General features: G+C 46.6%; 95 protein-coding genes (1 of these 95 only partly in view). 45 read left to right on the forward strand and 50 right to left on the reverse strand.

The genetic code is table 11. From position 1 onward, the window contains the following. On the reverse strand, positions 1-1,034 hold the 5' portion of the coding sequence (locus DYP60_RS09475) for an extracellular solute-binding protein (RefSeq protein WP_117330764.1). It extends 40 nt beyond the left edge of the window; the window shows 1,034 of its 1,074 coding nt (coding positions 1-1,034); it begins with the start codon at positions 1,032-1,034; its stop codon lies off the left edge, out of view. A 330-nt stretch (positions 1,035-1,364) separates the two neighbouring features. Here DYP60_RS09475 and DYP60_RS09480 point away from each other — a divergent pair, with 330 nt between their 5' ends. Further along, entirely contained in the window at positions 1,365-2,174 is an 810-nt protein-coding gene (locus DYP60_RS09480; protein WP_240622856.1) for a histidinol-phosphatase, read from the forward strand. 57 nt (positions 2,175-2,231) lie between these two features. Here the strand turns inward: DYP60_RS09480 and DYP60_RS14010 are convergent, their stop codons facing one another. Continuing rightward, positions 2,232-2,438 carry a hypothetical protein gene (locus DYP60_RS14010; protein WP_133299325.1) on the reverse strand — a complete coding sequence of 69 codons (207 nt, stop codon included), beginning with the start codon at positions 2,436-2,438 and terminating at the stop codon, positions 2,232-2,234. 23 nt (positions 2,439-2,461) lie between these two features. Here DYP60_RS14010 and DYP60_RS14265 point away from each other — a divergent pair, with 23 nt between their 5' ends. Continuing rightward, positions 2,462-2,608 (forward strand): hypothetical protein, encoded by a 147-nt coding sequence (locus DYP60_RS14265; protein ID WP_160526230.1) that lies wholly within the window; start codon positions 2,462-2,464, stop codon positions 2,606-2,608. Positions 2,609-2,644: 36 nt separating this feature from the next. On the opposite strand, the gene DYP60_RS14270 is transcribed toward DYP60_RS14265, so the two are convergent. From DYP60_RS14270 to hpt, 14 genes are all read right to left on the reverse strand, one after another. Next, complete coding sequence (locus DYP60_RS14270) at positions 2,645-2,815, reverse strand: hypothetical protein (RefSeq protein ID WP_206363127.1); 171 nt, start codon at positions 2,813-2,815, stop codon at positions 2,645-2,647. Next, positions 2,816-3,214 (reverse strand): Fic family protein, encoded by a 399-nt coding sequence (locus DYP60_RS09485; protein WP_202384424.1) that lies wholly within the window; start codon positions 3,212-3,214, stop codon positions 2,816-2,818. Further along, positions 3,150-3,299 carry an ATP-binding protein gene (locus tag DYP60_RS14765; RefSeq protein ID WP_206363128.1) on the reverse strand — a complete coding sequence of 50 codons (150 nt, stop codon included), beginning with the start codon at positions 3,297-3,299 and terminating at the stop codon, positions 3,150-3,152. The genes DYP60_RS09485 and DYP60_RS14765 overlap by 65 nt, the downstream gene beginning before the upstream one ends. Positions 3,300-3,474: 175 nt before the next feature. Continuing rightward, entirely contained in the window at positions 3,475-3,831 is a 357-nt protein-coding gene (locus DYP60_RS14445) for a NifB/NifX family molybdenum-iron cluster-binding protein (RefSeq protein WP_160526228.1), read from the reverse strand. 3 nt (positions 3,832-3,834) lie between these two features. After that, positions 3,835-4,617 carry an Mrp/NBP35 family ATP-binding protein gene (locus DYP60_RS09490; protein WP_160526227.1) on the reverse strand — a complete coding sequence of 261 codons (783 nt, stop codon included), beginning with the start codon at positions 4,615-4,617 and terminating at the stop codon, positions 3,835-3,837. A gap of 10 nt (positions 4,618-4,627) precedes the next feature. Then, a complete protein-coding gene (locus DYP60_RS09495; RefSeq protein WP_117330765.1) occupies positions 4,628-5,461 on the reverse strand; it encodes an MBL fold metallo-hydrolase in 834 nt (277 codons plus the stop codon). Next, on the reverse strand, positions 5,458-6,333 hold the full coding sequence (locus DYP60_RS09500; RefSeq protein ID WP_117330766.1) for an ATP-binding protein: 876 nt from the start codon (positions 6,331-6,333) through the stop codon (positions 5,458-5,460). Before DYP60_RS09500 ends, DYP60_RS09495 begins: the two co-directional genes overlap by 4 nt. After that, positions 6,305-7,198: a nucleotide-binding protein gene (locus tag DYP60_RS09505; RefSeq protein WP_117330767.1), complete on the reverse strand. Its 894-nt coding sequence runs from the start codon at positions 7,196-7,198 to the stop codon at positions 6,305-6,307. Before DYP60_RS09505 ends, DYP60_RS09500 begins: the two co-directional genes overlap by 29 nt. After that, on the reverse strand, positions 7,164-7,526 hold the full coding sequence (locus DYP60_RS09510; RefSeq protein WP_117330768.1) for a NifB/NifX family molybdenum-iron cluster-binding protein: 363 nt from the start codon (positions 7,524-7,526) through the stop codon (positions 7,164-7,166). Before DYP60_RS09510 ends, DYP60_RS09505 begins: the two co-directional genes overlap by 35 nt. Beyond that, a complete protein-coding gene (locus DYP60_RS09515; RefSeq protein WP_117330769.1) occupies positions 7,523-7,906 on the reverse strand; it encodes a DUF134 domain-containing protein in 384 nt (127 codons plus the stop codon). The genes DYP60_RS09510 and DYP60_RS09515 overlap by 4 nt, the downstream gene beginning before the upstream one ends. 8 nt (positions 7,907-7,914) lie before the next feature. Then, on the reverse strand, positions 7,915-8,163 hold the full coding sequence (locus tag DYP60_RS09520; protein WP_117330770.1) for a DUF5320 domain-containing protein: 249 nt from the start codon (positions 8,161-8,163) through the stop codon (positions 7,915-7,917). Between the two features lie 171 nt (positions 8,164-8,334). Then, positions 8,335-9,606, reverse strand: a complete 1,272-nt coding sequence (locus DYP60_RS09525) for an adenylosuccinate synthase (protein ID WP_117330771.1) — start codon at positions 9,604-9,606, stop codon at positions 8,335-8,337. Further along, positions 9,603-10,163, reverse strand: coding sequence for a phosphoribosyltransferase (locus DYP60_RS09530; RefSeq protein ID WP_117330772.1), 561 nt, complete (start codon positions 10,161-10,163; stop codon positions 9,603-9,605). The genes DYP60_RS09525 and DYP60_RS09530 overlap by 4 nt, the downstream gene beginning before the upstream one ends. A gap of 14 nt (positions 10,164-10,177) precedes the next feature. Further along, positions 10,178-10,735 carry a hypoxanthine phosphoribosyltransferase gene (gene hpt, locus DYP60_RS09535; RefSeq protein WP_117330773.1) on the reverse strand — a complete coding sequence of 186 codons (558 nt, stop codon included), beginning with the start codon at positions 10,733-10,735 and terminating at the stop codon, positions 10,178-10,180. 188 nt (positions 10,736-10,923) lie between these two features. On the opposite strand from hpt, the gene DYP60_RS09540 reads away from it, so the two are divergent. The 4 genes from DYP60_RS09540 (at position 10,924) to pheT (ending at position 16,820) form a co-directional block, all read left to right on the forward strand. Further along, positions 10,924-11,439 carry a flavin reductase gene (locus DYP60_RS09540; RefSeq protein ID WP_117330774.1) on the forward strand — a complete coding sequence of 172 codons (516 nt, stop codon included), beginning with the start codon at positions 10,924-10,926 and terminating at the stop codon, positions 11,437-11,439. 75 nt (positions 11,440-11,514) lie between these two features. Continuing rightward, positions 11,515-13,500: an alpha-ketoacid dehydrogenase subunit alpha/beta gene (locus DYP60_RS09545; RefSeq protein WP_117330775.1), complete on the forward strand. Its 1,986-nt coding sequence runs from the start codon at positions 11,515-11,517 to the stop codon at positions 13,498-13,500. Between the two features lie 87 nt (positions 13,501-13,587). Next, positions 13,588-15,126 (forward strand): phenylalanine--tRNA ligase subunit alpha, encoded by a 1,539-nt coding sequence (pheS, locus tag DYP60_RS09550; RefSeq protein WP_117330776.1) that lies wholly within the window; start codon positions 13,588-13,590, stop codon positions 15,124-15,126. Then, positions 15,126-16,820, forward strand: coding sequence for a phenylalanine--tRNA ligase subunit beta (gene pheT / locus DYP60_RS09555; protein WP_117330777.1), 1,695 nt, complete (start codon positions 15,126-15,128; stop codon positions 16,818-16,820). The genes pheS and pheT overlap by 1 nt, the downstream gene beginning before the upstream one ends. A 71-nt stretch (positions 16,821-16,891) precedes the next feature. On the opposite strand, the gene DYP60_RS09560 is transcribed toward pheT, so the two are convergent. Genes DYP60_RS09560 through DYP60_RS09600 form a run of 9 tightly spaced genes read right to left on the reverse strand, consistent with a single transcriptional unit; the run spans position 16,892 to position 21,808 of the window. Continuing rightward, the gene (locus DYP60_RS09560) at positions 16,892-18,610 is read right to left on the reverse strand and encodes a complex I subunit 5 family protein (RefSeq protein WP_117330778.1); all 1,719 of its coding nucleotides are present in this window, start codon (positions 18,608-18,610) and stop codon (positions 16,892-16,894) included. Further along, complete coding sequence (locus DYP60_RS09565) at positions 18,600-18,944, reverse strand: sodium:proton antiporter (RefSeq protein WP_117330779.1); 345 nt, start codon at positions 18,942-18,944, stop codon at positions 18,600-18,602. The genes DYP60_RS09560 and DYP60_RS09565 overlap by 11 nt, the downstream gene beginning before the upstream one ends. Continuing rightward, a complete protein-coding gene (locus tag DYP60_RS09570; protein ID WP_117330780.1) occupies positions 18,934-19,668 on the reverse strand; it encodes an MnhB domain-containing protein in 735 nt (244 codons plus the stop codon). Before DYP60_RS09570 ends, DYP60_RS09565 begins: the two co-directional genes overlap by 11 nt. Further along, entirely contained in the window at positions 19,668-19,901 is a 234-nt protein-coding gene (locus tag DYP60_RS09575) for a Na(+)/H(+) antiporter subunit B (protein ID WP_117330781.1), read from the reverse strand. Before DYP60_RS09575 ends, DYP60_RS09570 begins: the two co-directional genes overlap by 1 nt. After that, entirely contained in the window at positions 19,898-20,227 is a 330-nt protein-coding gene (gene mnhG, locus DYP60_RS09580) for a monovalent cation/H(+) antiporter subunit G (RefSeq protein ID WP_117330782.1), read from the reverse strand. Before mnhG ends, DYP60_RS09575 begins: the two co-directional genes overlap by 4 nt. Further along, complete coding sequence (locus DYP60_RS09585) at positions 20,227-20,493, reverse strand: MrpF/PhaF family protein (protein WP_117330783.1); 267 nt, start codon at positions 20,491-20,493, stop codon at positions 20,227-20,229. The genes mnhG and DYP60_RS09585 overlap by 1 nt, the downstream gene beginning before the upstream one ends. Beyond that, positions 20,490-21,002 carry a Na+/H+ antiporter subunit E gene (locus DYP60_RS09590; RefSeq protein WP_117330784.1) on the reverse strand — a complete coding sequence of 171 codons (513 nt, stop codon included), beginning with the start codon at positions 21,000-21,002 and terminating at the stop codon, positions 20,490-20,492. The genes DYP60_RS09585 and DYP60_RS09590 overlap by 4 nt, the downstream gene beginning before the upstream one ends. After that, complete coding sequence (locus DYP60_RS09595) at positions 21,003-21,458, reverse strand: PTS sugar transporter subunit IIA (protein WP_117330785.1); 456 nt, start codon at positions 21,456-21,458, stop codon at positions 21,003-21,005. Positions 21,459-21,460: 2 nt separating this feature from the next. Continuing rightward, positions 21,461-21,808, reverse strand: a complete 348-nt coding sequence (locus tag DYP60_RS09600; protein ID WP_117330786.1) for a P-II family nitrogen regulator — start codon at positions 21,806-21,808, stop codon at positions 21,461-21,463. 285 nt (positions 21,809-22,093) lie between these two features. Between DYP60_RS09600 and hisG the strand changes: the two genes are divergently transcribed. From hisG to pgmB, 12 genes are all read left to right on the forward strand, one after another. Then, on the forward strand, positions 22,094-22,957 hold the full coding sequence (gene hisG / locus DYP60_RS09605) for an ATP phosphoribosyltransferase (protein WP_117330787.1): 864 nt from the start codon (positions 22,094-22,096) through the stop codon (positions 22,955-22,957). Positions 22,958-22,965: 8 nt separating this feature from the next. Continuing rightward, positions 22,966-24,279, forward strand: coding sequence for a histidinol dehydrogenase (gene hisD, locus DYP60_RS09610; protein ID WP_117330788.1), 1,314 nt, complete (start codon positions 22,966-22,968; stop codon positions 24,277-24,279). Further along, the gene (gene hisC, locus DYP60_RS09615; protein ID WP_117330789.1) at positions 24,276-25,346 is read left to right on the forward strand and encodes a histidinol-phosphate transaminase; all 1,071 of its coding nucleotides are present in this window, start codon (positions 24,276-24,278) and stop codon (positions 25,344-25,346) included. Before hisD ends, hisC begins: the two co-directional genes overlap by 4 nt. Before the next feature lies 1 nt (position 25,347). Then, positions 25,348-26,475, forward strand: a complete 1,128-nt coding sequence (gene hisB / locus DYP60_RS09620; protein ID WP_117330790.1) for a bifunctional histidinol-phosphatase/imidazoleglycerol-phosphate dehydratase HisB — start codon at positions 25,348-25,350, stop codon at positions 26,473-26,475. Further along, the gene (hisH, locus tag DYP60_RS09625) at positions 26,472-27,065 is read left to right on the forward strand and encodes an imidazole glycerol phosphate synthase subunit HisH (RefSeq protein ID WP_117330791.1); all 594 of its coding nucleotides are present in this window, start codon (positions 26,472-26,474) and stop codon (positions 27,063-27,065) included. Before hisB ends, hisH begins: the two co-directional genes overlap by 4 nt. Beyond that, a complete protein-coding gene (gene hisA, locus DYP60_RS09630; protein ID WP_206363129.1) occupies positions 27,065-27,787 on the forward strand; it encodes a 1-(5-phosphoribosyl)-5-[(5-phosphoribosylamino)methylideneamino]imidazole-4-carboxamide isomerase in 723 nt (240 codons plus the stop codon). Before hisH ends, hisA begins: the two co-directional genes overlap by 1 nt. Before the next feature lie 2 nt (positions 27,788-27,789). Beyond that, positions 27,790-28,566, forward strand: coding sequence for an imidazole glycerol phosphate synthase subunit HisF (gene hisF / locus DYP60_RS09635; protein ID WP_117330793.1), 777 nt, complete (start codon positions 27,790-27,792; stop codon positions 28,564-28,566). A gap of 10 nt (positions 28,567-28,576) precedes the next feature. Continuing rightward, positions 28,577-29,194 carry a bifunctional phosphoribosyl-AMP cyclohydrolase/phosphoribosyl-ATP diphosphatase HisIE gene (gene hisIE, locus DYP60_RS09640; RefSeq protein ID WP_276308962.1) on the forward strand — a complete coding sequence of 206 codons (618 nt, stop codon included), beginning with the start codon at positions 28,577-28,579 and terminating at the stop codon, positions 29,192-29,194. A gap of 567 nt (positions 29,195-29,761) precedes the next feature. Further along, positions 29,762-31,036 (forward strand): ABC transporter substrate-binding protein, encoded by a 1,275-nt coding sequence (locus tag DYP60_RS09650; RefSeq protein ID WP_117330852.1) that lies wholly within the window; start codon positions 29,762-29,764, stop codon positions 31,034-31,036. A 79-nt stretch (positions 31,037-31,115) separates the two neighbouring features. Continuing rightward, positions 31,116-32,216 (forward strand): carbohydrate ABC transporter permease, encoded by a 1,101-nt coding sequence (locus DYP60_RS09655; RefSeq protein ID WP_117330796.1) that lies wholly within the window; start codon positions 31,116-31,118, stop codon positions 32,214-32,216. A gap of 1 nt (position 32,217) precedes the next feature. Beyond that, positions 32,218-33,126, forward strand: coding sequence for a carbohydrate ABC transporter permease (locus tag DYP60_RS09660; RefSeq protein WP_117330797.1), 909 nt, complete (start codon positions 32,218-32,220; stop codon positions 33,124-33,126). Positions 33,127-33,129: 3 nt separating this feature from the next. After that, positions 33,130-36,072, forward strand: coding sequence for a beta-phosphoglucomutase (gene pgmB / locus DYP60_RS09665; RefSeq protein WP_117330798.1), 2,943 nt, complete (start codon positions 33,130-33,132; stop codon positions 36,070-36,072). On the opposite strand, the gene DYP60_RS09670 is transcribed toward pgmB, so the two are convergent. Continuing rightward, positions 36,073-37,038, reverse strand: a complete 966-nt coding sequence (locus DYP60_RS09670) for a LacI family DNA-binding transcriptional regulator (RefSeq protein ID WP_117330799.1) — start codon at positions 37,036-37,038, stop codon at positions 36,073-36,075. It lies immediately after the preceding gene. Positions 37,039-37,269: 231 nt separating this feature from the next. Further along, positions 37,270-37,938 (reverse strand): diacylglycerol/polyprenol kinase family protein, encoded by a 669-nt coding sequence (locus DYP60_RS09675; RefSeq protein ID WP_117330800.1) that lies wholly within the window; start codon positions 37,936-37,938, stop codon positions 37,270-37,272. 316 nt (positions 37,939-38,254) lie between these two features. On the opposite strand from DYP60_RS09675, the gene DYP60_RS09680 reads away from it, so the two are divergent. Further along, positions 38,255-38,935, forward strand: a complete 681-nt coding sequence (locus DYP60_RS09680; protein WP_117330801.1) for a GGDEF domain-containing protein — start codon at positions 38,255-38,257, stop codon at positions 38,933-38,935. Positions 38,936-39,025: 90 nt separating this feature from the next. On the opposite strand, the gene recD2 is transcribed toward DYP60_RS09680, so the two are convergent. The 4 genes from recD2 to DYP60_RS09700 all read right to left on the reverse strand — a co-directional run bounded on the left by recD2 (position 39,026) and on the right by DYP60_RS09700 (position 43,827). After that, on the reverse strand, positions 39,026-41,188 hold the full coding sequence (gene recD2 / locus DYP60_RS09685) for an SF1B family DNA helicase RecD2 (RefSeq protein WP_117330802.1): 2,163 nt from the start codon (positions 41,186-41,188) through the stop codon (positions 39,026-39,028). 363 nt (positions 41,189-41,551) lie between these two features. Continuing rightward, positions 41,552-42,352, reverse strand: a complete 801-nt coding sequence (locus tag DYP60_RS09690) for an arsenite methyltransferase (protein WP_117330803.1) — start codon at positions 42,350-42,352, stop codon at positions 41,552-41,554. A gap of 13 nt (positions 42,353-42,365) precedes the next feature. Further along, complete coding sequence (arsB, locus tag DYP60_RS09695) at positions 42,366-43,424, reverse strand: ACR3 family arsenite efflux transporter (RefSeq protein WP_117330804.1); 1,059 nt, start codon at positions 43,422-43,424, stop codon at positions 42,366-42,368. Positions 43,425-43,467: 43 nt separating this feature from the next. After that, a complete protein-coding gene (locus tag DYP60_RS09700; RefSeq protein ID WP_117330805.1) occupies positions 43,468-43,827 on the reverse strand; it encodes an ArsR/SmtB family transcription factor in 360 nt (119 codons plus the stop codon). Positions 43,828-44,000: 173 nt separating this feature from the next. Between DYP60_RS09700 and DYP60_RS09705 the strand changes: the two genes are divergently transcribed. The 6 genes from DYP60_RS09705 to DYP60_RS09725 all read left to right on the forward strand — a co-directional run bounded on the left by DYP60_RS09705 (position 44,001) and on the right by DYP60_RS09725 (position 48,280). Then, the gene (locus DYP60_RS09705; RefSeq protein WP_165849549.1) at positions 44,001-44,465 is read left to right on the forward strand and encodes a MarR family winged helix-turn-helix transcriptional regulator; all 465 of its coding nucleotides are present in this window, start codon (positions 44,001-44,003) and stop codon (positions 44,463-44,465) included. Then, positions 44,462-45,358: a permease gene (locus tag DYP60_RS09710; RefSeq protein ID WP_117330807.1), complete on the forward strand. Its 897-nt coding sequence runs from the start codon at positions 44,462-44,464 to the stop codon at positions 45,356-45,358. Before DYP60_RS09705 ends, DYP60_RS09710 begins: the two co-directional genes overlap by 4 nt. A 14-nt stretch (positions 45,359-45,372) precedes the next feature. Next, entirely contained in the window at positions 45,373-45,549 is a 177-nt protein-coding gene (locus DYP60_RS14275; protein WP_160526195.1) for a hypothetical protein, read from the forward strand. Between the two features lie 316 nt (positions 45,550-45,865). Continuing rightward, complete coding sequence (locus DYP60_RS09715; protein WP_117330808.1) at positions 45,866-47,098, forward strand: Nramp family divalent metal transporter; 1,233 nt, start codon at positions 45,866-45,868, stop codon at positions 47,096-47,098. Continuing rightward, positions 47,098-47,532, forward strand: a complete 435-nt coding sequence (locus DYP60_RS09720; protein ID WP_117330809.1) for a universal stress protein — start codon at positions 47,098-47,100, stop codon at positions 47,530-47,532. The genes DYP60_RS09715 and DYP60_RS09720 overlap by 1 nt, the downstream gene beginning before the upstream one ends. A gap of 346 nt (positions 47,533-47,878) precedes the next feature. Further along, positions 47,879-48,280 carry a hypothetical protein gene (locus DYP60_RS09725; protein WP_117330810.1) on the forward strand — a complete coding sequence of 134 codons (402 nt, stop codon included), beginning with the start codon at positions 47,879-47,881 and terminating at the stop codon, positions 48,278-48,280. 515 nt (positions 48,281-48,795) lie between these two features. Here DYP60_RS09725 and DYP60_RS09735 read toward each other — a convergent pair. The 4 genes from DYP60_RS09735 to DYP60_RS09750 all read right to left on the reverse strand — a co-directional run bounded on the left by DYP60_RS09735 (position 48,796) and on the right by DYP60_RS09750 (position 53,471). Further along, positions 48,796-50,325: a Fic family protein gene (locus tag DYP60_RS09735; RefSeq protein WP_117330812.1), complete on the reverse strand. Its 1,530-nt coding sequence runs from the start codon at positions 50,323-50,325 to the stop codon at positions 48,796-48,798. Between the two features lie 218 nt (positions 50,326-50,543). Beyond that, on the reverse strand, positions 50,544-51,227 hold the full coding sequence (gene radC, locus DYP60_RS09740) for a RadC family protein (protein WP_117330813.1): 684 nt from the start codon (positions 51,225-51,227) through the stop codon (positions 50,544-50,546). Positions 51,228-51,431: 204 nt separating this feature from the next. Further along, entirely contained in the window at positions 51,432-51,713 is a 282-nt protein-coding gene (locus tag DYP60_RS14015; protein WP_133299326.1) for a hypothetical protein, read from the reverse strand. An 84-nt stretch (positions 51,714-51,797) separates the two neighbouring features. Beyond that, entirely contained in the window at positions 51,798-53,471 is a 1,674-nt protein-coding gene (locus DYP60_RS09750) for a hypothetical protein (RefSeq protein ID WP_117330815.1), read from the reverse strand. A gap of 139 nt (positions 53,472-53,610) precedes the next feature. Between DYP60_RS09750 and DYP60_RS09755 the strand changes: the two genes are divergently transcribed. Continuing rightward, positions 53,611-55,362: a hypothetical protein gene (locus DYP60_RS09755; RefSeq protein WP_117330816.1), complete on the forward strand. Its 1,752-nt coding sequence runs from the start codon at positions 53,611-53,613 to the stop codon at positions 55,360-55,362. Here the strand turns inward: DYP60_RS09755 and DYP60_RS09760 are convergent. Continuing rightward, a complete protein-coding gene (locus tag DYP60_RS09760) occupies positions 55,359-56,780 on the reverse strand; it encodes a sodium/glutamate symporter family protein (RefSeq protein ID WP_117330817.1) in 1,422 nt (473 codons plus the stop codon). The genes DYP60_RS09755 and DYP60_RS09760 overlap by 4 nt on opposite strands. Next, positions 56,777-57,958, reverse strand: a complete 1,182-nt coding sequence (locus DYP60_RS09765; RefSeq protein ID WP_240622858.1) for a lysophospholipid acyltransferase family protein — start codon at positions 57,956-57,958, stop codon at positions 56,777-56,779. The genes DYP60_RS09760 and DYP60_RS09765 overlap by 4 nt, the downstream gene beginning before the upstream one ends. Before the next feature lie 207 nt (positions 57,959-58,165). On the opposite strand from DYP60_RS09765, the gene DYP60_RS09770 reads away from it, so the two are divergent. Next, entirely contained in the window at positions 58,166-59,227 is a 1,062-nt protein-coding gene (locus DYP60_RS09770) for a LacI family DNA-binding transcriptional regulator (protein ID WP_117330819.1), read from the forward strand. Between the two features lie 58 nt (positions 59,228-59,285). Next, positions 59,286-60,527, forward strand: a complete 1,242-nt coding sequence (locus tag DYP60_RS09775) for an MFS transporter (protein WP_117330820.1) — start codon at positions 59,286-59,288, stop codon at positions 60,525-60,527. On the opposite strand, the gene DYP60_RS09780 is transcribed toward DYP60_RS09775, so the two are convergent. Next, positions 60,517-60,837, reverse strand: a complete 321-nt coding sequence (locus DYP60_RS09780) for a P-II family nitrogen regulator (protein ID WP_117330821.1) — start codon at positions 60,835-60,837, stop codon at positions 60,517-60,519. The two genes, DYP60_RS09775 and DYP60_RS09780, sit on opposite strands and share 11 nt — an antisense overlap. 36 nt (positions 60,838-60,873) lie before the next feature. Between DYP60_RS09780 and DYP60_RS14020 the strand changes: the two genes are divergently transcribed. Genes DYP60_RS14020 through DYP60_RS09790 form a run of 3 tightly spaced genes read left to right on the forward strand, consistent with a single transcriptional unit; the run spans position 60,874 to position 61,789 of the window. Continuing rightward, positions 60,874-61,128, forward strand: coding sequence for a hypothetical protein (locus DYP60_RS14020; RefSeq protein ID WP_133299327.1), 255 nt, complete (start codon positions 60,874-60,876; stop codon positions 61,126-61,128). Positions 61,129-61,145: 17 nt separating this feature from the next. Next, entirely contained in the window at positions 61,146-61,406 is a 261-nt protein-coding gene (locus tag DYP60_RS09785) for a hypothetical protein (RefSeq protein WP_117330822.1), read from the forward strand. Continuing rightward, positions 61,403-61,789, forward strand: coding sequence for a hypothetical protein (locus tag DYP60_RS09790; protein ID WP_117330823.1), 387 nt, complete (start codon positions 61,403-61,405; stop codon positions 61,787-61,789). The genes DYP60_RS09785 and DYP60_RS09790 overlap by 4 nt, the downstream gene beginning before the upstream one ends. 58 nt (positions 61,790-61,847) lie before the next feature. Here the strand turns inward: DYP60_RS09790 and mmsB are convergent, their stop codons facing one another. The 5 genes from mmsB to DYP60_RS09815 form a co-directional block, all read right to left on the reverse strand. Continuing rightward, on the reverse strand, positions 61,848-63,062 hold the full coding sequence (gene mmsB / locus DYP60_RS09795) for a multiple monosaccharide ABC transporter permease (RefSeq protein ID WP_240622859.1): 1,215 nt from the start codon (positions 63,060-63,062) through the stop codon (positions 61,848-61,850). Between the two features lie 52 nt (positions 63,063-63,114). Continuing rightward, positions 63,115-64,662, reverse strand: a complete 1,548-nt coding sequence (locus tag DYP60_RS09800) for an ATP-binding cassette domain-containing protein (RefSeq protein WP_117330825.1) — start codon at positions 64,660-64,662, stop codon at positions 63,115-63,117. A 120-nt stretch (positions 64,663-64,782) separates the two neighbouring features. Next, positions 64,783-65,880, reverse strand: a complete 1,098-nt coding sequence (locus tag DYP60_RS09805; RefSeq protein WP_117330826.1) for a substrate-binding domain-containing protein — start codon at positions 65,878-65,880, stop codon at positions 64,783-64,785. 275 nt (positions 65,881-66,155) lie between these two features. Then, entirely contained in the window at positions 66,156-66,929 is a 774-nt protein-coding gene (locus tag DYP60_RS09810) for a GNAT family N-acetyltransferase (RefSeq protein WP_117330827.1), read from the reverse strand. A 57-nt stretch (positions 66,930-66,986) separates the two neighbouring features. After that, positions 66,987-67,340, reverse strand: a complete 354-nt coding sequence (locus tag DYP60_RS09815; protein WP_117330828.1) for a DUF3147 family protein — start codon at positions 67,338-67,340, stop codon at positions 66,987-66,989. A 97-nt stretch (positions 67,341-67,437) separates the two neighbouring features. On the opposite strand from DYP60_RS09815, the gene DYP60_RS09820 reads away from it, so the two are divergent. Further along, a complete protein-coding gene (locus tag DYP60_RS09820; protein WP_133299328.1) occupies positions 67,438-67,989 on the forward strand; it encodes a hypothetical protein in 552 nt (183 codons plus the stop codon). Next, positions 67,986-68,294, forward strand: coding sequence for an MGMT family protein (locus DYP60_RS09825; protein ID WP_117330830.1), 309 nt, complete (start codon positions 67,986-67,988; stop codon positions 68,292-68,294). The genes DYP60_RS09820 and DYP60_RS09825 overlap by 4 nt, the downstream gene beginning before the upstream one ends. Before the next feature lie 331 nt (positions 68,295-68,625). Here the strand turns inward: DYP60_RS09825 and DYP60_RS09830 are convergent, their stop codons facing one another. The 4 genes from DYP60_RS09830 to DYP60_RS09845 form a co-directional block, all read right to left on the reverse strand. Continuing rightward, positions 68,626-69,360, reverse strand: a complete 735-nt coding sequence (locus DYP60_RS09830) for a glycerophosphodiester phosphodiesterase (RefSeq protein ID WP_117330853.1) — start codon at positions 69,358-69,360, stop codon at positions 68,626-68,628. A gap of 21 nt (positions 69,361-69,381) precedes the next feature. Further along, complete coding sequence (locus DYP60_RS09835) at positions 69,382-70,677, reverse strand: TRAP transporter large permease (protein ID WP_202384418.1); 1,296 nt, start codon at positions 70,675-70,677, stop codon at positions 69,382-69,384. After that, positions 70,674-71,159 carry a TRAP transporter small permease gene (locus DYP60_RS09840; protein WP_117330831.1) on the reverse strand — a complete coding sequence of 162 codons (486 nt, stop codon included), beginning with the start codon at positions 71,157-71,159 and terminating at the stop codon, positions 70,674-70,676. The genes DYP60_RS09835 and DYP60_RS09840 overlap by 4 nt, the downstream gene beginning before the upstream one ends. 95 nt (positions 71,160-71,254) lie before the next feature. Continuing rightward, positions 71,255-72,268: a C4-dicarboxylate TRAP transporter substrate-binding protein gene (locus DYP60_RS09845; RefSeq protein ID WP_117330832.1), complete on the reverse strand. Its 1,014-nt coding sequence runs from the start codon at positions 72,266-72,268 to the stop codon at positions 71,255-71,257. Between the two features lie 553 nt (positions 72,269-72,821). Here DYP60_RS09845 and DYP60_RS14025 point away from each other — a divergent pair. Further along, positions 72,822-73,037 (forward strand): hypothetical protein, encoded by a 216-nt coding sequence (locus DYP60_RS14025; RefSeq protein ID WP_133299329.1) that lies wholly within the window; start codon positions 72,822-72,824, stop codon positions 73,035-73,037. A gap of 155 nt (positions 73,038-73,192) precedes the next feature. Here the strand turns inward: DYP60_RS14025 and DYP60_RS09855 are convergent, their stop codons facing one another. Then, on the reverse strand, positions 73,193-74,272 hold the full coding sequence (locus DYP60_RS09855) for a GntR family transcriptional regulator (RefSeq protein WP_117330834.1): 1,080 nt from the start codon (positions 74,270-74,272) through the stop codon (positions 73,193-73,195). 155 nt (positions 74,273-74,427) lie between these two features. On the opposite strand from DYP60_RS09855, the gene DYP60_RS09860 reads away from it, so the two are divergent. From DYP60_RS09860 to DYP60_RS09900, 9 genes are all read left to right on the forward strand, one after another. Beyond that, positions 74,428-75,276 (forward strand): transketolase, encoded by an 849-nt coding sequence (locus DYP60_RS09860; protein WP_117330835.1) that lies wholly within the window; start codon positions 74,428-74,430, stop codon positions 75,274-75,276. Then, on the forward strand, positions 75,269-76,234 hold the full coding sequence (locus tag DYP60_RS09865; RefSeq protein WP_117330836.1) for a transketolase family protein: 966 nt from the start codon (positions 75,269-75,271) through the stop codon (positions 76,232-76,234). Before DYP60_RS09860 ends, DYP60_RS09865 begins: the two co-directional genes overlap by 8 nt. A gap of 114 nt (positions 76,235-76,348) precedes the next feature. After that, on the forward strand, positions 76,349-77,299 hold the full coding sequence (locus DYP60_RS09870) for an ABC transporter substrate-binding protein (protein ID WP_240622861.1): 951 nt from the start codon (positions 76,349-76,351) through the stop codon (positions 77,297-77,299). A 90-nt stretch (positions 77,300-77,389) separates the two neighbouring features. Beyond that, a complete protein-coding gene (locus tag DYP60_RS09875; protein WP_240622862.1) occupies positions 77,390-78,949 on the forward strand; it encodes a sugar ABC transporter ATP-binding protein in 1,560 nt (519 codons plus the stop codon). Further along, on the forward strand, positions 78,939-79,895 hold the full coding sequence (locus DYP60_RS09880; protein ID WP_117330838.1) for an ABC transporter permease subunit: 957 nt from the start codon (positions 78,939-78,941) through the stop codon (positions 79,893-79,895). Before DYP60_RS09875 ends, DYP60_RS09880 begins: the two co-directional genes overlap by 11 nt. Continuing rightward, a complete protein-coding gene (locus DYP60_RS09885; protein WP_117330839.1) occupies positions 79,892-80,845 on the forward strand; it encodes a carbohydrate kinase family protein in 954 nt (317 codons plus the stop codon). Before DYP60_RS09880 ends, DYP60_RS09885 begins: the two co-directional genes overlap by 4 nt. A gap of 25 nt (positions 80,846-80,870) precedes the next feature. Then, positions 80,871-81,728: a class II fructose-bisphosphate aldolase gene (locus DYP60_RS09890; protein ID WP_117330840.1), complete on the forward strand. Its 858-nt coding sequence runs from the start codon at positions 80,871-80,873 to the stop codon at positions 81,726-81,728. 73 nt (positions 81,729-81,801) lie between these two features. Further along, on the forward strand, positions 81,802-82,989 hold the full coding sequence (locus tag DYP60_RS09895) for a carbohydrate kinase family protein (RefSeq protein WP_117330841.1): 1,188 nt from the start codon (positions 81,802-81,804) through the stop codon (positions 82,987-82,989). An 86-nt stretch (positions 82,990-83,075) separates the two neighbouring features. Next, positions 83,076-84,530 carry a sedoheptulokinase gene (locus DYP60_RS09900; protein WP_117330842.1) on the forward strand — a complete coding sequence of 485 codons (1,455 nt, stop codon included), beginning with the start codon at positions 83,076-83,078 and terminating at the stop codon, positions 84,528-84,530. A 72-nt stretch (positions 84,531-84,602) separates the two neighbouring features. Here DYP60_RS09900 and DYP60_RS09905 read toward each other — a convergent pair whose 3' ends face one another. Continuing rightward, a complete protein-coding gene (locus tag DYP60_RS09905; protein WP_117330843.1) occupies positions 84,603-85,133 on the reverse strand; it encodes a DOMON domain-containing protein in 531 nt (176 codons plus the stop codon). Next, positions 85,130-85,771 (reverse strand): hypothetical protein, encoded by a 642-nt coding sequence (locus tag DYP60_RS09910; RefSeq protein WP_117330844.1) that lies wholly within the window; start codon positions 85,769-85,771, stop codon positions 85,130-85,132. The genes DYP60_RS09905 and DYP60_RS09910 overlap by 4 nt, the downstream gene beginning before the upstream one ends. 496 nt (positions 85,772-86,267) lie before the next feature. Between DYP60_RS09910 and DYP60_RS09915 the strand changes: the two genes are divergently transcribed. Both DYP60_RS09915 and DYP60_RS09920 read left to right on the forward strand, forming a co-directional pair. Next, the gene (locus DYP60_RS09915; RefSeq protein WP_117330845.1) at positions 86,268-87,296 is read left to right on the forward strand and encodes an IS1 family transposase; all 1,029 of its coding nucleotides are present in this window, start codon (positions 86,268-86,270) and stop codon (positions 87,294-87,296) included. Beyond that, complete coding sequence (locus tag DYP60_RS09920) at positions 87,277-87,831, forward strand: DUF4256 domain-containing protein (RefSeq protein WP_117330856.1); 555 nt, start codon at positions 87,277-87,279, stop codon at positions 87,829-87,831. The genes DYP60_RS09915 and DYP60_RS09920 overlap by 20 nt, the downstream gene beginning before the upstream one ends. The last annotated feature ends 65 nt before the right edge of the window (positions 87,832-87,896 follow it).

The following is an 87,896-nucleotide window of genomic DNA, read 5'->3' on the forward strand; positions in this document are numbered from 1 at the left end:
ATCTCCAAACTAGCTCCCAGGTCATCCTTCAACTCATAGGAAGTGAGCATGTCCACGGTATAGAACGGGGTGGTGGTGCGGTACTGCTCAGCTTCCATGTTCACCGAGGAAGGGAAGTGGAACCTGTCAAGAAATTGCGCATAATTCTCCGGCTTGTGGATGTAGTTGATGAACTCGAGGGCAAGCTCATAATTCCTGGCTCCCTTGGGAATGCACATTGAGTCAATGTACATCGGCCCTCCGTCTTGGGGGAGGAAGAAGTCTACGTTGTTCCATTGGGACTCCTGCAACTCCTCAAAAATTGCCTCAGCATACCCATGTGCAATCCAATATTCACCACTGGCAAAGCCCTTTGCAAAACTTTCCGCATCGAACTTGACCAGATTGGGTTTCCACTGGGTGTTAACCAATACCCTTGCTTCCTCAAGCTCAGCTGGATTTGTGGTGTTGACTGAGTAACCAAGGTAGGCAAGTGCATCGCCAAGCACCTCACGCATGTCATCCATCATCACCATTCGATTCTTATAACGTGCATCAGCGAAAATGTTCCAGCTCTTCTCGTAATCGGTGACCATCTCCTTGTTGACAGCAATTCCACTAGCTCCTAGATAGTAGGGTACTGAGTACTCCATCAGAGGATCATAGGTAGCCTTCTCCAAGGCGAGAGGGGAGATGTACTGAAGGTTGTCCATCTTGGATGTGTCGAGTTTTTCCAGCATACCAAGGTTCTTCATGATGGAAACATAATCCCCACTGGGAAAGATGACATCATAGCCCGCGCCGGAGGATGCCATAAGCTTGGTGAACATCTCTTCATTGGAGGCGAAGTAATCGAGAATTACATCTACACCAAACTCCTTTTCAAACGAGGCAATGACAGAGTCAGGGGTATAGTAAGACCAGTTGTATACATAGAGCTTTTTGCTGCTGCTCTTTGATTCATTCGTTTCGGACTTCTGGCAACCGAGTAGGGCGAGCATGCTGAAGATGGTCAGCAAAATGATGATAATGTGTTTGTGGGTAGGTTTGCTCATGGCGAAACCTCCTAAAAGAAAAGATAACTACCCGTCCAGGTCAGCATACGCCATTCCCTGGATCGGTGGCAAATTATGCCTACACAGTAGGCCTATAGAAGATTCTAGGCTGGAGTTGAGAGACAAAGAGACTGAATTGAATTGATGCTTGCTTGCATGCTAGCCTCCTTGGAAATTCAGCCCAATAATTAGGTATTTCTCCCATTGAGTCAATGACTTGGCACAGTAAAAGAGGAAATATTTCTCACATGTACGGGTGTTGCACAAACCCTCGATATTTCTGATACTTACAGACCAAGAATGATGAGAAACCAAGAATACACTCAAGAGGTGGTAAACCTCCACACCCATAGTTTTTATTGTGGCCACGGCAGTGGTACCGTTGAAGAATATGTCCAGTCTGCAAGCGAAAAAGGTATTGCCTTGCTCGGGATGAGTGAACACTGCCCCGTCCCTGACGGAAGATGGAATCGTAGCCGAATGGACTTTGACCAGATTGAATCGTATGAGCGTGATTGCCGAGTAGCAAAAGAGACGGCTCCTGAGGGGCTTTCCGTTCTCACCGGCTATGAGTGCGACTATCTCCCTGAGTATCAATCGTACTATGCAGAGGTTGCAGAGAGAGTTGACTACCTCATCTGCGCCATCCATGACCTCTCAACAGAGCTGAGCCGAGAGTACTCGGTATTCTGGAATCAACTGTCCAAGAAGAATCTCGCCACCTATACTGACATGTACTGCGAATCGCTCTCCTCAGGCCTGTTCCTTTTTGGTGCTCATCCCGACTTGTTCGGGTACTACTACCATACGTGGGACGGGGAGACAGAAGCATGCAGCAGGGCAATTATAGAGTGTGCTGTCGCCAATAATGTTGCGTTGGAGATCAACGCAAACGGATTGCGAAAGAGAAAGGTCCAACTACATGATGGTTGGCGTAATCCCTATCCCCTCTCCCCCTTCTGGGAGATAGCAAGCGAGTACCCTCTACAGGTGGTGACCAATAGTGATGCTCACAATCCATCCCTGCTCAAGGAAGGGTATGAAGCATGTGCCCAGATTGCAAGTGAGAACAACCTTCAGTTCTGTTCCTATAGGGTGGAAAGAGAGCAAACAGGAAGCACTCGTATTGCCTTGATCTAGTGTTGTTTCTTCAAGGCCCACTGCCCACTGATTGTTTGCTCACCGATGGTTTCCTGTTCAAGGAATTCTGCACGGAGAGTCAGTTGGGCGAATACAATGACATCTTTCATTCCCCAACGGAGCGAGAGGAAAGGAATCAGCATGATGGTTCCTCTCTGGAGCGAGTGCCGGGAAAGCAAGGTGAGATACCCCGTCCCTTGGGGCGGAAAAGGAGGCAACGCCTCTTGAGTCCAGGGCTTGCCCTAAGGTATTGATACCTTTCATTCGTACCATGGATTGTTCCTCATTTGTTCTGCTTAGTTGAGAGGGGAGACAACAAGACCGATCATACCAGTTCCCTGGTAGGAGTGGGTGAAACGATAGGACCGATTGCACTCCCTGCCACGATGGCTGACATCGTAAACTCAATCAAGCAACAGAAGGAACAGACTTAGAAAGACGACTGCCACTGCTGCAAGAGGCCTAGCCCCTTATCGGTCGAAGAGCTCTTCTGTATAGCTGATGATGAGACTACTTCCCAATGTTCCTACCGTATAGGTAGAAGAGATACCGACATTGGATACATTCAGGGAGGAAATGAGGTGATCGGTAAATATTGATACCCCCATGGTTTGCCCAGGGATGCTTGCAAGGAGACCCAATCAATGCACTGTTTGTTTTTGCGTACCTGTCGCTACATACCTTTGCAGAGGACTATGAGGTTTTTCTGGTACTGTCATCCTCAATTTACCTGATGCAAGAAGAGGATCAATGTAGGTTTTCTTGAAAGACTTTCTATCATTCAATTGCATGGCTTTTATCATTTCATCTCTAGTTCTCGGAATGCTGCAGAAAGAAAGCAAAAATTCAATAGTAACTTGTTGTTTACGGAATATCTTAACCCTAAAACTACCACCAATTTCGCTTAATTCTGGTTCAGCAAGCCCTGCTTCCTTGCATGCTTTAAAAACTCTAGGAATCCCGCTACCCCATTGTTCAATAATCTTCATATAGGTAAAAGCTGCCACTAAAGCGCGGTTTCTTGGTTTTGCTACATCCATTTTTGAGATCTTCAATAGTGAGGCCACCAATCAACATCCCTGGGGATGTAATTACCAACCAATCATCGAATAATGCAACTTGCATCTTGGATGGATCAAGATAGGAACGATGGCAAACTCCATTTCTGCACCCATTCGAATATTTCTCCTTGGCCTATTAAACGCTTGAACACCATTATACAACGAAGGAGGGCTGTAAGAGGGTAGAAAAAAAGTACCCTGTACATGACAGGGTATCCTTGCAGAAAAGGAAAGTTCTGCTATTCGCACTCATCATGATGGGCATGCTCGTGGCAAACGCTTCCTGTGGAGGTAAGGTTACCTGCCAGATATTCCTTGACTACTTCATCGGCGGAACCGCTGGCTCCAACAATGACCTCGATGTTGTGCTCATTGAAGATATCCACAGCACCACCACCCATTCCACCACTGATGATGGTATTTACACCCAATTCATGGAGATAATTGGGCAAGAATCCGGGGCGATGCCCTGGGTTTTGCATGCTGTCATGCTTGAGAATCTTCCCGTTTTCAGTCTCAAAGACCTCAAAACTCTCACAGTGCCCAAAATGGTCACACACGTTCTTGTTTTCACTTGCTACTGCTACTTTCAACATCTTTTATTTCTCCCTTGATTCCAATATGTCACAGAGTCCGCTAAGATCGGCTCCCTGGTATGCTTCAATCGTTCCGGTATCGCATGCTTCACTCAACAGTGGGTCGATGGGTAGTTTTGCAAGTACCTTGAGTGCATGGTGCTCAGCAACGACATCGATATGGCTTTCCCCAAAGACCTTGTACTCTTTCTGGTTGTCAGGACAAAGGAAGTACGAGAGGTTCTCCACCAAACCTACGATGGGAACCCCCATCTTCTGCGCCATATGCACCGCCTTCTCCACCACCATGGAAACCAGCTCCTGGGGAGAGGTGACCATGACGATCCCATCAACAGGAAGAGACTGGAATACCGTAAGAGGGACATCTCCTGTGCCAGGGGGCATATCAACAAAGAGGTAGTCCAACTCTTTCCAGTCCACATCGGTGTAGAAGAGCTTGACCGTGTTTGCAAGCAGTGGACCACGCCAGATGACCGCGTCGCTTTCATTATCCAACAACATGTTGGTTGAGATAATCTTAATGCCATTTTTGGTTACTGCCGGTTCTATTCTTCCTTCTTCCCCGGTAGCTTTGCTATGGATACCGAAAGTCTTTGGAATGGATGAGCCGGTGATGTCTGCATCAAGCACACCAACCTTGTGGCCTCTTCTTCTCATTTCTGAAGCGAGTAGGCTGGTAACCGAGGATTTTCCCACTCCTCCCTTTCCGCTGACGATTGCAATGATATTGCCGATGGTGCTTCCAGTCTTGGAATGTACTCTCATATCTGTATTGTGTTGTGCCATGGTATTACTCCTAATATGTCGGGAATTCGAGAACGTCTCCTCCTGCAAGGTAATGGATGGCATCCCCCATCTTTTCCTTGAGGTAGGCATAGTTTTCCTTACCTGTGCAGTGACAGGTATAGAATATTGCTTTACTTTCCAAAAGAATGGCTGCAATCTGGTCGAGCACCTCTGGGTCCTCAGGTTTGCCTGTTCGGTGGTTGTAGAGGTGGAAGCCTCCGATTACCCGGGTAGGGTAGTGACCGAATTCTGTGTGGAAGGCATCCAGGATATTCACAATCCCGCGGTGCGAGCAACCGCTCACCAGGACGTGTTCATTTTCTTCCTTGATCGCCAGATACTGTTCGTGAGTGAATGAGTCCACAGTGTATGTATCTCCCGATTGCTTGAACAGGCTCTTGTTCCCTGTGGGGATAAAGCGCTCACCTTCCACCTTACTGAACAGGAATATTCCTTCAGCTACCGGGGTGAGTGCAGAGGTAAAAAGGATTCGGTTATTTCTCAGCAAGTCTTGGTCGACTCCAATATAGTGGTAATCTCCTTCACTCCGTTCGGAGAAGAAAGGCCCGAAGGCCTCCTTTCTGGCATACAGCGGGGCGGTGTGATTCAAGCTGAAAAATGATTTGATCCCCCCTCCATGGTCATAGTGGCCGTGGCTGAGGATGGCAAGGTCAACCTGTTTCAGATCAACCCCAAGCTTTTCTGCATTGTCTGCAAACAAGGCGCTTGCTCCTGTATCGAAGAGCATGGTTTTCTGGTTCCCTTCGATATAGAGACTTAACCCGTGCTCCGATCCAAGATTTGTATTTCTGGTGGTATTCTCCACCAATGTGGTTATTTTCATATGTGAATACGCTCCTTCATCAACTGTAAGGTGTTCTCATAGATGGTCCTAATCGCCCCAGCTCCGAGGCTTTCTATTTCGACCAACGTCTTGCCCCTATTGATTGCTGCGGTTGCCATCTTGTCGTAGGGAATCTTTCCAAGGAACGGTATTCCTTCTTTATAACAGTATACCTCTATTTCTGCACTTTTGCGCTCATTGGTATCATATTTATTTACAATAACAGCAACTGGTACTTGTAATTGTCTGGCACTCGCAATCACCCTCTTCAAGTCAGAGAGCCCACTGAGTGAAGGTTCTGCAACCATAAGAGCCAAATCGACCCCACTCAAGGAGGCAATTACCGGGCATCCGATGCCGGGACTGCCGTCAAGAATTGCGACTTCATGCTCACTACCCACTTCCTTCAGTTGGTTTTTTACCTCACTGACCAGTTTCCCGGTATTGCCACTGCCCATCAGAAGCGTTGCGGTAGAGAATACCTCATTGTTTCGCTTCAGAAGCTTCAGATCGCCAACTTTTGCTTCTTCGCTGTGTATTGCCTCCACCGGGCAGACATGAGTGCAGTAGTTGCATCCTTCACAGGCAATAGGAATGATTCTGTAAGGATTCCCTGGCTTGATGGCGTCAAAGCGACACACCTCATAGCACTTGTTGCAATTGATGCAGAGATCAGGGTCGATGACTGCCTTTGGTAATCCCCTGTAGTCTCTCTTCTGCTCTTGTTCATAGGAGCCCATCACCAGATGAAGATTTGGTGCATCTGTGTCGCAATCGGCGTAGGCTTTTGCTTCACTGAGTTTGATGAACGCACTGGCAACAGTGGTCTTGCCTGTTCCTCCCTTACCGCTGAGGATCAGAATCTGATGCATGCCTGGCCTCCTTGGTTATTGCTTCCAGCAGTTCTTTGAAATAGGTGTGATAGTGCTCATCTTCCTCGACGGCTAGATGCCCGTCACTGGAGAGAAGTGCCAAATGCTCGTCGTAGGGTAAGGAACCAATAATCTTGAGTCCGTGTTCTTTTGCGTAGATTTCGCTGGGGTTCTCCCCCTCCTGGGTCTTGTTCAAGAGCACTGCAGAGGGTTTCCCCATAAGGGTGACCAGCTCATGGGCCATCGCCAGGTTGTGCGCCCCAAAAATGGTTGGTTCAGCAACCAAGAGGCAGAAGTCAGCGTTGCCTACTGTCTCAGTTACCAAGCATCCGCTACCGGGAGGGCTGTCAATGATAACAAGGTCAGTGGACTGTTCTCTCATGAGAGCCTTGATGATAGGGACTGCAGAACTTTCCCCTATTTTCATCTCCCCAGAGAGGAAGGTTATTCCATTCTTCCGTCCTCGTTTTACAATACCCAATGGGCGCTGCTCTTCACGGAGTGCACCTTTCGGACAGATATATGTACACAGTCCACAGGAGTGACAGATCTCATCGAAGATCAGGAGATTTTTCCCTATAAGTGCCAAGGCGTTGAACGCACAAGCATCCACACATGTGCGGCAACCGTCGCAAAGATCCTGGTTCACCACTGGTTTGGGTTCGGTAACGACGTATTCCCCCACAATGGTTGGTTTGATAAAGATATGCCCGTTTGGTTCTTCCGTGTCGCAATCGATGTAGGTTGCGTTTGCTGCCACAGCGGCAAGGTTTACCGATACCAGGGTTTTTCCGGTACCTCCCTTGCCACTGAGAACTGCGATGGTAGCCTTAGTGCCCATGATGAAATCCAGGATGTACCTCATTCAGGGATGAGAGCTTCCCTTCCAGGAAGTTTGCAATAGTGTCGGCGATACTCAGGTTCGGTGCCTTGAGCATGCTGATGTTTGCTGCACTCAATACGTTTGAAGCATTCTCTCCCAAGCGGAAGGTGATCAAGCTGTCAATCTTCTGGTCAGCCAGAAATTGTGCAGCTTGGATACCTGCTCCCCCTGGTGCCTCAGCTGCTTTGTTATCCAAAAATGTACTTGTCTCTTTCTCTGTATCATAGAGGCAATACACGGGAGCTCGTCCAAACGAGACACAAATGGCGCTGTCCAAGCTCTTTTCTTCTGCAGGTACGGCTATAATCATTCTGGTATATCTCCTTGTCGGTGTTGGTGGTGACCCCGGCCCATTCTGCAACCACGACCACAGCCGTAACGATGGGGACCACTATGGTCATTCAGGTGGTACTCTCCACCTTCAATGAAGAGCAGTTTGCCCTCCACCAGTGACTCTGCCAGTTTTCTTCTGGCACTTTCATAGATGCCTTGGACGGTAGTCCTGGCAACATTCATCTGCCCAGCGCACATCTCCTGGGTCAATCCTTCTTGGTCGATGAGCCGTATGGTTTCATACTCATCAACGGTCATGATAATAGAGGGGGTCTCATCCAAGGGGGCCCCAAGGGGCCCGTACTTGGTGTTTTGGGGAAGTGCACAGACATTTCTCCATTTGCGTGGACGGGGCATGGCTCCTCCTATTCGTTGCTCTCTTTCATCTGAGCATCAATTCGTTTGAGTTCTTCCTCAAGCATGCGCTTGCGCTCAGCAAGGGAAACAGGAGCGACGGGAGGTGCGTACATTCCCCAGCCGAGACCTCGGCCATATCCTGCCCCGCGACCCATTCCGTAGCCATAGCCAACTCCAGCTCCGCCACGGCAGTATCCCATGCCTCTTCCAGTCATTGGTCCGTAGCCCATAGGGCCTGTTCCATTTCTTCTTGGCATATCATGACTCCTTAAGTATAATAATTGTTATCGACATATGTCAGTAACTATCTGTACTATACTAAGGTTATCGGCATATGTCAATAACTTTTGAAGATATTTGTATCATTGTTGAAACACCAAGAAAAGACCCTTCGGTATGAAGGGCCTTTGGTACAACTGAAATGCTGTCTACATGATGATAATCTGGTCGCGCTCAGGTCCAACCGAGATGAACTTGATCGGTGCACCTACCAACTCTGCAAGACGCTTGCAGTAGTTTTGTGCATTCCGTGGAAGGTCGTCCCAGGTGCGTGCACCGCTGGTGTCACTCATCCAGCCATCGTACTCTTCATAGATTGGCTCGGCAATTTCCTGCTGAGCTGTCTCCGGCAGGTAGTTGATGACCTCTCCGTTTACCCGGTACCCCGTGCATACCTTGATCTTCTCGAATCCATCAAGGACGTCAAGTTTGGTAAGGGCAAGGGAGGTGAAGCCGTTGATCCAGCAAGAAAATTCGGTGGCAACTGCATCAAACCACCCACAACGGCGAGGGCGACCGGTCGTTGCACCATATTCACCACCAACCGAGCGCAGTTTCTCTGCGTTTTCATCAAACAATTCAGTCATGAATGGGCCACCACCAACACTGGTTGAGTAGACCTTGGTCACCCCAATGACCTCGTCGATCCTGCTTGGTCCGAGACCGCTCCCAATTGCTGCCCCACCCGAGGTAGGACTGCTGCTTGTGGTGTAGGGATAGATACCCCAGTCAAGGTCTCGCATGACACCCAGCTGACCTTCAAGAAGAATCTTACTACCCTCTTTATACGCCTGTCGTACCACAGGAAGGGTGTCGATAATCTTGGCTCCGTAGGTTTCCTTCCACTTCATGCAGAGCTCCATGATTTCATCTACGGTGTACGCTTTCAAGCCAAAGTAGGCAAGTTCACGATTCTTCTGGGGGAGTGCCATTTCAATGCGATTCCTGAGACGGTCCGCATCGAGGAGATCTGCAGCTCTGATACCACTGCGGGCGGCTTTGTCGCTGTAACACGGCCCAATACCACGCTTGGTTGTACCGATCTGCATCTTTGCACTCTTGGATTGCTCCTGTGCACCATCGAGTGCTCTGTGGTAAGGCATGATCAAATGGGCACGTACGTCGATGAACAGATTGTCCACTGGTACGCCCTTGGATGTAAGGGTCTCCAGTTCTTCGCTCATGGTCTCGAAATTGACCACCGTCCCTGCTCCAACAATATTCATCGTCTCGGGATTGAAGATACCTGAAGGAATGATATGCAGGGCAAACTTGCCCTTGTCGTTGATGACAGTATGCCCTGCGTTGTCTCCGCCTTGGAAGCGGATGACCAAATCGGAGTTCACTGCCAAATAGTCTACAATGCGGCCTTTGCCTTCATCGCCCCACTGGGCTCCTACAATTGAAGTAACGTTACTCATTGGTATAACTCCTTGCCTTCTTTTTTCAAATGATCAAGCATCAGTCTCTCTTTTTCCGTATGGCTCTCGATGTCATCAGCATCCCAGGGATACTTGATCCACACATCATCCAGATTAAGACCGACGAAGTACCGTTTGATTTCCGCGGGGAACTCGACATCCTTTTCCTTGATCTTGTTATGGAGAACTAGGACTGCGATTTCCTCGGGCTTGTACTTCAGCAACTCACCAATACAGTATGCCAGTGTGGCTCTTGTATCATCAACCTCATCGATGAGAAGTACTTTTTTGCCAACCAGCTGGGATTGCACTTCGTCAATCCATTGGATTTTTGTTGGGTGTTCTCTGTGTTTGTTGTCGATGCCGTAATAGGAAATTCCCACAGCATAAATCGGACGATTAATGAAGGTCTTGATAATTCTTGCAGGAATGTAGCCCCCGCTTCCGATTGCAACGATTACATCGGGATCATACCCTGATTCAAGCAACTCTTTGCTGAGTTTCTTTACCAGCTTATGTACCGAATTGTAACTGACATAGAACTTGTTGTCGTCCATTTCTCTCTCCTTGGTTAAGCTTGCGGGTACATCTCTGCGATGTAGGGGAGGGTCCTGTGTTTTTCATTGTAATCCAAGCCGTATCCAACAACCCAGACATCAGGGATGGTGAAACCAATGTAGTCAATCTCGACAGGGAGGATGTGCCTGTCAGGTTTATCCAGAAGGACTGCAGTCTTTACAGACTTGGGATTTCTTGTTTTGAAGTTTCGGATGAGGTAATCCAATGTGTTTCCACTGTCAAGTATGTCCTCGATGATCAGGACATCCTTGTCTTCCATATTCTCCCTGGTATCCATCAGAAGTCGGACATTCCCACTGTGGTCGCCATGGTAAGAAGAGAGAGCTATGAAGTCCACTACGTGTTTTACATTGAGCTTTCTTGCTAAATCTGCGATAAAAATAAAAGAACCCTTGAGTACTCCTACAAGGATCAAATCACTTTCAGCATCGGCATAGTCACTGCTGATTTGGCGGGCCAGTTCATCGACCCTTCTATTGATGGTGTCGGCATCGATGAGAACACGAGCGAGATCCTCTGTCAAAGCAGGGATAGCGAGGGAATCTTTCATTGGGCCTCCTCAATGCAACAGTCGAACTGTTGAAACATGTACTGCATGTAAGTAGGCATATACGAAAAAGCGTGGAGTGTCAATGTTTGAAAAGGGGTGTCCATGAGCTCCTTACTGTCAAGAGTTTTTGCTACTTGACGGCACTCTTGCTGTACAGCTACACTAAAAGTGCAGATTAGGAGGTCACCATGTATGTTGATGTTCCTGTAGAAGTTTTGCAAATGAATCCCTTTACAGCAATCGGAACAGATGGATTCCTGGTAACAGCGGGAACTCCTGAACATTTCAACACTATGACAGCATCCTGGGGTACGATGGGCGTACTGTGGGGACGGAATGTTGTAGTCCTGTACGTACGAAAGAGCCGATACACCCATCAATTCCTTGACGAGAGCGATGGTTTTACCGTTTCTTTCTTCCCCCCAGAGATGAAGGAGAAATTGCTCTGGTGCGGTGCTCACAGCGGCCGTGAATATGATAAGGTCAGTATAACCGGATTGCAACCAACCTTTATTCCTTCTGTAAAAGGTGGAGAACGTGTAACCTTTAAGGAAGCTTCGTTGGTCTTTTCTTGTACAAAGGCTGCTACCATGGATATGCAGAGTGACCAATTCCTGCTCGATGAGATCAAGGAGTTTTATCAAGGTGGCGATTTGCATACCGTATATATTGGATTTGTTGACAACATCCTCTCCAACCAATAGGATGGGAAGACTATAAAAGGCGAGGCTTAGGCCAGCTTTTACAGGCAGGACTGCATATCCTGCCGGGGAGCATTCATGGATCTTTCTACACAACAGGCGCAACAAGCGCTCTCTATTATGGTGCGATCACGCCATTTCGAGGAACAGATTGACGAATTATTCGAACGAAAAGAGATGCATGGTACCACCCACCTGTCCATTGGACAGGAGGCCTGCCAGGCAGGGTTAGCTCTAGCTTTACAGCCAGGAGACTGGATTGTCCCCACGCATCGTTGCCATGGGCATACTCTTGCCAGGGGGACCAGCGAACGTCGTATGTTCAGTGAAATGTTCGGTTCCTCCGATGGCATTTGCAAAGGGCTCGGAGGGTCTATGCACATGACTGATGTGGAGACTTGGAATACCGGGTCCTCTGCGGTTGTCGGGAGTGGGGTCAACCTGGCAGTAGGCATAGGGTTTGCCTTGAAGATGCAGAAGAGCCAAGCGCTCAGTGTTGCCATCTTTGGGGACGGGGCATCGAGCCGGGGTGCATTACATGAAAGTATGAACCTAGCGTCGGTCTGGTCTCTCCCTGTGCTGTTTTTTTGTGAAAACAACAACTATAGCATGAGTGCAGCTGCCTCAAGAATGGTTTCCACCACCTCCATTGCCCGGCGTGCGGAGGGCTATTCCATACCGCATGCAACTGTAGATGGCAATGACATCGAGGCTGTCTACAAGGCCTGTAAACTTGCAGTGGAAACGATTCGGTCCACTTCTAAGCCATACTTCTTGGAACTCAAGACATACCGCTGTTGCGGACACTCAAAAAGTGATGCCCGTGTGTATCGTGACCACCAAGAAGAGGCCTTGTGGGCAGCAAGGGATCCTATCTTCCTGTTTACCCGTTCTCTGGTAAAAAGCGCCTTGTTCAGTGAGGAAGAAGTCTCCCATATTATTCTCGATAGCCGTAAGCGCGTGGATGACGCGCTAATCGATGCGCTCTCGGTACGTGATCAAAGGATCAGCATGGACAAGGCAATGGAGTACCTCTTTGCAGAAGAAGATGAAGAGCTGTACAAGGGTTGTAAGACCACCAGCCGCATCAGCTATCGGGATGCTATCAGGGAAGCACTTGATGAGGAGATGTCCCGTGACACGGCAGTCCATCTTATCGGGGAGGATATCAGCCTCTATGGGGGATGCTTCCGAGTGACGGGAGATCTCTACAAGAAACATCCACAGCAGATGCATGAGACTCCAGTCAGTGAGGAAGCGTTCACTGGACTGGCAGTAGGAGCAGCTACGTTGGGAGTTCGCCCCGTTGTGGAGATCATGTATGGGGACTTTTCCACCCTTGCAAGCGATCCAATGATAAATCATGCTGCGAAAATTCGGTTCATGAGTGCAGGACAGCTCTCCTGTCCGATGGTCTTGAGGGCTCCCATCGGAAGTGGGACGGGCCACGGTGCACAGCATACCCAGTGTCTGGAAGCTATGTTCGCAAATATTCCAGGTCTCATCATCGTGGCTCCTTCCTGTCCAGGGGATGCCAAAGCCTTGCTCAAAAGTGCCATCAGGAGCAACAATCCAGTGCTCTATTTCGAACACAAGCACCTCTACAATAATCTTGGTCCGGTAGGTGATGATTCCTATCTTATGCCGCTTGGAAAGGCGGTAGTCAAGAAACGAGGCCGCGATGTCACCATTGTAGCCTACAGCCATGCAGTGCAAACTTGCTTGGATGCGGCAACGGTGTTGAGCCTACAGGATGAAATCGATACAGAGGTCGTTGATCTGGCTACGCTCAAACCCATGGATGGGAATACCATCCGTCAATCAGTACGGAAAACAGGAAGACTGTTGGTGGTGCATGACAGCCCTGAGTTCGGGGGCTATGGAGCAGAAGTTGTTTCCCAAGTGACGAGTGATCCCGAGAGCTTTGCTTCTTTGAAGGTATCTCCGATGCGCTTATGTGGGAAGGAGAGTCCAATCCCCTTTGCCCTTGAGTTGGAAAAAGAAGCGATTCCTTCCAAGGAAGATGTGGTTGCTGCTGTTCGCTCACTTTTCTCTACGCTATAGCCTTTCCTTTTTTTTCTGATACCGCTAGAATAGTAACCACTTGCGCCGCAGACTTCTGCGGCGCTCATGTACAGGAGTGAGAACAGCATGGAAATTGATGTAAAGAACCTGCATCCGCTGGAAGTCCGCCTACTTAGGCATGTGGCGCTGGGTGAACCCATTACCGCCGGCCGCATTGTGGACGAACTTGGCTACAAAGTGGGGCAGTGCAACCAGGCGTTCAGCTGGTTGAGCGCAAAGGGTTATCTGGTCGAGAAAAGTCGCGAAAGCCGCGTCTTGTATGAACTGACAGAATTCGGAAGGGAGCAAGCAGAGAAAGGGACTCCCACCCAGCGTATCTTTGCATTTATCAAGGCTGAGGGGCCTCATGCACTTCCTGAGATCGCCTCAGCCTTGTCACTGGACAAGAGTGAAGTGGGCTCAGCCTTTGGCCAGCTTTCCAAAGCTCATTGTGTTCGGATGAATGATGAGAACAAAGCCCAATCCATCGCTGACGAACTCAGTGGTGAGTTCCTTCTTACTGCCAATCTTTTGCAAAAAGGTTTGAAGGGTGACCTTGATGAGTCTGCTTTGGATGCAGATGAAAAGAAGGCAATGGGCAGAATTGCAAAGAAACGCGGTGCCGCATCCTCACCCTTCAAGGTCATTGAGCGGGAAGAAATCGTCTACGAATTGACCGAAGAAGGTGCACAGGCCAAAGAAGCAGTCCTGAAAGCGAACATCACTGGAGAGGAACTTGGTTCTCTCACCCCAGAGATGCTTGCCAGCGGAAGCTGGAAAGAAGGTACGTTTAGACCCTACGGCTTGAATGCCCCCACCAGTCGCTTGATCCCCGGCCGTCACAATCCCTACGGCAACTACCTCCAGTGGGTGAAAGACAAGCTCTGCAGTCTCGGCTTTGAGGAATTCGATGGTTCTCTCGTGGAGAATGAGTTCTGGAATGGTGATGCTCTGTTCATGCCACAGTTTCACAGTGCCCGTGACATCCATGATGTCTACTACATAAAAGACCCGGTGCACTGCAAAGAGATTGAAGAACCTTGGCTTAGCCAGGTTGCCAAGACCCATGAAGATGGTTGGAAGACCGGTAGCCGTGGTTGGCGCTACAAGTTTGACCATGAATTCACCCGTCGCCAAGTGCTTCGCAGCCAAGGTACGGTACTCAGTGCACGCCAGTTGCCCAAGGCGAAAATCCCGGGTAAATATTTTGGTGTTGCCCGCTGTTTCCGCTATGACCAGGTTGATGCCACCCATGGTGCTGATTTCTACCAGACCGAGGGCATCGTTCTGGGAAACGATGTAAATCTGAAGACGCTGTTGGGCTTGCTGAAAATGTTTGCCGAAGAAATTGCTGGAGCTGAGGAAGTGAAATACGTTCCTGGTTACTTCCCCTTCACTGAACCTTCAATTGAAGTGCATATCAAGCATCCTGTGTTGGGATGGTTCGAACTTGGAGGCAGTGGCATTTTCCGCCCTGAAGTTACCAAGGCACTCGGTATTGATGTGCCGGTGCTTGCATGGGGGCTCGGTATCGACCGAATGGCCTTGATGCATCTTGGACTGAATGACCTCAGGGAGCTCTTTACTCCGAACATCGAGTCGGTCCGCACGAGGAGGGGGAACTAATGCCAAAGATTGAAACTACCGGCAGGTTGTTCTACAACTTGCTTGGAAAAACCATAGACGATGAGCAGCTGGAGGAAGTTTTTCCAGTCGCCAAGGCTGAACTGGATGGTCATGAGGATGATCTCCTGAAGATTGAGTTGAACGACACCAACCGTCCAGACCTCTGGTCTGCAGCTGGCATTGCACGTCAGCTCAAAGCCTACTGGGGTAAGGAAGCTCCACTCTATGATTTCTTCTCTACAGCTGAAGAAACCTTCGACAGCGAGGGAAGGGAACTTATCATAGATGCCTCAGCAAAGGAAGTGAGACCGTACTCAATTGGCTTCGCTGCAAAAGGGCACAAGGTAAGTGAGGATGAGCTGGAAGCGTTGATCCAGAGCCAGGAAAAGCTCTGTTCCAACTTCGGAAGAAAACGCAAGACGATTGCAATTGGAATCTACCGTTCCAATTTAATCACCTACCCGGTGCACTACCGCGGGGCGGACCCTGATACAACCAAATTCATCCCGCTTGGCATGGATAGGGAACTCACCTTGAGGGAGATTTGCAGTGAGCACCCGAAGGGAAAAGAGTATGGCCCGATTGTAAGCGACAGCAAAGTATTTCCCTATCTCCACGATGACAAGGGAGAGACACTGAGTTTCCCCCCTGTCATCAACAGCGCCCATATCGGAGCTGTTGAGGTAGGGGATGAGAACCTGTTTCTTGAACTCAGTGGAACAGACCTCCATGATCTCTTGCTAACAGCCTCCATTCTTGCCTGTGATATGTCTGACCTAGGCTATGAGATTCTTCCCGTGAAGGTCTCTTTCCCTGAGGAGACAGAGTTTGGGAGGGAAATAACGGTTCCCTACTACTTCCAGGAGCCCATTTCCTGCACGCTCAGTCAGGTTCACAAGACCCTTGGTGAGCCAATGAGTGGAGATGATGCAGTTGCAGCACTGAAGCGGATGGGCATATATGCTATCTATGATGAGGATACCATCTGGGCAACCGTCCCTGAGTGGAGAAATGACTTCCTGCATCCGGTCGACTTGGTCGAGGATATCATGATCGGCTATGGACTGGGAAACTTCCAGCCTGAAATGCCTCAGGATTTTACCGTTGGACGACTCAGCCCGGCAGAGGAACTGGGACGAAAGGTCAAGGACTTGATGGTGGGCCTTGGATTCCAGGAGATGATGTACAACTACCTTGGTTCCAAACGAGAATACGTGGACAACATGCGATTTCCTGCTGAAAAGTGCATCTTCATCTCCAATCCGATGAGTGAGAACTATGAGGTGGTACGACCCTCGGTTATTCCTTCCCTGTTGGAGAGTGAGAGCGTCAGCGCTCATGCTCCCTTCCCGCACAAGATCTTCGAGGTGGGCAAGATCGCCTTCCTTGATGAGAAAGAGAACAGTGGAACCACAACCAGGAATAGTCTGGGGTTCCTCGCCAGTGACAGCGTGATGGGTTACAACGAGGTTTCCTCAATTGTGAACACCCTGTTCTATTTCCTTGGCAAGGAGTATCAACTCTCAGCATTGGAAGGTGATGGTCGGTTTATCCCAGGACGTTGTGCCAGGATCATGCTTGGTGAACAAGATGTCGGGGTCTTTGGAGAAATCCATCCCGCAGTTCTGGAGAACTGGGGAAGTCAAACCCCCACCATTGCCTGTGAGGTAGACCTGGATCTGTTGATGAACTAACAATAGTACGAGAGATAGTAGAGAAGAGTGTTGCAGCCAAAGAAGCGTTGCTGCACTTTTCTTTTTTGGGGTTACCATGCAAACAAGGCAAGGGCTCCGAGCGCAGTGGCAAATCCGAGGAAGAGATCAGTGAACCCCCCGCGTCTTTTCTCCAATAAGTGCAGGACATACTTTCCTGGTCTACTCACGGCAAGCGCAAAAAGAACTATGCCTGAGAGGACGGTGAGGGTAGTCTTGATGAGATTGTCCTGGGTGAAGAAGAAACTACTACCATAGGTTTGTGCTTCTTCTGAACTGATTAATCTAGTAATGAAAAGTATCATCTGTTCACTGAACAGACCGACCGCGAGACAGGAGAGGGCGAGCAGGATGAACGCCAAGTGCGAGGAGACGGGAAAGCGGTTTTTTTCTTTGACTGCTGGAAGAACCATTGGTTGCTTGGATGGAAGAAAGATTCGTGAAAGCTTGATAAACGAAGCGACCGTTCCCACAGATGCAAGCGTGAGAAAGGTATAATGCAAGCTACCCTTGAGCGTGTAGGTAACCAAGGTTTTGCTGTAAAACCCGTTGAAGGGTGGAAGTGCGGAAATGGAAAGTGCACCGACGAGAAAACAGAGCATCGTCAATGGAACTCGCTCTCCCACGTTCCGTAACGCTTGGTTTGCTCCCCTGAACGTATAGACATTACGGTTTCCTGCCGCATCAGTAGTCTTTCCGATAGTAAGAAAGAGCAATGCTTTGAATTGTGCATGGCTGAATGCGTGGAAGAAGGATGCTGAGAGAAGCAGGGAACCTGTCATGGTGGTGACCCCTGCATGCAAAGCCAACCCCCAGGCACTGACGATGTACCCAATCTGGCTGATGGAGTGGTAGGCAAGCAGTTGCTTTGCATCACTCTGGGAGAGTGCAAGCAGTACACCGACCAAGGCCGTTACAGCCCCGGCATAACTAATAGGGAGAGCCAGGCTTGAAGCAAATGGAGAGAGAGAAAAGATCCGAATAAGTGCAAAAAGCGGTACCTTTAAGAGCACTCCTGAAAGGAGCGCCGAAACTGCATGGGGTGCCTTCGAATGGGCATCTACCAGCCAGAGGGAGAGCGGCATCACTGCTACTCGGAGAAGGACCGGAACAATGATGAGAAGCAGGGAGAAATGCGCAACATATTGATTTCTCCCAGAGAGGGTTTCCAGTCCCATGGCAATCGCCTCATACCTGAGCGAACCGGTAAGGTTGTACAGCCCGAAGGTTCCGAGTAGAAAGAATACCATTGCCGATGATGAGAGCATAAGATAAGAAAATGACGCATAAGCTGCATTGGCTTTCTTGCCGGTTGCGATGAGCACATAGGCGGTCACTCCCATAAGCTCCAGACAAACAAAGAGGTTGAAGAGGTCTGCTGCCATGCCGATGGCTGCTATCGAGGCATTCTGGATGAGCAGCAATGCGGTAAAATAGCTGTGCCCCGGACCCTCATTACGGGAAAAAATCCAAGCAGGGAGGGTAATCGCCGCTGCAAGGAGGATCAAGAGCAAGCTCATGCCATCGAAGCGGTAGATGATGCCGATATGCTGTGCATATCCACCTATGGTTGTCTCAATATACCCTTGGTTCTGTACGATGGGGTAGAGCCTGAGAACCAGAAGAAGTGGGAGAACCAGTCCAATGAGTATTCCCAGGTATTCTGCAATTCTCTTGATGCTCGTAGGGCAGAAGCTCTTGATGAAAAGAATACCTGCTGCCGAGAGAAGCGGGAGATAGACTGGGCTGAGGAAGAGGCTTTCACTGCTCACTATGCAACCTCGCACTGATGGTGTCAATTTCCAAGGATCCGGTAGCCTTGTACAACCGTACGGCCAAAGCTAAAGCAAGAGCAGTCACACATACCCCAATAACTATGGCGGTCAGCATCAGGGCCTGGGGAACTGGGTCTACTATATTGGTTACCCCCTCCCCGAGAATGGGAGCCTGCTCTCCGATCCTGCTTCCTTCCAGGATGTAGAGTAGTACTATGGCACTGTTCAGAAGATTGAGTCCAAATACCTTCTTGATGATATTCTTTGCCCCTACGATGGCGCTGAACCCAACCAAGGCAAGCAGGAAAATCAGAATGCGTTCAATGACCATGGCGACCTCCCATCATGGCAATGCACATGACTGCAATGCTTGTTCCCACCTTCAACCCGATGATGATATTCAAGAGGATGATGAAGTTTACAGAGAGGGAGGAGCCACTCTTGATCGGGTTACCGAAGAAGCCACGCTCGAAGAAAACCCCGCTGGTCGCTACAATAATCAAGACAAGGAAAGAAAGGGTTTCTATCCTTCCCAATACAGTGGTATTGGTAAGCTTGCTCTGTGTCTCGGTACCGAGTGCTAGGAATACGATGGCTGAGGCAACAATAACCCCGCCTTGGAATCCTCCACCTGGGGAGATATGGCCATACAGCATGACGTAGAATCCAAAGAGCAATACGACCGGGCCAAGCTTTGAGGCAACTACCTCCAGGAGGTGGGTTCTCTGGGCATTGGTTGCCCGCTTCTCAGGGGCAAGAGAGAAGCTTACCGCTTCCTCTTCTTCGCTCTCCCTTCCAAGGTTGATCAGGATTCCCATCGTACCGGTAATGGAGACCAAGAGAACCAAAGTCTCTCCTAGCGTATCCATTGCTCGATAGCCCAGATAGATGGAGCTGACAGTGTTCACGGCTCCAGTGTCGGAGAGAGCATTTTCATAGAGATAGTCCCTCGATGCCACCGGCCAGGGGTGGGATGAGAGGATGACTGGAAGCATTGCCAGTGTTACAACAAGGAGAATGAAGATGACTTTGAAGATGAACCATGTGCGTTTCACTAATCCTTACTCCTTCTTCGAGTATGACGAATAGCCCAGACAAAGATGATGGTGGATATTCCCGCTCCCACTGCAGCTTCTGTAATGGCAACGTCCGGAGCCTTGAGCATGGTGAACATCAAGGCACTAAGCATGCTCAGTGCAGAGAGGGCAATCACTGAATGCAACAAGTCCTTGGAAAGCAGTGCAAAGCTACCAAGGGAGAGGATTAGAAAGAGCAGCAAGATGGTCATAGGCTTTTATCCTCCCGCTTCATTGATGAGCGCTGTGTAGTGGCATCCTCACTCTCCCAGATGAACTTAGCTACAATTGAGGACCCTGTGGGAGCAGATATGAGAAAGAATACCAAAATAATGAAGACCCTTGCTCCTATAGCAGCGGAAGGGGCGAGCAAGAGCAGTGCTATCAGATAGGAGAAAACCGCCGTGGTACCGCACAGGGAACCAGCATGGAGGCGAGAGTAGGGGTCGCGGAAGCGGAACAGCCCAATCATGCCAAAAAGGCCAAAGAAGGTTCCAACCAGAAACGCTATGAGTGCCAGGATTTCTCGTATAATCATCAGTTCTCCTTCCGGTCTTTGAGGAACCGGGTGATTGCAAGGAATCCAAGGAAGCCAAAGATGTCATAGACCAAGGCTACATCCAGATACAGCGCACGTCCCACCTTGATGCCCCAGAGTACCAACAGGGCCAGGGAGACCGCGCTCAGTACATTCAAGGCAACCAATCGGTCGCTTGCTGTAGGGCCGAGCAGTAGCCTCAGCAACGTGCCAACGGCAAAGAGCATAAGCATCACAAGCATTGCTTGGAGGATGAAGTCAGTCATAGCCAGGTCCTCCCCAGTGCATGTTCAAGTTTTGTCTTGACTGCCTCTCCGGCCGCTTTTGTGTGGGTAGTGGTGCAGAGCAGCCAGTGGACGGTCAAGTGGTCATCATTGAGGTCGAGGGTCATGGTTCCTGGGGTGAAGGTAATGGCATCTGCCAGTACCGTCCTTGCAAGATCACTACGAAGATGGGTCCTGAAGTGTACAATCCTTGGATTGGTATTTCCCGTAATGATGGCTTTCACCACATGAAAGCTCGATTGATACAATGAAAGGACCATGAGAAACAGGAATCTAAGCAAAGCCCAGAGGTGTGGTATGAAGAAGCGGAGGTTTGCCTCGTGTTCAGGAAGGAAGATGTGGTAGGTTAGGGAGGCTGTCAGCAATGAAGCTGCAAGCCCAAAGAGCAGGCTGAAAAGGCCTAAGTCAGAGGTGAACAGGACCCAGACGAAGTACAAAAATAGGGTGGTCAACACAAAGCGCAAGATCGCCCAGACTCGTCTACTGTTCATTTAATCCTCCTGGCGAATAATCCTTTCCAAGAAAGCCTTGCTGGTTTCTGCATGCAACAAGTCACTACGTAGAGCTTCATTGTGCAGGAGACGGGCAAGCCTGCTGAGAATCTTCAGGTGAAAACTCGCACTGCTCTGTGGCCCAACCAAGAGAAAGACCAAGCGTACTTTTTTCCCATCAATCGCATTCAGGTCCAAGGGTGGGTCAAGGCGCATTGCCGCCATCAGGGTTCTTCGCATTGAAGGACAGCGTGCATGGGTAATGGCGCACGCTTCCCCCATACAGGTGGTATGGAACCCCCCATCGATGACGTTCTGCATCAGGTGTTGGGGTGCAATGTCCGGATGAGTACTACTCAGCTGTTCGGTCAATGTCCTGATGACGGTCTCGATTGAGTGTTCATTTATATCGAGTAAGATACACGACTCGTCCAACAGTTTGCTTATTCCTTCCATGATTACACCTCTTCCGCTTCCCCTACCAGACCAGCTGCCCAATCCACTGGCAGCGTGAACATGATTCCGGTTCCGGGGTTATCCAGACTTCCTACAATTTTCTCTACCAGTTTCTTTGCTTGCTGAACCACTTCTTCGTTGTGTACAACTGAAAAAATTGTCTTGTTGTAGGGTTTGTTGCCTTTCATGAAGTCCTTGAATCCTTCAAAAAGGGGGACCTCATAGGTTAGGAATCGTCCCATCCCCTCACTGTCGAGGATGGTGGAACCGGTGATGCCCGCCTCTACATAGGCTTCCATGACCTCTTCCAGAAACGCTTCGTTGTTCAAGACGAAAACCAGTAGTTTCATTGAATCCTTCCTGCATCAAGGGATATATGGATGGTACCATGGAGAGATGGCACAGGTCAAACGTAATCAGTATGCATAGATTTTGAATATTCATGCAGTTTACGTGGTTTGGTATTGACAGATACCACGAGAGAACGGTAAGGTTTTTTCATGAAAACGAATCAGAGCTGTGTCCATCACCATCATCTCTTGTGTAACCGACCGTAGGCAGGTGGGCTCTGGACCTCTCTATACAGACCTCCGCATGTCGCGGGGGCTTTTTTTATCCCCAGGAAGGAGAAAATCATGGCTGAAGTAGTACGAATTGCAATCCAAAAGAGCGGAAGGCTGAGCGAGAAATCTCTGCAGATCATCAAGAACTGTGGAATCAAGTTCGGCAGTGATGCACGTGTCCTGAAGGAGGAAGCTTCCAACTTTCCCTTGGAGTTTCTCTATGTGAGAGATGACGATATCCCCTCATATGTTCGCGATGGAATCGCCGATGTTGGGATTGTTGGAAGAAATGAGTATGATGAACAGGCCATCGACTTGGAAGTGCTGCGGGACCTAGGCTTTGCCAAGTGCCGGCTTAGCATTGCAGTCCCCAATGATTTCGTCTACCAGGGGCTCTCTTCTCTGGAAGGAAAGCGAATTGCAACCAGCTACCCAAACATCCTGGGTGGAATCCTGAAAGCGAGAGGGGTTTCGGCAAGCTTTGTCCAGGTCTCCGGGTCTGTGGAAATAACTCCTGCTGTTGGGATTGCTGATGCCATTTGTGATCTGGTTTCTACCGGAGCAACCTTGGCGATGAACGGGCTGAGGGAAGTGGAAAGTCTCTATACATCCACTGCTGTCATGATCGGGCGCAAGCAGATGGCTAGTGTTGCAAAACAACGCATTCTTGACCGTCTGATGCTTCGTCTTGATGCGGTCATGAAGGCCTCTTCCTATAAGTACATCATGTTTAACCTTCCCCAGGAGCATCTGGAGCAGGTGGCTCACATCATCGGTGGTATGAAGAGTCCTACTGTCACTCCACTGATGGAAAAGGGGTGGGTCTCTGTACAAACCGTTGTGGCAGAGGATACCTTTTGGGAGGACTTTGAACAGCTCAAGGCCCTTGGTGCACAGGGGATACTCGTAACCCCGATAGAGAAGATGACGGAATAGGAGGAATCATGGCCTTTCTAGAGCGGTATGATAATCCACCGGATGAGCAGTTATCTCCATTGCTTGCTCGGAATCTGGGTACAACGCAGTCGGTGAGTAAGCAGGTTTCCGCTATCCTTGATGCGGTGAAAGGGGAAGGAGATGATGCCCTCTATCGCTATGCCTCTGAGTTCGATGGAGTGAATCTTTCATCTCTCGCTGTATCCCCTGAGGAAAAGAAAGCAGCAGGGGCACACGTGGATGATTCACTGAAGCAGGCGCTCAGCCAGGCCTATGCACATATTCATAGGTTCCATGCAGCACAAATGCCTACTGGCGAGCAGGTAGCGGTTGCTCCAGGTATTTCTCTGTCCAGGAAGGTAGTCCCCCTGAGTCGGGTTGGACTCTATATCCCTGGCGGTACAGCCCCGCTGTTCTCCACTGTCTTGATGTTGGCAATCCCAGCCTTGGTTGCGGGGTGTCCAGAGGTGGTCCTCTGTACCCCTCCAGGAAAACAGGGAAGGATTCACCCTGCCATTCTCTATGCGGCAGATTTGTGTAACGTGCAGGAAATTTATGCGGTGGGGGGAGCCCAGGCAATTGCTGCCATGGCATATGGGACACAGTCCATCAAAGCCGTGGACAAGATATTCGGCCCAGGGAACCGGTATGTGACTGAGGCCAAGGTGCAGGTAAGTAGTACTACGTGTGCCATCGATATGCCAGCAGGTCCCAGTGAAGTGATGGTGGTTGCCTCTCCTTCTTCCAATCCAGCCTTTGTGGCAAGTGACTTGCTCAGTCAGGCGGAGCATGGAAAAGACAGTCAGGCGATGCTTGTTGTGCAGGGAGAAAAAACAGAAGGGAATGATTTTATTGATCATGTGGAAGCGGCGATAGCGAAGCAACTCACCAGCCTAGGGAGAACAGAGTTTCTCACGTTGAGTCTTGCCAGTTCCAGGGCTTTCTTGGTACCTGATCTCGATTCCACTGCACACATTGTCAATGCATATGCCCCTGAGCACCTGATCATTGATTTGGGAGCCGCAGAGGATGATGCATTGCTGGAGAAGGTGGTCAATGCTGGGTCGGTCTTCTTGGGGCCCTACTCCTGTGAGAGTGCAGGGGATTATGCCAGTGGCACCAACCATACCCTTCCTACCAATGGATGGGCGCGCTCGTACAGCGGGGTGAGTACTGATTCGTTCATCAAGAAAATAACAGTGCAGAAACTCAGCAAGGAGGGGCTTTCCTCCCTTGCACCAACCCTGCTTTGTATGGCAGAACAGGAACAGTTGGGTGCCCATCGCAATGCTGTAGCAGTCCGTTTGGGAGGAGAGAGATGAGAGAGTTGCTGAGAAAGAATATTGCCAACTTAACCCCGTACAGTTGTGCGCGCAATGATTTCACCGGGGAAGCCCAGGTCTATCTCGATGCAAATGAGAACTGGCAGGATTTTGTCGAGAAGACCAATGCAAACCGCTACCCTGATCCGCTTTCGGTGGCAGTTCGCAAACAGGTCGAAGCGGTGCTTGGTCTTCCCTTTCCCAAGACCGTACTGGGTAACGGTAGTGATGAGTTGATCGACAACCTGTTCCGCTGTTTCTGTGAACCAGGAAAGGATTCTGTCTTGCTTATGCCTCCCACCTATGGAGCTTACAAAGTATTTGCAGACATCAATGATGTACGGGTCTCTACTGTTTCCTTGACTCCTTCGTTCCAGATTGATTTTCCTGCACTTTCAGAATTCTTGCACCATGAGAAGGAGAACAGAAGCAGGGAAGGAAGGCTCAAGTTGCTCTTCATCTGCAGCCCAAACAATCCTAGTGGGAATGCTTTTCCCCTTGACGAGGTGAAGCAAATATGTGAGCTCTTTGATGGCATTATCGTGGTTGATGAAGCGTACTATGATTTCAGCGAGAAGGAGAGTGCGGTCAAGTTGTTGGACTCCTACCCCAACGTGGTGGTACTGAGGACCCTTTCCAAGTGCTGGGGACTTGCTAGTGCCAGAGTTGGTATTGCTGTAGCTCATGAAGAGATTGTGTCGGTTTTTAGAAGCATGAAGTACCCTTATAATATTGGGACTCCAAGCCAAGAGTTGGCGCTCAAGGCATTGAGCCACGCTAGTGAAGTGGAGAGGGGACTTCGTCTTATCAAGGAAGAGCGGGAACGTTTGGGAGAGGAGTTGAAACCACTGGCATGTGTACAGACTGTCTTTCCCAGTGATGCAAACTTCTTTTTGGTACGGGTTACCGATGCTCTGGCAATCTACCACTATCTTGCAGGGCTGGGAATCATAGTACGGAATCGCAGCAAAGAGCTGCACTGTGAGAACTGCCTGAGGATCACCGTGGGCAGTAGAGAAGAGAATGACAGGCTGTTATCAGCATTATCTGCATACAAGGAGCGCTAAGATGCATAAGCGAGTGCTGTTTTTGGATCGTGATGGAGTCATTGTAGAGGAAATGCAGGTAGATAGTCTTGAGAAGATTCACTACATTCCAGGGGTCTTTGGAGCCCTTTCCCGGCTGCGAAAGGATGGGAGCTGGTACTTTGCCATGGTGAGTAATCAGGATGGGGTAGGAACGCCATCATTTCCCAAGGAAGCTTTTGAAATTCCCCACCAGCGAATCATGGAGACGCTGAGTGGAGAAGGCATTACCTTCGATGCGGAGCATATCGACTATTCGCTTCCCGAGGACAACTGTCCGGGAAGAAAACCGAAGATCGGTATGCTTAGCGAGTACATGGACGGTAGCTACGACCTGGCACACTCGGTGGTAATCGGGGATCGTCTTACTGATGTGCAGCTTGCAAAGAACATTGGGTGCAAGGCAATCTGGTTTGCCGATGAGTCGAGAGCAGATGAGCTGGGTGAGGACCTCAAGGAGGTCTGTATCCTGGTCAGCGACAACTGGGCCTCAATTGCATCCTTCCTGCTGGATGAAAGCCACCTCTCTCCACGTATTGCACGGTTGGAAAGAAAGACCAAAGAGACGGAAATCTCACTCAAGCTGAATCTTGATGGAGGGTCCCTTGGGTCTATCCACACCCATATTCCTTTTTTTGACCACATGCTGGAGCAGGTACTTCGCCACAGTGGTTGTGACATAGACCTCCATGCACATGGAGATTTGGTGGTGGATGAACACCACAGTGTAGAGGATGTGGGTATCGCCCTGGGGCAAGCCTTCCGCGAAGCCTTGGGTGATAAACGAGGTATAAGTCGCTACGGGTTTGAGCTCCTTCCTATGGATGATGTGCTTGCCCAGGTAGCTTTGGATTTTTCTGGACGGCCCTATCTACAGTGGGATGTCTCTTTCAAGCGGGAGTACATCGGTACCTTCCCTACTGAGATGGTTGAACACTTCTTCAAATCCTTCAGCGATAGTGCTGGATGCACTCTCTCGCTCAAGGTGAGTGAGGGCAACGCCCACCACCAGTGTGAAGCGTTATTCAAGGCTTTTGCACGGGCGATCAAACAAGCCGTGCATCGTAATCCGTACTCTATGGAACTTCCTACAACAAAGGGGATGCTATGAACATTGCCATCGTAAAGTATAATGCGGGAAATACACGGTCAGTACTCTGTGCTCTCCACCGCCTTGGCTATGAGGCAGAGGTTACCGATGACCCCGGACAGTTGGCAAATGCTGACAAGGTACTATTCCCTGGGGTGGGGGAAGCATCCACTGCAATGGCATATCTGAGGGAGAAAGGGCTGGATATTGTGCTTACAACCCTCAAACAGCCGTTTCTTGGAATATGTCTGGGAATGCAACTGATGTGTGCATCCAGTGAGGAACATGATACCCAGACACTAGGCATCTTCCCTATTCCAACGCGTAAGTTTTCACTTCCTCCCGAATTTAAGATTCCGCATATGGGATGGAACACCCTGCAGTACCAGGATGACCGACTGTTCTCTGGCTTGAAGGGAGAAGCCTGGTGCTATTTCGTGCATAGCTATTATGTCCCCCTCTGTGAGGCGACAATTGCAAGCACAGAGTATGGTGGGCAGGTTTTCTCCTCCGTACTGCACAAGGACAATTACTACGGCTGTCAGTTCCATCCTGAGAAGAGTGGGGATGTGGGAGAGCAATTGCTGAAAACATTCCTAGAGGAGCTATGATGCATATCATCCCAGCAATCGATATTATTGAAGGAAAGGCGGTTCGCCTCACCCAAGGGGTGTACGAATCGAAGAAAATCTACGCTGGCGATCCTCTTGAACTTGCGAAGCAGTTTGAGGATGCCAACCTTCGCTACTTGCATGTTGTAGATCTTGATGGTGCAAGAGGGAGAGGTATCGTCAACCTGAATGTCCTTGAGCGTATAGCGAACAATACCAATCTGGTAATCGATTTCGGTGGGGGAATCAAGCGAAGTGCGGATCTTGAGGCAGCGTTTTCCAGCGGAGCGAGCAAGGTTACCTGTGGTTCGGTTGCAGTAAAGAATCCTTCGCTGTTGATCTCCTGGATTGAAAAGTTCGGCTGTGATCGATTGATCCTTGGCGCTGATGCGAAGAACGGGATGGTCCAGAGTGCAGGTTGGACTGAAGGGAGTGACCAAGAGGTTGCAGCCTTCATTGACCTCTATCGTAGCCAGGGACTTAATCAAGTAATCTGTACTGATATCTCCAAGGATGGAATGCTCAGTGGCCCTTCGATTGACCTGTATCGTACACTCCTGAAAGATCGAAGTGACCTTCACTTGATTGCCTCAGGAGGTATTACCACTATGCAGGATCTGCGGGACTTACGGGATGCAGGGCTCGCGGGGGCTATCATTGGTAAGGCTATCTATGAGGGTATGATTACAATCGAAGAGCTTGCAGCCTTCGGGGAGAACTAAGTATGTTGGCAAAACGAATCATTCCTTGTCTTGATGTCCGTGATGGACGGACGGTAAAAGGGGTCAACTTTGTAAACTTGCGTGATGCAGGGGACGCGGTTGAACTCGCCCAAGCCTATAGCCGCTATGGTGCTGATGAGCTGACGTTTCTTGACATCACTGCAACGGTTGAGAACCGTTCAACATTCCGTTCCTTGGTAAGAAGCATAGCAGACCATATCAGTATTCCCTTCACAGTTGGTGGTGGCATCAGAAATGAGGCCGATGTGGCGGCTTTGCTTGACAGTGGAGCTGACAAGATTTCCATCAATAGCCAGGCAGTGGCAAGGCCCCAGGCCATCGATGAGCTCGCTTTGCACTTTGGCAGCCAATGTGTGGTCTGTGCCATCGATGCAAGAAGGAATCCAGCTTTTGACAATGGAGCTGAGGAAGGCTGGGAGGTCTATGTCCATGGGGGACGTACAGGAACAGGGTTGGATGTCATCTCTTGGGCGAAGGAGGCATACAGCCGCGGGGCAGGAGAGATCCTTCTTACCAGTATGGAGCATGACGGGGTGAAGGGTGGTTTTGCTGTTGATCTGACACGCCGGGTGTCTGAAGCCGTCGGCATTCCCGTAATTGCGAGTGGGGGGGCGGGCAAGATGGAACATTTCTACGAAGTATTCACTAAGGGAAAAGCTGATGCTGCCTTGGCAGCTTCCATCTTTCATTTTCATGAGATAGATATCCCAGAGTTGAAGATTTTTCTTGAACAACATGATATAACTATGCGTAGGTAGTAGTAAGGAGATGGATTATATGGCTCTTGATTTCGAAAAACAGGGGGGATTAGTTCCCGCAATCATCCAGGACGCTGTGACAAACAAGGTATTGATGCTCGGATATATGAACGATGAGTCGCTCAAGATTACCCGAGACCGTGGGCTTGTCACCTTCTGGTCCAGAAGCCGTAACACGCTTTGGACGAAAGGGGAGACGAGCGGAAATTACCTTGAGGTCAGGGAAATCATTGAAGATTGTGACCATGACACGCTCCTAATCAAGGCAATACCCACCGGACCTGTATGCCACACCGGAAGCGATACCTGTTTTTCTGAGGAAAACAATCCTGAAGAGATTCCTACTTCTGATTTTTTATTCTACCTTGAACAAATCATCCATGACCGTCGTGATTTTCCCCAAGAGGGTTCATACACCAACCATCTCTTCAGTAGAGGCATCAATAAGATTGCCCAGAAAGTAGGGGAAGAGGCTGTTGAGCTCATCATTGAGAGCAAGGATGATAACAAAGACCTGTTCCTTGGAGAGGCCGCCGACCTGCTATATCATTTCCTGGTACTGCTTACCCAAAAGGACGTACGTTTGGGTGAGGTTGTTGAGGTACTCAAGGGAAGACATAGCAGATAACTCCATCAAAAGAACCAAGTAAACCCCCGTCTGTTCATCGTGAAGCGGGGGTTCTCTGTTAAATGCCCTGTAGATGTCATTCATCTCTTGTAGGTTCCTGGGGGATTATAATATCAAATAAATGCTCACTGGTGTAGCAGGCGGAGATTTCATTGCAATTCCCTTGAACTTGAGCTGCTTCGGTGAAGTTGTTTCCCTGTCTTATGGCAAAGAGGAAGTCTTTGTGAGTGTCAGACAAACAGGGGGCTTCCTCTTCATTTTCTCCTTCGGGGATTCTCAATCCAATTATTATCCTATTAAACCACAGCTTTCCCCCTACTGGAATATTTCATTTACGGTATGAGTGGAAGTTTTCATATTCGAGACAGTTTTTCTTAAATACAGCCTATTTTTTCATTTGACAAGTAGTAAAAGGTGTGAAAGAATACATGTATGGAAACGCTTCCACGGTATGGAGTGTCTTGTTTCCCCAGTGTTCTACTTTCCCATATCGATGGAATGTATCTGATGCGTTTAACGCAATATGTAATCATACCGCTTGGCAAAACCAAGCAAAAGGAGATGAGTATGAAGAAAGCAGTAGTAGTGTTACTCATTGCATTGGTGGTTCTTCCATCAGCATTTGCTGCTGGACAAGCTGACACCAAGCAGGCCGAAAAGAAGGTCGTACAGGTGTTCGGAGCTTTTGTCGATGAGGAGCTGAGACGTTTTGAAGAGGCAATAGTGCCATTTGAAGAGCGTACGGGAATCGATGTAGTCTACGAAGGATCGAAAGACTTCGAGACACTGATCAGTGTACGTGTCGAGGGAGGTAACCCCCCTGATATCGCAGCACTTCCTCAGCCTGGTCTCATGTATAACTTTGCTTCTCAAGGGTATTTGGTCCCAATGTGGGACTCCCTGCTAGAAGCCGTCGATGCAAACTATGCACCGGTTTGGAAGGACCTTGGGTCCTATGATGGCGTTCCCTACGGTGTGTTCCACCGGGTAAATGCAAAGAGTTTCGTATGGTATCCCAAGAAAGCATGGGCAAGAGAAGGGTATGAAGTCCCTACCACATGGGACGAGATGATTGCCCTGATGGATAAGATGGTTGCCAATGGACATACTCCTTGGTCGATCGGTATTGAAGCTGGTGGAGCAACAGGTTGGGTTGGAACCGACTGGGTGGAAGATGTCATGCTCAGGACCGCAGGACCGGAAGTCTATGACAAGTGGGTAAATCATGAGATTCCGTTCAATGCTCCTGAAGTAAAAGAGGCATTCGATATTATTGGAAAAATCTGGTTGAATCCCAAGTATGTCTATGGCGGTACCAACACCATTCTTACTCAGAGTTATACCGATTCTCCGCGCACCATGTTTGAGAATCCTCCACGCTCGTGGATGCACAGACAGGGTAATTTTGTCACCTCTTTCCTCCAGGATGACATTCAGGCAAATCTTGAAGAAGAAGTAGGAGTATTCCCACTTCCTAGCATCAATGAAGAGTTTGGAATTCCAATTCTTGGTGGTGGTGACCAGTTTGTTGTCTTCAACGATCGCCCCGAAGTCCGTGAATTCATGGAATTCTTGGCAACTTGGGAGTCTGGTGAGATTTGGGCAAAGAGAGGTGGAGCCCTCTTCCCCTATCTGAATCAGGATCTGAATGCTTACCCGAACGAGATTGAACGCTCACTTGCTGAAGCCTTGGTGAATGCCAAAGTATTCAGGTTTGATGCTTCCGATCTTATGCCGGGACAGGTTGGGGCAGGTTCCTTCTGGACTGGTATTGTAGACTGGGTCAATGGCAAGAACCTTGATACCATGTTGAGCGATGTGCAGAAATCCTGGCCGAAATAAGTAAATGCTGTATTGCACCGGCAGAGATGTAGAGTCCTTTGCCGGTGCTCTCGTATAGTACTCTCAAAGGGGACCGTACATGACAACAATTGAAAGACAAGACAAGCCTACATCATCCCTTATCAAGCTTGGTCGCATAGCATTCTCTGTCCTTGTGCTTGTTGGCGTACTCTTTGTATTGTGGGTTGGTTTCATCTTCTTACGGGATAGCAATGCTTCACAAGGAATTATTGCAATCATCGCCATTGTGTGGGGCGTAGGTGGAATTGCACTTCTGTTCTGGGTTGCCGATTGGGTTGTGAACAGGACCAGTACTGCAACTGCCAAGAGATTGCAACCGTTTATATTTGTAGGTCCAGCATTGATAATTCTTGCTTGGTATCTGTTTATTCCCACGGTCCGATCTCTTTATTTGAGCTTCTTTGATGCACAATCGAAGAATTTCGTAGGACTTGCGAACTATGTGTTCGCTTTCACCGATTCCAAGATGCGGGAATCGTTCACAAACAATCTTCTGTGGTTGGTCATTGGAACCGGCGGGGCTGTTGGCTTTGGTCTGATTATTGCACTGCTCACAGATCGAGTGAAAATGGAGAAGGTATTCAAGAGCATCATTTTCATGCCGATGGCAATCTCCTTTGTCGGTGCTGGTGTTATCTGGCGATTTATCTATTCGTACAAACCGGCAGGGGAAGACCAAATTGGCTTACTCAATGCAATTGTTACCTTTTTTGGTGGTGAACCACAAGCCTGGTTTACGATGCCATTTTGGAACAATATCTTCTTGATTGCCATTCTGGTATGGTTGCAAACAGGCTATGCCATGGTGATCATCAGCTCAGCACTGAAGGGCGTTCCCTCCACAATTATCGAAGCTGGTCGTATAGACGGTGCAGGGGAATTCAGGATTATTAGAAGCATTATCATACCCTTTATAGCACCTACACTCGTTACGGTATCGACCACGATTATCATCATTACATTGAAGATATTCGATATCGTATTCACCATGACCAATGGTAACTATGGTACCGAGGTTATAGCAAGCATGCAGTACAAACAGATGTTCCGCTTCTACCACTATGGACGAGGGTCTGCAATCGCTATCGTGTTGGTTCTGGCTGTTATTCCTGTCATGTGGTACAACCTGCATCAGTTCAGCAAACGGGAGGGCTTCTAATATGACATCCCTTGCAAGAAAAAGACAAAATAGATGGAATGTGGTGGTCAATATTGTTTTGATCGTACTGGTCATTGTCTGGAGTATCCCGATTATTGGTTTGCTCATCTCATCAGTAAGACCACAGGATGACGTTTTGAATACTGGATGGTGGACCGTCTTCAAAGGTGACGGCGATTTCACCTTGAACAACTATCGACGTGTGTTGGGAGGCAGACAAGCAACATTTACTGACGCAGAAGGGAATGTTCTTCGTGCAAGCGGAGATAATCTGTCTCAGGCCTTCATCAACAGTTTTACCGTCACCGTTCCCTCGGTGATCATTCCTATTCTCATTGCAGCAGCAGCCGCCTTTGGCTTTGCTTGGATGGTGTTTCCTGGTAGGAAATTGTTCTTCACCATTGTGGTCGCCTTATTGGTAGTTCCCTTACAGATTGCATTGATTCCAATCCTTCGGGATTACATGAAAATTGGTCTTACAGGTTCCTATTTGGGTATATGGCTTGCCCATACAGGGTTTGGGCTACCACTGGGGATTTATCTTCTCTATAACTATATTTCAACCATCCCACGGGATGTATTTGAATCGGCATTCCTTGACGGAGCTAGGCCGATGGTGATTTTCGTACGGCTGGTACTTCCTCTCTCTGTCCCTGCTATAGCATCGTTAGGTATATTCCAGTTCCTCTGGGTTTGGAATGACCTGCTGGTTGCCTTGGTCTTCCTTGGTGGCACCAGTGATGTAGCTGTACTGACCCAGCGCTTGGCGAATATGGTAGGTTCACGAGGACAGGACTGGCATCTGCTCACCGCAGGGGCATTTGTTGTCATGATTGTCCCAATTCTCGTGTTTTTCTTCCTGCAACGGTACTTTGTACAAGGACTTATGGCAGGATCAGTTAAGGGGTAATACATGGCTTTGGATACTTGGAGTCTCGAAGAAACCGGGTTTGATGAAATGTACATCGCCCAGGGGGAAAGCTTATTCTCAATTGGAAACGGATATATCGGGTACCGTGGGTTTCCCTGTGAACGGGAACCTGCGCACCATAGTGGATGTTTCATCAATGGATTCTATGAGATTTCTCCAATTCATTACGGGGAAGATGCCTACGGGTTTGCCCGTCTCAACCAGACCATGCTAGACCTTCCTGACTGTCGATACTTGGTGATTTTCATCGATGGTAGACAGATCAATGTATCTGATGAGCGGGTGAAATTCTACCGAAGGCGTCTGGATTTCCGTACGGGGATCCTCGAGCAACATATGCAATGGCTTACCGATGAGGGTAAGCTGGTGCATATTACCTGGGAGACCTTGCTCAGCATGCAGCAGCACCATATTGGTGCTACACGGGTCCGCATTCACTGTGATACCGATGTACATGCTACTTTGCATTCAACCATCGGCATGCCTGTTCAGCGCGCAAATACTGAACTTGATCCACGTATGGGAAGTACGCTCTCTGGTTCTTCCTTGGTCTGTGAGGATTGTGGGTATTATGCTGAAGGAGAAGAGGCTCGTCCAGGATTCCAGGCTTCATTCAAAACGGTGGAAAGCGCATTGAGTCTCTCCTGCGGGGCTGTTCATGAGAGTTCACAGCCGCTCCAAACAGAGCGTGGTGATCTTGAGGAGGAGAGTCTCCCAGTTCTTACTTTCTCATGGAGCGGGGCCGATCTCAGCTTTACGAAATACTTCTATTATCACACCTCTGGACGACCGGGGGAGACCCTCCCCCTTGAATTGGCCCAGCAGTATCGTGAAGAGATAGCCACATCCAGTTGGCAAACTTTGGTTGAGATGCAACGCTCTTGGTATGAGTCCTTCTGGTCTCATGCTGATATTGAGATTACCGGCGATGAGAAACTTCAGCAGGCATTACGGTTCAATTTCTTCCAGCTGCAACAGAGTACTGGAAGAGACGGCATGTCTGCCCTTGCCGCGAAAGGGCTTACCGGAAATGGGTATGAAGGGCACTATTTCTGGGACACCGAAATCTATGGAATGGCACTCTTCAACCACACCCTTCCCGATACCGCACGTGCATTGATCAAATACAGGATCTCAACACTCGATCGAGCCCGAGCCAGAGCACGCGAGATGAACCAGAAGGGTGCTCTCTATCCTTGGAGAACCATCAATGGGCTGGAAGCTAGTGCCTACTTCCCAGCTGGAACTGCACAGTACCATATCAATGCTGATATTGCCTATGCAATCTTCCAATACCTGGAAGTAACAGGTGATGATACCATCCTGGAAGAGGGAGCAGCTGAGGTGCTGATCGAGACAGCGCGACTGTTTCTCGATCTTGGGTTCTTCAACCCTGAGAAGGGTGGGCAGTTCTGTATCAATGAGGTTACCGGTCCTGATGAATATTCAGCGCTCTCTGACAATAACTGCTATACCAATGTCATGGTCCAACACCACTTTGAGGGGGTGGTACAGCTTGCTTCACGTCTGCAAAACGAGAATGCAAAGCTGTGGGACCGACTTGTAGAAAAACTTTCTATTACTGATGACGAAATGAGCCTTTTTGCCCGGGCTTCTGAACATATGTATGTTCCCTATGACAGAAAACGGGGAATACACATGCAGGATGACTACTTCCTAAACAAAGAGGTTTGGGATGTTGCCAAGCGTGGTGAGATACGGCACCCCATGCTGCTTCACTATCATCCTTTGGTAATCTACCGACATCAGGTCATTAAGCAAGCTGATACAGTGCTCGGTATGCTGTTGCAGCATCATCGATTCCCCTGGTATCAGAGAAAGAGGAATTTTGCGTTCTATGAACCACTTACTACTGGGGATAGTTCACTCTCTGCATGTATTCAAGGAATTGTTGCATACGATTGTGGATTCCTGGATCTTGGGAGTTCCTATATCCGTCAGACAGCCCTCATGGATATTGAAGACTTGCATCACAATACCAAGGATGGTCTGCATACTGCTTCGATGGCGGGATCATGGATGGCTATCGTGTACGGTTTGGGAGGATTCCGTATGCAAAAGGGAGTCCCCTCTTTCAGGCCTCAGTTGCCAGTGGAACTCCAGCGACTGAAGTTCCATCTGACTTTCAAGGGTGTAGTGCTTACGGTCACGATTGAGCCGGAGATTACTACCTATGAGGCCAAGGGAGGGACGCTTACCGTACTTCATCGCTCAGAGGTACTCACTGTGGGGAAAGAGGCTGTGCAATGTTCCACGAGAGCTGCATGCAAGGCTGTCATCTTCGACCTTGATGGGGTGATAACCTCTACCGATGAATACCACTACCGGGCATGGAAACGTCTTGCTGATACCCATGGATGGGAGTTTGATGAGAAGATTAACCAAAAATTGAGAGGTATATCCAGAAGACAATCGCTCCAGGTCATCCTTGACCACAACCAAGTGAGTGTAACTGAAGAGCAGATGCAGGAATTCACCAATCAGAAGAATATTTGGTATCGTGAATCATTGGAAGAATTGAGTCCAAAAGATATTCTTCCCGGTATTCCTGAGTTGCTGGAACGCTTGAAGCAGCATTCGGTGTATACAGCCATCGCTTCGGCGAGTAGGAATGCTCCATTCATACTTGATCGACTGGGACTTTCAGATTCGTTTGATGCCGTGGTTCCTGCAAGTGAGGTGGTACAGGGCAAACCAGACCCTGAGGTCTTCGCCCGTGCCGCTGACATGCTGGGTTTGTATCCAGAGGAGTGTACTGGTGTAGAGGATGCTTCAGCAGGCATTACAGCCATCAAGGAAGCCCTGATGAGAACGGTCGGTGTTGGTAGTGCTGTCGATCCAGCGCTCTGTGATGCACACGTGCTAGACACTGCAGATCTAACGGTTGATATGCTGCTCTGGTAATTAGCTGTTACGGTCAACAAGGACAGGGATGATTCGATGATGTATGGGTTGCCGTTCTTGGTGTGCCTCCATGAGGTTCACGATGAAGGAAGCCGCTTGTGTCCCAATAGCACCAGGCTCTTGGCTTACCGTTGATATGCCTAAGTGCTCTGTGGCTCGAACGCCGTCAAAGCCGACTATGTGAATGGAACTTCCTCTCTCGCGTACAGCCCTGTACACTCCCACTGCGATATCATCACAGTAGCAGAAGACGCCGTCACAGGTCTGCTCATCGATGATTTGCATACCGATCTGGTACCCCATTTCTTCTGATATCTCAGAGTTGTACAGTGCACACTCCTTATAGCCATAGAGTGCAAGCTCACTGGCAAATCCTGTATGCCGGTCAGCATTGGTTTGCCCAGGTGGGTCCATCGCGATGTATCCAGGGTGTTTAACACCTTTCGAGAGAAGATACCGCGCGGCAAGACGGCCACCCTGTTCATTGTCGGTATACATGCAGTGTTCATCAGCACGTGAGTAGTCGATATACAGATAGGGAACATTACGTCTTCTTAGCAACTCTCGTTCAGTTTCGTCAAGCTGGAAGGCGAAGATGAGTAGGGCAGAGAGTTGGGCATCCAGAACTTTCTGGATGAACTGTGGGTTGTGCTTCTCATAGTTGAATATGAGGAGGTCCACGCCCAAACCGCGGAACTTTCTGTAGATTGCTTCAAATATTTCAAAGAAGTAGTGGTTACCTATATCCGGCAAAAGCAAGCCTACCGTTGACTCAATGGCATCATTACGCGCAAGTCGACTTGCCGCGCCACTTGGGGAGTATTGACGAGCTTTTACCACATCAAGAACCTTCTTGCGGGTTTCTTCTGCAACATGGGAACTGTTGTTGAGAACACGTGAAACAGTGCCGATCCCTACATTAGCTTCACGGGCAATATCTTCGATTGTAATTTTTTTTCTGCCCATGAGGGAAATGTAGAGCTTTTTGTCCTATCAGTCAATAAAGGGTTGGAAGTGATGCATTATCCTACGATGATTCCAAAAGTAGAACCATAACCCCATACGTATTCACTAGACCTTGCATTCCTGTATTCCTCTTGCATTCTGGAAGGTGGCATTCGGTGATCCCAGTGGGTGATGGGGGTTTCTACAGTGAGGTCTACCTGAAGAATAGTAGCATGGGCAAGGGGTCTTCGTTCACAGGACTCCCAGCATTAGGTATGCAAGAACCGCGGTCCCTAGCGGTACCGTGATATTGTCGAGACCGAACGGTGTGAATGCTTCAATCGCCGTTGATACAAGGGCAACCACCACCAACCCTATCCACCAAGAAAGACTCCACAGCGAATCAATCTGATACCCTACGGAGAACCCGATGATGACGAGCAGGGTAACCACGAACATGACTGCAGTACCAATGAATGACTTGCCCCCGTGAATCTTTTTCTTCCCATAATGCTTACCGATCACAGCTGCAAGACCATCCCCATAGCCCATGGTCATAGCGCCAATGCCGCACGCCCACATTGGAAGCATTCCATTGAATCCTATAAGTACCAGCAGGAGCAAAGAGATGGGAAAATACACCAAGCCGAGGTTCCTGACCTTGTCCTTGATGCCTAATACGTCTGCAGCCCCGGTGATGACCGCAGCACCGTTGGCAATGATGAAGACAATCGGTCCAACCAGTGCATAGGAGAGTGTATCGAAGGTTGCGATGAGGATAAACCACCAGTTGGAGACGCCGATATGGATGAATTTGCGTACGAACTCAGCGGAGAAACGATCGGATCGAGACATGAGTAGCCCGATGCCGATGACCACCAACAAAAATGCGAATGTAAGTATCAATCCGAGTATATTCATCGCTACAATATAGGTTATACCATGTTGTTTTGCAAGATATTTCTAGTCGGGACAAATGCATCAAAAAAATGGCTCTCCTCTCATAGAAGGAAAGCAAAAAATCAACAAGAGAAGAATGGGAAAAATCTTCGGATGTAACTTCCTCGATGCCCTGTCAAGATACTAGCACTTATTGACCTCTCGTTTCACTGAAGAGGCTAGGGTTTGAGTTGACATTCATAGCTATAGGCACCAAGCTGAAGGCAAATATCTTGATCTGAAGTAGGCTACGGAAGGTACTCAATTGTGTAGGCAAGGATGTCCCCTGCACAGGACCATGGAGGATAGTTTCAACCGCGAGGCGTCGGTGTATCTGCGCCACAAGCAAGGACACCGCGTCCCTGTGATGGTCAGAACCTATCCGCTGTATGATGGGGATCAACTCATCGGTGCCATAGAACTGTTTTCCGATGAGAAGCCACCGATACAGTTGATGAAGGAGATTGAAGACCTGAAGGTCCTTGCCATGACCGACCAGCTTACTGGAATTGCGAACCGACGCTATACGGAATCATTTCTCTCGGGCAAGCTCTTGGAGCTGGATGAGTTCAAGAAGCCCTTTGGGGTGGCTTTGGTGGATATCGACCATTTCAAGGCGGTGAATGACACCTACGGGCACGATGTAGGGGATTTGGCAATCCGGATGACTGTTAAAAGCCTGGTGAATGTGGTTCGATCGAGCGACCTGGTCGGCCGTTGGGGAGGGGAGGAATTCCTTGTAGTGTTCTTGTCAGTGGATTTAGAGCAGTTGAAGCAGATAACTGAAAGGATGCGAATGCTTGTTGAGGCCTCCTCTGTGCAACGCGATGGATCGGATATCCGCGTAACCGTCTCCATCGGGTCTGTGTTTGTTGAGAAGCCCTCACCCAAGGACCGCATCATCCAGATGGCGGATCAACTGATGTATCAGAGTAAGGTAGAAGGACGGAATCGTATTACTTTCGCTACCCTTGCTTGAAATGACTTACTTGTCTACGCCTACTGTAGGGTATTTCCCTGTGCTTCCTGCCCGTTTAGTAGGATAGCATGTCTTGCAGGAAGGCTTCTTCTATGACATCTGCTTTGTGGCATTCAATCTCAAGCTCAGGCGGGTTTTACGCTCATTCGGCTTCTGGTTCCTGATGGCATAGCCAATCGCTTTCTGCTCCCCGACAAGCACCAGGACCTTCTTCGCCCGGGTAACGGCAGTGTACAGCAGGTTGCGTTGCAGCATCACAAAATGGGTCATCATAAACGGCATGACCACAATGGGATACTCCGAGCCCTGTGACTTGTGGATTGTGGTGGCATAGGCCAATACGACCTCATCAAGGTCTGACCGTTCAAAGGTGACCTCGCGGCTGTCGAAGCTGATCGTGAGCTCCTGATCTTCAACATTGACATCCGTGATGGTACCAATGTCTCCATTGAAGACCTCTTTGTCATAGTTGTTCTTGATCTGCATGACTTTGTCATGTAGCCGGTACTCAATGCCGGCGCGGTTGATGCTCGGTTTTGCCAGTGCCGCCACAGCAGGATTAAGCCGTTCCTGCAGCATCTTGTTCAAATTTACCGCTCCCACCAAACCACGTTGCATGGGTGTGAGCACCTGTATGTCCCGTATCGGATCGGCATGGTAGTACCCAGGCAACCGTGTGGCCACCAGATTGATGATTTTCTCCAAGGCCTCCTCGGGAGTGGCGCTTTCGATGAAGAAGAAGTCGGAGGCTTTCCCATTGGTGATATCTATGTTCTTGCCCTGGTTGATGCGATGGGCGTTCATGATGATGCGGCTGCCTTGGGCTTGGCGGAAGATGCGCTGCAGCCTCACCACCGGCACGACTTCCGATGCGATGATGTCGTTGAGGACATTCCCCGCACCGACGGAGGGAAGCTGGTCGGTATCGCCGACCATGATGACCGTCATATCATCAGGCACCGCCTTGAGCAGGTTGTGCATGAGGATGATGTCAATCATTGAGCATTCATCCAGGATAAGGACATCCCCTTCAAGTGGATTTTCTGCATTCCTCTGATATCCTTGCGGCGGCTTGAACTCAAGTAGCCGGTGGATTGTCTTGGCCTCCATCCCCGTCGCTTCGCTCATCTTCTTGGCCGCTCTCCCGGTCGGAGCTGCACACAATACCTGAAGGCCTGATGCCTGGAAAGCCTGGATGATGCCAAGCGTGGTCGTCGTCTTTCCAGTCCCGGGACCGCCGGTGAGCACCATGAACTTGTGCATCACCGCTGTCCTGATAGCCTCGAGCTGGACCTCGTCATAGGTAATGCCACCGTGTTTCGGTGTGTTCAAGCGCTCGATTACACCGGCGGTATCGATCCGTTTCCTTCTGGTCGTTTCAATTAGATTTCGCACCTTCTTGGCTACCCCGATCTCTGAGAAATAGAAGGGTGGCAGGTAGATGGCCTCATCCTCGACGATTACATCTCCGGTTTGTGCCATGTTCTCCAACACAGGCCGGAGCTTCTCGGCTGTCATTTCGAGCATCCTCTCAGCAGCCTTGAACAGTTGATCGGAAACGGCATAGCAATGACCATCCTCCGACAGTTTGTTGAGCGAGTACAACAGACCTGAACGTAGCCTGATAGCTGCATCCTTTGCCACCCCCAGCTTCTCAGCGATGGTGTCGGCGGTTTTGAACCCGATGCCCCAGATATTGTCTGCGAGCCTATAGGGGTTCTCTTTGACGACATGGATACTGTCTGTGCCATAGGTCTTGAAGATCTTTGTCGCATGGTTGGTGCTCACCCCATAGCTTTGCAAGAAGAGCATGATATTCTTGATCTCCTTCTGCTCCTGCCAGCTTTTCTTCACACACTCGACCCGGGTCTTGCCTAAGCCATGGATCTCGAACAGGCGGTCGGCATCGGATTCGATGATCTCAAGTGTCTCTATGCCGAATGTGTTGACAATCTTCTTGGCGAATATCGGCCCGATGCCCTTGATCAAGCCAGAGCCAAGGTACTTCTCGATACCATTGGTGGTGATGGGGAGGGTCTCCTCGAAGGAGTGGACGGTGAACTGTGGACCATATTTGCCATCGTTCTTCCAGAATCCCTGCAGGCTGAGTACCGATCCTACTGCCACCGAAGGCATTAAACCGACGACGGTCACGAGCTCGTGATACCCCTTCGCCTTGCACTTGACGACCGTATAGCCGTTCTCCTCATTCTGGAATATGATGCGCTCTACGACGCAGCGAAGCATATCCATTACAGCACACACTCCTTTCCCAAAAGCAACCAAGTGTGAGTCTACCATACTTGGGCGGATGTTGTGCAACGGCCTAGCTGATTACCTTCAAATCCGATTGCTTTTTGCAATGTTGGCTATTGGTGCCATTCAAGGCGGTGCGGGTCGAGTATAGAGAGACAATCAAAAGCGGTAGCTTGATACAGCCTACAAATCGAACACCTTCTAGGGTTCACTTTAAGAGAAGGTCCGTGAAGTAGTGCTGTTGCACAATTGATGAAATCGTGCGTTGCAAAGACTTTCATAGAAATTCTGGCATCATCATAATCATCCACTGAAGGTGGAAGCCTCGATCCTGAAATTCACTTGAAAGCAACCGGCCCTTCACCGTGGCTTCTTCGCCTCGATGATGTAGGAAGCCACATACTGATCTATATCAGTTTCAGGCATCCATGACGTTAGTATTTCTTTGCTTGTGTCTTTTGGAGTCAGCTTGACTTCATTGAAACCTGCCTCACAGAGTAATTTTTCTAGTACAGCTATATGTTCTGCACCTGCTACACACACTGCATGAAGCTTCAAGTCTTGTTTGATCACTTCTGGAAGTTCAGCTGTAGCCACTACATCGGAGACGGCAAGCCGTCCGCCTGGTTTCAGAACCCGAAACGCTTCGTGGAAGACTCGTTTCTTGTCCAAGGAGAGATTGATGACGCAGTTGGAAATGATCACGTCGATGGAATCGCTGTCCACCGGGAGAGCCTCGATTGCCCCTTCTATGAACTCGACGTTCGTATACCCGAGACGAGCAGCATTAGCCCGTGCGAGGTCAATCATTTGCGGCGTCATGTCGACTCCGATTACTCTTCCTTGCTCACCGACCTGCTTGCGGGCGATGAAACAATCGAACCCGCCTCCGCTTCCGAGATCCAGTACGACCTCCCCTTCATTGAGTGTAGCATGCGCCAATGGATTTCCACATCCTAAACCAAGGTTCGCGCCGGTAGCACCTGCTTCCATGTCGTTCTCTTGGTATCCAAGGGTTGCTGAAATTTGGTTGATGTCTGTCGGACTTGATGAACAGGAGCAACCTCCGTCGCAACATCCGCTAACAGATCCTTGCTGTGCGATAGCCCCGTATCGTTGCTTGATGTAATTAGTAATGGTTCTATGATTGTATTGTTTCATTGTTCTTAACCCTTTATGCTGTTTTAGTAGGAAACCACTTCTTGGTCCTGTTGGCTATCTTTACAAGAGTGAGCATGACAGGCACCTCGACCAAGACTCCGACCACTGTGGCTATTGTGGCTCCAGAGCTGAGCCCGAATACCGATATGGCAACCGCCACAGCGAGCTCGAAGAAGTTCGAAGCTCCGATCATCCCAGCGGGAGCTGCGATATCATGAGGCAGTTTCCATGCTTTCGCCCAGAGGTAAGCCACGAAGAAGACGAGGAATGTCTGAATAATCAACGGGATGGCGATGAGCACGATGTTTATCGGATTGTCCACGATGGTCTGTCCTTGGAATGAGAAGATGATGATCAAGGTAAGCAATAGTCCTGTGATGGTAACATTGGAGAACTTGGGGATGAATGTGTTCTCGAAGTAATCCAGGCCACGCTTTCTCGTGATGATCACCCGGGAGAACCAACCTGCGCCTAGGGGAATCACTACAAAGAGTATTACCGAAAGGAATAGCGTCATCCATGGAATCGATATTCCACTGATTCCCAACAATAGTCCCACAATCGGAACGAATGCGACAAGAATGATCAGATCGTTCGTGGCGACCTGCACCAGGGTATAGGCGGGGTTGCCCTTGGTGAGGTGGCTCCACACGAATACCATCGCTGTACAGGGAGCTGCACCCAGAAGGACTGCGCCGGCAAGGTATTGTCGAGCAAGGTCCCTGGGTATGATTGCTTGGTAGACCACATAGAAAAAGAACATGGCGATGCCATACATCGTGAAGGGTTTGATTAGCCAGTTGGTAATCCAGGTGACCACCAAACCGCGCGGGTTTTGTCCGACCTGCTTGATGCTGTGAAAGTCGACCTTGAGCATCATTGGGTAGATCATGAGCCAGATAAGGATTGCCACGGGAATGGAGACGTTCGCATACTCAAATTGCGAGAGGAAATCAGGGATTGCCGGTAGATACACGCCGATCAAGACACCAGCGGCCATGCATAACAAGACCCATACTGTAAGATATCGTTCAAAAAATCCGATTCCGGAAGATTCCTTCTCACTTGCCATATATGCCTCCCAATCCGCTTATCAGCGGAAATAGTTTTACTTACTAATTGTGTTTCACAAGCTTTGTTTGATTGCAGCTCTGTTCACAATTGGCTGAACTCTTCACCAATGGAACATTTCGACTGACCATAAGTTGTTTCAAATATCCCAACAGATCTTCCAATTCAGAGCAGTTCAATGTGTAATGCATCCATTTCCCCGTCCTCTCGGATGAGACGAGACCACTTTCGGTGAGCAGTTTCATATGATAACTGAGCGTGGGCTGGGTTATCTGGAAGGACTCAAGGATGTCGCAGGCACACAAAGGCCCGGAGGACAACAGGTTGATGATATCCAACCGCGTAGTATCGGAAAGCGCCTTGAGCTTGAGCAACTGTGAGCCCGGAGTTTCTTGCTTGTCCATTATCAATGCTCCTTACATATCGAATAATATCAATCTAATAGAGAAAAATCAATATGTTAATTTTGTGGTAGTGACTGTTCCTATAAATTAGTTGACGACGTCAACCAATTGTGATAGATTGTGTTCATCATTCTCATGCATATACTGTTTGGAAAGGAGGAATGATACAAAAGATGACTCCTAGCACGAAGGAAATTGATTTTCAGACCCTCAGCAGAAGCTTGCTTGATATTGCATGGAGTTTCGGCCCGAAAGGTCTGGACAGCGCCTGTTGCAAGGATCTTGGCATTGCCGAATTTCTCGCCTTGGATGACATATCCCGTACCATCGATTACCCGGTACATCAGGTCGGTAGCACCTTGGGATTCACCAAGAGCGGGGCGACCAGGATCGTGAACCGCCTAGTCACGAAAGGGTATGTCTCGAAGCGGACATCAGGGCATGATGGGCGAGTTTGCTGCCTGGATGTGACCGATCGCGGGAGGGAAATACTGTCAGAAGCATATGCAAACTACGAAACCATCCTCCGGCGGATATTCGCGGGACTGGATTCGACCAAGAGGGATGCGTTGAGAGAATCCCTGATTCAGTTTAGTACCTTGCTCATGCAAGAAGGCTCTCAGGAGGGAAACCGATGAACACCTTCTGGCTGACCCTGCGGTATTTCGTTACCATTATGCTCGAGCTCACTGTATTGTTCATTGCCATCAGCGCAATCGTGGCCCTGATGCTGACCTACATATCACGGGACCGCCTCTCTTCATGGCTTACCCGGCGTGGCTTAGGAGGAAACATCCTCGGAGCGATTGTAGGGTCACTGACTCCGTTTTGTGCATGTTCCACCATCCCGATGACCTTGGGAATGTTGCAGGCAGGGGCACCGTTCGGTTCGGTGATGTCGTTTGTCATCGCCTCTCCGTTGCTCAATCCCATTATCATCGTAATGCTGGTCACCCTAATGGGTTGGAACGTGGCGGCTGTGTATTTCATCATCACGTTCGTAGGTGCGGTCCTCTTCGGTGCCTCATTGCAGCGGTTGGGATTCAGTAATCAGGTGAAGTCTGTGCGGATCAAGAACAAGGCTTCTTCTGAAGATGACGATTCTATTGCACGGACGTTCAAGGAGAGACTTGCAAAATCGATACAATCGGCGTGGAACGATTACAAGGCGGTATTTCGCTATCTGCTCATCGGGGTGGCGGTCGGGTCGATGATCTACGGCTATATCCCTGAAGAGTTTATTGTCAGGATTGCCGGTCCAGACAATCTACTGTCGGTTCCCATCGCAGCGACAATCGGCGTGCCGCTGTACATCCGTGCAGAGACAGCCATTCCCATCGGATTGGGATTGGTATCCAAGGGGATGGGACTGGGAACGGTGGTTGCCCTCATCATCGGGGGATCGGGAATGGCGATTCCCGAGATATCGATGCTGGCAGGAATATTCAAAAGGAAACTGGTCGGTGCGCTCGTAGTCGGCATATGGCTTACCGCCGTAGTAGGTGGGTATCTATTCAACATCCTGGCATAAGAAGGAGAAAACATATGGAAGAGAAAGAGAAGAAGTCAAAACTCCGGAATTTGTTCAGTGCAAAGAAAAAGGATTGCTGTTCTATTGAGATTGAAGAAATCCCGGAAGAGGAGCAGAAGGAGGTCAGCAGCAGTCCTTGTTGCAACCCTGAACCGAAGAACATGCAGGATTCGAAAAAGGCAAACGAATAGTCATTGTCTTCCCTATGACACTGCACCAGTAAGCGATAATTGTCGAAGTACATCAAGTAGGAATCAAGTAGCAGTAAGATGCCTTCCATGCCATATTGCAAGGCCGTGCTGAAATTGCCATACATCTCGCTAGCGCTGAGGTTCCTCCAACGATTACCAAGACATTGTGTTCCAGGACGGTTTAGTACAACCTACGTTCAATGGATTGAGGTGGTTCTGGAACTGAGCTGTCAGCGCCAGTACGATAAGCATATAGGAATCCCTGCTACCCATAGAGTATTGGAATCTCGACTACAAAGAGCTATACTCAGTCATCATGCGAGAAAAAGGCAACCTTAAGAAGATTCTGTCATTTCTAGGTCCTGGCTTTCTGGTTACGGTAGGATTTATCGATCCAGGTAACTGGGCTACCAATATTGAAGGTGGATCTCGTTTTGGGTATGCCCTGTTATGGGTTGTTACCCTCAGTACCTTCATGCTCATGGTCATCCAACATGCAGCGGCTAAACTGGGTATCGCCACCGGAAAATCCCTGGCGGTAAATATTAGGGAGCATCTGCCCAAGCCTCTCACCTATTTCATAGGCATTACTGTTGTAGCGGCCTGTGTTGCCACTGATGTCGCAGAACTCTTGGGTGGTGCCATCGGATTCCAGTTATTGTTTCATTTTCCGCTTTGGCTTGGAGCCTTGATAACGGTATTCTTGGAAGTCTTCCTCATCATCGGGCAACGATACCATAAGCTGGAACGGACCATTATTGGCTTTCTCGGAATCATTGCCCTTTGCTATGTGGCTGAATTGGTAATTGTCCACCCCGATTGGGGCCAGGCTCTTCCCTCGTTCTTCATTCCACGCTTGAATACCTCAAGCATCTATATCGCGATGGGAATGTTGGGGGCAGTTGTTATGCCACACAATATTTTTCTGCATTCAAATGTAATCCATTCTCGCCAATGGGGCATTGATGATAATGAAAAGAAATCTCTCCTCCGCTATGAACGTTTCGATACGATTTCTTCCCTCTTGCTTGGTTTGTTAATCAATGGAGCCATGATCATCGTTGCCGCAAGGGTATTCCATGGAAACGGAATGGCTATCACCAGCATTACCGATGCCTCGAAAACATTGGTTCCCCTGGCAGGACCCGTTGCAGGATTGCTTTTTGCCGTAGCCTTGATTTTCTCTGGAATCGGATCCTCGGTAACCTCCTCGATGGCAGAAGTCAACGTTATTACAGGATTCTTGGGGAAACCCGAAGACCCAAGGACTCTGCTCTATAGAGTAGCAACCTTCATTACTGCAATTCCCTCTTTTGTAATCATCTTGATGGGATTGGATACCTACAAGATATTGATCTTCAGCCAAGTAATTCTCAGTATCCAGCTTCCCTTCACCTTGATTCCCTTGCTCTACCTTTGCAGGAAAAAGCCAGTTATGGGAACCTTCAGAAGTAGTTCACTCGAATTCCTTGCAATGCTTCTCATTACTGTAGTTGTCACCTTACTGAATGTATATCTGTTGTATTCCACATTCGCAGGAGGTGCTTAATGTCACCATTTACCCATATCCTTATTCTAATCGATTGTTCTCCATCTGATGGGGCTATCATGGATCTCGTCGAAAAACTTTTGGAAGGTTCGACTACAAAGGTTACCCTATCGCATGTGGTCCATTCCCATACCCTCGACCAGGACCGTGCCCTCAAGGAACAGGCCGATGCCTGCATGGAGAGTATGCTTGAACGATTCCGGGCGCTGGGAGCAGGCCCTGTCAACAAACTACTGCTCAGTGGCGAGCCGGAAGAAGAGCTCGAAAAAGCAATCAACCAAGGCGACTACGATTTGGTAGCCATGGGTACCCATGGCCACACAGGCTTTGAGGATTTGCTCTACGGTAGTGTCTCCCGATATCTGAAGCATAAAATAACAGTTCCCTTGCTTATGGTTAGAAACACGGAAACAACTGCCGAGAAGACTCACTGATCAGCTTCAATCGTTCCAAATAGCTTTGGTGATAGAGCGCTCTCTTCAAGTCACCTTTGCTCCACTGTTCTTATTCGGAAAGGATTTTCCTCTCTTCTGTAGAAGCAAACTAAAAAGATGCCTTTATTCCAGCTTGAGGCCATCCGCAAGGAAATTCTTTCTGATCATTGTTCCTGGGGGTCGAAGTAGATATTATTTGGTTTTACCATCGGTTCCAGGTGGATTCCTTTTTCCCTTCCTACTTCCATTTCCGACCTTATTTCTTAGAAATCAAAGATATTGGCCTTGAAAGTTTCTGGTGTATGCTGTTATATAACCGATAAGGACAGTTGTAAGGAGAAGTTACATGCAACAAGAAATCGGGGCGTTATTTGGTTCTTTAATTGTCTTATTCTATATTTTGACGGTATTGAATTTTCTGGTCAAATGGATTAATAAGAAATACGGGCCTTCAATGAAATCCAACGAGAAAGGCTATGCCCGATACAAACGCTTCATGCGGTTTATTATCAAAAACCATAAGCTTTTTGGCCTCTTGACCATTGTATTCCTATTGGTTCACTTCTTCATCCAATTTAATATCTATGGATTGAGTATAACGGGGCTTGTAGCGGCTGGAATATTGATTCTACAGATATTGCTCGGAATCTATGGAGCAAAAACTAAAAACAAAGGGAAGACTTGGTTGACGATCCATCGAAGTATTGCCGTTTTACTTTTTGTTGCAATACTAATCCATACCATCTAATTGCAGAATCCATCTCTGTCCCATAATATTTTTCAAGGACAGCGTTTTTTTCAAGGAAAGAGGATAGCGCAAGGAAGCCTTTGCCAAGCAGGGACATAGGTTCCAGGTAGCACAGGAAAGACAGGTGCAATCCCAAAAGTACATATAAAAGGGTTACAAGGCAAATACTGAGAGTACGCCCGGCTCGTATTGCCTATCAGATAAAACACATTACCCTCCTCACTGAATATGAGGTGTTCCAGTACCTCGATACCCATCATTGGAGGAGAGAATGCCTGCAATGGTCCCACCTCCTTCCATATCCTCATGATGCTCCAACCCTGTATGCACCAAATGAAAAACCCCCTCACCCTGTTCATGATACCCACAATACTACAAATAGACGGCAGAATAATCTCACCATAGTAAACACGTGGAATCATTTTCCCCCACCTAACACAAACGTGATCTCTGTCATATTGTTTTCAATGCGTGTATGGATGCTTTCCAGCTGATTCCTTCTTTGAGGAGAGGTATTACTGAGCAAATACTTGGTCATACACATGCTCGAAGAGTTCAATCTCGTCATCGGATACATCAGCGAACTCACCTTCACGAGCTCGTTTTGGCAGTTTCCCTCCATTCTGCGAGAGAAACCTGTAGAGTAGAAATACCGTCCTATCAGGCATCTCTATAGTATTTTGTACTCTGTTTCGGAACTGATCATAGTGCATAAGGAATATTGCCTCTTCAGGAAGGTCATGCTCAATGGTTTGCTGAACACAACGATATAAGAATTCGACAAAAGGGGTAGCATCAAAATATCGGTAGTAATCAGCTGTATCATTCAGTACACGTACATTGTAATCTTCAGTGGGTTCCCATCTGATGAAAGGAAGAATGCTTTCTGAGTAACCTCTCAATACAGATGCATATTCATCTATTCGCTGTAACATCGTGCTGGAGACCGGGAATATCATTCCTGGAGGATTGTAAGCATGTTCTGCAAGGATATGATGAATAAGATACCGATGGATCCTTCCATTCCCGTCAGAAAATGGATGGATATTCACAAACCCGAAGGCAACAGTAGCCGCGGCGGAAACCGGATCAAGCTCGTGAGCTACTCGTTGGTTGTATGCAATCAAACCTGTAATCAAGGAATCAATATCCTCACTTCTAGCACTTACATGTTCCACGATGGGTATGCCTGAGTCTCTGTCATGCTCACCAATGAATCCGCCTTCGGTTCTGAATCCGATTTTTACGAAACGACTGTTTCCTATCACTATGTGTTGAAGGCGAATAAGCTCATCCTTGCTTAAAGGCCTTTTCCCTGCTTCTCGTATCGCATTACCCCAGCGAACGATTCTGTCATGAGAAGGGGTTTCATTCTCTATGGCAAAACTAGATTTAGAATCTTTCAGTAAGAGGAATGCTGCAGCACGGGCCACTACATCCTTAGGAATTTCTGATGCGACTTGGAGCGCTTTCTTTTTCAGGTCCATTTCTAGAAACGTATTGATGCTCTCAGTCCTGGTTATCAAGGGACAAAAGTCGGGAATTCCTGGTAGATTATTTACTACTCGATGTCTTTTGGAATTCTCTCCTTTCACCGTTATTTGTTGTAGGGGGTCAACAGCCAATACATAATTGCCTCTTTTTGCGTCAGGTATATCGAGTGGTGTTCTCATGAGCCATTCATAGAGGAACCAGATTCGTCTTGCATAGGAACCGGTCATGCTTTCCCTTACGATTGCTTCAATTTCATGTATATCGACTACTTCGAATAATTTTTTCAATACACAGAGGTCAACCCCCTCATACTTCAAGGCAAATTCCAAATGTCCTTTGAGTGTTTGATTTGGTTGATGCCTGGGGGTAAGGAAATGCCATTCTCCCTCCCTTATGATTTTATGTTTCAACCCTATAGCCATTTTTATACGGGGGAAGGGTGCAGGAAGATGGAAGGCATCGATGAGAGCGGCATACCCTGCTGGGATTCCTTCTTCAGGGAGCACGTAGCCGTGAAAAACCGTTACAAGACCTGAAAAATGTTTATTCATAATAAACCTCATGAAATATAATTATAATAATATAGATTTTATTATTTGTACATATATTATATGAAAAATGATTTCAAATGAGCGGAGGAATATTCTTCTGGGGGGGGGCGGAAAAAGGAAGAGGTTTTCTTCACATTCCCCCTGAGAACTGATCCATGCAACTAAAGAGTAATTCTTGTATTCTATGGTTGCACTCTTTGTCATACATCTTCTCTTTGCTAAAACACATTCCCCTCCAGCATGGAGAGATACCCCTCCTCACTGAAGATGAGGTGGTCCAGTACCTTGATACCCAGAATGTCACCAGCTTGTTTAAGTCTACGAGTAACATCCTTGTCCTCCATACTTGGCTCGAGATTCCCGCTGGGATGGTTGTGGGCTACCAGGATGGCTGTGGCTCTTTGCCGTACTGCTTCTCCAAAGACCTCGCGAGGATGAACGAGTGTCCTATTGACCAAGCCAATGGAGCACACATTCACTGAGAGTACCTCGTGGGCACCGTTTAAGCATACACTGAGGAAATGTTCCTGCATACGTGCTGCATAGTGCCTGATCAGGGGGAAAATATCCGCTGGAGTGGAAATCTGTCTTCGTTTGGCTGGCAATCTTCTCCTTCCAAGTTCCAGAGCAGCCCCGATGAGTGTTGCCTTTGCCATACCAAGTCCTCCTATAGCCATCAGGTCTTCGTTGGTAGCTATAGGCTTTCGATCCAGAAGATCCAGAAGGTCCTTTGCTATCGCGTTGACTGAACGGTCACGGTTTCCACTTCCAATGAGAATGGAGAGTAGTTCCTGGTCACTGAGTGCCTCGGCTCCACGAAGGATTAGCCGCTCCCTTGGACGATCGCAAGCCGCCATTTCTTTGATGCGTTGTTCTGTTGGTTTGTATATTTGATATTTCATATTTAGCTAAGATACAAATGCCAGTTGTTTGCTTGAGCTCCATACCACAGCCCAAGGAGTTGGGTAAGGTCATACCCGTCCTGCAACACCAGAACATCGACAGCCTTTCCAGCAAGACCGCTTCAACAGGTAATGGTAGTCGTTTCAGCATCTGGGTAGCCAACATGACAGATAGCAGCAAACTGAGGACCGTAGTCAAGATTCTCACTGAACCCGAGCATCATGGGACCTCCCTGTACGGTTCTCATTCCCCAACGGAGCGAGAGGAAAGGAATCAGCAGGAAGGTTCCTCTCTGGAGCGAGTGCCGGGAAAGCAAGGTGAGATACCCCGTCCCTTGGGGCGGAAAAGGATGCAACGCCTCCTGAGTCCATGGCTTGCCCTGGGGTATTGATATCTTTCATTCCCTCCATGTTTGTAACCAAGAGAAACCAGAGGTAGTCGTTGAAGAAGTTGCCCAAACTATGGATGTCCAATGTAGTAACCACGGCTTTATGTATTAGTTTACGCTTCTTTTGTGGATAGAAAGCAACGAACAGGAGTACATAACAGTGAGGTTGCAAAGACCCTGGTTAGAATCGTTTGGTGATACCGAAGATTACTTGGAAATCATCAGCATACCCACTTGCACTCCCGCTTGGGCGGTCAAACTCTCTTTTCCCAATCCAATTAACCTGCCCAAACAATTCCAGGTTTGGAATGTCTGTGTAGTAGGTACCGCCAAAGCCGACGATCAAACGCTCGGTGATGGTATCCCCAGAGGGGGAAGGCCCTGAGATATTGGGGTATTTATCATTCGTTGAACTACTTTCAGCAACATGATGGGCTGCAAGATAATCAAGTTCGCCCTGGCGATGGATGGTAAGGGATGCCTCCAAGTTCACCTTCCCAGGAAGGAGATAGTTCAATCTTGCTTGGTAGACCTTGCTGTCTGACCCCCAGCTGTAGCCTAGGTAATCGATGATTACCGGTAAGCTGTCATCTTGTTTGAACAGATCTCTGGCTACCAAGAAATCCACATACTCTCTCCGATACATTGCTGGGTCAGTGGAGGCTGCTTCAAGACCGAATGTAAAATACCCCTTTTGTGCATCCCATGAGTATGAGCCAGAAACCAGGAACGCCAGAGCGTTTGCAGTAGCAGCTCCCTCGCTTGATAGCTGGAACTGGTCCAGTGCGAACTGCCCATGGATGCTAAATCCTGGTAGAGGTGTAATGTCTGCCTCGATACTTGCAATTGAGTTGACCTGTGGGGGGTCAAAAATGTTGTGATAGATATAGGTCGGGTCAACATATTGGAGGCTGAGCCCATTCTGGTTTGCCATCACATTCTCACTGATGGAGATTCTCGCCCATGATGCTGGGTTGAACTCAAAGCGATGGGCGAGAAAGATGCGAGGGCTTTTCCCACTCTGGCTGACATCAGGAAAGAAGAGGTAGAGCAGCTGAGCCTTGAATTTCTGGTTGAAGAAGGAAGCAGTGAGGCCAGTATGGTTGGAGATATGGTCTCCCACCACCAGGTTACCGCTCTTTCCTGCTCCCCAGGAGTAGGCTCCACGTCCCAAGCTGATAGCCCACCAGGGACCAGCATAGGTCATCTGGGAGTGACGGGGGAAATCTGGTTCCATCGGAGAGCCGAAGAAGGGAAGGTTACTGCTGAATGTCCTTCTATAGAGGGTTGCATCAGGAACGAGGAAGGCATCCCCCTGGTCAAGGATGACTCCTATTCCCCACGTTTCGATTTCACCCTCAGGATCTACATCCTCGATATATGCACCTACCCCTGCCTGCAGGGATGTCTCAAAGAGGAATGAGGAGGAAAACTGCATGGAAAGGGTAAGGTCGAGGAAGGGTTTCCTTTCATCATAGCTGTAGATCCAGTCATCATAGGAAGTGAAATCCTGGTCATTGGTATGGACGTACGATTCAAGATTAATGGTAGGGGAAATACGGTAAGAAAAGGTCTCGTCTACCTGGTGAAATGAGGGTCCTTCCATTCTCTGGTATGCTGTATCCCATAGGTCCTGATAGGAGTTGTCTTCCTCGATTGCCTTTAGGATTGCTAAAGCCTCATAGGTGTTCCATGGACGACTCGTGGAGGGAAGTGCACGGCCAGAAAGCTGGTAGAGTAAATCAATCTCCTCATAGATGGGGGAGGAGAGAGGAATCTGGGCAGGGGATACCGCAGCCAAGGGGAATATTCCTATACATACAAGAATCATCAGTACTGCAATACGATATTTCATGAATCACACCTTCCATACTATTCTCTTCCTCTACTGTAGAACATGGGTGGTAAAAAGAAAAGCAAGGAAAGAAACATTCCTGCCGTGAAATAGTGAATACCCACTTCCCAGAAAGGAAAAATTATCTGAAGATATTGGTATGGAAATACCAGCCGCTATTAAGAAAGCTTGTGATGTGGTTTCCAGCCACTATGGGGCCTTGGAAGAATATTTCGACGATTATATCATCGATAATGAATCCACTCTGAAGCTTGTACAATCGTTTGTTGACTCCCTGATTGAACTGGTTTCTGATGCAGAAGTATATGTGGAAGCCCAGGCTACCCAGTATGCTGATGCTCTGATACTTACAAACCCGAAAGCTATCCGTCGCATACATTCCGCGAATGTTGATACACTCTCCGGTGAGTTGCTTGATACGCTCACTGCATGGGAAGAAAACCCCGGATTTTTCTGTTTCTTCACCATACAGGAACGTATCTGCAAGGATTTCTTTGCGATTGAGGATTGCATTACTGGTAACACCTACAAGCTCTATAGCCCAAGTTTGCAGGATCTACAGGAAAAACGTGAAAGCAGGAATGTACATTATCTCGCGCTCATGATGAACAATGGAGAGTGTCTCCAGGCAAGCGGAACGCTTCATTATACGCACTATTCTTCTTCTGATATCGACTTTCTTTGTAACACGTTTGATGCAACCACGTTCTCTTCCTCAGGTTTGACTGGTTTGTTGCTCCGGCACCCTACTGCAATGTACTATCTCGATTTCCAGATTCCTGGCAATGAATTGGTACATAATGGACATACCCTTGTACTCTTTTACACATCAGTACCGAGACTCTCCTATACGTTTGACCCTGATTACTGGACTATTGACAACAGAGGGAAAGTAGCTTCCTATGGCCTGGAAAGATCCTCAGATGCCATGCGCTCCGCTTACCCAGATGAAACTTTCTGGAATGATATTGCAATGGCAGGAATGCGTGTGTTTAAGATGGAGAAGCATTGGGTAGTTCTCGCCCTCTACAGTCAAGCGTTTGAGGCTCTCTTGACCATCCTTGGCCTATCACGAGATACAGAGCCGGTGAGTGTAGCATTGTCATTGGTATTACATCTACAGAAGCATGCAAAACGGCTTCCTTGGACGCCATTTTCTCTGCTTCCTGAGGAAGAGATGCATCAGGAGAGTAATCAAGAGATGGATATGACAGCTCTCAATACCTTCTTCGGGAAATACAGCGAAGCATACAACAATGGAAAACCCTTTGACTTAATATCTGAAGCAAGGAAACTTGGAATTGATGAGGATTTGGCCAAGGATCTCATTGAACAAATGCAGAAGAAACGGGAAAGCCGAGATTACCAGGTTCCCGAAGCAGAAGTGAAGTACCGTCTGGAGGGATGGCCGGTTCCTCCTCCAGCCGAAAGAGATGTATTTGGTGATGGAATTCTCTCTTCTGAACTGTTCCTTATTCTCGATAGTGATGAAACAGATGATGCATTCAATGTGCTGAGTGGGAATCAGTGGAAAGAAGAAATCGAAGAAATGGGACTGTTCTTCTTCCTACAGGATGCATTCAGTGAGGAATTTTATGATGATGGGGTTACCATCCTCAACACATTTCTTTGGATTCTCTTGCACTTGAGCGAGCAAAAGGTGCTTGTACGCTCTATTGCGCTGGAAATCTTTTGTCTCTTTCCCTTTCTTAATGATTTCTATGAGTTTGAAGACTTTGTGGAACGTTTTAGTGAGAAAGTGTACAAGCTGTTCTGTCGAACTTCGCTCTGCACGATTACACATCGTGTGAAACGGGAGGAAAGAAAGAGGGGCCTGTACACGGTACAAGCCTCATCCTTCTTAAAATCAATTATCTCACCAATTGGTTAATCCTCGGTGTAGAAATAGGTCTTTGGTTTGATGAATGCACGTTTCTTGGCAATGATCATATAGGAGATGATTGAAGCGAGCAAGTAGACTCCGCTGATTACAATTGCCCAACCAAACAAAGCGGGGTTGTTCTTGGTAACACTGAATGCCGGTAGATTGATGCTCAAAATGATGGGAATAGCCAGAATGAAGACAATTCCTACCGAATAGAGGTAATCAGTGGCAACTGGTGTCTCAAACTCCTTGTCGACCACACGCAGCAGTGCCAGCCCGGTGGGGAGCGTTCCTGTTGCTGAACCGTAGATGACCAACATCCTGAAGAATTGATGGTCATCATAGAGCCGTGAACAGTACCAGGGTAGAATGACCATGGTGATGAAGAGTCCTACCAGGGTAAGGATAAGGATAGGGATCCAATATCCCTGTACAGCAACCAAGCTGATCGCACCAAGTGAAGATGCAACGGTCAAGTCGACAGAGAGGCCGCTTAAGCGGTTACATGTTGCGTTGTCGATGGTGGTCTCGACCTTGAACAGCTTCATGAGCATCTTGACGCCCAGTGCGCTGAATGAGCTGAATACAAAATTGATACCCCACAAACTATCTGCGAGTTCATTGCCCAAAGGACCTATAAGCCCAAGAAGGGCAGATAGCCCGGTAAGAAAGGACCAGCTTATCAGGTAGGTCACCATGACCAATGCAATGTGATAGGTCGTGGAGTCCATGGACTCTCCATCAGTGGAGAGGTAGGACCCGATAGGACGTTCATGTTCTGCTCTGCTGAAAAAACCGGTTCTCACACTTCTTTCATTGATGTTTTTTGCCTGTTCTGCACCAATCCAACCACGCTTGAGCCCTTGGTTGATCAAAATCACCCCTCCAAAACTTCCCATTAGGAATCCGATAGCTGCCATGGTGAGACCCACTGAGGAGCCTCCCCTGAATCCCATAGCTTCCCAACCGATTCCAATCGAATAAGACTGTCCAGGTCCCAGTTCGAATCCTAGAGGGAGAGTGAAACCAAATGCTGGAAACAGGTCTGGTTTGAACGTAGAGATAATCAAGGCGGTAGCAATGAGACCAAAGAAGCATTGCAGGCCATACTGCCCCAAGACAGCAGTCACATTGGCAGCAATGGTTCGTTTTCCCCTTCCTTCCGTATGCGCTTTTGGAGTGACCCTGAGTAGCATGGAGATAAAGCTGATATTCAGCAAGTGGTAGACAATTTCTCCCAGAAAATCATTTCTCAAGCCCCATAGAGGAGCAATGAAGTTGTAGAAAACCAGGAGCATGATACCTGAGAGTATGGATACGGGGATGAGAAATTTTTGGAAGAACCGTACCCGAGCACGAATAAGTGCTGCAAGCAGGAGTGAGACTGAGATGATTCCGATATGGAAAAAGAAGTTCCAGTTCATGAGATAGCCCCCTTCTGGGTCAGTTTATCGCGCTGGTACGCTTCCACATATTTAAGGATGCAACCTCGTTTGTGAATACGTATCCTGTATAACGTATGGTGGTGATAGAGTTCTACCGTATTTTTCGCGTTGATTATCATAGATTGGATATCTGCAAAGGCCATCAGATATTCTTTCCCACTCCTTTCCTTGAGACGTATCCCATCTTGCTCCAGTGAAAGGGTGAAATCCTTTGAGAGCCGCTTAAGATGCCTCTCGTCAGCGGTCTGGAATAGAACTCCTTTGTCGGGAGGGAATACCAACTGCGTTCCTTCGCTTGAAGCACTGTACTCCCTCTCCCAGGAGTGCCATGCAGCAATATCCTCGAAACTGGTCTTACCCTGTATTGTATGCAGCTTGTCATGACTATCCAGCTCCATGGTGAGCGAACAATGCGTACAGGTAATCTGGTTTCCCTTGGAATGAATGGTGCTCGTTGCATGGCAGTCAGGGCAAAGGTAGAGTATTTTCTCAACGCCCTCAACTGCTCTTTTGGAACTATAGTCAAACTGCATTTCATCCTGCCAAGAGCGATAGCTATAGTACAGTTTCTCTTTTATGAACTCGTAAAGTTCATGAACTGAGAGTTGATCGATTACATCAGTATGAACAGGGGGAAGTACCCTGAGGATTGCAGATCCTTTTCTTTTCTTTTCTGCCCAACGGGGTTGCAAACCATACACTCCTTCCAGATTGATGAGCACAATGGGGACCTTGAAGATCTTCACCAGTTTGGCTATCGCCTCATCAAATCCGGCCGGCTCGCCATCCCAGGTACGCGTTCCTTCGGGGAAGATACCGACGATGTCTCCCTGTTTCAGAGATTCGGAAATTGCCCTAATCGTGAATAAATCGCTCCTGCCTTGTTGCTTTGCAATGGCTCCAATCCATTTTTCCATCATGCTTCTCATTCCCCTCATCTTGAAGAGATACGCACCAGCTACCCACCGTATGTGAACGGGGGAGGCTGAGGAGATGAAAAATGGATCGAACGTATGAGCATGGTTTGCCATAACCAAAAACGGAGGTTTAAGTTCTGACAAATATTCCATTCCAACAACTTGGATATTATTACGCTTTAAAATCATGGCCCCATACGTTGGTTGGGCCAAGCGGATAAAAAGTGGTTTTTTCGACACTTGCTTCCTCTTTGTAAAACAATACCTTATGAGAGGTGTTCTTGTCCACCATGAATTTATGAAGAAACTATGAAGTATAGTCAGCAGCAGTAACATAAGGAATATTCCATCAGTGTTTAAGAAACGCATACGATACAGCAACGGTTTTTCTTGCAATGCATGCTTAATACTGTTTAATATTGAAATATTGATAAGAGAGGCAGATGTATGAGAAGAAAAACCGTGACATTGCAGGACATCGCTGAAAAAGTGGGACTCTCGACAGCAAGTGTTTCCATGATTCTTGCAGGGAAAAGCCTCTCGCGATTCCCTGATGAGACAATCGATGCTGTCTATCATGTGAGCAAGGAGCTTGGTTATGTAAGCAAGCGGTCAAAGAAAGATAGACGTATTTTGCTCATAGTGTGTCCCTCGGTAATAAATCCTTACTTTGCCACGCTCATCCAGGGAATGGAGCAAGAGGCCCATGTGCAAGGGCTGGGAACCATGCTCTGTACCACCTACTGGGATACAGAGAAGGAGAAGCGGGTGTGCGAATTTGCAAAAGAGCCTACAGTTGGGGGAGTGGTTTTTGCCATGATTCCCCAGCAACCTGAATTGGTACGAGAGTTGAGTACCACTGTTCCCGTGGTAGCCGTGGGTGACAAACAGAATGAGCTTGGTTTGGATACGGTGGATGTCAACAACTACAATGCTGGAATCCTGGTTGCTCAGCATCTCCTAGAATTGGGGCATCGAAAAATTGCCTACCTTTGTACCAGTCTTAACAGTGAGCATAGTGCACGAGTTCGGCGTTATGAAGGGTTGAAAGCTCAGATTAAGCAAGCCGGAGGAGAAGCGGAACTTACTCTTCTTACACGCGAAATCCCGTCTCTTACTGAATTGAATACCATCGATATTGAACATGAAACCGGCTACATGCTTGCGCAACGCTGCATTGCTGAGGCTCCAGAAGTAACCGCAATGGTTGCAATTAACGACATGGTGGCCTATGGGGTTATGGATGCAATCAATGATGGAGGATACTCGATTCCAGCTGATTACAGCGTCTGTGGGTTCGACAACATCTATCCATCCTCATTCGGTGGGGTGGGTTTGACCAGCGTGGAACATTTCATCGTACAAGGCGGAAGGAGTGCCGTGCGACTGGTTTGTGAAAAAATGAGCAAGAAACCATCCCGTGTAATTGAGGGGAGTGGGGTTACCAGAATTGAGTACCACAATCGCTTGATTGTTCGCTCATCTACTGGTGTCCCAAAATCTAAGTAGTATACTGGTTTGACAGGTAACGCTTTTAAGGGTATGTCTCACTAGGGAGAGTAAACAGATGGCAAAGACGGGATTTGAGCGAAACTTGCAGTACGCCAAGTTTAGTGCCTATGGATTCTTAAAGAATCTGCGATTCTATGAACCCTTCCTGCTGCTGATCTTCTTGGACAAGGGCCTGTCCTACATGGAAATCGGTACTCTGTATGCGGTGAGAGAGGTGTCGATCAACATCATGGAGGTCCCATCCGGGGTTTTTGCTGACAGCTTGGGTAGGCGGTTGACCATGGTTTTCTCTTTTCTGGCCTATATTTTCAGTTTCATCGTCTTTTTTGTTGCACAAGAGTTTGCCATCCTGCTTATAGCTATGGTTTTCTATGCCTTTGGTGATGCGTTTAGAACGGGCACCCACAAGGCAATGATTTTCGACTATCTCAGAATGAAAGGTTGGGAGAAGCAGAAGACCCACTATTATGGCAGTACGAGGGCCTGGTCACAACGTGGATCTGCAATCTCTGCTTTAATTGCCGCTTTCCTGGTCTTTTACAATGGTTCCTATGCCCCCATATTCCTTTTTACCATAATTCCCTATGTTCTGAACCTGTTTTTAATCCTGAGCTATCCAAAGGATTTGGATGGGCCGAGGCATACAAGTGACAAGCGGATCAGGGATGAGTTTGCTACTGTTTTACGCTCCTTGGTGAAGACCATGAAGAGTTGGTCCATGGTACGTACCATCTCCAGCCAAGCACTTTTCAGTGGGTACTACAAGGCATTCAAGGACTATCTGCAGCCAATCTTGCAGACATTCGCGCTCAGCCTTCCTGTTTTGCTTGCATATGAAGACCAAGAACGAACTGCCTTGATCGTGGGAATCGTCTACTCAATCTTGTATGCAACCACTGCTATTGCTTCCAGCAATTCCGGTAGGTTCTCAGAGCATTTCAGCCAACTGGCATCTCCTTTGAACATCACCTTGGTTGTAGGCATTTCCCTTGGGTTGGTAAGTGGTCTGTTGCTGCATCTTAGGTATGCTACATTGGCAGTGGTCTTGTATCTGGGAATCTACATTCTTGAAAATTTGAGAAAACCTATGGGCATTCACTATGTGAGTGACCAAATGGACCAAGCATCCCTTGCAAGCGCACTTTCAGTGGAGTCTCAGGCTGAGTCCTTTTTTGCTGCAGGTATCGCGCTTCTGTTGGGGTGGATGAGTACCTTGTTTGGTGTAGGGCTCGGCATCATGGTGGTTTCTGGAATTTGCCTGCTCTTTGGACTGATAGTAAGACTGCCTACTCGGTAGAGCCTCCAAAAGCTATAAATCGCTCTACATCGATACAAAATGCAATGCCAGAGCCAGGCTCAGTAAGCAAAGGGAGGTTCTTGATTGTCTCCAACACTTTCCCTGTCAACCCCGATCCGACAAGAATGAGTAACATGTCTTTCTCAGGGACCAGTGGGAGGCCAAAGAACTTCACATCCTCTTCCTTTCCAGTTCCCCGTGCAGGGAGAATGGTACCGCCTGTAGCTCCGGCTTTACGGGCGACATCCATGACTGTTTCTGCCATACCTTTGTTTACAATACAAGTGATTAGGGTGTGGGGTGTTTCCATCGGGTGCCTCCTTGTATTCCAAGTATCAATCATACAATGAAAGGTATCAATACCCCAGGGCAAGCCCTGGACTCAGGAGGCGTTGCCTCCTTTTCGTTTACCCCAAGGGACGGGGTATCTCACCTTGCTATCCCGGCACTTGCTCCAGAAAGGAATCATCATGCTGATTCCTTTCCTCTCGCTCCGTTGGGGAATAAAAAAGAACTATGGGAAAGGGCTTGCCTTTCAGCCAAGAAATCCAAAAAGATTTCCACTGTGACAGTATATGTCTCTCCAAGGGAGTTATGCTAACGTTGTAGGAGGCTCTTATGAAAACTTGGAGAGATGACCAGATAGAGCTTACGAGAGAAATCATTGAGAATGTGGACATTGTCGCTTTTACGTTCTCCCTTATCGGGAAAAACAAGGGTTGTTATCTTGACCACCTGGACGGAAGGTTTGGATACATTACCATGGAAGATGCTCTGGCATATCGTTATCGTGTTTTCAATTATGAAAGTGATGTTCTTGAAGGGGAGTATGACACCCTTGATGCATTGATTGATAACGGATGGAAGGTAAGTACATGAAGAGAAAAAGATCACCCTATATTCCCTTTGTTTCTGAGAAGTATTCACCTGATTATGTAGAGCTTGCACACAAGGCTACTTTTGCCAATGAAAGTCAGATTCTGGAAAGTGATAGCTGCACTTGTTTCTATTGTGGCCATACATTCAATCCAAAGGATGAGGAAAGGCTGTACTGGATTACAGAGAGTGCGGGGAGAGAGAAAACCTTGCAGTGTCCCATGTGTGGCATTGATTGTTTGATAGGGAATGCCTCTGGGTTTCCGATTCACGACCCTGAGTTCATTACAATCTGCACAGAGTCTTGGTTTGGGGGTATCAGCAGAATCAGTGATGGGCTCACGGTAGAGAGGCTTGCCTTGGCAGATATCCTTTTGGATGACTGAAAACCCCTGAGGCCGAGACAAGCCAAAGGGGTTTTCCAGAAGCAGGAACGATGAAAAATCAAGCCACTTTAGAAGACCTTGATTTCGAATACAGGTCGAATGCAACAGCTGAAAGCAAGATAAAACCCTTGATTGTTTGCTGCCAGTCAGTGCTGATACCTATGATGGACATTCCATTATTCAGTACTCCAATGAATAGCCCTCCTACTACAGCTCCAATTACTGTCCCGACCCCTCCTGAGACAGCGGAACCACCGACATAACAAGCGGCAATGGCATCCATCTCAAAGTTCTGCCCGGCCTTTGGAGTGGCGGAGTTGAGGCGCGCGGTAAATACCATCGCTGCTACCGTAGCCAGAATCGCCATATTGGTGTAGATCCAAAACATCACCCATTTGACCTTGACTCCCGACAACTCAGCGGCTTTCCTGTTTCCTCCGAGGGCATAAATATAACGACCTTGCACAGTCTTGGATGCGACAAACTGGTACCCTACGACGAGGACGCCCAGCAGGATCAAGACATTGGGAAATCCTTTGTAGACGGCGAACACGATGGTGAAAGCCGCAAGAACTGCAGCTATGAAGATTACCTTCACGAGCCAGATTCCCGTAGGAAGCAAATCAAAGGCATACTCCTTCTGTTTTTTTCGCTTTTGAATTTCACTGAAGGTAATTAGCGCTACAATCAGGAACCCGATCAATAAGGTGAAAACATGAAGATGTACAGCCCCTATCGTAGCTCCCCCAAATGGATCAGGAATGTACCCGGACGAAATCATTTGGAACTCCTCGGGGAACGGAGCTTTTGTCTGTCCTTTCATAATGACCTGTCCCAAACCGCGAAAAATCAACATGCCGGCTAACGTTGCAATGAACGGAGGGACATTCACGAAAGCAATCCAGAATCCTTGCCACATCCCAATCAATGTTCCGCATAGCAACGCAAGGAATATCGATAAATACGGGTTCCACTGAAGGTCTACCATCATCACACCGCATAGGGCACCAATGAAACAGACCATGGATCCTACAGAAAGGTCGATGTTTCCCGTCAACGTACACAGCAACATACCAACAGCAAGAATCAGGACATAGCTGTTCTGAAGCACCAAATTCGTCAAATTTACCGGTCTGAAAAAGATACCGTCCGTCAAGAGACCAAAAGCAACCATCGCCACAGCCAAGGCGATGACCATCATGTACTGCCTTATATTCTTTTTCAAGATTGCAATTAAGCCACTCATCCCATACTCCTTATCATATGCACTCATTCAATTCATTATCGGATCCTATGCTACAACATCGCCGGGTGAACAGCGTGTCTCAATTATTCAGAATATTGCGCATGATTTCCTCCTGGGTTGCAGTCTCCCCGGATAATTCTGCAGTGATTTTGCCCTCACTCATTACATAAATTCTATCACTCATTCCAATAATCTCCGGCATCTCACTGGAAATCAGGATGCATGCCAACCCTTGGGCAGCAAGTGAGTTGATGATTGTATAGATCTCATGCTTCGTCCCAACATCAATACCACGGGTAGGTTCATCAAGAATCAGGACCCTTGGATCTGTGAATAACCATTTTGACAGTACAACCTTCTGCTGATTACCTCCTGATAGATTTCCTGTCTGCTGGAGAATCGTCGGCGTCTTTGTATTGAGCCGCTTGCAGAACTCTTCTGCCACGATATTCTCCTCGTGCTCATTGATTACAGAAGCCTTGGAAATTTTCTTCAGCTTGGCAAGCGTAGTATTTTCCTTGATATTCTGGATTAGTATCAAGCCAAATTCCTTTCGGTCCTCAGGTACATAGGCAACACCGTGTGCAATAGCTTTGGGAATCGTACTGATGTCGACATCTTTACCTTCAAGTAATGTTCTTCCGGTGATATTCTCCCCATATGCGTGGCCGAACACACTCATGGCGAGTTCGGTACGTCCTGCACCAACCAGACCGGCCAAACCCACAACCTCCCCTACGCGAACTTGGATGTTTACACCATCAAGTTTTTTCCGTTCTGGATTGTCGGGATTTTGGACTGTCCAGTCCTTAATCTCAAACAGGACATCCCCTATGGGATTATCTCTTTTGGGAAACATATCGGTTATCTCCCGTCCTACCATCCCTTTGATGATTCGCTCTTCACTAATTGATACAGGGGTATCCTTTTTACGTTCCACATCGAGCGTTTCAATTGTTTTACCGTCCCGCAGTATCGTTATGGAATCGGCAACAGCAGCAACCTCATTAAGTTTATGAGAGATCAACACAGAAGAGATGTTGTCCTTGTCACGCAGTTCCTTGAGGATATCGAGTAGATGCTGGCTATCTCTTTCATTGAGTGCACTCGTAGGCTCATCAAGAATCAGCAACTTGGCGTGTTTAGCCAGAGCCTTGGCAATCTCAACCATCTGTTGCTTGCCCACCCCCAGCTTGTTCACGGGGATGTTGGGATTCTCGTGGAGTCCGATTCGTTCCATATACTTCAATGCATCTTCACGCGTCTTGTCCCAGTTGATGATATTGAATTTTGCCCGTTCGTCACCAATGAACATATTTTCAGCTATGGAAAGATAGGGGCTCAACGCTAATTCCTGATGGATGATGACAATACCCGCTTGTTCACTCTGCCTAATGCTGGAGAACGTGCAGTGCTTGCCCTCGAACAAGATATCTCCTTCATAGGTTCCATGTGGATACACCCCTGAGAGAACTTTCATCAATGTCGACTTTCCTGCTCCGTTCTCACCAACCAAAGCGTGAATTTCATGTGTCTTTACATCCAGGCTGACGTCGTCAAGCGCTTTTACACCTGGGAAAACCTTGGTGATATGCTTCATCGACAGCAGAATAGAATTGTTTGGCATACATATCTCCCCGCAATATAGACTGGAACCCGATTCCAAATCAGCTACAGGCAGATGGTACCGGGTTCGCGGTTTTGCGATACAATTCCGGCCTCTGTGATGAGGCCGGATACATACATGTTACAGTCCAAGCTCAGCGGCTGTATGGTAGCCGGTATCGACTACTTCAGCTATGAGATTGTCCTTTGTGACAATAACAGACTTCAGAAGAACAGAGGGAACAATATATGGCTTGCCGTTCTTGATGGAGTCATTGTCATAACTGGTGGTATCGAGACCCTGGGGAACTTCACCACGCATGATGGTGTCAACGAGCTCAACAGTAGCCTGCCCGAGTACGCGGGTATCCTTGAGGACAGTTGCATACTGTTCTCCAGCGAGAATTGATTTACAGGATGCTACAATACAGTCCTGACCACCGACAACGGGCAACGGCTTGCCAGGTGTGCCATATCCAACTGCCTTGCAAGCCTCAAGCGTGGAAAGACTGATTGGATCATAGGGGGAAAGAATTCCATCGAGCGTCTGGTTGGTATAGTGAGCAGAAAGGAGATTTTCCATTCTGGACATTGCCAATTCATTACTCCAGCGAAGTGTTCCTACCGTGTCCATGCCCTGCTGGCCTGAACCGATCTTGAGGGTACCGTTGTCGAAATAGGGTTTGAGCCTATCCATTGCACCGTCATAGAACATATAGGCATTGTTGTCGTCAGGAGATCCACCGAACAGCTCAATCAGCAATGGCTTTTTTTTGGGATTGTCGAGATTCATCCCCTGGATAAGGATGTCACCCATCTGCTGGCCGACAGCATAGTTGTCAAATGACAGATAGTAGTCGACATTTGGTGACTTCATGATCAGACGGTCGTATGCGATTACCGGGATCCCTTCATTAGCGGCTTTTGCGAGAACATTGCTCAATGCCGATCCATCAATTGAGGCAATGACGAGTACCTGGGCTCTCTTGGTAATCAGATCTTCAATCTGGCGAACCTGAGTAGGAATGTCATCGTCTGAGAACTGTAGGTCAACCTTGTATCCGAGCTCTTCCAAGCCACTCTTGACCGCAGCTCCATCCTTATTCCAGCGTTCCTCTGATCTGGTAGGCATAACCACTCCGATCAATCCTTTTGTTGAAGAGGTTTCAGCAGCCCCTCCTGCAAAAATCATGTTCATTGCAATCAGTAGTACCATTGTCACTACGAGCACCTTTTTCATACACAGCCTCCTTAAAGCTTTTATGCGTTTACGTTAACGCATTACACTAATTATTGTTTAATCATTTTGCAGATAAGTCAAGAAAATAATTTATGATTCTTGCATAATTGCTACTAAGTACTAATAATAAATATAGATAAATAATGGCTATAGATTGTAAGTAAGTATACTCAAGCTGAAAGTAGACACCAAGAATTTGCGTTAACGTACTCTAGTTTTGTGTAAGGTGTCTGTAATGAAGTGGGGATGCAACTATTCATGAAAGATGTAAATAGTTATACGTAGTCAGCCTTGGTAATTTCAAATACTTCATAGGGATAGTCCAATTCATATCCAAGTTTTTCTGCCAAGTGGAGTGAAGGTTCCGTGTGTGCATCCCAAGAGGGGAAGAGGTCACGTTCCAAACAGGAAAGAATGAGTTTGGCACTACATGCAAGTGCCAAGCCTTTCCTGCGGTAAGGCATTTTTGTATCTACTTCAACCTCTATCCCGTTGTGATACCTGCAGTACGTCGAGGCGCCAGCAACAACCTCTGCATCCTTCAGTATAACGAAACCCAGTCCCAAGTCTCGAAAACGTTCATAGGTGGGAAATTGACTTACGAGATTGTGGCTCCAAGACTCAGAGAGGATGTAGTGGTAGAGAATTTCATCGATTTCTACTATCCTGTACATAGGTGACAAGGAATCAACCAGCCTGCCCAGATGAGCTTTGTCAAACGAAGCTTCCTTTTTCAGTGCATAGCGAGTGAACTGTTTAGCTTTTGAACCATACGTTGCTCTGATCATCTGTTCCCACGCCTGGCTCTTGGGAACAAGAAGCCGGGTTTCCCATCGCCCAAGCCCTTCCTGAAAATGCAGGAGCTCATTTGAAGGTTCACCGGCAAGTAGGCAGTAGTCGCCCAATAGTACAAAGGCAGAGTGGGGGTTCTCCCGGTCGTCTCCATAGATTTCCCCCATGATACCTTGCATGCACGAACGTAAGAGGGTGTCATGCCATCCTTGAAAGAGAGAATTTACCTTTTTCGTCTCAACAAGTCTCTGTATCATAAAGCCCTTCTCCAGTATCGAGCAGCTTCCAGAGGAATACAAGAGGAAAGATAAAATTCATAGAGCTGCTATATTGTAGTGTTTGAGGATGGCGATGAGTAGAAAATAGAGGACAATAGTAGCCCCACTAGCAAGTAAAAAACTCACCCAGAACGCTATCCCGCGATTAAGCAAGAAGGGGAAAAGAACAAAAAAGGCGAGGGAAGGAAGGACCAGGAAGAAAATGGATTGGGAAAGCTGGGCTATAGCGGTGTCTTGGGTTTTTTCAAAGTGCATCCAGAGGATTGCAAGCAGTGAGGTTAACGGGAGAGAAGCAATCAGGGCACCGAACACTGAACTGCGTTTCGCTACCTCGCTTACCAGAACGATGGTGAGAGCAGAAATTCCAATTTTAATGATGTAGTACCACATGTTGTCCTCCATTTTACCCAAAATCTTGCCTCGCCATGTGATTGCCAGAAAAAAGCTTTACAGGAATCAGCACATTGACGCTATACTAGAAACTACCATGAAAAAAACCATGATATTTCCTTCTATTTTGCTCTTTCTCTTGTTGAGTTGCAACCAGTTTCTGTTTGCAGGAACCTTATCTGAGGAAAAAGCCAAGAGTTTAGCCGACACCGAATTTGTATTCCCAACTGATCTCCTCAAAGATTCCCCGGTACTGATTGCCCTGAATATCGGTACATCCAGGGAAAATGGGGAAATGCAGCAGGAGGCTCTTATCGATTGGCAGAATGTCATTGAGAGTAGTTCGTTTTCGTTTCAATCTGCTCCATTGTATCACATCTCTGTAATTGAGGGTGCTCCCTTCTTTGTCCGTGGTGCCATACGTAGAGGACTTGCTGAGAGTTTTGGTGATCTGATCGATCCCAAGCGAGGTGCGGTATTGTTTCTCTCTAAAGCGGAGAAATTTGCCAAACAGGCAGAAATACCCATAGATGGGGAGCCAACCATGGTGGTTGTCAGATCCGATGGTAAAATTACCGGGTATGTAAAGGGGCGGGTAGATTCTCTCGCCCTTTCCAATCTTGCTGCTATCTGGGAGAAGGCCAGGTGAATCACTCCTTCTACTCCCAAGTGTATAACATAGTAGGGCGTATTCCAGAAGGCATGGTAGCATCCTATGGCCAGATTGCTTGCATGTTGGATAGTCCGCGTAATGCAAGAGTGGTAGGCTGGGCAATGCGACAATGTCCAGCTGATCTGCCTTGGCATCGGGTAGTCAGGTCAGATGGAAGTCTTGCAAGCAAAGATTTTTATGAGTTTCAGCGGGTTATGCTTGAATCAGAGGGAGTAGAGTTTCTCCCCGGTGGTACCATTAGGATGGAAACCTACCAGTGGATTCCAGATTTTCACGTTTAAGAAAGCGGGAACCATTCCTTGGTACGGTTCGCTATTCCCTCCAAGGTCAACATAACGGGTACTCCCCCTCTGATTGCAAGCCAAAGACTGAAATGGCTACAGCTACTCCAACATCATATGGCAGTGTTTCCAAGCTTTTGCCCAAAGATAGGCTATGAAGGTTTTTTAACGTATTCGAGTCCATGGTTTTCAATACACGACTTGCCCAACCAGCTCTATCGGCTGCTCCTTCTTATTGGCAAGAAAACAATTCCGCTTAATCATCTATGGGGCTGCAACACATAAAAGGGGGCACATACTATATGCCCCCTTACCTATACATGTAGCGCAATCAACTGTTTTTCTTTGCATCAACAAATGCCCTGCAGACATCTGGATAGTTGGTAAAAATCCCATCACATCCCCAGTTGAAACAATCAACAAGCTGATGCATGGTATTCACTGTCCAGACATTAACCTGTACCTGGTGGTCATGGCACTCCTGAACGGCTTCTTTGCTCATTGCACAATACGGTGGATGAAAACACTCAAATCCAAACTTCTGTGCAGCATGGCCTGCATTGACCAGTCCAGTCTCTGGGACCAGAGCCCCACACAGAATGGAAGCGTCGATGGCTTTTACCGCACAAAGACTGAGATGGTTGAAAGAGGATATCAGGATTTTTTCTTCCAGCTGATAGCGCTTTACCATCTCCAAGGTTTTCTCTTCGATATCAGGATAGTAAATGACGCTGCTCTTGATCTCTATATTTGTCACGAGATTTGTGGTGGCTGCCCAAGCACAGTATTCCTCAAAAGTGGGAATCGTCATGAATGTGTTAGCATAAGAGCTTTTTGCAGCTGCATTACATGTTTTCAGTTCTTCCAGCGTATAGTCACATACGCGTCCTGTGTGGTCTGTGGTCCGATCGAGCGTTTCATCATGGATAACAACCAACTCACCGTCCTTGGTCAGCTGGACATCAAGCTCGATGCCATCGCTGCCCGCCTCCCAGGCTTTCTGGAACGCAAGCATGGTGTTCTCTGGGTAAAATCCGCTATACCCTCGGTGGGCATAAATCTTCACAATAGGTACCTCCATTAGTAATCAGGCAACCCCATACAGCAAGTTAGGTACGATGAGGGTGATGATGGGAATATACGTGACAAGAATCAATGAAATCAGTAGGGCAACGATGAAAGGAATAACCTCCTTCACGAAATCCTGCAAACTACACCTGGTGATGCTGCAGCAAGTAAACATCATCGATCCAAACGGAGGGGTGAGTCCTCCGATCATAATGTTCACGATGCAGATTAATCCAAAATGGATGACGTCCACACCAAGTTGGGTTACTACAGGCACAAGCAAGGGAGCCAGAATGATCATTGCAGCTCCTCCCTCGAGGAACATCCCCATTACAAGGAAGAGTACATTGATGATCATCAGCATCAGGTACTTGTTCTGGGTGATGGTAAGCAGCCCACTGGCCATCGCCTGTGGAATTCGTTCCCAGTTCAGATAGTATCCAAAAACGGAGGCAGAGACAATAATCAGAACAACACCACTGGTGCCAAAGATGGTTTCCCTAAGTACAGGGATAATGTGTTCCTTGCCAAGTTCCTTGTAAATGAACTTTCCTACGATGATGCAGTAAAGTACAGCTATGGCTCCGGCTTCAGAAGGAGTAAACATTCCGATCCGTAGTCCGGCGATGATACCAAAGGGGAAGAGCAGAGCCCATATGGATTCACGGAGCTGGTGGAATACTTCCTTGCCACCGGCTCTGGTCTCTCTCACTGGCTGATAGCCACGACGTTTCGAAATGATGGAGACAGTCACCATCAAGCTGATGGTCATGATCAGACCGGGAACATATCCTGCCGCAAACATCCGTCCTACTGATGCGTTTGCAATCAATGCGTAGATGATCAGGTTGATACCAGGAGGGATGACCGGGGTTACTGCAGAAGATGCGGCTGTAATTGCTGTAGAGAATGCCCGGTCATATCCTCGTTTCTCCATTTCAGGGACCAGCATCTTGCTCTGCATTGCTGCATCAGCATTGGCCGAACCGGAGACACCTCCCATGAGCAAACTCAACAGTACGTTGACCTGTGCCATACCTCCTGCCATATGACCGGTAAGGACATCTGCAAACTGCATCAGTTTCTTGCTGATACCAGCATAATTCATGATTGAGCCTGCCATTACGAAGAACGGGATGGCAAGGAGCGGGAAGGATTGGGTACTGGTTACAAACTTCTGGAGGATCAAGTCTACCGGACTGCTGGTATCGATGACCGCGAAGTAGAAGAGTGAAGACCCAAACAGTGCATAGGCAATGGGAATACTTGAAAAATACAGGATGAATACCAGGATTATAGGAAGGTAAGCAATCATGTAGTACCTCCTGTTGCAGGCTGTCTGATGTCCTTGATCAGGAAATAAACGGAATAGATAGTTGTCAAAGCAAAACTGACAAGAATCGATGAACTAATGTATGCAGTCGAAATTCCCAAGACCGGGGTGGGTTTCTTATAGGAAAGAGATATATAGATGACTGCAATATATGTAATATACCCGTTGATCAACAGTAGGACAAAATCAACGATGATAGTGATTGCTTTTTTTGTTTTTGGTGGGCAGAGATTGCCCAGCATGTCGACTCCAACATGAGCGCGATGCTTGTACGCTGCGGCTGCGCCTATGAAGACCGACCAGACAAAACAGGCGGTGGCTACTTCCTCTGTCCAGTAAATGCCGGTTCTCAGGAAGTAGCGCGTGAATACGTTGAGCATGACCAAGGCAGTAGTGACAATGATGGCAGCACTGGCAATGATAAGCTCAAAGTTGGATAGTACTTTCTTTACGGCTTGGTGCATTGACCATATTCTCCTTGAAAATAACGCACAGGTCGAAGAAAATCAGTGTTTTTTTAGCACACCAACAATCCTCGACCTGTATGGGACAGATACACTTACTTGGGCATCTTGGCTAATTCGTCCTGCAGAGTCTGATAGATGCCAGGGGTGACACCTTTCATGTTCTCATAGACGCTGGTAACAGTTGCGGCAAATGCAGCAGAGTCAACTTCGTTGAACTTGTTGCCCTGTGCCTCGAGCCTGGCTTTTGTCGACTCATAGTTGTTGGAAATCTCTCGGATCATGTGCTTGGCACCAGCGGTGAACTCTTCCTGAATAATGGTCTGGTATTTTTCAGGAATTGCGTTGAAGACATCAGCATTGATGTATACACCACAGGTTCCCAAGAAGTGCTGGGTAAGAGCCATGTTCTTGGCTACTTCAGCACTACCGTTGGATCCGTAAGCATCCATGGTACCTTCCAATCCGTCAACAACACCCTGCTGTACTGCACTGAGGGTTTCGCTAAAACCAAGTGGGGTTGCAGTTGCGCCCATTGCATTGATGGTATCGATGAACAGCTGACTTCCGGGAGTCCTGATCTTCATACCCTTTAGATCTGCAGGGGTGGTGATAACCTTGTTGGTCTTCATATTTCTGAAACCAAAAATGTAGTCCAGAGCCAAAACCTTGATTCTGTGTTTCTCTTCCAGTTCTTTGAGCATGCCTTTCACCAGGTCTGTCTGGATCATGTATTCATACTCGTCGAAACTCTTGTAGAGCATCGGGCCAACCAAGGCGTTGAAATCGGGAACATAGTCACCGAGGTAGGATGGATCTTCAACACTGATGAAGTTTGCTCCACGGGCAACCTGCTCTACGCCGTCTTTGTAGACAGCCAACTGGCTCTGTGGGTAGTGCTGAATCTCAATTGCGCCATCAGTACGATCGCTGATATTCTTGATGACTATATCCAGAGATTTTGTTAGTTGCTCATTGGGTGCGAATACGTGGCTCATTTTCAATACGAGCTTATAATCGTCCCCACTTGCTGCTTCCTTGCTTCCTTGGGCCATGACCGGCATTACTACCAGAGCCAGAACCAATAGGGTAAATAGAACTTTTTTCATTCTTTCCTCCTGAATGCATTTTGAGTTTAAAGATTAAGCAGAATTAAGCTTAATTTCTACAACTCTTTTTTCTTTAGCATACGGGATGAATTTCCAAATGTCAAAACAGTTTTTATGAAAAAAGTATGAATAGCGAATTAATGGTACTTTTGGATACAATTATTGGGCAAAATTTCAAAAATAATGTTTAATATTGCTGAATATATTACATATGTATATCTTTACAAGATACATTTTTCTTGTATGAATCTGTACAATCTTGATGATTTGACCGTTCCTTCCTCTATCCTTCTCGTATGCCCTTTGATATTATTTTTGCCCAGCAGGTCTTGGAGGCCTGAATTATGAAACTACTTCGGTTGCTTTTATTGCTTATACATGTGTTTGTTGGGTTAGGTGCACTTGCAGGTGGATATGCTTGCTTGGTTGACCCTGTAACTCCCCTTGGCGCTACAACCGATATGTTGCAGGGGTCTCCATTTTCTACCTTTCTGATTCCTGGAATTGTTCTATTGGACTGTTTGGAGTTGGTAATCTGGTCAGTATCATACTCTTGTCAAAGCAGAACAAGTATCTTGGGTATGTTGCTGGCCTGCTCGGAGGATCCATGATTGTGTGGATTGTGGTACAGGTCCTAATCATTAAAACCGTGGTTTTCCTCCATGTACTTTTCTTCACAATCGGAGCAATCCAGGGCTTGATCAGCCTTTTTTTCCTCTATAAAGAGGGGCTATTCCCCTGGAACTTGATCAAAGGAAAGAAAGTATAAGGATGAAAAACCACTAGATTCTATAGCCATTTGTTATCGTAGAAGTAGATAAAGAGGGAATAAGTAAATATTTTTCGCCCTCTTCAATATTTAGATTAGATAGCAAATACTTGGAATACAAAGAAAGTGGTGACTGTTTTCTCCTAATGGTCTTTTTATGTGGAGCCGCCAAGTCTCAAAGAAAAGTTTGTAAGAACTTGGCTAACTGGTTTTTCAGGAAAACTCAGTCTGGCAAGCATTGTTTGAACAGCTAAAACTGCAATCTCATGGCACGGTTGTACAATTGTTGTGATAGAAGGATAGATTTCCTCCGCCAGTTTAGAGCCATCAAACCCTGCAATTCTAAAATCCTTTGGTATCGAAAAAGATCTTCTTTGGAGTGCTCTAAGTACTTTTGCAGCGACATAATCATTCGAACATATAATATTCGAAGCTCCACTGTTCTTTAGCTTTACCCCAAGTTCTTCTTCCATTGTAAGGTTATGAAACCATGATTCTTGAGGCATGATTCCATGATCAACTAGTGCACTCTGAATCCCTTTCCATCGGAGTAAAACTGCTTGTCCAAAATGTGGAAGTGTACAAAAATCAATTCTATCAGAGCCATTTTTAAGCATGTACTCTGCGAGTGTATAACCAGCACGAAAATTATCAATAGAAATAATATCATTATTAAAACTCATTGGGAAACACTCTGTAGCACAGTCAATCACTACTACAGGAATACCAGCTGCTTCCAGCTTTTTAAGGATTAAGTCATTTGTAGTTTTACTGTTACTGGCCAACTCAACTGGAGCAATGAATACGCCATCCACATTCTGTTCAATATAATAATCAGTCATATGTTCAAGGCTATATAAATCAATGGAACCTTGAGGAACTTGTCCTCCAAAAATTATATTGTAATTAAACCTCTTAGAATACTCAGCGATTGCCTTAGCTACATTCCCAAAAAAGCCTTCCATACGAAGAAGTGGGAAAATCAAACCAAACAAGGGAACAACTTCGTCTTGAACCGGTTTTTTTAATAAAAATGACCCAGAACCCACACGACTTTCTATGACTCCTTCATTTTGTAGTTGTTTTAGCGCTTTATGCACCGTCGGTCTTGAAACAGAAAATTGTTCTGCCAATTTTGAAGCCGAAGGAATTTCATCGCCTACTTTATAGATAGGACTTTGCAACTGTTCAAGTAATTCGGAATATATTTCTGAATAAATATTATTTTTTCCCATTAGGATACCTCAGCATAGAGAATAGTATATCTAATTTTTTTTATCAATAGTTGGAAAAAAATAATAAATTAAATGTAAAATATAAATTGACATTATATTTACAACTAATATATAGTTTTTAATATACGGTCGTAATATATCTTATGGAGATTACAATGGATGGAAAACGCGTAAAGGAATTAAGGCTTATCGCACAAGACTTGAGAATTCGAGGTCTTGAAATGGTAAGAGAAGCAAAGTCAGGGCATATAGGAGGAGCTTTCTCTTTGTCTGAAATATTGACAGTTCTATATTTTGAAACTATGAGAATCGACCCTGAACGACCAGATTGGGAAGATCGTGACAGGTTAGTGATGTCGAAAGGCCATGCAACTGTTGCTCTTTATCCGACTCTGGCAAAAAGAGGTTTTTTCGCAGATGAAAGATTGAAATCATTTAGAAAAATTGAAGGTCATATGTCCGGACACGCAGAAATGAGTGTTCCAGGTGTAGATATGTCAACAGGCTCATTAGGACAGGGTTTCTCAGCTGCAGTTGGTATGGCTTTAGGCGCTAAGATTTCGGGTCGTTCCTTTTCTGTATATTCAATTCTTGGTGATGGAGAAATTCAAGAAGGGCAAATATGGGAAGCCGCGATGTTCTCCGCCTCAATAGGGCTCGATAACTTAATAGCCATATTGGACTATAACAAGGTTCAATTGGATGGGACTATAACAGAGGTCCAAAATTCAGGTCCTCCAGATGCTAAATTCGAAGGATTTGGATTCAATGTTCTATCTATTGATGGACACTCAATTGAACAGATTATTAATGCCATAAATACGGCAAAAAGAGTTAAAGGAAAACCAACAATTATTATTGCAAATACTATCAAAGGGAAAGGAATTTCTTTTATGGAAGGAAAATCTGCTTGGCATGGCAAGGTTCCTAATGATGAGTTGTTTGAAAAGGCGTTTGATGAATTGAGATTAAAGAGAAATGAGTTGGAGGCTATAGATGACTGAAAAAATTGCAACACGACATGCTTATGGACAGGCCCTTGCTGAACTAGGGAAAAATGAAAATATTTTGGCTCTCGATGCCGATGTTTCAACGTGTACTATGTCCTGTGATTTTGGACGAGAATATCCCCACCGGTTTATAAATGTAGGGATTGCGGAAGCAAACATGGTTGGAATTGCTGCAGGCCTGTCTACGTTGGGGTATATTCCTTTTGTGCATTCATTCGCAATGTTTTCAGCTGGTAGATGTTTCGAGCAGATTCGAAATTCATTGGCATATCCAAAGTTGAATGTAAAGGTAGTTGGTACCCATGCTGGGCTATCTGTAGGAGAAGATGGAGCTACTCATCAATGTCTTGAAGATATTGGAATCATGCGAACAATTCCTGGAATGATAGTTGTACACCCTTGTGATGGATATGAAACTAAGAAAGCTGTAGAGGCAATTGCTTTGCATAAAGGACCTTGCTATCTACGATTGGGACGTGCCGCCTTGGATATTGTCACAGGGAAAGATGACTACTCCTTTGAACTTGGGAAGGCAGTAACGATGAAGGATGGTAGTGATGCTACAATCATTGCGGTTGGTATGATGGTTCAAGCTGCTTTAAAAGCTGCAGAAACTCTTGAAGAGGACGGGATTTCTGTTCGTGTACTAAATATGCATACAATCAAGCCGATTGACACTGAGGCAATAATCAAAGCAGCGAAGGAGACAGGTGTCATTATTACAGCTGAGGAGCATAATATTATTGGTGGGTTGGGAAGTGCTGTAACAGAGACAGTCACAGAATTTTTTCCTGTACCTGTATTCCGCTTAGGAAGTAATGATACGTTCGGACAGTCTGGTAATGCAGAACAGCTTATGGACTTCTATGGGTTGACAGATTTGGGTGTCATAGAGATGGTAAAAAAGGGATTGCGTTCAAAAAACTATCTAAAAGATGTAAATAATAAGTAAACATAAAAAAATAAAATGTAAAAAAAATTGACAAAACCTATAAACAATGTTTACATAAAGTAGTACTAGTTAATATGAACCTTAGGTTCATAACATACAAATGGAGGAAGTATTATGATGAGAAAATTGTTGGCAGTTCTATTGGTAGCTACTCTGCTTACTACAGGACTCATTGCTCAAGGAGCCGCTGAGAAAAGTGGTGAAGTAACTCTAGACAAGGTCGGAGTAACCATGCAAACCTTGGCAAACCCGTTTTTTGTAGAGATGGTTAAAGGAGTTGAACAGGCAGCAAAAGAAATTAATCCTGATTGTGATGTTATTTCACTTTCGGGTGATAATGACCTTGGTAAACAAACGACCCAGATTGATGATCTCATCTCCGCGGGAGTTGACTTGATTGTTCTGAATGCAGTTAACCATGAAGGTATTGGACCTGCCGTAAAACGAGCCAAAGAAGCTGGAATTGTTGTAGTAGCCGCTGATGTTGGCGCGGTTGGTGCAGATTTTGTTATTCAGTCTGATAACTGGCAGGCCGGTCGTCAAGCTGGACAATACATTGCAGATCGTCTGAATGGCGAAGGTAATGTAGTTATTCTCACCGGTGATCCTGTTACTGCAGTCTTTGGAAGAGTAGGTGGTGCAAAAGAAGTTTTTGCCAAGTATCCTGGAATCAAGATTTTGTCAGAAGATCAGAATGGTAAAGGGCAGAGAGATGTTAGTCTTGACCTAATGTCAAATATCCTCACCGCTTACGATGACATTGATGCAGTATTTGCGATTAATGATCCTTCAGCTATCGGTGCAGTTCTTGCAATTAAGCAAGCTGGACGTGAGAGTGAAATGTTTGTAGTAGGTGTTGATGGTTCAGCAGATGCAATTGCTGAAATGAAGAAACCTAATTCAATCTTTGCAGCCACTCCTGCTCAGACTCCAAGAAAAATGGCTATGGAAGCAACCAGACTTGGATTCGAGATTATGAAGGGAAATCCTCCACCTGAGAAAGAGATACTTTATCCTGTAATGCTTATCACAAAGGATAACATGGATTCTTATACTCCATGGTAGAGTTGATGCCTTTTTGAGAGATGTAAATGACATGCCGAAGTGTTGTTCGGCATGTCTCCTTTCACTTGAATCATGTAAGGAGTGTGCACATTGGGTGTCATATTAGAAGTGCATAATGTTTCCAAGACATTTCCAGGCTGTAAAGCTTTAGATGATGTTTCAATCCATTTGAATGAAGGTGAGTTGCTTTCGGTGGTTGGGGAAAATGGAGCAGGTAAAAGCACACTGATGAAAATTCTTGCTGGAGTATACACGAGTGACTCTGGAGAAATTGTTCTCAATGGTGAGACTGTAAAGATAAAAATACCGAGAGATGCCTTAGACCTCGGTATTAGTTTAATACCACAGGAACTATCAGTAGCTCCCAATATTACTGTAGCTGAAAATTTATTTATGGGCAGGGAACCGCTAAAGCATGGATTTTTTGTTGATCGCAAAAAATTGATGGATGAGAGTGATAAAATTCTTGATATGGTAAACGCTCCATTCAGAGCAAGGCAGTATCCACGAAATTTTAGTATCGCTGAACAACAACTAATGGAAATTGCAAAGGCAGTAGGCCAGAATAGTAGAATTTTGATTATGGATGAGCCTACCGCGTCACTTAGTGAAAATGAAATGGAAACATTATTTCGACTTATAAAGAAACTAAAGCAGCAACATATTTCCATCATTTTCATTAGTCATCGCTTGAAGGAAGTAGTTGAGATTTCTGATCGTGTGGTTGTCCTACGAGATGGTACGCTCGTTGCAACACTTGATAAACACGAAATTAATGAGAAAGATATCGTAACTCATATGGTTGGTAGAACTCTCTCTGACTATTACGGTGAAGCAAATACTGATGTCAGTGATGAAGTTATATATTCAGTACACAATTTAGCAGATGAGAAATTCATTCATGATGTTTCTTTTAACCTTAGGAGAGGGGAGATTCTTGCACTTACTGGATTGGTTGGATCTGGTAGGACAGAGATTGCTCAAATGCTTTTTGGCATCGATAAGCGAAGAAGTGGGGATTTCTATAAATCCGGGAAAAGAATAAAAATTGAAAATCCCATTGATGCAATTAAAAATAGGATAGGCTTTCTCTCCGAAGACAGGAAGGGGTCTGGTTTGTTTTTAGATATGTCTGCAGCAGATAATATTAGCTTTAATGTGATGCAACAAATTTCAAATCATGGTTTTCTGGGTAGTGATAGTGCATCCAAGTTTTCCGAACAGTTTATTAAATCTTTGAGAATACGATTGTCTTCTCCAAAAGTGAAAGCGTTATCACTATCTGGAGGAAACCAGCAAAAGTTACTTCTGTCAAGATGGCTTTCAATTAAACCTGAGATACTCATCCTTGATGAGCCTACGAGAGGTGTAGATGTAGGGGCAAAAAGTGAAATCTACAAAATTATTTTCGATTTAGTAGCTGACGGAAAGACTTCTATTATCTTCATCTCAAGTGAGTTGCCAGAAGTGATTTGGTTGGCAAGCAGAGTTTTAATAGTGCGTGACGGAACGATCGTTGGAGAGATTAAAAATAAAAATGAAATTACACAAGATCATGTCATGCAATATGCTACAGGAGTTAAAGACCCTGATTATACATTTACTGAGAACAAGACACTAGTTGATAAGGAAAACACTAATGACGACTAAAGATAAAAAACTATTCATTAAATTTGACTTGCAGAAGTTTGGGGTATTGCCGGTTCTAATCCTTTTTTGCATTATGTTTGCCTTATTAGAACCAAAGTTTATTTCAGTAAACAATATCACCAATATTTTTAGACAATCAGCAGTAAATATAATCATTGCATCCGGTATGACGATGGTGATTCTAACAGGAGGTATTGATCTTTCCGTTGGATCCATTTTAGCGGTGTCTGCGGTTGTTGCATTACGTGTATCACTCACTCCTTTTTCCTATTTAGCTATTCCAATAGCTCTTTTAACCGGGTTGGCTGCTGGATTATTCAATGGATTTTTGGTGTCTTACTTCAAGATGCCTCCCTTTATTGCAACATTGGGTATGATGACATCATTGCGTGGCGCGGCTTACCTGTTAGCTGACGGAACTACTGTCATCAACAATGATCTAAGTTTTGCATGGGTTGGAAATAACAATATAGGTATTGTTCCCTGGCAAGTGTTTTTTGCAATAATAGTAATTGGGTTATCATGGGTGTTGCTACGTAGAACGGTTTTGGGTACTCGGATCTATGCTGTTGGAGGAAATGAAAAGGCTGCAGTCTTTTCAGGTATTTCCGTGGCCACAATAATACTGTTTGTGCATGGCATTAGCGGCCTTTTCAGTGGTTTAGCTGGTGTAGTAATGGGTGCAAGGCTGTACAGTGCAAGCGGATTGCTTGGAGTATCTTATGAACTTGATGCTATTGCTGCAGTTATACTCGGTGGAACCAGTTTTAATGGAGGAATTGGTGGCGTTGCAGGTACATTGGTTGGGGCTCTGATAATCTCGGTATTAAATAATGGTTTAATCATCATTGGTGTTCCATATTTTTGGCAGCAGGTTATTAAGGGTATTGTAATAATTGTAGCAGTAATCATTGATATATACCGACAACGTGTAAAAGTGAAATGAATAAGAATTATGACATAATTTGTGCTGGAGTTGCTTGCCTAGATATTATTGTGTCAGGAAATGTAAGTCCGAATGTCTTTGAGGTTGATAGTACAGCGGTTGGAAGTATTCTTTTACATTCAGGTGGTGATGCTTCTAATCAAGCGGTAACTGCATCCTCTTTGGGATTGCATACAGGACTCATTTCTTGTGTTGGTGATGATTGGAAAGGTAAACAACTTCTATCTCTTCTGCAGGCAAAAGCAGTAAATACCAATTTGGTGGAAACCTTGCCTGGTGAAGACAGCGTTGCATCTATTGTGCTTGTTGGGGATGATGGATCAAGAAACTTCATGTTCGATAGAGGCTGTGGTGAAAGATATTTACCTTCCTCAACAATAATGAATGCGGTTAAATCAACTAAATTGCTCTCTATTGGTAGTTTTTTTGTTTTACCCCGTTTTGATCATGAAGGAGTGCAAGTACTTCTGGAAATTGCAAAAGAAGCAGGAGTGATTACAGTAGCTGACATGACCTGCGACACATTAAAAGAGGGGTTTTCCTACATAGGCAATTATCTTTCCTTAATTGATTATCTGATGCCGAGTTATGAAGAAGCGCGAGAGATTACTGGATTGGTAGAACCCTATATGATTTGTCAACGTTTTCGGGAATATGGTGTACATAACATAGTAATAAAAATGGGAGCAAAAGGTTGTTATATTTCGACACCGGAAGGTGATCGGATGATTGATGCCCTAAAGGGAACAAAGGTCATTGACACTACTGGTTGTGGAGATACGTTTGTAGCAGCTTTTTGTTATGGATTGCTCAATGGAAAAACTGTTGACGAAAGTGCAATTTTTGCACATGGCGCAGCAGCAATAAATGCTTCTCATCTTGGGGCTTCAGGGCATATCCGTTCAGCACAGGAAGTAGAATCATTAATTACGCGGACTATCATCACATAAAACTTATGCAAAAGGAGAAACGAGAATGCTATATACATTGAAAGAAGTTCTTACGGAGGCCCAGAAAGGAAAATATGCTGTAGGCGCATTTAATATAACGAACCCTATTTGTTTGCCACCGCTATTAAGAGCTGCAGAATCACAAAGATCTCCACTCATCATCAATGTTGCGGAAGTGTCATTTCGTGATGTTGATCTTATGAATTTCTATCCAGCTATTATCCATAGTGCAAAAGAAGCTTCTGTTCCAATTGTCGTGAATTTGGATCATGGAACGACTGAGAAGGGAATCATGATGGCTCTTAGATGTGGATTTAGTTCGATAATGTTTGATGCAACAGCGTATAGTTATGAGGAGAATATCCGTTTAACAAGTCGCTATTCATCTATGCTTCACCATGTTGGAGTGTCCCTCGAAGGAGAACTGGGGGTCATCGGCGGATTGGAAGGGACCGAGGATGTTGATGGTACTGATGTTGGTCTTTATACCGACGTATCTACTGTTAAGCATTTTGTGGATGAAACACAAGTTGATGCATTGGCAGTTTCTATCGGTAATGTTCATGGGTTTTATAAAGGGGAACCAAATTTACAATTTGATCTGCTAAAGGAAATAGCATCTGTAACATCAGTCCCGTTGGTTCTTCATGGTGGCTCAGGGATTTCTGATGATGATTTCCGAAAGGCAGCCTCTCTTGGGATATGCAAAATAAACTTTTACACAGGAGCAAGTGTCTCTGTTTTCAATCATCTTGATGCAAAGATGAAGGAACTGAATGGGAAGTATACTGACATGGCTAACATAGGCTGGACAATTATGGATGCATATCAACAGACGATTGAAGAGAGGATGCATGTTTTCGGAAGTTCTGGAAAAGCATAATAGCCATGATCGTTATTTCTAAGGCTACAAAATTGAGTCGATATTTGTAGCCTTTATTATTTTGGAGGTTTATATGCGCATCTCCGGAGTTGGTTGTTGTTTGATAGATTCGATATATAAGAATTGCTCATATAATGCCTCAAATTTCTCTCCCTATTGGAGCAAAACGAAAGGAGATGGTGGCTTAATTGAGGGAGGGTTGGTTTTTCGGGAGGATTTAGAAAAATTCGCTGGAGAGCAATATCACAAGATTCTAGATTCGATCACTCAAGGCAGAAAAGCTGATTTTATTAATGTAGGGGGACCTGCGATAATAGCATTGGTCCATGCTTCACAGATTCTATTTGATGATGATGTGGAGATTAATTTCTATGGAGCATTAGGAAATGATGAATTTGCTGCAATCACAAAAGCAAAGGTTAAACCAACTAATGTAAATACTTCATTCAAAATTATTAAAGGTATTCCTACCTCTACTACCGATGTTTTTGCTGATTCTTCAAGAAGAAATGGAAAAGGAGAGCGTACTTTTGTAAATACAATAGGTGCTGCAGGTTATTTCAACTCTAACCATCTAACCGAATATTTTTATAAAAGTGATATTGTTCTTTTGGGTGGGACTGCTTTAGTTCCTCAAATACATAACGATATAGATTCTATTTTAAAAAGGGCCAAAGAAACGGGTGCAATTACAGTAGTTGGAACTGTGTATGACTTTGCTAATGAGAAAATAAACCCAAATAAACCCTGGTCATTAGGAAAGAATCCGGCATATCCCTATATTGACCTTCTCATCACAGATGAGATTGAAGCACTGAGATTGTCTGGGAGGCAAACTATAACTGAGGCAGCATCAGCACTTGGTTCGTATGGAGTGGGATCACTTATCATTACTCGTGGTGCACATGATATATTATTCTGGTCTAAGGGTAAGTTGTTTGGAGATCATGATTTGAAAAGTTTCCATGTCAATACGGAAATTGATGTACTAATGGAGGCAGATCCATTATTACGTAGAGATACCACTGGATGTGGTGATAATTTTGTAGGAGGCGTACTGGTATCTCTTGCTCGCCAACTATCAGGTTCTGTTGATGATGATATACTAGACATTTTTGATGTCTGCGCTTGGGGTGTGTCATCAGGAGGATTTGCTTGTACATACAATGGTGGAATGTATCATGAAAAAATGATAGGAGAAAAAGCTGCACTTATCGAGCCGTTGGTGCATACATATAAAGAGAACTACGGGGTGACATGATTCTTGGTTTGAAACAAAGTAACTTATAATAATTAGCTGCATTAAACTACCAAGTACGGAATAGAAGGATTTAAAAGGAAAGAGTCATGATAAATGCAAAAGACATATTGCAGACTGAATCGCAATTCGTGGAAATTGGGAGACATGCGATCGGCATTGATATTGGTACTTCAACAATATGCTTTACAATATTCGATATTGATACATTATCCGTTATTTCTATGAGAAATACAGATAATACATCATCCATCAACCATAGTGATCCCAGAGCACATGAGCAAAATCCGAGTAAGATCTGGGAAATCATAGAGAATCTATTTCTACAATCCAAAGAAGAGCTTTCACTTGTAAGGATTATTGCAATTACAGGGCAAATGCATGGTGCTATTCTGCTTGATGATGATAATATTCCTGTTTCAAATTTACTGACATGGAGGGATGCGCGGTATTCAGTTGGTCAAGCCAGCAAGGATTTTGGAAAAATGAATGGATGCACTTTACACGTGGGGTATGGTGCAAATTCTATAAGTAGGATGCTTAGGACTCAAGGAGGAGACACTCCTGGTCGGAAAATATGCTCTATAGAATCCTTTATAATGGGTAAATTGTGTGGAAATTTTTGTGTCGATGAATCATTGGCAGCAAGCTTCGGATGTTTTGATATTGTGAATAAATGTTGGAATGAAGAACAACTGGAAGAGATGGGCATTAACCGTTCACTCTTTGGTTATGTTTTTCCGTCTTGTGTTCCAGTCGCCAAGATCTTACCAGCGAATAGCAAACGATATGGATTATCCTTAGATGCAACAGTATTTGCCCCAATTGGGGATAATCAAGCAAGTGTGATAGGAGCTACCGGGTTTTTGAATACTGGTGTAGTGAATATTGGCACCAGTGGACAACTCTCTGTTCCCTGTTCATCAATGCTATACAGTAAATCCATCGAAGTACGTCCGCTTCTAGAGACTGGATTTTTGCAAGTCTATTCCAGTCTATGTGGAGGCTGGTCTTATGCATACCTAAAGGATTTCTGCAAAGACCTGCTCGCGAAGTTCGGATTCTCGCTTTCTGATGGGCAGGTCTATGCTGTCCTAGACTCTCTAGCAGTTGATTCTTTTGAAAGTGAAGGCCTTGTTGTTGATACCAGATTTCTTGGAACTCGAGAAGATTCCCTCTTGCGTGGTGAAATCTGTGAGATAGATACACAAAATCTGAATATTAGTAACCTGGCAGTGGGGTTCATTCAAGGGATTGTAAGGGAACTTCATCCACCTGCTATCAGACTAGATTCAATCTCGTTCATTGTTGCAAGTGGAAATAGTGTAAGGAAAAGTCCCATCATGAAACGAGCTATCGAACAAGAGTTCGGTTGTGTCTGTATGGAACCTCCGTTTCTTGAAGAAGCGAGTGTTGGAGCAGTACTTGGCTGTTTGGCAAATATTGAGGGGAAGGAACGTATACAAGCATTTTACCAGAAACACTTTGAAAAAAATGAAACAACTGAGAATACAATGAGAACGATTCTATATTCGAACTACTGAATACAATGATATATAACACAATCAAATAAGGGTATGTTGGTTGCTCCAAACATACCCTTATGTGAATATGTGTTATTTCAGGAAATTGATGGTATGGCTGTCATAGGTGACGTGTTTGCTTCTGAGATTATCCCTGTTTCCATATGCAACAATAAGACGGAGGTTCCTTCCTGAATCAAACTGTGAGACAGGTACCGTGAACTCAAGGGTGGTCTTACCCCCTGTCTCCTTGATCTTGCTCTGTACAAGCATCTTTTCAGAAGAGGGACTATGACCATGGCCACGACCAGTCTCCTCACTGATGACTTGGCTGGTAATTGCATCATAGCCTATGATGATATGAGCTCCATGCATCCTATTGGACCCAAGGCCAACTGAAACCCATCCTGTAGTTGGTGCTTCGAGAATGAAGTGCAGATTACGGGAATCCCGACTCTGGGCATACCCAAGGCGCATATCCTTGAGTTGTACAATCTCGGGGTATTCATTGTTTCCTAAAGACCCATCAACCACGGGATTGGATGAAGAGGTTGGGAATATTTGAGCTGCCAGTGGCAGACTGAAGAGCAGAGATATGATGAGAACTATAGAGAGTTTTTTCATGATTTTCTCCTTGGTTTTCGGCCAGAGAGCCGGTAGTTCGCATAAGAGATAAGGGAGAAAGCCATCCACGCTACCAGGATGCCAATTCCCCATGGGTTATAGGTGAAAGAAGACGTGGAGGCGAGTAAGACATGGAACAAGACCACAAGTCCAGCTACCACCATCAGGTTGTGCATTGCACGGACTTTCTGATGGGTGAGACCGGTTTTTTCAAATGTGCTTGTTCTCAGTTGCGCAAATTTCTTCTGCTTGGTAAGCAAGGTGTTAGCAAAGAAGAGCAAGGCAGCGATCGTTCCCACAAAGAATAGAATTAGAGCAACCAAGCCGAAAAGGGCTTGTGAAGTGGAGAGGGTGAAACCGTTGGCGAGCTTGAGCAAGGCATGGATAAGAGCAAGGAGAATAATGAGTAGTGGAGAACTTCCATGCAATGAGCGAACCGATTTTGCTCCCAGCAGGGAGACCATCCAAGCTGGTTGTGAGGCAAGGTAGAACTGGTTGGAGACAAGTACGAAAGCGTAGACACCAAATATGATTGACACTGAATATGAGTCGGCAAGCGCACCTACAGAGTACAGATATAAAATGACAGGAATGAGAGGGGAGAGGAAAAATCCAAGATGGAATATGCTTCGTTTCATTGGAACCTCCAGTACAGGTATAGCACCTATTGTTAGACAAACTTAACATTCAGATTATATTGTGGTCAATACATCGACAGGTGGATCTGATGCAATTCTTTTGAATGATTCATTCTAGAGAGAAACGTTTACCCACTCTTTCCCGGTCGTGCATTCTGTTTTGAATCTATGTACTCAATGCATTCCTGGTAAGGGGTATATACCTTGAGTAAAATGCTAGGATATAGGTACAGTATGTATAGTAACGCTGATCAAGTGGAATAGGAGATGCTCTATGGATACAATTAAGACTACCTTAACTTCAGAACAAAAAGCATCACTCATTGATGTTCTTCATAAAAGATCAATAGGTATTTGCAAACGCGTGGTTTTTTATTAGCTGATTAATGCTGACAAACGTGGTATGCTTACTTCTGAACCTAGCCAAGGGTAAGTGTGTAGAGCGTGGTGGCCCTGAACACTTTCCTGCGGCTGGGCTCATCAGAGGTCACCACCTATGAGAAGAAAAGAAACCACCATGTCCCGAAGGGCAACACCTTGGGATGGGAAGCCTGACTTGTCGCCTACTGAGGCGTACATCAAAGAAAGGCATAATAAACACTACGAAGATCACCATAAGTCACTGAAAGATGACGATGAGGCCTGGTTGCTAAACAGCAGGATACCTGAATCATGCAGATATTGCAGATCCAATAGATTCGTTCGCTACGGTCACAGCAAAAACGGCATACAGGTCTACCGGTGCAATGATTGCGGGCGCAGGTTTACGGTGTTAACGGGCACGATCTTCGATAGCCACAAGATTCCAATCAGTGAATGGATTGAATTCTTGTACAATCTATTTTCTTTTGTAAGCTTGAATTCTGGATCTTGGAACAACAAGAATGCTATTACAACCTCAAGATATTGGCTAGACAAGGTGTTCATTCTTGTCAGAGCCTACCAGGATTCAATTGTGCTGAAGGGGAAAGTTATTCTGGATGAAACTTTCTATCCAATGAGAAGTAGTGACATCATCACTGTAAATGGGAAAAAGCTACGAGGCTTGTCTCGCAATCAGATCTGCATAGGCGTAGCTTGTGATGATGAACATGTATTCTGTGTTCTTGAGGGAAATGGGAAACCCTCGCAAAAAAAGACATATGAGGCATTCAGGAATCACATTGCCAAAGGATCCCTCCTCATTCACGACAAGGAGAAAGCACATAAGAAGCTAATGGATGAACTTGAATTGAAGAGTGAGGCATATGCTGCCGACCGAATCAAGAAGCTGACGGATTCAGAAAACCCACTAGAAAGAGTAAATCGCATCCATTTCTTTCTGAAACGTTTCTTCTATGCACATTCAAGTTTCCAGCGTGAGGATATCGAGGGATTCGTTAATCTCTTCTCTTTTGTGATGAATCCTCCAGTTGAAAAGCTAGAAAAGGTAGGTATTTTGCTCGATTTGGGACTGGAGTGCACCCAAATCCTTCGCTATCGTGATGCATTTCAGCGAAATAGGGATGTCTCTGAGGGTTTCTGACCACGCGTTTGCAAATACCTATTTTAAAAGATTTAAGGAAAACATGTCCAGACACAAAGACCTTGATTGGATAGCTATCGAAAAGAGACTTGCCGAAGACCCTGAGAAACTCTTTTCGCTCTTTGAGATGGATCGCACCGGTGGAGAGCCTGATGTAATCGGGTACGATGATACCTCTGACGCGTACCTCTTCGTCGATTGTTCTGCTGAGAGTCCTGTAGGCCGAAGAAGTCTCTGTTATGACCAGGTAGCCCTTGAAAACCGGAAAAAGAATCCACCATCAGGTAGTGCAGGTTCTCTTGCAGCAGAAATGGGGATAGAGCTCCTCGATGAGGAGCAGTACCGCAATCTCCAGAAGCTGGGTGTCTTCGATGTGAAATCTTCCAGTTGGATTCGTACTCCTGAATCAATGCGAAAACTTGGCGGCGCGCTCTTCGGGGATTGCCGGTATGATAGGGTGTTTTTCTATCACAACGGAGCTGATTCCTACTACGCATCCAGGGGATTCAGGGGTTTGCTGTTCCATAGGGTGTGAGAAAACGGCCAAGCGTGCGTCCAAAAACGGTCACTCGGCATTCAATAGCGGCCGGCGGTTAAGCC

The organism is Sphaerochaeta halotolerans, from assembly GCF_003429665.1.
In the GTDB taxonomy this organism is placed as follows: Bacteria; Spirochaetota; Spirochaetia; order Sphaerochaetales; family Sphaerochaetaceae; genus Sphaerochaeta; species Sphaerochaeta halotolerans.

Excerpts from the sequence above, each read along its gene's own strand:
- DYP60_RS14010 (WP_133299325.1), bottom strand. The coding sequence starts at position 2,438 with ATGAAAGGTATCAATACCTTAGGGCAAGCCCTGGACTCAAGAGGCGTT.
- DYP60_RS09485 (WP_202384424.1), bottom strand. The coding sequence starts at position 3,214 with ATGGATGTAGCAAAACCAAGAAACCGCGCTTTAGTGGCAGCTTTTACC.
- DYP60_RS14765 (WP_206363128.1), bottom strand. The coding sequence starts at position 3,299 with ATGCAAGTTGCATTATTCGATGATTGGTTGGTAATTACATCCCCAGGG.
- DYP60_RS14445 (WP_160526228.1), bottom strand. The coding sequence starts at position 3,831 with ATGTTGAAAGTAGCAGTAGCAAGTGAAAACAAGAACGTGTGTGACCAT.
- DYP60_RS09490 (WP_160526227.1), bottom strand. The coding sequence starts at position 4,617 with ATGGCACAACACAATACAGATATGAGAGTACATTCCAAGACTGGAAGC.
- DYP60_RS09495 (WP_117330765.1), bottom strand. The coding sequence starts at position 5,461 with ATGAAAATAACCACATTGGTGGAGAATACCACCAGAAATACAAATCTT.
- DYP60_RS09500 (WP_117330766.1), bottom strand. The coding sequence starts at position 6,333 with ATGCATCAGATTCTGATCCTCAGCGGTAAGGGAGGAACAGGCAAGACC.
- DYP60_RS09505 (WP_117330767.1), bottom strand. The coding sequence starts at position 7,198 with ATGAGGTACATCCTGGATTTCATCATGGGCACTAAGGCTACCATCGCA.
- DYP60_RS09510 (WP_117330768.1), bottom strand. The coding sequence starts at position 7,526 with ATGATTATAGCCGTACCTGCAGAAGAAAAGAGCTTGGACAGCGCCATT.
- DYP60_RS09515 (WP_117330769.1), bottom strand. The coding sequence starts at position 7,906 with ATGCCCCGTCCACGCAAATGGAGAAATGTCTGTGCACTTCCCCAAAAC.
- DYP60_RS09520 (WP_117330770.1), bottom strand. The coding sequence starts at position 8,163 with ATGCCAAGAAGAAATGGAACAGGCCCTATGGGCTACGGACCAATGACT.
- DYP60_RS09525 (WP_117330771.1), bottom strand. The coding sequence starts at position 9,606 with ATGAGTAACGTTACTTCAATTGTAGGAGCCCAGTGGGGCGATGAAGGC.
- DYP60_RS09530 (WP_117330772.1), bottom strand. The coding sequence starts at position 10,163 with ATGGACGACAACAAGTTCTATGTCAGTTACAATTCGGTACATAAGCTG.
- hpt (WP_117330773.1), bottom strand. The coding sequence starts at position 10,735 with ATGAAAGATTCCCTCGCTATCCCTGCTTTGACAGAGGATCTCGCTCGT.
- DYP60_RS09540 (WP_117330774.1), top strand. The coding sequence starts at position 10,924 with ATGTATGTTGATGTTCCTGTAGAAGTTTTGCAAATGAATCCCTTTACA.
- DYP60_RS09545 (WP_117330775.1), top strand. The coding sequence starts at position 11,515 with ATGGATCTTTCTACACAACAGGCGCAACAAGCGCTCTCTATTATGGTG.
- pheS (WP_117330776.1), top strand. The coding sequence starts at position 13,588 with ATGGAAATTGATGTAAAGAACCTGCATCCGCTGGAAGTCCGCCTACTT.
- pheT (WP_117330777.1), top strand. The coding sequence starts at position 15,126 with ATGCCAAAGATTGAAACTACCGGCAGGTTGTTCTACAACTTGCTTGGA.
- DYP60_RS09565 (WP_117330779.1), bottom strand. The coding sequence starts at position 18,944 with ATGGTCATTGAACGCATTCTGATTTTCCTGCTTGCCTTGGTTGGGTTC.
- DYP60_RS09575 (WP_117330781.1), bottom strand. The coding sequence starts at position 19,901 with ATGACCATCTTGCTGCTCTTTCTAATCCTCTCCCTTGGTAGCTTTGCA.
- mnhG (WP_117330782.1), bottom strand. The coding sequence starts at position 20,227 with ATGATTATACGAGAAATCCTGGCACTCATAGCGTTTCTGGTTGGAACC.
- DYP60_RS09585 (WP_117330783.1), bottom strand. The coding sequence starts at position 20,493 with ATGACTGACTTCATCCTCCAAGCAATGCTTGTGATGCTTATGCTCTTT.
- DYP60_RS09590 (WP_117330784.1), bottom strand. The coding sequence starts at position 21,002 with ATGAACAGTAGACGAGTCTGGGCGATCTTGCGCTTTGTGTTGACCACC.
- DYP60_RS09595 (WP_117330785.1), bottom strand. The coding sequence starts at position 21,458 with ATGGAAGGAATAAGCAAACTGTTGGACGAGTCGTGTATCTTACTCGAT.
- DYP60_RS09600 (WP_117330786.1), bottom strand. The coding sequence starts at position 21,808 with ATGAAACTACTGGTTTTCGTCTTGAACAACGAAGCGTTTCTGGAAGAG.
- hisG (WP_117330787.1), top strand. The coding sequence starts at position 22,094 with ATGGCTGAAGTAGTACGAATTGCAATCCAAAAGAGCGGAAGGCTGAGC.
- hisD (WP_117330788.1), top strand. The coding sequence starts at position 22,966 with ATGGCCTTTCTAGAGCGGTATGATAATCCACCGGATGAGCAGTTATCT.
- hisC (WP_117330789.1), top strand. The coding sequence starts at position 24,276 with ATGAGAGAGTTGCTGAGAAAGAATATTGCCAACTTAACCCCGTACAGT.
- hisB (WP_117330790.1), top strand. The coding sequence starts at position 25,348 with ATGCATAAGCGAGTGCTGTTTTTGGATCGTGATGGAGTCATTGTAGAG.
- hisH (WP_117330791.1), top strand. The coding sequence starts at position 26,472 with ATGAACATTGCCATCGTAAAGTATAATGCGGGAAATACACGGTCAGTA.
- hisA (WP_206363129.1), top strand. The coding sequence starts at position 27,065 with ATGCATATCATCCCAGCAATCGATATTATTGAAGGAAAGGCGGTTCGC.
- hisF (WP_117330793.1), top strand. The coding sequence starts at position 27,790 with ATGTTGGCAAAACGAATCATTCCTTGTCTTGATGTCCGTGATGGACGG.
- hisIE (WP_276308962.1), top strand. The coding sequence starts at position 28,577 with ATGGATTATATGGCTCTTGATTTCGAAAAACAGGGGGGATTAGTTCCC.
- DYP60_RS09650 (WP_117330852.1), top strand. The coding sequence starts at position 29,762 with ATGAAGAAAGCAGTAGTAGTGTTACTCATTGCATTGGTGGTTCTTCCA.
- DYP60_RS09655 (WP_117330796.1), top strand. The coding sequence starts at position 31,116 with ATGACAACAATTGAAAGACAAGACAAGCCTACATCATCCCTTATCAAG.
- DYP60_RS09660 (WP_117330797.1), top strand. The coding sequence starts at position 32,218 with ATGACATCCCTTGCAAGAAAAAGACAAAATAGATGGAATGTGGTGGTC.
- pgmB (WP_117330798.1), top strand. The coding sequence starts at position 33,130 with ATGGCTTTGGATACTTGGAGTCTCGAAGAAACCGGGTTTGATGAAATG.
- DYP60_RS09670 (WP_117330799.1), bottom strand. The coding sequence starts at position 37,038 with ATGGGCAGAAAAAAAATTACAATCGAAGATATTGCCCGTGAAGCTAAT.
- DYP60_RS09675 (WP_117330800.1), bottom strand. The coding sequence starts at position 37,938 with ATGAATATACTCGGATTGATACTTACATTCGCATTTTTGTTGGTGGTC.
- DYP60_RS09680 (WP_117330801.1), top strand. The coding sequence starts at position 38,255 with ATGGAGGATAGTTTCAACCGCGAGGCGTCGGTGTATCTGCGCCACAAG.
- recD2 (WP_117330802.1), bottom strand. The coding sequence starts at position 41,188 with ATGGATATGCTTCGCTGCGTCGTAGAGCGCATCATATTCCAGAATGAG.
- DYP60_RS09690 (WP_117330803.1), bottom strand. The coding sequence starts at position 42,352 with ATGAAACAATACAATCATAGAACCATTACTAATTACATCAAGCAACGA.
- arsB (WP_117330804.1), bottom strand. The coding sequence starts at position 43,424 with ATGGCAAGTGAGAAGGAATCTTCCGGAATCGGATTTTTTGAACGATAT.
- DYP60_RS09700 (WP_117330805.1), bottom strand. The coding sequence starts at position 43,827 with ATGGACAAGCAAGAAACTCCGGGCTCACAGTTGCTCAAGCTCAAGGCG.
- DYP60_RS09705 (WP_165849549.1), top strand. The coding sequence starts at position 44,001 with ATGACTCCTAGCACGAAGGAAATTGATTTTCAGACCCTCAGCAGAAGC.
- DYP60_RS09710 (WP_117330807.1), top strand. The coding sequence starts at position 44,462 with ATGAACACCTTCTGGCTGACCCTGCGGTATTTCGTTACCATTATGCTC.
- DYP60_RS14275 (WP_160526195.1), top strand. The coding sequence starts at position 45,373 with ATGGAAGAGAAAGAGAAGAAGTCAAAACTCCGGAATTTGTTCAGTGCA.
- DYP60_RS09715 (WP_117330808.1), top strand. The coding sequence starts at position 45,866 with ATGCGAGAAAAAGGCAACCTTAAGAAGATTCTGTCATTTCTAGGTCCT.
- DYP60_RS09720 (WP_117330809.1), top strand. The coding sequence starts at position 47,098 with ATGTCACCATTTACCCATATCCTTATTCTAATCGATTGTTCTCCATCT.
- DYP60_RS09725 (WP_117330810.1), top strand. The coding sequence starts at position 47,879 with ATGCAACAAGAAATCGGGGCGTTATTTGGTTCTTTAATTGTCTTATTC.
- DYP60_RS09735 (WP_117330812.1), bottom strand. The coding sequence starts at position 50,325 with ATGAATAAACATTTTTCAGGTCTTGTAACGGTTTTTCACGGCTACGTG.
- radC (WP_117330813.1), bottom strand. The coding sequence starts at position 51,227 with ATGAAATATCAAATATACAAACCAACAGAACAACGCATCAAAGAAATG.
- DYP60_RS09750 (WP_117330815.1), bottom strand. The coding sequence starts at position 53,471 with ATGAAATATCGTATTGCAGTACTGATGATTCTTGTATGTATAGGAATA.
- DYP60_RS09755 (WP_117330816.1), top strand. The coding sequence starts at position 53,611 with ATGGAAATACCAGCCGCTATTAAGAAAGCTTGTGATGTGGTTTCCAGC.
- DYP60_RS09760 (WP_117330817.1), bottom strand. The coding sequence starts at position 56,780 with ATGAACTGGAACTTCTTTTTCCATATCGGAATCATCTCAGTCTCACTC.
- DYP60_RS09770 (WP_117330819.1), top strand. The coding sequence starts at position 58,166 with ATGAGAAGAAAAACCGTGACATTGCAGGACATCGCTGAAAAAGTGGGA.
- DYP60_RS09775 (WP_117330820.1), top strand. The coding sequence starts at position 59,286 with ATGGCAAAGACGGGATTTGAGCGAAACTTGCAGTACGCCAAGTTTAGT.
- DYP60_RS09780 (WP_117330821.1), bottom strand. The coding sequence starts at position 60,837 with ATGGAAACACCCCACACCCTAATCACTTGTATTGTAAACAAAGGTATG.
- DYP60_RS14020 (WP_133299327.1), top strand. The coding sequence starts at position 60,874 with ATGAAAGGTATCAATACCCCAGGGCAAGCCCTGGACTCAGGAGGCGTT.
- DYP60_RS09785 (WP_117330822.1), top strand. The coding sequence starts at position 61,146 with ATGAAAACTTGGAGAGATGACCAGATAGAGCTTACGAGAGAAATCATT.
- DYP60_RS09790 (WP_117330823.1), top strand. The coding sequence starts at position 61,403 with ATGAAGAGAAAAAGATCACCCTATATTCCCTTTGTTTCTGAGAAGTAT.
- mmsB (WP_240622859.1), bottom strand. The coding sequence starts at position 63,062 with ATGAGTGCATATGATAAGGAGTATGGGATGAGTGGCTTAATTGCAATC.
- DYP60_RS09800 (WP_117330825.1), bottom strand. The coding sequence starts at position 64,662 with ATGCCAAACAATTCTATTCTGCTGTCGATGAAGCATATCACCAAGGTT.
- DYP60_RS09805 (WP_117330826.1), bottom strand. The coding sequence starts at position 65,880 with ATGAAAAAGGTGCTCGTAGTGACAATGGTACTACTGATTGCAATGAAC.
- DYP60_RS09810 (WP_117330827.1), bottom strand. The coding sequence starts at position 66,929 with ATGATACAGAGACTTGTTGAGACGAAAAAGGTAAATTCTCTCTTTCAA.
- DYP60_RS09815 (WP_117330828.1), bottom strand. The coding sequence starts at position 67,340 with ATGTGGTACTACATCATTAAAATTGGAATTTCTGCTCTCACCATCGTT.
- DYP60_RS09820 (WP_133299328.1), top strand. The coding sequence starts at position 67,438 with ATGAAAAAAACCATGATATTTCCTTCTATTTTGCTCTTTCTCTTGTTG.
- DYP60_RS09835 (WP_202384418.1), bottom strand. The coding sequence starts at position 70,677 with ATGATTGCTTACCTTCCTATAATCCTGGTATTCATCCTGTATTTTTCA.
- DYP60_RS09840 (WP_117330831.1), bottom strand. The coding sequence starts at position 71,159 with ATGCACCAAGCCGTAAAGAAAGTACTATCCAACTTTGAGCTTATCATT.
- DYP60_RS09845 (WP_117330832.1), bottom strand. The coding sequence starts at position 72,268 with ATGAAAAAAGTTCTATTTACCCTATTGGTTCTGGCTCTGGTAGTAATG.
- DYP60_RS09855 (WP_117330834.1), bottom strand. The coding sequence starts at position 74,272 with ATGGGAAAAAATAATATTTATTCAGAAATATATTCCGAATTACTTGAA.
- DYP60_RS09860 (WP_117330835.1), top strand. The coding sequence starts at position 74,428 with ATGGATGGAAAACGCGTAAAGGAATTAAGGCTTATCGCACAAGACTTG.
- DYP60_RS09865 (WP_117330836.1), top strand. The coding sequence starts at position 75,269 with ATGACTGAAAAAATTGCAACACGACATGCTTATGGACAGGCCCTTGCT.
- DYP60_RS09870 (WP_240622861.1), top strand. The coding sequence starts at position 76,349 with ATGATGAGAAAATTGTTGGCAGTTCTATTGGTAGCTACTCTGCTTACT.
- DYP60_RS09880 (WP_117330838.1), top strand. The coding sequence starts at position 78,939 with ATGACGACTAAAGATAAAAAACTATTCATTAAATTTGACTTGCAGAAG.
- DYP60_RS09885 (WP_117330839.1), top strand. The coding sequence starts at position 79,892 with ATGAATAAGAATTATGACATAATTTGTGCTGGAGTTGCTTGCCTAGAT.
- DYP60_RS09890 (WP_117330840.1), top strand. The coding sequence starts at position 80,871 with ATGCTATATACATTGAAAGAAGTTCTTACGGAGGCCCAGAAAGGAAAA.
- DYP60_RS09895 (WP_117330841.1), top strand. The coding sequence starts at position 81,802 with ATGCGCATCTCCGGAGTTGGTTGTTGTTTGATAGATTCGATATATAAG.
- DYP60_RS09900 (WP_117330842.1), top strand. The coding sequence starts at position 83,076 with ATGATAAATGCAAAAGACATATTGCAGACTGAATCGCAATTCGTGGAA.
- DYP60_RS09905 (WP_117330843.1), bottom strand. The coding sequence starts at position 85,133 with ATGAAAAAACTCTCTATAGTTCTCATCATATCTCTGCTCTTCAGTCTG.
- DYP60_RS09910 (WP_117330844.1), bottom strand. The coding sequence starts at position 85,771 with ATGAAACGAAGCATATTCCATCTTGGATTTTTCCTCTCCCCTCTCATT.
- DYP60_RS09915 (WP_117330845.1), top strand. The coding sequence starts at position 86,268 with ATGAGAAGAAAAGAAACCACCATGTCCCGAAGGGCAACACCTTGGGAT.
- DYP60_RS09920 (WP_117330856.1), top strand. The coding sequence starts at position 87,277 with ATGTCTCTGAGGGTTTCTGACCACGCGTTTGCAAATACCTATTTTAAA.